At 73.2% G+C, this 115343-nt stretch carries 98 protein-coding genes, 4 tRNA genes and 1 riboswitch (1 of these 103 running past the window's edge); of the genes, 60 read left to right on the forward strand and 42 right to left on the reverse strand.

The window, feature by feature from the left end; genetic code table 11:
- Both FHX45_RS00005 and FHX45_RS00010 read right to left on the reverse strand, forming a co-directional pair.
- Positions 1–535 (reverse strand): ABC transporter substrate-binding protein (locus tag FHX45_RS00005; protein ID WP_167095807.1); only part of this gene is annotated, 535 nt, incomplete at its 3' end.
- 33 nt (positions 536–568) lie between these two features.
- Positions 569–1063 (reverse strand): pyridoxamine 5'-phosphate oxidase family protein, encoded by a 495-nt coding sequence (locus FHX45_RS00010; protein ID WP_167095809.1) that lies wholly within the window; start codon positions 1061–1063, stop codon positions 569–571.
- A 148-nt stretch (positions 1064–1211) separates the two neighbouring features.
- Here FHX45_RS00010 and FHX45_RS00015 point away from each other — a divergent pair, with 148 nt between their 5' ends.
- Positions 1212–2246, forward strand: coding sequence for a DNA polymerase IV (locus FHX45_RS00015; protein ID WP_167108117.1), 1035 nt, complete (start codon positions 1212–1214; stop codon positions 2244–2246).
- 5 nt (positions 2247–2251) lie between these two features.
- Here FHX45_RS00015 and FHX45_RS00020 read toward each other — a convergent pair whose 3' ends face one another.
- The gene (locus FHX45_RS00020) at positions 2252–2782 is read right to left on the reverse strand and encodes a CGNR zinc finger domain-containing protein (protein WP_167095811.1); all 531 of its coding nucleotides are present in this window, start codon (positions 2780–2782) and stop codon (positions 2252–2254) included.
- A gap of 265 nt (positions 2783–3047) precedes the next feature.
- Here FHX45_RS00020 and FHX45_RS00025 point away from each other — a divergent pair, with 265 nt between their 5' ends.
- Positions 3048–3509, forward strand: coding sequence for an EamA family transporter (locus FHX45_RS00025; protein ID WP_208405748.1), 462 nt, complete (start codon positions 3048–3050; stop codon positions 3507–3509).
- Between the two features lie 22 nt (positions 3510–3531).
- Here the strand turns inward: FHX45_RS00025 and FHX45_RS00030 are convergent, their stop codons facing one another.
- Complete coding sequence (locus FHX45_RS00030; RefSeq protein ID WP_167095813.1) at positions 3532–4476, reverse strand: zinc-binding dehydrogenase; 945 nt, start codon at positions 4474–4476, stop codon at positions 3532–3534.
- Between the two features lie 57 nt (positions 4477–4533).
- Between FHX45_RS00030 and FHX45_RS00035 the strand changes: the two genes are divergently transcribed.
- The 3 genes from FHX45_RS00035 to FHX45_RS00045 all read left to right on the forward strand — a co-directional run bounded on the left by FHX45_RS00035 (position 4534) and on the right by FHX45_RS00045 (position 8070).
- Positions 4534–5373 (forward strand): universal stress protein, encoded by an 840-nt coding sequence (locus FHX45_RS00035; protein ID WP_167095815.1) that lies wholly within the window; start codon positions 4534–4536, stop codon positions 5371–5373.
- 72 nt (positions 5374–5445) lie between these two features.
- Positions 5446–6213, forward strand: coding sequence for an ABC transporter ATP-binding protein (locus tag FHX45_RS00040; RefSeq protein WP_167095817.1), 768 nt, complete (start codon positions 5446–5448; stop codon positions 6211–6213).
- Between the two features lie 3 nt (positions 6214–6216).
- Complete coding sequence (locus FHX45_RS00045; protein ID WP_167095819.1) at positions 6217–8070, forward strand: FtsX-like permease family protein; 1854 nt, start codon at positions 6217–6219, stop codon at positions 8068–8070.
- Positions 8071–8121: 51 nt separating this feature from the next.
- Here the strand turns inward: FHX45_RS00045 and FHX45_RS00050 are convergent, their stop codons facing one another.
- Positions 8122–8460, reverse strand: a complete 339-nt coding sequence (locus tag FHX45_RS00050; protein WP_167095821.1) for a cupin domain-containing protein — start codon at positions 8458–8460, stop codon at positions 8122–8124.
- A 170-nt stretch (positions 8461–8630) separates the two neighbouring features.
- Between FHX45_RS00050 and FHX45_RS00055 the strand changes: the two genes are divergently transcribed.
- From FHX45_RS00055 to FHX45_RS00070, 4 genes are read left to right on the forward strand one after another with little or no spacing between them, the layout of a single operon-like run.
- A complete protein-coding gene (locus FHX45_RS00055; RefSeq protein ID WP_167095823.1) occupies positions 8631–9452 on the forward strand; it encodes an ABC transporter permease subunit in 822 nt (273 codons plus the stop codon).
- On the forward strand, positions 9437–10147 hold the full coding sequence (locus FHX45_RS00060; RefSeq protein WP_167095825.1) for an ABC transporter ATP-binding protein: 711 nt from the start codon (positions 9437–9439) through the stop codon (positions 10145–10147). Before FHX45_RS00055 ends, FHX45_RS00060 begins: the two co-directional genes overlap by 16 nt.
- Entirely contained in the window at positions 10134–11153 is a 1020-nt protein-coding gene (locus FHX45_RS00065; protein WP_167095827.1) for an ABC transporter substrate-binding protein, read from the forward strand. The genes FHX45_RS00060 and FHX45_RS00065 overlap by 14 nt, the downstream gene beginning before the upstream one ends.
- A gap of 3 nt (positions 11154–11156) precedes the next feature.
- Positions 11157–12314, forward strand: coding sequence for an LLM class flavin-dependent oxidoreductase (locus tag FHX45_RS00070; RefSeq protein WP_167095829.1), 1158 nt, complete (start codon positions 11157–11159; stop codon positions 12312–12314).
- A 62-nt stretch (positions 12315–12376) separates the two neighbouring features.
- On the opposite strand, the gene FHX45_RS00075 is transcribed toward FHX45_RS00070, so the two are convergent.
- Both FHX45_RS00075 and pruA read right to left on the reverse strand, forming a co-directional pair.
- Positions 12377–13285 carry a proline dehydrogenase family protein gene (locus tag FHX45_RS00075; RefSeq protein WP_167095830.1) on the reverse strand — a complete coding sequence of 303 codons (909 nt, stop codon included), beginning with the start codon at positions 13283–13285 and terminating at the stop codon, positions 12377–12379.
- Positions 13286–13296: 11 nt separating this feature from the next.
- Positions 13297–14922, reverse strand: coding sequence for an L-glutamate gamma-semialdehyde dehydrogenase (pruA, locus tag FHX45_RS00080; RefSeq protein WP_167095832.1), 1626 nt, complete (start codon positions 14920–14922; stop codon positions 13297–13299).
- Between the two features lie 113 nt (positions 14923–15035).
- On the opposite strand from pruA, the gene FHX45_RS00085 reads away from it, so the two are divergent.
- Positions 15036–16589 (forward strand): PucR family transcriptional regulator, encoded by a 1554-nt coding sequence (locus FHX45_RS00085; RefSeq protein ID WP_167095834.1) that lies wholly within the window; start codon positions 15036–15038, stop codon positions 16587–16589.
- Positions 16590–16657: 68 nt separating this feature from the next.
- Entirely contained in the window at positions 16658–17884 is a 1227-nt protein-coding gene (locus tag FHX45_RS00090) for an FAD-binding oxidoreductase (RefSeq protein WP_167095836.1), read from the forward strand.
- A gap of 4 nt (positions 17885–17888) precedes the next feature.
- On the opposite strand, the gene FHX45_RS00095 is transcribed toward FHX45_RS00090, so the two are convergent.
- Complete coding sequence (locus tag FHX45_RS00095) at positions 17889–18341, reverse strand: hypothetical protein (RefSeq protein ID WP_167095838.1); 453 nt, start codon at positions 18339–18341, stop codon at positions 17889–17891.
- 121 nt (positions 18342–18462) lie between these two features.
- Here FHX45_RS00095 and FHX45_RS00100 point away from each other — a divergent pair, with 121 nt between their 5' ends.
- On the forward strand, positions 18463–19236 hold the full coding sequence (locus FHX45_RS00100) for a TetR family transcriptional regulator (RefSeq protein ID WP_167095840.1): 774 nt from the start codon (positions 18463–18465) through the stop codon (positions 19234–19236).
- 52 nt (positions 19237–19288) lie between these two features.
- On the opposite strand, the gene glgB is transcribed toward FHX45_RS00100, so the two are convergent.
- The 9 genes from glgB to malQ form a co-directional block, all read right to left on the reverse strand.
- Positions 19289–21475, reverse strand: coding sequence for a 1,4-alpha-glucan branching protein GlgB (gene glgB / locus FHX45_RS00105; protein WP_167095842.1), 2187 nt, complete (start codon positions 21473–21475; stop codon positions 19289–19291).
- 3 nt (positions 21476–21478) lie between these two features.
- Positions 21479–22864, reverse strand: a complete 1386-nt coding sequence (locus FHX45_RS00110; RefSeq protein WP_167095844.1) for a maltokinase N-terminal cap-like domain-containing protein — start codon at positions 22862–22864, stop codon at positions 21479–21481.
- A 1-nt stretch (position 22865) separates the two neighbouring features.
- Positions 22866–24677, reverse strand: coding sequence for a maltose alpha-D-glucosyltransferase (gene treS / locus FHX45_RS00115; protein ID WP_167095846.1), 1812 nt, complete (start codon positions 24675–24677; stop codon positions 22866–22868).
- 141 nt (positions 24678–24818) lie between these two features.
- Positions 24819–26804: a maltotransferase domain-containing protein gene (locus FHX45_RS00120; RefSeq protein WP_167108119.1), complete on the reverse strand. Its 1986-nt coding sequence runs from the start codon at positions 26802–26804 to the stop codon at positions 24819–24821.
- Between the two features lie 425 nt (positions 26805–27229).
- Complete coding sequence (gene glgX, locus FHX45_RS00125; RefSeq protein WP_167095848.1) at positions 27230–29362, reverse strand: glycogen debranching protein GlgX; 2133 nt, start codon at positions 29360–29362, stop codon at positions 27230–27232.
- A gap of 92 nt (positions 29363–29454) precedes the next feature.
- On the reverse strand, positions 29455–31161 hold the full coding sequence (gene treZ / locus FHX45_RS00130; RefSeq protein ID WP_167095850.1) for a malto-oligosyltrehalose trehalohydrolase: 1707 nt from the start codon (positions 31159–31161) through the stop codon (positions 29455–29457).
- On the reverse strand, positions 31158–33431 hold the full coding sequence (treY, locus tag FHX45_RS00135) for a malto-oligosyltrehalose synthase (RefSeq protein ID WP_167095852.1): 2274 nt from the start codon (positions 33429–33431) through the stop codon (positions 31158–31160). The genes treZ and treY overlap by 4 nt, the downstream gene beginning before the upstream one ends.
- Positions 33428–35545: a glycogen debranching protein GlgX gene (gene glgX / locus FHX45_RS00140; RefSeq protein ID WP_341771285.1), complete on the reverse strand. Its 2118-nt coding sequence runs from the start codon at positions 35543–35545 to the stop codon at positions 33428–33430. The genes treY and glgX (FHX45_RS00140) overlap by 4 nt, the downstream gene beginning before the upstream one ends.
- 60 nt (positions 35546–35605) lie before the next feature.
- Positions 35606–37555: a 4-alpha-glucanotransferase gene (malQ, locus tag FHX45_RS00145; RefSeq protein ID WP_167095854.1), complete on the reverse strand. Its 1950-nt coding sequence runs from the start codon at positions 37553–37555 to the stop codon at positions 35606–35608.
- 57 nt (positions 37556–37612) lie between these two features.
- On the opposite strand from malQ, the gene FHX45_RS00150 reads away from it, so the two are divergent.
- Positions 37613–38887, forward strand: a complete 1275-nt coding sequence (locus FHX45_RS00150) for an alpha-amylase family protein (RefSeq protein ID WP_167095856.1) — start codon at positions 37613–37615, stop codon at positions 38885–38887.
- An 18-nt stretch (positions 38888–38905) separates the two neighbouring features.
- Here FHX45_RS00150 and FHX45_RS00155 read toward each other — a convergent pair whose 3' ends face one another.
- Entirely contained in the window at positions 38906–39205 is a 300-nt protein-coding gene (locus tag FHX45_RS00155; protein ID WP_167095858.1) for a hypothetical protein, read from the reverse strand.
- Between the two features lie 99 nt (positions 39206–39304).
- Here FHX45_RS00155 and FHX45_RS00160 point away from each other — a divergent pair, with 99 nt between their 5' ends.
- On the forward strand, positions 39305–40378 hold the full coding sequence (locus FHX45_RS00160; RefSeq protein ID WP_167095860.1) for a DUF2235 domain-containing protein: 1074 nt from the start codon (positions 39305–39307) through the stop codon (positions 40376–40378).
- A gap of 27 nt (positions 40379–40405) precedes the next feature.
- Here the strand turns inward: FHX45_RS00160 and FHX45_RS00165 are convergent, their stop codons facing one another.
- The 4 genes from FHX45_RS00165 to FHX45_RS00180 all read right to left on the reverse strand — a co-directional run bounded on the left by FHX45_RS00165 (position 40406) and on the right by FHX45_RS00180 (position 47251).
- Positions 40406–41518, reverse strand: coding sequence for a CapA family protein (locus FHX45_RS00165; protein WP_167095862.1), 1113 nt, complete (start codon positions 41516–41518; stop codon positions 40406–40408).
- 69 nt (positions 41519–41587) lie between these two features.
- Positions 41588–44866, reverse strand: coding sequence for a PQQ-dependent sugar dehydrogenase (locus FHX45_RS00170; RefSeq protein WP_167095864.1), 3279 nt, complete (start codon positions 44864–44866; stop codon positions 41588–41590).
- Between the two features lie 49 nt (positions 44867–44915).
- A complete protein-coding gene (locus FHX45_RS00175) occupies positions 44916–45869 on the reverse strand; it encodes a TIM barrel protein (RefSeq protein ID WP_167095867.1) in 954 nt (317 codons plus the stop codon).
- Between the two features lie 230 nt (positions 45870–46099).
- Entirely contained in the window at positions 46100–47251 is a 1152-nt protein-coding gene (locus tag FHX45_RS00180; RefSeq protein ID WP_167095869.1) for an epoxide hydrolase family protein, read from the reverse strand.
- Positions 47252–47457: 206 nt separating this feature from the next.
- On the opposite strand from FHX45_RS00180, the gene FHX45_RS00185 reads away from it, so the two are divergent.
- The 12 genes from FHX45_RS00185 to FHX45_RS00240 are packed head-to-tail and all read left to right on the forward strand — an operon-like array spanning position 47458 to position 61277.
- Positions 47458–48690 carry an ROK family protein gene (locus tag FHX45_RS00185; protein ID WP_167095871.1) on the forward strand — a complete coding sequence of 411 codons (1233 nt, stop codon included), beginning with the start codon at positions 47458–47460 and terminating at the stop codon, positions 48688–48690.
- On the forward strand, positions 48690–50198 hold the full coding sequence (locus tag FHX45_RS00190) for a sugar ABC transporter ATP-binding protein (protein ID WP_167095873.1): 1509 nt from the start codon (positions 48690–48692) through the stop codon (positions 50196–50198). Before FHX45_RS00185 ends, FHX45_RS00190 begins: the two co-directional genes overlap by 1 nt.
- Positions 50195–51226 carry an ABC transporter permease gene (locus tag FHX45_RS00195; protein WP_167095875.1) on the forward strand — a complete coding sequence of 344 codons (1032 nt, stop codon included), beginning with the start codon at positions 50195–50197 and terminating at the stop codon, positions 51224–51226. The genes FHX45_RS00190 and FHX45_RS00195 overlap by 4 nt, the downstream gene beginning before the upstream one ends.
- Before the next feature lie 56 nt (positions 51227–51282).
- Complete coding sequence (locus FHX45_RS00200; protein WP_167095877.1) at positions 51283–52338, forward strand: substrate-binding domain-containing protein; 1056 nt, start codon at positions 51283–51285, stop codon at positions 52336–52338.
- Entirely contained in the window at positions 52319–53524 is a 1206-nt protein-coding gene (locus tag FHX45_RS00205; protein WP_167095879.1) for a Gfo/Idh/MocA family protein, read from the forward strand. Before FHX45_RS00200 ends, FHX45_RS00205 begins: the two co-directional genes overlap by 20 nt.
- A complete protein-coding gene (locus tag FHX45_RS00210; protein ID WP_167095881.1) occupies positions 53517–54668 on the forward strand; it encodes an inositol-3-phosphate synthase in 1152 nt (383 codons plus the stop codon). The genes FHX45_RS00205 and FHX45_RS00210 overlap by 8 nt, the downstream gene beginning before the upstream one ends.
- A complete protein-coding gene (locus FHX45_RS00215; protein ID WP_167108125.1) occupies positions 54665–55519 on the forward strand; it encodes an SCO3242 family prenyltransferase in 855 nt (284 codons plus the stop codon). The genes FHX45_RS00210 and FHX45_RS00215 overlap by 4 nt, the downstream gene beginning before the upstream one ends.
- Positions 55516–56928 carry an EboA domain-containing protein gene (locus FHX45_RS00220; RefSeq protein ID WP_167095883.1) on the forward strand — a complete coding sequence of 471 codons (1413 nt, stop codon included), beginning with the start codon at positions 55516–55518 and terminating at the stop codon, positions 56926–56928. The genes FHX45_RS00215 and FHX45_RS00220 overlap by 4 nt, the downstream gene beginning before the upstream one ends.
- On the forward strand, positions 56928–57803 hold the full coding sequence (locus FHX45_RS00225; RefSeq protein WP_167095885.1) for a TatD family hydrolase: 876 nt from the start codon (positions 56928–56930) through the stop codon (positions 57801–57803). Before FHX45_RS00220 ends, FHX45_RS00225 begins: the two co-directional genes overlap by 1 nt.
- Positions 57800–58885, forward strand: coding sequence for a metabolite traffic protein EboE (gene eboE / locus FHX45_RS00230; protein WP_167095887.1), 1086 nt, complete (start codon positions 57800–57802; stop codon positions 58883–58885). The genes FHX45_RS00225 and eboE overlap by 4 nt, the downstream gene beginning before the upstream one ends.
- The gene (locus tag FHX45_RS00235) at positions 58882–60276 is read left to right on the forward strand and encodes an alkaline phosphatase family protein (protein ID WP_167095889.1); all 1395 of its coding nucleotides are present in this window, start codon (positions 58882–58884) and stop codon (positions 60274–60276) included. Before eboE ends, FHX45_RS00235 begins: the two co-directional genes overlap by 4 nt.
- Positions 60273–61277, forward strand: a complete 1005-nt coding sequence (locus tag FHX45_RS00240; protein ID WP_167095891.1) for a sugar phosphate isomerase/epimerase family protein — start codon at positions 60273–60275, stop codon at positions 61275–61277. Before FHX45_RS00235 ends, FHX45_RS00240 begins: the two co-directional genes overlap by 4 nt.
- A gap of 144 nt (positions 61278–61421) precedes the next feature.
- Here the strand turns inward: FHX45_RS00240 and FHX45_RS00245 are convergent, their stop codons facing one another.
- Together FHX45_RS00245 and FHX45_RS00250 are read right to left on the reverse strand one after the other, a co-directional pair.
- Complete coding sequence (locus FHX45_RS00245; protein ID WP_167095893.1) at positions 61422–62426, reverse strand: 1-aminocyclopropane-1-carboxylate deaminase; 1005 nt, start codon at positions 62424–62426, stop codon at positions 61422–61424.
- A 54-nt stretch (positions 62427–62480) separates the two neighbouring features.
- A complete protein-coding gene (locus FHX45_RS00250) occupies positions 62481–63104 on the reverse strand; it encodes a GntR family transcriptional regulator (RefSeq protein WP_341771635.1) in 624 nt (207 codons plus the stop codon).
- Positions 63105–63188: 84 nt separating this feature from the next.
- Here FHX45_RS00250 and FHX45_RS00255 point away from each other — a divergent pair, with 84 nt between their 5' ends.
- From FHX45_RS00255 to FHX45_RS00310, 13 genes are all read left to right on the forward strand, one after another.
- Positions 63189–64358 carry an AI-2E family transporter gene (locus FHX45_RS00255; protein WP_341771286.1) on the forward strand — a complete coding sequence of 390 codons (1170 nt, stop codon included), beginning with the start codon at positions 63189–63191 and terminating at the stop codon, positions 64356–64358.
- Between the two features lie 51 nt (positions 64359–64409).
- A complete protein-coding gene (locus tag FHX45_RS00260; protein ID WP_167095899.1) occupies positions 64410–64985 on the forward strand; it encodes a biotin transporter BioY in 576 nt (191 codons plus the stop codon).
- Positions 64985–66235: a class I adenylate-forming enzyme family protein gene (locus FHX45_RS00265; RefSeq protein ID WP_208405751.1), complete on the forward strand. Its 1251-nt coding sequence runs from the start codon at positions 64985–64987 to the stop codon at positions 66233–66235. Before FHX45_RS00260 ends, FHX45_RS00265 begins: the two co-directional genes overlap by 1 nt.
- A complete protein-coding gene (locus FHX45_RS00270) occupies positions 66232–67344 on the forward strand; it encodes a thiolase family protein (RefSeq protein ID WP_167095901.1) in 1113 nt (370 codons plus the stop codon). The genes FHX45_RS00265 and FHX45_RS00270 overlap by 4 nt, the downstream gene beginning before the upstream one ends.
- Positions 67341–68015, forward strand: coding sequence for an energy-coupling factor ABC transporter ATP-binding protein (locus FHX45_RS00275; RefSeq protein ID WP_167095903.1), 675 nt, complete (start codon positions 67341–67343; stop codon positions 68013–68015). Before FHX45_RS00270 ends, FHX45_RS00275 begins: the two co-directional genes overlap by 4 nt.
- Positions 68012–68611: a CbiQ family ECF transporter T component gene (locus FHX45_RS00280; protein WP_167095905.1), complete on the forward strand. Its 600-nt coding sequence runs from the start codon at positions 68012–68014 to the stop codon at positions 68609–68611. The genes FHX45_RS00275 and FHX45_RS00280 overlap by 4 nt, the downstream gene beginning before the upstream one ends.
- A gap of 62 nt (positions 68612–68673) precedes the next feature.
- On the forward strand, positions 68674–69450 hold the full coding sequence (locus FHX45_RS00285) for an adenylate/guanylate cyclase domain-containing protein (protein ID WP_167095907.1): 777 nt from the start codon (positions 68674–68676) through the stop codon (positions 69448–69450).
- 376 nt (positions 69451–69826) lie between these two features.
- Positions 69827–69952: a hypothetical protein gene (locus tag FHX45_RS28270; RefSeq protein ID WP_279588830.1), complete on the forward strand. Its 126-nt coding sequence runs from the start codon at positions 69827–69829 to the stop codon at positions 69950–69952.
- 74 nt (positions 69953–70026) lie between these two features.
- Positions 70027–70236: a hypothetical protein gene (locus FHX45_RS00290; RefSeq protein ID WP_167095909.1), complete on the forward strand. Its 210-nt coding sequence runs from the start codon at positions 70027–70029 to the stop codon at positions 70234–70236.
- 1054 nt (positions 70237–71290) lie between these two features.
- Positions 71291–71368: riboswitch (S-adenosyl-L-homocysteine riboswitch) on the forward strand.
- 15 nt (positions 71369–71383) lie between these two features.
- Positions 71384–74992 carry a methionine synthase gene (gene metH / locus FHX45_RS00295; RefSeq protein WP_167095911.1) on the forward strand — a complete coding sequence of 1203 codons (3609 nt, stop codon included), beginning with the start codon at positions 71384–71386 and terminating at the stop codon, positions 74990–74992.
- Between the two features lie 104 nt (positions 74993–75096).
- Positions 75097–75564 carry a DUF6292 family protein gene (locus FHX45_RS00300; protein WP_167095913.1) on the forward strand — a complete coding sequence of 156 codons (468 nt, stop codon included), beginning with the start codon at positions 75097–75099 and terminating at the stop codon, positions 75562–75564.
- 177 nt (positions 75565–75741) lie between these two features.
- Positions 75742–77337, forward strand: a complete 1596-nt coding sequence (locus FHX45_RS00305; protein ID WP_167095915.1) for a sigma-70 family RNA polymerase sigma factor — start codon at positions 75742–75744, stop codon at positions 77335–77337.
- 226 nt (positions 77338–77563) lie between these two features.
- Entirely contained in the window at positions 77564–77767 is a 204-nt protein-coding gene (locus FHX45_RS00310; RefSeq protein WP_167095917.1) for a DUF6199 family natural product biosynthesis protein, read from the forward strand.
- A 261-nt stretch (positions 77768–78028) separates the two neighbouring features.
- Here the strand turns inward: FHX45_RS00310 and FHX45_RS00315 are convergent, their stop codons facing one another.
- From FHX45_RS00315 to FHX45_RS00335, 5 genes are all read right to left on the reverse strand, one after another.
- Positions 78029–79105, reverse strand: a complete 1077-nt coding sequence (locus FHX45_RS00315) for a cobalamin B12-binding domain-containing protein (RefSeq protein ID WP_167095919.1) — start codon at positions 79103–79105, stop codon at positions 78029–78031.
- A 4-nt stretch (positions 79106–79109) separates the two neighbouring features.
- A complete protein-coding gene (locus tag FHX45_RS00320) occupies positions 79110–80696 on the reverse strand; it encodes a PP2C family protein-serine/threonine phosphatase (RefSeq protein ID WP_167095921.1) in 1587 nt (528 codons plus the stop codon).
- Between the two features lie 196 nt (positions 80697–80892).
- A complete protein-coding gene (locus tag FHX45_RS00325; protein ID WP_167095923.1) occupies positions 80893–82092 on the reverse strand; it encodes an ROK family protein in 1200 nt (399 codons plus the stop codon).
- A 49-nt stretch (positions 82093–82141) separates the two neighbouring features.
- On the reverse strand, positions 82142–83320 hold the full coding sequence (xylA, locus tag FHX45_RS00330; protein ID WP_167095925.1) for a xylose isomerase: 1179 nt from the start codon (positions 83318–83320) through the stop codon (positions 82142–82144).
- Positions 83321–83427: 107 nt separating this feature from the next.
- Complete coding sequence (locus tag FHX45_RS00335; protein ID WP_167095927.1) at positions 83428–84534, reverse strand: ABC transporter ATP-binding protein; 1107 nt, start codon at positions 84532–84534, stop codon at positions 83428–83430.
- 102 nt (positions 84535–84636) lie between these two features.
- Here FHX45_RS00335 and FHX45_RS00340 point away from each other — a divergent pair, with 102 nt between their 5' ends.
- Entirely contained in the window at positions 84637–85779 is a 1143-nt protein-coding gene (locus tag FHX45_RS00340) for an ROK family transcriptional regulator (RefSeq protein ID WP_167108131.1), read from the forward strand.
- Positions 85780–85847: 68 nt separating this feature from the next.
- Here the strand turns inward: FHX45_RS00340 and FHX45_RS00345 are convergent, their stop codons facing one another.
- Entirely contained in the window at positions 85848–86309 is a 462-nt protein-coding gene (locus FHX45_RS00345; protein WP_167095929.1) for an OsmC family protein, read from the reverse strand.
- 232 nt (positions 86310–86541) lie between these two features.
- Here FHX45_RS00345 and FHX45_RS00350 point away from each other — a divergent pair, with 232 nt between their 5' ends.
- Positions 86542–87159 (forward strand): class I SAM-dependent methyltransferase, encoded by a 618-nt coding sequence (locus tag FHX45_RS00350; RefSeq protein ID WP_167095931.1) that lies wholly within the window; start codon positions 86542–86544, stop codon positions 87157–87159.
- On the opposite strand, the gene FHX45_RS00355 is transcribed toward FHX45_RS00350, so the two are convergent.
- On the reverse strand, positions 87156–88478 hold the full coding sequence (locus tag FHX45_RS00355) for a cytochrome P450 (protein WP_424923782.1): 1323 nt from the start codon (positions 88476–88478) through the stop codon (positions 87156–87158). The two genes, FHX45_RS00350 and FHX45_RS00355, sit on opposite strands and share 4 nt — an antisense overlap.
- Before the next feature lie 89 nt (positions 88479–88567).
- Between FHX45_RS00355 and FHX45_RS00360 the strand changes: the two genes are divergently transcribed.
- Positions 88568–89161, forward strand: a complete 594-nt coding sequence (locus FHX45_RS00360) for a TetR family transcriptional regulator (RefSeq protein WP_167095933.1) — start codon at positions 88568–88570, stop codon at positions 89159–89161.
- A 55-nt stretch (positions 89162–89216) separates the two neighbouring features.
- On the opposite strand, the gene gabT is transcribed toward FHX45_RS00360, so the two are convergent.
- Complete coding sequence (gabT, locus tag FHX45_RS00365; protein WP_167095935.1) at positions 89217–90545, reverse strand: 4-aminobutyrate--2-oxoglutarate transaminase; 1329 nt, start codon at positions 90543–90545, stop codon at positions 89217–89219.
- A 77-nt stretch (positions 90546–90622) separates the two neighbouring features.
- On the opposite strand from gabT, the gene FHX45_RS00370 reads away from it, so the two are divergent.
- A complete protein-coding gene (locus tag FHX45_RS00370; protein WP_167095937.1) occupies positions 90623–91495 on the forward strand; it encodes a LysR family transcriptional regulator in 873 nt (290 codons plus the stop codon).
- Between the two features lie 63 nt (positions 91496–91558).
- Here FHX45_RS00370 and FHX45_RS00375 read toward each other — a convergent pair whose 3' ends face one another.
- The 5 genes from FHX45_RS00375 to FHX45_RS00395 all read right to left on the reverse strand — a co-directional run bounded on the left by FHX45_RS00375 (position 91559) and on the right by FHX45_RS00395 (position 93025).
- Positions 91559–92077: a hypothetical protein gene (locus tag FHX45_RS00375; protein ID WP_167095939.1), complete on the reverse strand. Its 519-nt coding sequence runs from the start codon at positions 92075–92077 to the stop codon at positions 91559–91561.
- 165 nt (positions 92078–92242) lie between these two features.
- Positions 92243–92314 (reverse strand) — tRNA-Val (locus FHX45_RS00380).
- Between the two features lies 1 nt (position 92315).
- Positions 92316–92386, reverse strand: a tRNA-Cys gene (locus FHX45_RS00385).
- Between the two features lie 25 nt (positions 92387–92411).
- Positions 92412–92484: transfer RNA gene (locus tag FHX45_RS00390), tRNA-Gly, on the reverse strand.
- 115 nt (positions 92485–92599) lie between these two features.
- Positions 92600–93025 carry an SsgA family sporulation/cell division regulator gene (locus FHX45_RS00395; RefSeq protein ID WP_167095941.1) on the reverse strand — a complete coding sequence of 142 codons (426 nt, stop codon included), beginning with the start codon at positions 93023–93025 and terminating at the stop codon, positions 92600–92602.
- Between the two features lie 384 nt (positions 93026–93409).
- Between FHX45_RS00395 and FHX45_RS00400 the strand changes: the two genes are divergently transcribed.
- A tRNA-Val gene (locus FHX45_RS00400) sits at positions 93410–93481 on the forward strand.
- A 1230-nt stretch (positions 93482–94711) separates the two neighbouring features.
- Complete coding sequence (locus FHX45_RS00405; RefSeq protein WP_167095943.1) at positions 94712–95359, forward strand: methyltransferase domain-containing protein; 648 nt, start codon at positions 94712–94714, stop codon at positions 95357–95359.
- 77 nt (positions 95360–95436) lie between these two features.
- Here the strand turns inward: FHX45_RS00405 and FHX45_RS00410 are convergent, their stop codons facing one another.
- Positions 95437–96345, reverse strand: coding sequence for a LysR family transcriptional regulator (locus FHX45_RS00410; protein WP_167095945.1), 909 nt, complete (start codon positions 96343–96345; stop codon positions 95437–95439).
- 118 nt (positions 96346–96463) lie between these two features.
- Between FHX45_RS00410 and FHX45_RS28275 the strand changes: the two genes are divergently transcribed.
- Entirely contained in the window at positions 96464–96589 is a 126-nt protein-coding gene (locus FHX45_RS28275) for a hypothetical protein (protein ID WP_279588831.1), read from the forward strand.
- An 18-nt stretch (positions 96590–96607) separates the two neighbouring features.
- Positions 96608–97840: a CynX/NimT family MFS transporter gene (locus tag FHX45_RS00415; protein WP_167095946.1), complete on the forward strand. Its 1233-nt coding sequence runs from the start codon at positions 96608–96610 to the stop codon at positions 97838–97840.
- Between the two features lie 22 nt (positions 97841–97862).
- On the opposite strand, the gene FHX45_RS00420 is transcribed toward FHX45_RS00415, so the two are convergent.
- Both FHX45_RS00420 and FHX45_RS00425 read right to left on the reverse strand, forming a co-directional pair.
- Positions 97863–98393 (reverse strand): GtrA family protein, encoded by a 531-nt coding sequence (locus FHX45_RS00420; RefSeq protein WP_167095948.1) that lies wholly within the window; start codon positions 98391–98393, stop codon positions 97863–97865.
- Between the two features lie 64 nt (positions 98394–98457).
- Positions 98458–99012, reverse strand: a complete 555-nt coding sequence (locus FHX45_RS00425; RefSeq protein WP_167095950.1) for a TetR family transcriptional regulator — start codon at positions 99010–99012, stop codon at positions 98458–98460.
- Between the two features lie 108 nt (positions 99013–99120).
- On the opposite strand from FHX45_RS00425, the gene bioB reads away from it, so the two are divergent.
- Genes bioB through FHX45_RS00440 form a run of 3 tightly spaced genes read left to right on the forward strand, consistent with a single transcriptional unit; the run spans position 99121 to position 102582 of the window.
- Positions 99121–100182 (forward strand): biotin synthase BioB, encoded by a 1062-nt coding sequence (bioB, locus tag FHX45_RS00430; protein ID WP_167095952.1) that lies wholly within the window; start codon positions 99121–99123, stop codon positions 100180–100182.
- Entirely contained in the window at positions 100175–101446 is a 1272-nt protein-coding gene (locus FHX45_RS00435; protein WP_167095954.1) for an adenosylmethionine--8-amino-7-oxononanoate transaminase, read from the forward strand. Before bioB ends, FHX45_RS00435 begins: the two co-directional genes overlap by 8 nt.
- Positions 101443–102582 carry an 8-amino-7-oxononanoate synthase gene (locus FHX45_RS00440; RefSeq protein WP_167095956.1) on the forward strand — a complete coding sequence of 380 codons (1140 nt, stop codon included), beginning with the start codon at positions 101443–101445 and terminating at the stop codon, positions 102580–102582. Before FHX45_RS00435 ends, FHX45_RS00440 begins: the two co-directional genes overlap by 4 nt.
- 169 nt (positions 102583–102751) lie before the next feature.
- On the opposite strand, the gene FHX45_RS00445 is transcribed toward FHX45_RS00440, so the two are convergent.
- Together FHX45_RS00445 and FHX45_RS00450 are read right to left on the reverse strand one after the other, a co-directional pair.
- A complete protein-coding gene (locus FHX45_RS00445) occupies positions 102752–103591 on the reverse strand; it encodes a DUF4097 family beta strand repeat-containing protein (protein WP_167095958.1) in 840 nt (279 codons plus the stop codon).
- A 70-nt stretch (positions 103592–103661) separates the two neighbouring features.
- Entirely contained in the window at positions 103662–104186 is a 525-nt protein-coding gene (locus FHX45_RS00450; protein WP_167095960.1) for a YlcI/YnfO family protein, read from the reverse strand.
- A gap of 351 nt (positions 104187–104537) precedes the next feature.
- Between FHX45_RS00450 and FHX45_RS00455 the strand changes: the two genes are divergently transcribed.
- From FHX45_RS00455 to FHX45_RS00500, 10 genes are all read left to right on the forward strand, one after another.
- Positions 104538–106052 (forward strand): sugar transferase, encoded by a 1515-nt coding sequence (locus FHX45_RS00455; protein ID WP_167095962.1) that lies wholly within the window; start codon positions 104538–104540, stop codon positions 106050–106052.
- 25 nt (positions 106053–106077) lie between these two features.
- Positions 106078–106734, forward strand: coding sequence for a PIG-L family deacetylase (locus FHX45_RS00460; RefSeq protein WP_167095964.1), 657 nt, complete (start codon positions 106078–106080; stop codon positions 106732–106734).
- Positions 106731–107804, forward strand: a complete 1074-nt coding sequence (locus FHX45_RS28510; RefSeq protein WP_167095966.1) for a methyltransferase domain-containing protein — start codon at positions 106731–106733, stop codon at positions 107802–107804. The genes FHX45_RS00460 and FHX45_RS28510 overlap by 4 nt, the downstream gene beginning before the upstream one ends.
- 213 nt (positions 107805–108017) lie before the next feature.
- Positions 108018–109292 (forward strand): class I SAM-dependent methyltransferase, encoded by a 1275-nt coding sequence (locus tag FHX45_RS00470; protein WP_167095968.1) that lies wholly within the window; start codon positions 108018–108020, stop codon positions 109290–109292.
- The gene (locus FHX45_RS00475; protein ID WP_167095970.1) at positions 109293–110096 is read left to right on the forward strand and encodes a glycosyltransferase family protein; all 804 of its coding nucleotides are present in this window, start codon (positions 109293–109295) and stop codon (positions 110094–110096) included.
- The gene (locus tag FHX45_RS00480; RefSeq protein ID WP_167095972.1) at positions 110096–111121 is read left to right on the forward strand and encodes an NAD-dependent epimerase/dehydratase family protein; all 1026 of its coding nucleotides are present in this window, start codon (positions 110096–110098) and stop codon (positions 111119–111121) included. The genes FHX45_RS00475 and FHX45_RS00480 overlap by 1 nt, the downstream gene beginning before the upstream one ends.
- Positions 111122–111229: 108 nt before the next feature.
- A complete protein-coding gene (locus tag FHX45_RS00485; protein ID WP_208405754.1) occupies positions 111230–112120 on the forward strand; it encodes a glycosyltransferase family 2 protein in 891 nt (296 codons plus the stop codon).
- The gene (locus tag FHX45_RS00490) at positions 112117–114273 is read left to right on the forward strand and encodes a glycosyltransferase (RefSeq protein WP_167095976.1); all 2157 of its coding nucleotides are present in this window, start codon (positions 112117–112119) and stop codon (positions 114271–114273) included. Before FHX45_RS00485 ends, FHX45_RS00490 begins: the two co-directional genes overlap by 4 nt.
- Before the next feature lie 31 nt (positions 114274–114304).
- Positions 114305–114664: a hypothetical protein gene (locus tag FHX45_RS00495; RefSeq protein WP_167095978.1), complete on the forward strand. Its 360-nt coding sequence runs from the start codon at positions 114305–114307 to the stop codon at positions 114662–114664.
- Positions 114661–115343, forward strand: partial view of a lipopolysaccharide biosynthesis protein gene (locus FHX45_RS00500; RefSeq protein ID WP_167095980.1) — the 5' portion only. It continues 559 nt past the right edge of the window; only the first 683 of its 1242 coding nucleotides appear in the window; the start codon lies at positions 114661–114663; the stop codon falls past the right edge of the window. The genes FHX45_RS00495 and FHX45_RS00500 overlap by 4 nt, the downstream gene beginning before the upstream one ends.

Genomic DNA, 115343 nt, shown 5'->3' on the forward strand with positions numbered 1-115343 from the left:
GCCACACCGGATCGAGCCATTCGAGCGCGGCGACCCGCGGCCGGTCCCGGTGCTCGGTCCGCGCCCGCACGGCGTCCAGCCGCGCGCACAGTTCCCGGTGCCGGTCGCGCGCGGCCTCCGGCACGCCGAGGACCGCACCCACCTGGCGGAGGCAGTCGAGCACCCCGGGCAGCGTGCGGGGCTCCAGGCTCAGCACCCGCGGCCCGGCCTCCAGCAGGCGGACGGCGTCCGACACGCGCCGGTAGGAGACCGCGCAGACCTCGCAGAGATCCTGGGTGAGCACGACGTCCGGGGCCAGCTCGGCGAGTTTCGCGGAGTCGAGCGCGTAGAGCGCGGAGCCGGAGTGGGCGCCGCCGACCGCCGCGGTGATCTCCCGGCTGCTCATGGCGGCGTGCAGGCCGCTGCTCGTCACCACCGGCACGGTGTCGATGCCCGGTGGCCAGTCGCACTCGTGGGTGCGCCCCACCAGGTGATCGGCCAGGCCCAGCTCGGCCACGATGTCGGTGGCGGCGGGCAGCAGCGACACGATCCGCATGACCCGAGCCTAGAACGGCCGGCCGAGGGCGTCTCAGTCCTGGCCCTGGCGTTCCCGGATCAGGTCCTCGACAGCCTTCGGGACCGTGTTCTCGAAGTCCAGCAGCTTCGCCCAGTGCGGCTCGACCGTGATCACCACCATCCGTTCGTAGAGCGCTCGCACGCCCTGCTCCCATGCCTCGAACTCCGCTTCCGGGACCAGCTTGCGCGACGCCGCGACGTAGCCCTCCGGCACGCCCTCGACCTCCGTCAGGCGGGCCGTGCCGCGGATCAGCAGCACCCGCGGCGGCCACCGGTCCTGCGTGTCGATGGTGAGGGCCACCCGCGGAGCGCGCCGCAGCGCCGGGACCTTCGCCGAGTTCGGCACGGTCGCCATCAGCAGGTTGCCGTCCTCGCACCAGAACCCGATCGGGATGACGCGCGGCTCGCCGTCGAGCCCGGCGTAGGCCAGCCGCGCCGGGATCGACGATCCCAGCAGCTCCTGCGAGACCGGCTCGGCCAGCACCCCGGCCACGTCGTCGCGGTTCATGTCCGTCTCCTCCCGTGCACAGCGCCCGTCGTGGCGCAGTCTCGCCGGGGACGGAGCCCGCCGCACGATATCGACGTCCGCGGCGGGAGGCATGTCCGCCACCGGCATTTCCGCCTGGTGGGCCGGCGTGGCCGCTAGCCTGGACCGCGTGTGCCCGGACACCTGGGTCCTGCACGTGGACCTGGACCAGTTCATCGCGGCGGTCGAGGTCGCCCGGCACCCCGAGCTGCGCGGCAGGCCGGTGGTGGTGGGCGGGTCCGGCAACCCGGCGGAGCGGGGTGTGGTGGCCACCGCCTCCTACGAGGCCCGCGAGTTCGGCATCCAGTCGGGCATGCCGTTGCGGCTCGCGGCCAGGCGGTGCCCGGAAGCGGTGTTCCTGCCCGTCGACAAAGAGGCCTACGAGGAGGTCTCCGAGCGGGTGATGGCCACGTTGCGGTCGTTCCCGGTGGTGGTCGAGGTGATCGGCTGGGACGAGGCGTTCCTCGGTGCGCGTACCGGCGATCCGGAGGCGCTCGCGGCGGAGGTCCGGACGCGGGTGGTGGAGACGACCGGCATGTCGTGCTCCATCGGGATCGGCGACAACAAGGTGCGCGCCAAGATCGCCACCGGGTTCGCCAAACCGGCCGGCATCTTCCGCCTCACGCGCGCCAACTGGGTCGAGGTGATGGCCGACCGTCCGACCGACGCGCTGTGGGGGATCGGCCGGAAGACGGCCCGGAAGCTCGAGGCCGCCGGGCTGACCACGGTCCGGCGGCTCGGCCTGGCCGATCCGGACGAGCTGGCCGCGCGGTTCGGCCCGACGATGGGCCCGTGGTACCGGCTGCTCGCCCAGGGCGCGGGCGACACCGAGGTCACCGCGACCCCGTACGTGGCGCGCTCGCGCAGTCGCGAGATCACCTTCCAGACCGACCTGACCGCCCGCGCGGAGATCGACGCGCAGGTGTCGGCGCTGGCGGCCCGCGTCGCCGGGGACGTGGTGGCGGAGGGTCGCCCCGCGGTGCGGATCGGGGTGAAGGTGCGGTTCAAGCCGTTCCTCACCTACACCCGCAGCCTGACACTGCCCGACCCGACGAGCGACCGTGCGGAGATCGAACGCGCGGCGCTGTCGTTGCTGGACCGGTTCGACTGGGCGCGACCGGTGCGGTTGCTGGGGGTGCGGGCGGAGTTCGACCGGGTGGAGTGAAGCGCTCAGGTGTGCGTGCGGCGGTAGTGGCGGCGGGCGCGGTCGCGGTTGCCGCAGTCGCCGGAGCTGCACCAGCGGCGTGATCCGTTGCGGCTGCGGTCGAGGAAGAGCCAGCCGCACGCCTCGTCGGCGCACTCCCGCAGCCGGGTGAGGTCCTCGAACTGCAGGAGCCGCCAGACCTCCAGCGCGAGCGCCGCGGGGAGGTCGCTGGTGCCGTGCACCGCGATCCGCCAGTCCAGCGGTGCCACCGACGCGATCGCCGCCCGGCCGAGTGCGCCGACGATCAGCCGGCGCACCGGCTCGGGATCCCCGGGCGCCGTCCCGGTGGCCAGCGGCCGCAGCACCTGGTAGGCCGCTTCCCGGAGTGCGCGGACCTCCGCCACGCCACCGTCCACGGCGACGGGGGTGAAGCCGGCGGCCTCGGCCCAGCGCCGCAGCGCGTCGTCGTCCGGGAGCCGCTCCTCGGTGCGCGCCGGGTCGAGCCGCCACGCCACGGTGTTGACCAGCTCCAGTGCCCGATGTCCACCGATGACCATATAACGAGTCTAAGGGAGTTTGGTCGTTAGGTTCACGGGTAGCCCCACGACATGCGACCTGCCTGGGGAGTCGCGACGGGGGCGCTGGGCGTCTCCGCCTCGGCCGTGCTGATCGAACTGTCCGGGACGGCGCCCGGTACCGCGTCGTTCTTCCGGTGCCTGTTCGCGCTGCCGCCGCTGGCGCTGCTCGCCGGCGGCGAGCGGGCACGGGCCGGGCCGCTGGACCGCACGGCGGTCGTCCGCGCCGTGCCGGCCGGGGTGGGTGGTGCTGGCGGCGGGTGTGCTCGGCGGCGCGACCGGGCCCGCGCCGGTGGCCGGTGCGGTGCACGCGTCGCTGGCCGCGCTGTGCTACTCGGGTTTCCTGTTCCTGCTGCGCCGCGGCGGGCGGGACGGCCGGACGCGGCAGCCCTACCTCGTGGTCACCGCCGCGGCCATGATCGCGTCCCTGGTCGCGGGTGCCCTCGGCTACGGGCTGGACCTCGCGCCGGGGTGGGCCGCGGCCGGGTGGCTGCTGGTCGTGGCGGTGTGCGGGCAGGTCGTCGGATGGCTGCTGGTGGCGGAGGGCAGCCCGCGCCTGCCCAGCCACGCCGGTGCCGTGCTGCTCCTGCTCACGCCGGTGGGCGCGGTCGTGCTGGGCGCGCTGGTGCTGGGGGAGCGGCCGTCACCGGTGCAGATGCTCGGCTGCGGCCTGGTCCTGGCGGGAGCGGTCGTCACCGCACGGCGCTGACTTCACACCACCAGGGCTGACCTCACACCACCAGGAGTGTTTTGCCCGTGGCCGTCCGGTTCTCCAGCGCCCGGTGCGCGTCGGCGGCGCGGGACAGCGGGAAGGTCTGCCCGACCACCGGGCGCACCGCGCCGCGGGCGGCCAGCCGCAGTACGCGTTCGGCGCGGGCGCGCCGGCCCGGTTCGTACTCGCTCAGCTGCTCCAGCCCGTAGGCCGTCACGCCACGCCGCGCGACCTCGTCGGCGGGCACCGGCGCGCCACCCGCGAAGCCGTAGTTCGAGTACCGGCCGCCGGGCACCACCAGCCGCGCGGCGGCCCGGCCGAGCTCGCCGCCGACGCCGTCGAACGCCACGTCCACCGGCCCGGCCCGGTCGGCCCAGCCGGGCTCGCTGTAGTCGATCACGACGTCCGCGCCCAGCCCGCGCACCGCCTCCAGCTTCGCCGCGCCCCGCGCCGCGCCGATAACCCGTGCTCCCGCCGCGTGCGCCAGCTGCACGAGCAGAATGCCCAGCCCACCCCCAGCCGGCTGGACGAGCACGGTCTCACCGCGCTGGACCCGCACCCGCTCGAACACCGCCAGCGCCGTGGCACCGTCGTGCAGCAGCGCCATCGCCTCGCGCAGCCCGGCTCCCGGCGGGATGCGGATCAGCTGGTCCGGTGCCGCCAGCACCTGCTCGGCGTAGCCGCCGCCGTCGACATCGGCCAGCACCCACTGCCCGCACCACGACGGATCCACCCCCGCGCCGATCTCGGTGACCTGCCCGGCCGCGCCCGCGCCGGGCACGTAGGGCGGGGACACCGCGAACCGGTCCCCGCCCTCGCCCCGGCGGATCACCGTATCGAGCGACAGCACGCCCGCCACCTTCACCTCGACCACGACCTGCCCCGGCCCCGGATGCGGATCGGGCACGGTCTTGACCCGCAGCACCTCGGGACCGCCGAACCGGTCGACCACGATCACTCGCATGGGGCCAGGCTGCAACTTCGAGCGCGCTGGAGGTCAAGGCTCGGTAGCGTGGGCGCAATGGCGGACGAAATCGTGGTCGGCGTGGACGGCTCGGCGGCGGCGCTGGACGCGGTGCGGTGGGCGGCGGCGGAGGCGGTTTCGCGGAAACTGGCGTTGCGCCTGGTCCACGCGACCGACATCACCAGCGGCCTGGACGGCGGGCTGCCGATGCCGCAGAGCTTCTTCGACGAGCTGGAGCGCGCCGGTCAGGACTTCCTCGCCGACGCGGCGCGCGTCGCGGGGGAGGTCCCGGTGTCCACCGAAACGCCGTTCGCGCCGGCGGTGGCACTGCTGCTCGAACGGTCGCGCAGCGCGCGGATGCTCGCGCTCGGCGCGTCCGGGCGGAGCGGGTTCACCGGAATGCTCGCCGGCTCCACGGCCGTGTCGGTGGCCGCGCACGCGACCTGCCCGGTCGCGGTGGTCCGCGGGCGCCCAGCCACCGGCGGCCCGGTGGTCGTGGGCGTGGACGGCAGCCCGACCAGCGAGGAGGCGCTCTCGGTCGCGTTCGACGAGGCCGCGTGGCGCGCGGTGCCGCTGATCGCGGTGCATGCCTGGAGCGACGCCAAGGTACCGCTGCCCGCACCGGACCCCGGCTGGGCGGAGGTGGAGCGCGACCAGCTGCGGCTGCTGGCCGAGCGGCTGGCCGGCCGGCGCGAGCGCTACCCGGACGTGCGCGTCGAGCGGGTCGTGGTGCGGGACCGGCCGCGGGACGAGCTGCTGGCCCGCAGCCGGGAGGCGCAGCTGGTGGTCGTGGGCAGCCGCGGCCGCGGTGGCTTCCGCGGCCTGCTGCTGGGATCCACCAGCCAGGCGCTCATCCAGCAGGCCGAGTGCCCGGTGCTGGTGGTGCGTCCCCGGTAGGGCCAGCCCCACCACGCATCGGGTGGACGGCACCGCTGACAGCGGGCCCGCCCGCGCGGTGGGATTGCCGTCATGACAACGCCCGTGGAAACCGTGGCCGCCCCCGTGCGGGCTTCGGGCACACCAGCCGTCGAACTGCACGGCGTCACCCGGACCTACCGCGCCGGACAGCACGAGGTCCGGGCGCTGGACGGGGTGAGCGCAACCTTCCCCGCCGGGTCTTGGACGGCGGTCATGGGCCCGTCCGGTTCCGGCAAGTCCACCCTCCTGCACTGCGCCGCCGGACTGGAACGCGTCACCCGCGGGCAGGTCGTGGTCGCCGGCCAGGACATCACCACCGCCACCGATGCCGACCTGACCGCGTTGCGGCGCCGCGAGATCGGGTTCGTGTTCCAGAGCTTCAACCTCATCGGCTCGCTCACCGCCGAGCAGAACGTCGCCCTCCCGATGCGCCTGGCGGGCCGGCGGCCGTCGGCGAAGGACGTCACCGCGGTGCTCGCCGCGGTCGGGCTGGCCGATCGCCGCAAGCACCGCCCCCGTGAGCTCTCCGGCGGCCAGCAGCAACGCGTCGCGATCGCCCGTGCCATGGTCACCCGGCCGCGCGTGCTGTTCGCCGACGAGCCCACCGGGGCCCTCGACTCCGCCGCCGCCCGCCGCGTGCTCGCGCTGCTGCGCGAGCTGGTCGGCGCGGACCGCAGCGTCGTGATGGTGACGCACGACCCGGCCGCCGCGGCCCACGCCGACTCGGTGATGTTCCTCCGGGACGGCCGTGTCGTCGACCACGCCGTGGCCCCGGACGCCCGCGAGGTCGCCGCCCGTCTCGCCGCCCTGGAGGCGTGAGCGATGCTGCGCCTGTCCTGGACCACCTTCACCGACCGCTGGGCGCTGTTCCTCGGCGCGATCCTCACCGTGTGCCTCGGCGTCGCGCTCGTCCAGTCGTCCCTGCTGGTCCTGGTGTCCGCCGCGACCGCGGGCGGCGAGGTCACCGAGGCGATCACCCTGCTCGCGATGACCCTGGCTATCTCGGCGTTCCTCGCCGTCTTCATCGTCAGCTCGACGTTCGCCTTCACCGTCGCCCAGCGCCGCCGTGACCTCGCGCTGCTGCGGCTGACCGGCGCCGCGCGCGGCCAGGTGCGCCGGCTGCTGCTGTCGGAGGCGCTGCTGCTGGGCCTGCTCGGGACCGCCGCCGGCGTGCCGCTCGGCCTGCTGGTGATGCGGTTGCAGACCCGGCTGCTGCGCGACCTCGGGTTCGTCCCCGCGGCGTTCACCCCGCGCTGGCAGGACTGGATCCTCGCCGTGTCCGCGGGCACCGGGACCGGTGTCGCGCTGATCGGCGTGCTCGCCGCCTCCCGGCGGGCCGCGAAGGTCCGGCCCCTCGAGGCACTGCGCGAGACCCGCGCGGCGGCCCGGGTGATGACCGCGGTGCGCTGGTTCTTCGGGGTGCTGTTCCTCGCCGGTGCGATCGCCATGGCGACCGTCGCCGCGTTCGCCCCGCCGGAGGGCGCCATCCCGCTGGCGATCAACACCGCGCTCGCCGCCGCGGTCGCGCTCACCGCGTTGAGCCCGCTGGTCGTGCCCCTCGCCGGGCGGGTGGCCGGGCTGCTCCTGCGCGGCCCGCTCGGGCGGCTGGCTCAGGCGAACCTGCGCGACGGTGCCCGGCGCAGCGCCTCGACCGCGGCGCCGCTGATCGTGCTGGTCGCGTTGCTGGTCGCGCAGGCCGGGACACTCGCCACGATCGCCGGCGGGGCCGACCGGGAACGGCGCGCGGACATCCGCGGCGACCTCGTGGTGACCACGACCGGACCATCCGATTTGGACACTGCGGACACTGTGCACACTGGCGGCGTGGTGTCCCCGGAGAGCCGGGTGCCGATCACCGTCGTCACCCGTGACGAGGACGGCACCGAGGCCGACGAGGCGCTCGCGACGGTGGTCGATCCCGGCGCCTACGCCGCGATCCACACCCGCGGCCCGGCGAGCGGATCACTCGCGGCTCTGACCGGCGACACCATCGCCGTCGCGGACGGTTCCGGCGCGCTCGGTGACGTGGTGACCGCCCGCATCGGCGGCAGCGAACGGGACCTGCGGGTGGTGGCGGTGATGCCGGAAAGCCTCAGTGGTGGGCCGGACTTCCTGCTGCCCTCCGGGGTGGTGCCCGCCGGGCTGCTCGCCACCGCACCCACCGAGACGATCGTCCGGCTCGCGCCCGGCGCGGGTCCCGCGACGGTGACCACCCGCGGCACGGTGTCCACGGTGGACGACTGGATCGCCGCGACCGGAGCCGCCGAGCAGCGGACCGGTACCGGCATCATGACCGTGCTGATGGGCCTGTCCGGGCTGTACGCACTGCTCGCGGTGATCAACGCCGTGGTGATCGCCGCCGCCGACCGCCGCCGCGAGTTCGCGGTCGCACGGGTGACCGGCCTGACCCGCGGGCAGGTGGTGCGGGCCGCCGTGCTGGAGTCCGGCCTGGTCACCGCCATCGGTCTGGTGCTCGGCGGTCTCGCGGCGTCGGCGACCCTGGCCGGCATCTCCTCGGCCGCCGCCCGGATCTCCGGGCAGGCCGTCCTGGTGGTGCCGTGGACGTTGATCGCCGTCGTGGTGCTGGGCGCGTTCCTGGTGGTGGGTGTGACCAGCGCGGTCACCGCGCTGTCCGCGACCAGGCCGAACCCGGTGTCGCTCACCGGCGCGGCGTGAGTTCCGGCCGCGCCCGGCGGGCAGGCGCGGGCCGGCCCGGGCGCGCCGGCGTCACCGGAGTACCCGGCCCACCTCCGGCGGCGGGGCCTTGAACTCCAGCCACCGGCTGTCGGTGATCGCGCTGACCGTGTGGCGCACTCCGCGCGGGTGCAGCACCGTGTCACCGGGGCTCAGCCTGGCCGGCACGCCGTCGACCGTGCCGGTGAGTTCCCCGGACAGCACGTAGACGAAGCTGTCGTGGTCGTGCGCGTGTTCCGGCGACGACACGCCCGCCGGGTATTCGAGTTCGAGCAGCAGTCCCCGCGGGGTGTTCTGCAGGACGCGGAACCGGCCGGAGCCGCCGATCAGCGGAAGCCCTTCGACGGAGGTCAGGGTGCGGAAGTCGGTCACGTTCGCAGCCTGACCGGTGAATCCGGGTGCTGTCAACGTTTTCGGCAAGCGGGGAACGGAACTCCGGGCTGGTCAGCGGGAGCAGGTCCGCGATCCGGGACGCCGTTGACCCGTTCGCGGCCGGGAGGAAGCATTTCTTCCCGAACCTTCCGCGAAAACTTGGAGAATCCGTGTCGCTTTCCGCAACGGACGTTCTCGTGCGCCCGGACGGGGCAACCGGGCCGCGCGCACGTCCGGCCCGAAGACGCCTGCCCGATCTGCGCCGCTGGATCAGTCCGGTCGCGTTGCTCGCCCTGTGGCAGCTGGCCTCCTCGACCGGGGTGCTGCCGCCCGACAAGCTCAGTTCACCGTGGACGGTCCTGCAGGCCGGCGCCGAGACCGCCCGCTCGGGGGAACTGGGTGAGGCGTTCGCCGTCTCGATCGTGCGGGTGGGCCTCGGGTTCGCCGCCGGTGCCGCGGTCGCGCTCGTGCTGGGCGTGATCGCCGGGCTGTCCCGCTGGGGCGGGGTGCTCGTCGACCCGCCCGTGCAGATGCTGCGCACCCTGCCGTTCCTGGGCCTGATCCCGCTGTTCATCCTGTGGTTCGGCATCGGCGAGGAACCGAAGATCGTCCTGGTCGCGCTGGGCGTGGCGTTCCCGCTGTACCTCAACGTGCATTCCGGTATCCGGAGCGTCGACGAGCACCTCGTGGAGGCCGCCACCGCCCTCGGCTACACCCGCTGGGAACGGCTGGTCCACGTCGTGCTGCCGTCCGCGGTGCCGCAGGCCCTGGTGGGGTTGCGGCAGTCGCTGGGCGTGGCGTGGCTGGCGTTGATCGTCGGCGAGACCGTGAACGCCGACGCGGGCCTGGGCTACCTCATCACCAACGCCCGCGAGTTCCTGCGCACCGACGTGATCGTCGTCGGCCTGATCGTCTACGCCGTGCTCGGCCTGGCCACCGACGCGCTGGTCCGCCTGATCGAACGGAGGGCGCTGCGATGGCGCGCGAACTGATCGCCCGGGTGCGCGGCCTGACCAAACGCTTCGGCGCGCGTACCGTACTGTCCGATGTGGACTTAGGCATCGGGCGCGGCGAGTTCGTCGCCCTGCTCGGCCGCAGCGGCTCGGGCAAGTCGACGCTGTTGCGGATCCTCGCCGGTCTGGACGCCGGCATCGAGGGCGAGGTGCGGGTCGCCGGCACGGTGTCCGTGGCGTTCCAGCAGCCGCGGCTGCTGCCGTGGCGGCGGGTGTGGCGCAACGTCGTCCTCGGCCTGCCCGGCCGCGGCCGGGACCGGGACCTCGCCGGGCGCGCGCTCGCCGAGGTCCGCCTCGCCGGTCACGCCGCCGCGTGGCCGCGCACGCTGTCCGGCGGTGAGGCGCAGCGCGTCTCGCTCGCCCGGGCGCTGGTCCGGGAACCCGGCCTGCTGCTGCTCGACGAGCCGTTCGGCGCGCTGGACGCCCTGACCCGGCTGGCGATGCACCGCCTCGTCGAGGACCTGTGGACCGAGCACCGGCCCGGTGTCCTGCTCGTGACCCACGACGTGGACGAGGCGCTGCTGCTCGCCGACCGCGTGCTCGTGCTCGGGGAGGGGCGGATCGTCGCCGAGCACGTCCTGGACCGCCCGCGGCCGCGCGCCGTGTCCGACCACCTCGACCTCCGGACCAGGGTGCTGGCCGATCTGGGAGTGACCGATCATGCGATTGCCTAGAACCCTCGCCGCATTCGGCGCCACCGCGGCGCTCGTGCTGAGCCTCACCGCCTGCGGCGGTGCCACCGGATCCTCGGGCGGCCCTTCGGTGCCGCCGCCGGTGAGCCCGGCCGACCTGGCGAAGGTGACCCTCAAGGTGGGCGACCAGAAGGGCGGCTCACAGGCCCTGCTCAAGGCCGCCGGTCTGCTGGACGGTCTGCCGTACCACCTCGAGTGGTCGACCTTCACCTCCGGCCCGCCGCTGCTGGAAGCCGCCTCGGGCGGCGCGATCGACGTCGGTGCGGTCGGCAACACGCCGCCGATCTTCGCCGCCGCCGCGAACGCCAGGATCGCGGTCGTCAGCTCCGCGCAGGGCGACGTCCGCGGCGACGCGCTGCTGGTGCCACCCGACTCGCCACTGCGCACCATCGCCGATCTCAAGGGCAAGACCATCGGCGTCGCCAAGGGCAGCTCGGCCCACGGCCAGATCCTGCTGAACCTGCGCAAGGCCGGAATGTCCACAAAGGACGTTCAGTTGTCCTTCCTGCAACCGGCCGACGCCTACGGCGCGTTCACCCAGCATCGCATCGACGCGTGGGCGGTGTGGGACCCCTACACCTCGCAGGCGGTGCTGGAGGCCGGCGCTCGCGTGCTGGCCGACGGGACCGGCACCGCGAACGGATACTCCTTCGAGGTCGCCGGGCACGACGCGCTGGCCGACCCGGGCAAGAACGCGGCGATCCGCGACTTCGTGGTCCGCATCGCCAAGGCGCAGCGGTGGTCGGACACGCACCGCGACCAGTGGGGGCAGGCGTGGGCGGCCGACACCGGCCTGGCGCCCGGGGTGGCGCTGGCCGCGGCCCGCAACGGCCCGGACGTGCCGGTCGCGCTGGACGACCGGGTGATCGCCTCCGAACAGGAGCTCGCCGACGCCTTCACCGGCGAGAAGGTCCTGCCGGGCAAGGTCGAGTTCGCCCGGTTCGTCGACACCCGGTACGCCGCCGACCTGGCCGCCGCGAGGGGATGAGAAATGACCATCACACCGCACTGGTTCCTGCCCACCTCCGGGGATGGCCGGACGGTCGTGGAACGGTTCCACGCCAACCGGTCCCTCGGTCCGGCCGCGCAGCGGGAACCGAGCATCGACTACCTGGCGCAGATCGCGCGCGCCGCCGAGCAGCTCGGGTTCGAGGGCGTGCTGACGCCGACCGGCACCTGGTGCGAGGACGCGTGGCTGACCACCGCGGCGCTGATCCGCGAGACCAGCAGGCTGAAGTACCTCGTCGCGTTCCGGCCCGGAGTGCTCTCGCCGACCCTGGCCGCGCAGATGGCGGCCACCTACCAGCGCATCTCCGGTGGCCGGCTGCTGCTCAACATCGTCACCGGCGGTGACTCCGTCGAGCAGCGGCGGTTCGGCGACTTCCACGACCACGACCAGCGTTACGCCCGCACCGACGAGTTCCTCACCATCGCCCGTGGGGTGTGGCGCGGGCAGCCGTTCGACTTCACCGGCGAGCACCTGTCGGTGGCGGGCGCGACCGTGCTCGCCGCGCCGGACCCGGTGCCGCCGCTGTACTTCGGCGGCTCGTCCCCGGCCGCGCTGCCGGTCGCGGCCAGGCACGCCGACGTGTACCTGACGTGGGGCGAGCCGCCGGCACAGGTGGCGGACAAGATCCGCCGGGTGCGGGAGCTGGCGCAGGCGCGCGGCCGGACGATCCGGTTCGGTATCCGGCTGCACACGATCTCCCGGGACAGTTCGGCGGAGGCCTGGGCGGAGGCGGCCAAGCTGCTCGACGCGCTGAGCCCCGAGCAGGTCGCGAAGGCCCAGGCGCAGCTGGCCGCGAGCGAGTCGGAGGGGCAGCGCCGCATGGTCGCGCTGCACGGCGGCGGCCTGGACCGCGGGGTGCGCGGGCTGGAGATCCACCCGAACCTGTGGGCCGGCATCGGCCTGGTCCGCGGTGGTGCCGGCACCGCACTGGTGGGCAGCCACGGTGAGGTCGCGGACCTGATCGAGGAGTACCACGCGCTCGGTATCGAGGAGTTCGTGTTGTCCGGGTACCCGCACCTGGAGGAGGCGTACTGGTTCGCCGAGGGGGTGCTGCCGGAGCTCGCGCACCGCGGCCTGTGGCGCGGCACCCACGGCCGGCGGACGGGCCTGCCGGGGGAGCGGCACGCCGCCGCGCAGTAGCAGCGGCCCCGGCGGTCTCGTCCACCCGGGACACGGTCCCGGGTGGACGAGACACTCCGGCCTCAGCCGGTGAGCAGCGCCCGCAGGAAGAACGCCAGGTTCGCCGGCCGCTCGGCCAGCCGCCGCATGAAGTAGCCGTACCACTCGTCGCCGTAGGGCACGTACACCCGCATCCGGCCCCCGCCCGCGAGGCGGCGCTGCTCGGCGTCCCGGATGCCGTACAGCATCTGGTACTCCCAGCCCGGCCGGTCCTTGCCGAGCTCCGCGGCGATCGCGATCATCCGCGGGTCGTGGGTGGCCACCATCGGGTAGCCCTCGCCCGCCATGAGCACCCGCAGGCAGCGCACGTACGACCGGTCCACTTCGGACTTGTCCGGGTAGGCCACCGAGGGCGGCTCGGAGTAGGCGCCCTTGCACAACCGGACGCGTGAGCCCGGGTACGCGAGGTCCCGGCAGTCCTGCTCGGTGCGTTTCAGGTACGCCTGCAGGACCGCGCCCACCCACGGGAAGTCCGCGCGCAGCTCGCGCAGGACGCCGAGCGTGGCGTCCGTCGTGGTGTGGTCCTCCATGTCCAGGGTGACCGTGGTGCCGGCGGCGGCCGCGGCCTCGCAGATCCGCCGCGCGTTGTCCAGGGCCACCCGGTCACCGTCGGGCAGGCGCTGCCCGACCGCGGACAGCTTCACCGACACCTCGGCCCGGTCCGCCAGCCCCGAGTCGGCCAGCAGGGCCAGCAGTTCGACGTAGGCCTTGACGGTGGCCGCGGCCATCGCCGCGTCCGTGGTGTCCTCGCCGAGGTGGTCGAGCGTGACCAGCCGGCCGCTGCCGGCCAGCTCCCGGGTCACGGTGATCGCGTCGTCCACCCCGGCGCCCGCGACGAACCGGCGGACCACCGGGCGGGTCAGCGGGGACCGCTCGACGAGCGACCGGCAGGCCGGCGATCCGGCCGCGGTGAGCAATGCGGTGCGCAGCACGGTGGTCCTCCTCAGCCCTGGTGCGGGTAGCCGACGGTGGTGGGCGGCACGAACGTCTCCTTGATCGAGCGCGGGCTCACCCAGCGGAGCAGGTTGTGGATCGACCCGGCCTTGTCGTTGGTGCCCGACGCCCGGCCACCGCCGAACGGCTGCTGGCCCACGACCGCGCCGGTCGGCTTGTCGTTGACGTAGAAGTTGCCCGCCGCGAACCGCAGTTCCTCGCCGGCGTGCGCGATCGCCGCCCGGTCGGTCGCGATGATCGACCCGGTCAGCCCGTACGGCGCCACGCTCTCCAGCTGGCGCAGCACGCTGTCGTACCCGGCGTCGTCGAACACGTGCACCGCGAGCACTGGGCCGAAGTACTCGGTGGTGAACACCTCGTGCCCGGGGTTGTCCGACCGCAGCACCGTCGGCCGCACGAAGTAGCCCTCGCTGTCGTCGGCGGTGCCGCCGGCGAGGATCTCCAGCTGGTCGTCCCCGCGGGCGCGGTCCAGCACGCCGGCCAGCTTGTCGAACGCCCGCCGGTCGATCACCGCGCCCAGGAAGTTGCCCAGGTCGGTGACGTCACCCATGGGCAGCGACTCGACCTCGGCCAGGAAGTCGTCCTGGATCCGGGTCCAGACCGAGCGGGGGACGTAGGCACGCGAGGCGGCCGAGCACTTCTGCCCCTGGTACTCGAACGCGCCGCGGATCAGCGCGGTGCGCAGCACCGCGGGATCGGCCGACGGGTGGGCGAGCACGAAGTCCTTGCCGCCGGTCTCGCCGACGATCCGCGGGTAGGTGCGGTAGTTCGCGATGTTCGCGCCCACCTGCGACCACAGGTGCTGGAACGTGCGGGTGGAGCCGGTGAAGTGGATACCGGCCAGGTCCGGCGCGGCGAGCGCGACCTCGGAGACGGCCTGGCCGTCACCCGGCAGCAGGTTGATCACGCCGGGCGGCATCCCGGCCTCTTCCAGCAGCCGCATCGTCAGGTGCGCGGCGAAGCTCTGGGTGGGCGAGGGCTTCCACAGCACGACATTGCCCATCAGCGCGGGCGCGGTGGGCAGGTTGGCCGCGATCGCGGTGAAGTTGAACGGGGTGATCGCGTAGACGAAACCTTCCAGCGGCCGGTGGTCGGTGCGGTTCCACACCCCCGGCGAGCTGGCGGGCTGCTCGGCGAGCAGCCGGCGGGCGAAGGCGACGTTGAAGCGCCAGAAGTCGGCCAGCTCGCACGCGGCGTCGATCTCGGCCTGGTACACGGTCTTGGACTGTCCGAGCATCGTCGCGGCGTTGAGCTTCGCGCGCCACGGGCCGGTGAGCAGGTCGGCGGCACGCAGCAGGATCGCGGCCCGGTCGTCGAAGGACAGGGCGCGCCAGGAGGGGGCGGCCGCGCGGGCGGCGGCCAGCGCGTCCCGGGTGTCCTGCTGGGTCGCGTAGCCGAGGGTGCCGAGCACCGCGCGGTGGTTGTGCGGCTGGACGACGTCGACCCGCTGCCCGCCGCCCATCCGCTGCTCGCCGCCGATGGTCGCGGTCAGCTCGACCGGTTCCTTGGCCAGTTCCGCGAGCGCCGCCTGCACCTCGGCGCGCTCCGGGCTGCCCGGCGCGTACTGCAGAACCGGCTCGTTGGCCGGGGTGGGCACGGTGGTCACGGCGTCCACGGCTGCTCCTCGTCGATCGGTTTGCTGGTGCCTCAACGCTAAGCAGACGGTGATCGCCGGATGTTGTCCGTTCGGCTAGGCTTGCGGGGTACTGCTTGTCGGATGGGACAACAATGAGCCTGCGGCAGATCCTGATCGCCCTCGGCGATCCGCTGGTCGAGGTGGAGGTCGCGCCGGACGGGCTGGAGGGCGAGATCTCCGACGTCGTGGTGCTCGAACCCGACGACACCCCGGAGCTGCGCCCGGGCGACCTGGCGCTGGTGATCGGAGCACGCGGGCGTGCGGCGGTTCCGCTGATCCGCGCCGCGGGCCGCCGGGGCGCGGCCGCGGTCGCCGTCAAGGTGGAGGCCGACTCGGCTCTGCCGCTGCTGCGCAACGCGGCCACCGACGCCGGGGTCGCGCTGCTGGCCGTCGCCGCCGACGTGCGGTGGGAGCAGCTGGCCGCACTGGTGCGCGGCGTGCTGGAGACCGCCCGCGGCGCGGCGGACGAGGACGCGGGAGAGACGCTCGGCGACCTGTTCTCGCTGGCGCAGACGATCGCCGCGCTCACCGGGGGGATCGTCAGCATCGAGGACACCGCGAGCCGGGTGCTGGCCTACTCCCGGTCCGACGACGAGGTCGACGAACTACGGCGGTTGTCCATTCTCGGCAGGCAGGGACCCGCGCCGTACCTGAAGATGCTCCACGAGTGGGGCGTCTACCAGCGGTTGCGGGCGACCGAGGAGGTCGTGCGCATCGAAGAACGGCCCGACCTGGGCATCCGCACCCGGCTCGCGATCGGCGTGCACGCGGGTGCACGGCCGCTCGGGACGATCTGGGTGCAGGAGGGCGCGGCGCCGCTCGCCGCCCGCGCCGAGCAGGCCATGGTCGGCGCGGCCCGGGTGGCCGCGCTGCACCTGGTGCAGCGGCGCAGCGCGGCCGGCACGCGCTTCCGGGAGAACCTGCTGGCCGGGATGCTCGAGGGGCGCAGCGATCCGGTGTCGGTCGCCCGGCAGATCGGTGCCGACCCGGCCAAACCCGCCGCGGTGGTGGCGTTCGCGCCGCGCGAAGCCGAACCGGTGGACCGCACGGAGCTGGAACTGCGCCGGTCCGCGCTGGCGGCGGTGATCTCGGTGCACGCGGCCGCGTACCGGCGCAGCGCCCTGGTGACCCAGCTCGGCGACCGCACCTACGCCTTCCTGCCCGATCTGCCGCCGGGGGTGGAGGGCGTGCTGCTGGACCTGACCCGCGAGATGGCCGCGGGCGCGCAGACCCCGGTGCGGGCCGCGGTCGGGCGGGTCGTGTCCACTGTGGACGAGGTGGGCGTCTCCCGGCAGGAGGCCGACCGCGTGCTGGACGCGATGTCCCGCGGCCTCGACCTGGAGGTGGCCACGCTCGCCGACGTCCGGTCGCAGGTGCTGGTCAGCGAGACGCTGGCGGTGCTGGCCGAGCAGCCGCGCCTGCGGGACCCGCGGCTGTCGGCGTTGCGCGCGGAGCACGGCGAGCTGGCGACCTCGCTGCTGGCCTACCTGGACGCGTTCGGCGACGTCCGTTCCGCCGCGGCGAAGCTGCACATCCACCCGAACACCGTGCGCTACCGGGTCCGCCGGGCGGCGGAGGTGGCCGGCCTCGACCTGGCGGATCCGCTGGTCCGGTTGTTCGCCTCGCTCCAGCTCCGGCTGCCATAACCGAGCGTTATCGTCGCTAGACCAACCAGATCTTGGACTTCTGGGCCGTCCGGCGCGAGGCTGGAGGCATGATGCTCAAGCCTGGTGACAACGGTTTCGACGCCGAACTCGCGGGATTCCAGACTGCTTACCGGCACCGCCCGTCCGTGGTGTTCGCCGCCCGGGACGCCGGGGACGTGCGGCAGGCGGTGGAGTACGCGGCCGTCCGGGACCTGCCGGTCGCCGTGCAGGCGACGGGGCACGGGTTGTCGGTGCCCGTGGAGGAAGGGGTGCTGGTCAGCACCCGACGGATGACGGAGCTGGCGGTCGACCCGCGGCGCCGGGTCGCCCGGGTCGGTGCCGGGGTGCGTGCGGGAGCGCTGATCGAGGCCGCGGCGGTGCACGGACTGGCCCCGCTGAACGGGTCGTCCCCGTCGGTCGGGGTGGTCGGCTACACGCTCGGCGGCGGTGTCGGCCTGCTGGCGCGGCGGTTCGGGTTCGCCGCGGACCACGTGCGCGGCATCGAGATCGTCACCGCCGACGGCCGGCTGCGGAACCTGGACCCGGCGGACGAGCTGTTCGGCGCGGTTCTCGGCAGCGGCGGGAACTTCGGGATCGTGACCGCGCTGGAGGTGGACCTGGTCGCGGTGCCGGCGGTGTTCGGCGGCCAGCTCGTGTTCGACGCGGCCCTGGCGGGGCAGGCGCTGTCGGCGTGGCAGCGGTGGACGGCGACCGTGCCCGAGGAGGTCACGTCGTCGCTCACGCTCCTGCCGAACGGGATGGCGTCGGTGCGGGTGGCGTCGCTGGTGGCCGACGACGAGCTGCTGGCTCCGTTGCGGGCGGTGGGGGAGCGGGTGGCGGACACCGTGCGGCTCATGCCGTACCGCGAATCGCCGAGCATCCACCGCGACCCGGACGAGCCGCACCCCTACCGCGCGACGAACGTGCTGCTGCGGGAGCTGCCGGCGGAGGCGCTGGAGGAGGTCCGGTCGGCGCGCGGGGCCGTGGTGGACATCCGCCACCTGGGCGGGGCGATGTCCCGGCCGGGACCGGCGTGCGTGGGTCACCGCGCGGCGCGGTACGTCGTGCGGGTGATCACCGGGCCGGAGCAGGACCACGCGCACGACACGATCCGGCGGGCCCTGTCGCCGTGGGCGCTCGGCCACCTGCCGGTCTTCCTCTACGGCGACGTGCCGGACTGGCCGCTGCCCGGCTACGAGCCGGAACTGCACCAGCGCCTGCGGCGGCTCAAGGCCCGGTACGACCCGCGCAACATGTTCCGCTGCAACCGCAACATCGTCCCGGCCGCCGGATAGCGGGTCAGCGGTAGCGGCCGGCCGAGCGGATCGCGGCGAGGACGGCCGTCAGGCTGGGCAGCCAGCGCTGGTGCGGGTCCGGCGGCACGATCCAGCGGGCGAGGTTCGCGGCGCCGTGGGTGCCCGGCATCGGGATCGAGGTGCCCGCGGTGAGGACCCGGACGTCGGGCGGGAGGAACTCGGCGTCGCTGCCCAGAATGTCCGCCTCGACGAGGAAGATGACCACCGAACCGTGCTTGGTGGGCACGCTCAGCGCCGGGCCGCGGCAGCCCTGGCGCGTCAGGTTCTCCAGCACCTGCTCGGCGCGGGACCGCGGTACCGCCACGGCCCCGATGCCGGCCCCGATCACGAAGTTCAGGGTGCCGTTGTGCCAGTGGACCGGCCAGCCGAACGTGCGGCGGTAGTCCACGGGCGTGCTGCCCGGACGCTTGGTGCCCAGGTCGGAATCGACGCTCATGACAGGCCCCCTTCCTGGTGAGGTGGGGCACCAGAGGCGCAGTGCCCGGAACGGTGGTGGATGGCTGTGATGCTAATGGCACTGCGTGCCCTTAGCAAGCCCGGGGTGTTAGGTTCGGCCCATGTCCGACGAGTCCCGGTCCGCCCCGCGGCCGCGCGTGGGCAGGACCACCGCGGGGCGCCGACGGCTGCGTCACGCCCTGACCGTGGCGGCCATCGAGAAGTTCTCCGAGCAGGGCTACGACGCCACCACGGTCGACGAGATCGCCTCCGCCGCGGGCGTCGGGCGGCGCACCTTCTTCCGGTACTTCCGGTCCAAGGAGGACGCGATCTTCCCCAACCACGAGGAGGTCCTCGGCCGCATCGAGCAGCTCTTCGCGGACGCCGACGACCGGCAGAACCCCCTCGAGGTGGCGTGCGCCGGGGTCGGGCTGGTCCTGGACTCCTACCTCGACGACCCGGAGGTGTCGGTCAAGCGGTTCGCGCTCACCCGCACCGTGCCCTCGTTGCGGGACAAGGAGGTCGCGAGCGTCGACCGCTACCAGCGCGTGCTCGCGACCTACCTGCGGGCCCGGTTCCAGGCCACCGGCGACCCGCTGTGGGACCTGCGCGGCTCGGTCGCCGCGGCGGCCGTCGCGGCGGCGCACAACCACGTGCTGCGCCGGTGGCTGCGCAGCGGCGGCTCCGAGGACGCGCACGCGCACGCCAAGGAGGCGTTCGCCCTCGTCATCGACGCGTTCGGCGACACCCCGGACACGGACGGCACCGGCACCACCGGTACGACGGGGCCGCGCGGTGACCAGGACGACGAGTCCGTGGTCGCGGTGCTGCGGGCCTCGGCTCCGCTGTCCGAAGTGGTCCGCCAGATCAGCCGGGCGCTGCGGAGCGACAGCTGACGTGGCACGGGGTGCCACTCCCGCGGGAGTGGCACCCCGTGCCATTAGAACCTCACTCGTCGGGTGTCAGCCAGAGCACCCCGCTCGGCGGCAGTTGCAGCACCGCGGAGGCCGGCTGGCCGTGCCACGGCTCGGGCTCGGCCTCGATGGTGCCGTAGTTGCCCACTCCGGACCCGCCGTAGATCCCGGCGTCGGTGTTGACCACCTCGCGCCACCGGCCCGCCACCGGCAGCCCGACGCGGTAGTCGTGGTGCGGCATCCCGGCGAAGTTCGCCACGCACGCCAGCTGGGACCCGTCCTCCCCGATGCGCAGGAAGCTCAGCACGTTGCCGCCGGAGTCGTTCGCGTCGATCCAGGCGAACCCCTCCGCCGTGGTGTCCGCGCTGAACAAGGCCGGAGTGGACGCATACACCCGGTTCAGGTCGCGCATCAGCTTCTGGATCCCGCCGTGCAGCGGCTGCTCGAGCAGGTGCCAGTCCAGCGACCGCTCCTCCGACCACTCCCGCTCCTGCCCGAACTCGCCGCCCATGAACAGCAGCTGCTTGCCGGGGTGCGCCCACATGAACGCCAGCAGCGACCGCACACCGGCCGCCTTGTTCCAGTCGTCGCCGGGCATGCGGCCCCACAGCGAGCCCTTGCCGTGCACGACCTCGTCGTGCGACAGCGGCAGCACGAAGTTCTCGCTCCACGCGTACACCAGCGAGAACGTCATCTCGTTGTGGTGGTAGGACCGGTACACCGGGTCGTGGGACAGGTAGTGCAGCGTGTCGTGCATCCAGCCCATGTTCCACTTGAACCCGAACCCGAGACCGCCCAGGTGCGTCGGCCGCGTCACCCCCGGCCACGCGGTGGACTCCTCGGCGACCATCACCACACCGGGATGTCGCTTGTAGACGGTCGCGTTCAGCTCCTGCAGGAACCGCACCGCGTCCAGGTTCTCCCGGCCGCCGTACTGGTTGGGCACCCACTGCCCCTCGGGCCGGGAGTAGTCCAGGTACAGCATCGACGCCACCGCGTCCACCCGCAGACCGTCCAGGTGGTACTCCTCCAGCCAGAACAGCGCGTTCGCGACCAGGAAGTTGCGCACCTCGTTGCGCCCGAAGTCGAACACGTAGGTGCCCCAGTCGGGCTGCTCACCGCGACGCGGGTCGGCGTGCTCGTACAACGGCGTGCCGTCGAACCGGGCCAGCGCCCAGTTGTCCTTCGGGAAGTGCGCCGGCACCCAGTCCACGAGCACGCCGATGCCGCGCTGGTGCAGCCGGTCCACGAAGTACCGGAAATCGTCCGGGTGCCCGAACCGCGCGGTCGGCGCGTAGTAGGAGGTGACCTGGTAGCCCCACGACCCGCCGAACGGGTGCTCGGCGACCGGCAGCAGCTCGACGTGCGTGAAGCCCATGTCCTGCACGTAGCCGGCGAGTTCGTCGGCCAGCTCGCGGTAGCCCAGGCCGGGCCGCCACGACCCGAGGTGCACCTCGTACACGCTCATCGGCGCGCCGGCCCAGTTCGTGGCGTCGCGCCTGGCCAGCCACTCCGCGTCGGACCACTCGTACGCCGAGGCGGTGACCACGGACGCCGTGGCGGGCGGCTTCTCCGTCGCGAACGCGAGCGGGTCGGCCTTCTCGTGCCAGTGGCCGTCGGCGCCCAGGATGCGGAACTTGTAGTGGGAGCCGATCTCCACACCCGGGATGAACAGCTCCCACACCCCGGACGAGCCGAGCGAGCGCATCGGGTGCGACCGGCCGTCCCACCCGTTGAAGTCGCCGATCACCCGCACCCCGCGGGCGGTCGGCGCCCACACCGCGAACGAGGTGCCGGTCACCACCCCGCCCGGGGTGTCGTAGGAGCGGGGGTGGGCGCCGAGCACGTCCCACAGCCGCTCGTGCCTGCCCTCGCCGATGAGGTGCTGGTCCAGTTCGCCCACCGTGGGCAGCCACCGGTACGGGTCGTCGAGCACGCTCACCTGACCGTCGTAGTCGACCTCGAGCCGGTAGTCGCCGGGATGTTCGGGCACCGACCCGGCCCACAGCCCGTCCACGACGCGTTCGAGGTCGAACTTGTGGTCGGCGGCGACGACGCTGACCCGGCGGGCGCCGGGGCGCAGCGCGCGCACCACCACCGCCTCGCCCACGGTGTGCACCCCGAGGACCGAGTGCGGGTCGTGGTGCGAGCCGGCGAGCAGCCGGTCGATGTCGGCGGGCGGCGGGGCCGCGCCGGGCAGTTCGGCTGGGACCGCGTTCACGGGTTATTCGCCTCCTGCGGTGATCCGGGCGATGGACGCCAGCGGCACGCTCAGCCATTCCGGCCGGTTGGCGTGTTCGTAGGCCACCTCGTAGACGGCCTTGTCGAGCTCGAAGGCACGCAGCAGATCCGCGTGCGTGCGCGGGTCGCCGATCGTCTCCGGCGCGGCCTTGGCGTAGCCGTCGCAGAACGCCGACCGGTTGCGCCGGGCCCATTCCAGTGCCCGTTCGGTGAGGCGCGGGTCGTCCTCGTCCTGGCCGATCAGCATCTGGTGCGCCGCGTAGTCGAACGAGCGGAGCATCCCGGCGACGTCCCGCAGCGGCGAGCGCAGCGCCACCCGTTCGGCTGCCGGCGCGGCCGGTTCGCCCTCGAAGTCGATCAGCAGCCATCCGGTGACGGTGCGCAGCACCTGCCCCAGGTGCAGATCGCCGTGGATGAACTGCATGGTCACCGGGCCCTGGGCCGCCCGCACCTTCTCGAAGGCGGCCCGCAGCGCCGTGGTGTGCTCGGCCAGCTGGGGCACCGCCCTGGCGACGGTGTCCAGACGATCCCGCATCGCCTTGACCGTGCGGTCGAACTCGCCCTCGTCGGCGATCTCGTCGCCGAGGGCCTGCCGCAGGTCGCTGTGCACGGAGGCGACAGCCTGGCCGAGCCGCTGCGCCTCCCCGGCGAAATCGCCGCCCACCTCGTCGGGGGGCAGCTCGGGATCGGCCATCAGGTCACGGACGCTGGTGGTGGCCATGGCCCAGCCGTCCACCGCGTCGGTCACGAACTTCTGCAGCATCCCGATGGTGACCTGCTCCCCGGCGAGTTCGCCGGTGATGGAGCCGAGCAGCTCGGCGATGTGCTTGCAGCCCACCCCGTGCAGAGCCCGGTGCAGCCGCAGGTCCGGGTTCTCGCCGGGGGTGAGCTTGCGGAACAGCTTGAGGATGTAGTGGTGCCCGAACACGAGCGAGGTGTTGCTCTGCTCCGCGCCCACCGGCCGGGCCCGCAGCCCGCCGCGCACCTGCGCGCCCGGCTCGAGCTCGAACCGCAGCGAACCGACGTGCGCGCCCGCGGCGAGCAGGTCGAGCAGCCTGCTGGTGAGGTCGGCGTCCCCGGTGGCCTCGTAGCAGGGCAGGCCCCGCTCGGTGCCGATCCAGCTCGAACCGAGGTACTCCGGCAGGTGCGCCCTGCTGCCGATGAGCAGCTGGTACGGCTCGCGCCGCTCGTCCTGCTCCACCTCGACCACGAGGTGGACCAGCAGCGGGTCGCCCTCCATCAGGACGGTCGAGCTCAGCGGGCGGACCGCCGTGATCGGGCGGTCCTTCCCGGCGAACCACCGCTGCGCCGGCAGCCACCCCGGCAGTTCGGTCACCAGCGCGCCGACCAGGTCACGGGGATCGGTCACGTCACTCACCTCGCCTCGCCTTCGCGTCCGCGTCCAGCAGCTGGAACCAGTAGAAGCCGTGCCCCGGCAACGTCAGCAGGTACGGCAGTTCCCCGACGTCGGGGAACTGAACACCACCGGTGAGCTCCAGGGGCGTGCAACCGTGATGTTCCGACAGGTCCAGCTCGACCGGCTGCGGGAATCGCGACAGATTGTTCACACACAGGACGATGTCCAGCCGCCCGTCGGGACGGATCCAGGTGCGCTTGTACGCCAGCACGCTCGGGTTGGACCCGCCGAGCTCGACGAAGTCGCCTTCGGCGAACGCGTGGTGCTGCTTGCGGACCTCGATCATCCGCCGGGTCCAGTTGAGCAGCGACGAGCCGCTGTCCCGCTGGGCCTCGACGTTGATCGCCTGGTAGCCGTAGACCGGGTCCATGATGACGGGCAGGTAGATCCGGCCCGGGTCGCAACCCGAGAAGCCGGCGTTGCGGTCGGGCGACCACTGCATGGGTGTGCGCACCGCGTCGCGGTCACCCAGCCAGATGTTGTCGCCCATGCCGATCTCGTCACCGTAGTACAGAACGGGTGACCCGGGCAGCGAGAGCAGCAAAGCCGTGAACAATTCGAGCTGGTTGCGGTCGTTCTCCAGCAGCGGCGCCAGCCGGCGGCGGATGCCGATGTTCGCCTTCATCCGCGGGTCCTTGGCGTACTCCGCGTACATGTAGTCGCGTTCCTCGTCGCTGACCATCTCCAGGGTCAGCTCGTCGTGGTTGCGCAGGAAGATGCCCCACTGCGCGCCGTCGGGGATCTTCGGCGTCTGGGCGAGGATCTCCGAGATCGGGAACCGCGACTCGCGCCGCACCGCCATGAAGATGCGCGGCATCAGCGGGAAGTGGAACGCCATGTGGCACTCGTCGCCGCCGGTGGCCGGGTCGCCGAAGTACTCGACCACGTCGGAGGGCCACTGGTTGGCCTCGGCCAGCAGTACCCGGCCCGGGTACTCGTCGTCGACGACCTTGCGGCAGCGCTTGAGGAACTCGTGGGTGCGCGGCAGGTTCTCGCAGTTGGTGCCCTCCTGCTCGAACAGGTAGGGCACCGCGTCCAGGCGGAACCCGTCGATGCCGAGGTCCAGCCAGAACCGCAGGACGTCGAGCATGGCCTCGGCCACGTCCGGGTTCTCGTAGTTGAGGTCGGGCTGGTGGGAGAAGAACCGGTGCCAGTAGAACTGCCCGCGCACCGGGTCGTAGGTCCAGTTGGACGTCTCGGTGTCGACGAAGATGATCCGCGCGTCGGCGTAGCGCGAGTCGTCGTCGCTCCAGACGTAGTAGTCGCCGTAGGGCCCGTCGGGGTCGGACCGGGACTGCTGGAACCACGGATGCATGTCGGAGGTGTGGTTCAGGACGAGGTCGGTGATCACCCGGATGCCGCGCTTGTGCGCCTCGTCGAGCAGGTAGACGAAGTCCTCGACGGTGCCGAACTCCGGCAGCACCGCCCGGAAGTCGCTGATGTCGTAGCCGCCGTCCCGCAGCGGCGAGGCGTAGAACGGCGGCAGCCAGAGGCAGTCGACGCCGAGCCACTCCAGGTAGTCCAGGCGGCCGGCCAGGCCGCGCAGGTCGCCGGTGCCGTCGCCGTTGGAGTCGGCGAACGCGCGCACCAGCACCTCGTAGAAGACCGCCGACTTGTACCAGTGCGGGTTGTCCGGCGCCTGCTTCGCGGATTTGAAATCGTCGGCCTGCGGCTCGACCAGCATCCCGTCGGGGGTCATCGCCTCACCGGTGTGCGGGATGCCCTCCAGACCGAGCGCCGCGTCGGGCCGGGCGTCTTCGTCCATGAACTCCACCTCTCCCCACCTCATCCGGGTGCGTTCCAGTACCCCGGCGCCGGTCGGTGCGCCGGGGGCTCGCGGTTGCGGGAAACTCTGTTGTCGGAACCGCTGTGCCGGTCCCGGCCGTGTCCCGGTCCCGGCCGTGGCTCAGTCCTGCCCGGCCAGGCGCCGTTGCACGGCGACGACGTGTGCCACCGCTCGCCACGGTTCCAGGCGCACGTAGTTGGCCTGGCCCCAGTCCCAGGTCTCACCGGTGACCTCGTCGTGCGCGATCAGCCGCTCGTGCCAGTCGAACCCGAGAGCGGGCAGATCGAGCCAGACCGTCCCCTCCTGCGCCTGGTGCGGATCCAGCGTGACCACGACGACCACGGTGTCGCCCGTGGCCGGATCCTGCTTGGAATAGGCCAGCAGCGCACCGTTGTCCACGTGGTGGAAGCGCAGGGTGCGCATCTGCTGCAGGGCGGGGTGGGCCCGGCGGATCGCGTTGAGCTTCGTCAGCCACGGCTCCAGCGAGCGCCCTTCGGCGAGCGCCCGCTCGAAGTCACGCGGGCGCAGCTCGTACTTCTCGGAGTCGAGGTACTCCTCGCTGCCCTCACGCACCGGCTGGTTCTCGTACAGCTCGTAGCCGGAGTAGACGCCCCACGACGGGGACAGGGTCGCGGCCAGGGCGGCGCGCAGCGCGAACATGCCCGGCCCACCCTTCTGCAGCGACTCGTGCAGGATGTCCGGGGTGTTGACGAACAGGTTCGGGCGGCCCTCGTCCCAGTGCTCGACCAGGTCCACGCCGAACTCGATCAGCTCCTCCTTCGTGGTGCGCCACGTGAAATAGCTGTAGGACTGGGTGAAGCCGAGCCTGGCCAGGCCCCACAGCCGCGCCGGGCGGGTGAACGCCTCGGACAGGAACAGCACGTCCGGGTGCGCGTCCTTGACCGTCTTGATCAGCCACGCCCAGAAGTCCGGCGGCTTGGTGTGCGGGTTGTCCACCCGGAAGATCCGCACCCCGTGCGAGACCCAGTGCAGCACCACGCGCAGCACCTCCGCGTAGATGCCCTCCGGGTCGTTGTCGAAGTTGATCGGGTAGATGTCCTGGTACTTCTTCGGCGGGTTCTCCGCGTAGGCGATGGTGCCGTCCGGGCGGGTGGTGAAGAATTCCGGGTTCTTCAGCACCCACGGGTGGTCGGGGGCGGCCTGCAACGCCAGGTCGAGCGCGACCTCGAGGCCGAGCTCGTGGGCGCGGGCGACGAAGTCGTCGAAGTCGTCGAGCGTGCCCAGCTGCGGGTGGACCGCGTCGTGCCCGCCCTCGTCCGAGCCGATGGCCCACGGCGAACCGACGTCGTGCTCGTCCGGGTTGAGGGTGTTGTTGCGGCCCTTGCGGTTGACGCGGCCGATCGGGTGGATCGGCGGGAGGTAGACGACGTCGAAACCCATGCGCGCGACGCGGTCGAGGGCCCCGGCGGCGGTGGCGAAGGTGCCGTGCACCGGGCGGCCCTGCTCGTCCCACCCGCCGGTGGAGCGGGGGAAGAACTCGTACCAGGACCCGAATGCGGCACGCTCCCGGTCCACCCAGATGCGCATCGGTTTGCCCTTGGTCACCAGTTCCCGCACCGGGTACTCGTGCATGATCCGGTCGACGTCCACGGACAACGCCGGCCCGACGCGTTCGGCGAGGTAGCGCTCGCTGTCGCGCAGGGCGTGCGCGGCGCTGCCGAGCAGTGCGCGTTCCCGGCGGCGGTCCGGGCGGCGCGAGACCCGGTCCAGCAGGCGGGCGCCGGTCTCCAGGTCGTTGGCCAGCTCGTGGGCGTCCTGCCCCGCGGCGACCTTGACCTTGACGGCGTGCTTCCAGGTCGACCACGGATCGCTCCAGGCGTCGACCCGGAAGGTCCACAGGCCCTCCGCGTCCGGGACGATGACCGCGCCGAAGCGGTCCAGACCAGTGCCCTGCTCGGTCATCCGGGTGCGGCGGGAGATCCGGTCGTTCGGGCCACGCCAGGAGACGGTCGCGGCGACCGCGTCATGACCCTCCCGCCAGACCGTCGCCGAGACCGGAACGTGTTCTCCCACCACCGCTTTCGCCGGATAGGTGCCACAGCTGACCGCTGGGGTCACGTCGTCGATGCCGAGCCGGCCGGTCATCGGCAGCGCCCCTCTCACCAGAAGTTGTCGGAATGTGCAGACCCCACCCGACGGCCCGGTGGGGAGAAACAGGTCTTCGAAAGGAAGTACCCAGCTGCGACTGTGCGCAAACTACCTCTTCGGGGTTCACTCTCCGTCAGGGGGCCACGTGTGTCCAGTGTGGTCACCGGCTGGTAACCCGGAGCTTCACGGCATGGTCCGTTCCGGCGCTGTCCTCGCGCACTGTCGACCCTTCAACGGTGTTCAGGCAAGCCGGGCAACCCCAACGGGCGTCAGCTCGAAAGGGCTTGCTGCGCCGGCACCGGGATGCCCCGGCCTACCCGTCGGTAATCGTGTGTGCCGCTGCTTTCGCCCGGGTGCCTGTCCCGGTCCGCCGGGATCGCGCAGCGTGACCGGAGGGCCCGGCGCATCGCGGCAGCTCCCGCCTAACTCGCCTGGATGTCGCGCGGGGCGCGCAGCAGCAGCAGCGACCGGGCGGGCAGGGTCAGCCGGCTGCCGGCCGTCAGGGCGCCGGGCGTGGCGGGGCTGCCGTCGGGCGTGGTGGTGTCCAGGGTGGGTTTCAGGGTGGCGCCGAACTCCGGCCCGGGCAGCGTCACCTTCACCGGTTCGCCCCCGGCGTGCAGGATCAGCAGCCAGGAGTGGTCGGCGATCAGTTCGCCTTCGCGGGTGCGGGACTGGCTGTTGGAGCCGTCGATCCACATCATCAGCGTGCGGCGGCTGCCGTCGAACCAGTCCTCCTCCGTCATCTCCTCGCCGTCCGGGCGGAACCAGATCAGATCCGGCCGTCCGGTCGGTGTCGTGCGGCCCTCGAAGAACTCCGGCTGCCGCAGCGCGGGGCTGGCGGCACGCAGGTGGACCAGCCGCCGGGTGAACGCCAGCATCGCCGTCGCGTCCGGGTCGCCGGACCAGTCCAGCCACGAGGTCTCGTCGTCCAGGCAGTAAGCGTTGTTGTTACCGCCCTGGGTGCGCCACAGCTCGTCGCCCGCGACGAGCATCGGGGTGCCCGTCGACAGCAGCAGCGTGGCGAGCAGGTTGCGCGCCTGCCGGCCCCGCAGCTGCCGGACCTCCGGGTCGCCGGTCTCGCCCTCGGCGCCGTGGTTCCAGGACCGGTTGTCGTTGGTGCCGTCCCGGTTGTCCTCGCCGTTGTCCCCGTTGTGCTTCTCGTTGTAGGACACCAGATCCCGCAGCGTGAACCCGTCGTGGGCGGTCACGAAGTTGATCGACTGCCACGGCCGGCGCAGGTTGTGGTCGTAGAGGTCGGACGAGCCGGACAGGCGGAACGCCAGGTCGTCCACCCCGGCGGCACCGCGCCAGAAGTCGCGGACCGTGTCGCGGTAGCGGCCGTTCCACTCCGCCCACTGCGCCCCGAAGTCCCCGACGCGGTAGCCGTGACCGGTCACGTCCCACGGCTCGGCGATCAGCTTGCAGCGGGACAGCACCGGGTCGGTGGTGATGGCGGTCAGCAGCGCCGAGTCCCGGTCGAACGCGCCGCCACCGGGCCGGCCCAGGGTGCTGGCCAGGTCGAAGCGGAACCCGTCGACACCCATCTCGGTGGCCCAGTACCGCAGCGAGTCGGTGACCAGCCGGATCACCGTCGGCGACCGCGCCTCCAGGGTGTTGCCGCACCCGGTCAGGTCGATCACGTTGCCGCGCCCGGCGTGCACGTAGTAGGCCGGGGCGTCCAGCCCGCGGAAGGACAGCGTCGGGCCGTCCAGGCCGCCCTCGCAGGTGTGGTTGAACACCACGTCGAGGATGACCTCGATGTTGGCCGCGTGCAGGGCGGCCACCATGGTGCGGAACTCGGCCACCTCGCGGCCCGGCTCGCTCGCGTACCCGGTGTGCGGCGCGAAGTAACCCAGTGGCGAGTAGCCCCAGTAGTTCTTCCGCCCGGTGCGCACCAGGTACGGCTCCTCGGTGAACCAGTGCACCGGCAGCAGCTCCACCGCGGTGACCCCGAGCCGCACCAGGTGCTCGATGGCCGCCGGGTGCGCCAGGCCGAGGTAGGTGCCGCGCAGGTTCGCCGGGATCTCCGGATTGCGCTGCGTGAAGCCCTTGACGTGCATTTCGTAGACGACCGACTCCTCGAACGGCACCTCCGGCTTCACCCCGGTGTCCGGGCCGCCGTGCGAGCTGACCACCGACAGCGGCACGCTGCCCAGCGAGTCCACCTTCGACCGCCGGTGCTGCATCGGATCGCCCGCGTAGCCCAGCGCCGCGGTCAGGTCCCTCAGCGCGCCGGTGATCCGGGTGGCGTACGGGTCGACGAGGATCTTCGCCGGGTTGCAGCGCAGGCCGCGGGACGGGTCGTACGGGCCGTGCACACGGTAGCCGTACTTCTGACCGGAGGTCACCCCGGGCACCAGGCCGTGCCAGACGCCGAAGGTGCGCTCGGTCAGCTCGACGCGGCGCTCGGTGCCGTCGTCGCCGATCAGGCACACCTCCACGGCGTCGGCGACGGTCGAGGTCACGGCGAACCGGACGCCCCCGCCCTCCGGGTGCGCGCCCAGCGGGAACGGGCGCCCGGCGAGCAGGTTGTCGGTGGCAGGTCGGATGGCCATGTCCCGATTGTCCCAGCCACCCCCGACAGTTCCGTCACCGCCGATCGGTGCGGATCCGGATCACCGTCCCGGCGGGAAGTGACCAGGCGTGATCAACCGGCGGTGTCGATCAGGACGAACGTGTCCGGCGGGAGGTGACCGGCCGTCGCGCCGCCCCAGGAGAGCACCACCGATCCGGCCGGTTCGCCGAGGTCCACGCCGTCCGGGCCGAAGTTGCACACCAGCCGGAGCGGGCCGCGGTCCAGCACCAGGCACGAGCCCTCCGCCCGGACGGCGAACCGGTCCAGCCACGGGTCCGCCAGCTCCGGCCGGGACCGGCGCAGCGCGATCAGCGCCCGGTACAGCTCGAGCATCTCGCGGTGCCCCGCCCGGCCCGGTTCCGACCAGTCCAGCCGGGAGCGCTCGACCGTCGCCGGGTCCATCGGGTCCGGCACCTCGGCCTCGCCCCAGCCGTGCCGCGCGAACTCACGCCGGCGGCCCGTCCGCACCGCCTCGGCCAGCTCCGGGTCCGGGAAGGACGCGAAGAACTGCCACGGCGTGCTCGCCGCCCACTCCTCGCCCATGAAGATCATCGGCGTGTACGGCGAGCAGAACACGATGGCCGCGCCACAGGCGAGGCGGCCGGGGGAGACCGACGCGGACAACCGGTCCCCGGTGGCGCGGTTGCCGATCTGGTCGTGGTTCTGCAGGTAGATCAGGAACCGGTGCCCGGGCACCCGGGACCGGTCCACCGGGCGGCCGTGCGTGCGCTCCCGGAACGACGACCACGTGCCGGCGTGGAAGAACGCCTGCCGCAGCGTCGTCTCCAGCGCGCCGGGCGCCCCGAAATCCGCGTAGTACCCGCTGGTCTCGCCGGACAACGCGACGTGCAGCGCGTGGTGCAGGTCGTCGCACCACTGGGCCTGCAGGCCGTACCCGCCGCCCTCGCGCGCGGTCACCAGGCGCGGGTCGTTGAGGTCCGACTCGGCGATCAGCGTCAGCGGCCGCCGCACCGCCGCCGACAGCGACTCGGTCTCCACCGCGAGCTCCTCCAGCAGGTGTGTGGCGCGCCGGTCGCTCAGCGCGTGCACGGCGTCCAGCCGCAACGCGTCGACGTGGAAGTCCCGCAGCCAGCCCAGCGCGTTGTCGAGCACGTACCGGCGGACCTCGTCGGAGCCCTCGCCGTCGAGGTTGAGCCCGGGGCCCCAGTCGTTCCGCCCGGCGAAGTACGGGCCGAACCGGTCCAGGTACGCCCCGGACGGGCCGAGGTGGTTGTAGACCACGTCGAGCACGACGGCCAGCCCGCGGGCGTGGCAGGCGTCGACGAACCGCTTGAACCCGTCCGGCCCGCCGTAGGGCTCGTGCACCGCCCCCCACAGCACGCCGTCGTAGCCCCAGCCGCCGGTGCCGTCGAAGGAGTTCACCGGGAGCACCTCGACGAACGTGACACCCAGGTCGGCGAGGTGGTCCAGCCGGTCGATCGCCGAGTCGAAGGTGCCGCCGGGGGTGAACGTGCCGATGTGCAGCTCGTAGATCACCGCGCCGGGCAGGGCGCGCCCGGTCCAGCTCTGATCGGTCCAGGCGAACGCGGCGTGGTCGTAGACGCGGGACGGCCCGTGCACGCCCTGCGGCTGCCAGGACGAGCGCGGGTCGGGAAGCGCTTTCCCGTCCTCGCCGAGCAGGAACGCGTAGTCGGTCCCGGGTGGCGCCGGGACGTCGGAGAACCACCACCCCCCGTCCCCGGCGGTCATCTCGTGCTCGGCTCCCCGGCTGCGCACGCGGACACGCGGGGCCGCCGGGGCCCAGACGCGGAACGTCATGACTCTCCTCGCACCAGCAGCGCCACCGGGTAGCGGGCCAGCATCGCCGACAGCTGACCGGTGACCACGGTCCCGGTGAGCGTGTCCGTCCACTCGCCATCGGGCAGCGGCAGCACGGTGTCCCGCCAGCCGCCGCCCGCGGCCAGGCCCACCGGCAGCCGGGTGCCCACCGTGATCAGCCCGCGCCGCTCGAAGGCGACCGCGTGCGCGGCTGCGGGACCTTCGGCGTGCAGGCGGCGGTAACCGGTGAACAGCTCCGGCCGGTCCCGGCGCAGGGTCAGCGCCCGGTGCACGACGAGCAGTTTCGCCGCGCCGGAGGAGTCGACCTCCGGCAGCCACCCGCCGGCGATCTCCGCCAGCAGCGCGGCGCGCGCCGGGTAGTCCACCGGCCGCCGGTTGTCCGGGTCGACCAGGGAGAAGTCCCACAGCTCGGTGCCCTGGTAGACGTCCGGCACGCCGGGCGCGGTGAGCTGGACCAGCTTCTGCGTCAGCGAATTCGACCACCCAGGGCCGCGCACCCGCCCGGCGAACGCCTCGACCTCCGCGCGCAGCTCCGCGTCGCCGAGCACCTCGTCCGGCCACGCCGCGACCGCCCGCTCGAACTCCTCGTCGTGGTCGGTCCAGGTGGTGCGGAGCTTGCTCTCCTTGGCCGCCTTGTCCAGGTAGCCGCGCAGCCGGTCCGCCTCGATCGGCCAGGCGCCGACCAGGGTCTGCCAGGCCAGCAGGTTCAGCGACGGCTCGTCGATGCCGCGCCGCGCGGTCCACCGCGTCACCGCGTCGGCGAACTCCCCGGGCATCTCCGACAGCACGGCCAGCCGTGCCCGCACGTCCTCCGAGCGCTTGGTGTCGTGCGTGGTCAGGGTGGTCATCGCGGCCGGCCACCCGGCGGCGCGCGCGGTGGCGGAGGTGTGGAACGCGGCCACGTCCGCGCCGAAGTCGTTCGGCGACCCGCCCACCTCGTTGAGCGCGGCGAAGCGGGTGTACCGGTAGAACGTGGTGTCCTCGGTGCCCTTGGCCACCACCATCCCCGACGTCTGCTGGAACCGGGTGGCCAGCTCGCCGTGCGGGTCCTCCCGCACCTGGAAGTCGAGCGCGTCGATCGCCTCGGCCAGGTCCGGTCGCGCGGCGCGGGCGGCGGCGATCGCGGCCGCCCAGTGCGCCGCACCCTCGGGCAGGTAGGACCGGTAGACCGGGAACGCGATCATCGTCTCCGCGACCGCACCCGCCGCGGCCTCCTGCTCGACACCGCGCACCAGCGCGGCGATCCGGTGCACCTCGGCGACCAGGATCCGGTCGGTGACCAGCCGCCGGGCCCGGTCCTCCACCTCGTGGTAGTCCACCGGCTGGCCCAGCCGCCGCGCCAGTTCGGTGAGCGGCGCCTCGCCGGCCGGGTCCACCAGGAGCCCGGTGATCTCACGCAGGGCGTCGTAGCCGGTGGTGCCGTCGACCGGCCAGCTCTGCGGCAGGTCCTCGCCCGGATGCAGGATCTTCTCCACCACCAGCCATGCCTCCGGCGCGCCGGCGCGCAACATCCGCATGTAGCCGCCGGGGTCGGCGAGACCGTCCGGGTGGTCCACGCGCAGACCGGTGACCTCGCCCTCGGCCACCCAGCGCAGCACCTCGTCGTGCGTGGCGTGGAAGACGTCCGGCAGCTCGACCCGCACCGCCGCGAGGGTGGTGATGTCGAAGAAGCGGCGGTAGTTCAGCTCCGCGTTGCCGCGCCGCCAGCCCACCAGCTCGTAGTGCTGGCGCGCGTGCACCTCCTGCGGGCTGCCCTCGCCGGTGCCCGGCGCGATGGGGAACCGGTGGTCGTAGTAGACCAGCTCGTCGCCGTCGATGCGCAGCTCCGCCACGTCCGCGTCGTCGCCGAGCACGGGCAGCAGCACCTTGCCGCGCCGCCAGTCGATGTCGAAGAAGTCGGCGTGCGCCGACCCGGGACCGCGCCGCAGCACGTCCCACCACCACCGGTTCGCCTTCGCGACCTCGACCGCCATGTGGTTGGGCACGATGTCCACGACGAACCCCAGCCCGGCTTCCCGCAGTCGTTTCGCCAGCAGCCGCCGGGCCTCCTCACCGCCCAGCTCCGGCCGGGCCCGCGCCGGGTCGACCACGTCGTAGCCGTGGGTCGACCCGGGCGTGGCGTCCAGCACCGGCGAGGCGTAGAGCGCGCCGACGCCGAGCCGGCGCAGGTAAGGGATCTGACCGGTGGCGTCGCTGAAGGTGAACTCCGGGCGCAGCTGGACCCGGTAGGTCGACGAAGGTGGCGTCATGCCCCCACCCGCTGCAGCACCACGAGCGAGCGGGCGGGCAGGTTCAGGGAGCCGCCCGCCGGTACCGGTTCACCCGGTTCCTCGGCGACCGTGCCGGCCTCGGTGTCCACCACGACCGCCCAGCCCGCGCCGTAGTCGGCGTTCGGCAGGGTCAGCTCGATGTCCTCGTAGTGCGCGTTGAACGCCAGCAGGAACGAGTCGTCGGTGACCTTCATGCCGCGGGCGTCGAGGTCGTTGATGCCCTCGCCGTTGAGGAACGCGACGATGGCCTTGCCGAAGCCGTCGTCCCAGTTCTGCTCCTTCATCTCCTCGCCCGACGGCGTGAACCAGGCGATGTCCCGCAGCTCCTCACCCTTGCCGATGGGCTTCCCGGCGAAGAACCGGCGGCGCCGGAACACCGGGTGCTTCTTGCGGAACGCCGCGAGCGCGGCGGTGAACTCGACCTGGTCGGCGTTGGTGTCCGCGAGCGACCAGTCCATCCAGGACAGCTCGTTGTCCTGGCAGTAAACGTTGTTGTTGCCCTGCTGGGTGCGGCCCATCTCGTCGCCGTGCAGCAGCATCGGCACGCCCTGCGACAGCAGCAACGTGGCGAGCAGGTTGCGGCGCTGCTTGGCGCGCAGCGCGAGCACCTCCGCGTCGTCGGTGGGCCCTTCCACCCCGCAGTTCCACGAGCGGTTGTCGTCGGCGCCGTCGCGGCCGTCCTCGCCGTTGGCCTCGTTGTGCTTGCTGTTGTAGGACACCAGGTCCTGGAGTGTGAAGCCGTCGTGCGCGGTGACGAAGTTGACCGAGGCGTACGGGCGGCGGCCGTCGTCCTGGTACAGGTCCGACGACCCGGTGAGGCGGGACGCGAACTCGCCGAGCGTGGCCGGCTCGCCACGCCAGAAGTCGCGCACCGTGTCCCGGAACTTGCCGTTCCACTCTGTCCACAGTGGAGGGAAATTGCCCACCTGGTAGCCCCCCGGGCCGACGTCCCACGGCTCGGCGATCAGCTTCACCCGGCTCACGGTCGGGTCCTGCTGCACCAGGTCGAAGAACGTGGACAGCCGGTCCACGTCGTAGAACTCGCGGGCCAGGGTGGCGGCGAGATCGAACCGGAACCCGTCCACGTGCATCTCGGTGACCCAGTACCGCAGCGAGTCCATGATCAGCTGCAGGGTGTGCGGGTGGCGCACGTTCAGCGAGTTGCCGGTGCCGGTGTAGTCCATGTAGTACTGCGGCTCGTCCTCGACCAGCCGGTAGTACGCATGGTTGTCGATACCGCGCATGGACAGCGTGGGGCCGAGGTGGTTGCCCTCCGCGGTGTGGTTGTAGACGACGTCGAGGATCACCTCGATGCCGGCCTCGTGCAGGGCCTTGACCATGCCCTTGAACTCCTGCACCTGGCCGGCCTGCTCGGGCAGCGCCGCGTACCCCTCGTGCGGGGCGAAGAAGCCGACGGTGTTGTAGCCCCAGTAGTTGCGCAGGCCCTTCTCGCTCAGCCCGTGGTCGGTGATGAACTGGTGCACCGGCATCAGCTCGATCGCGGTGACGCCCAGCTTCGTCAGGTGGTCGATCACCGCCGGGTGCGCGAGCCCCGCGTAGGTGCCGCGCAGCCGCGGCGGGACCTCGGGGTGGTTCATCGTCAGGCCGCGCACGTGCGCCTCGTAGACGACCGTCTCGTTGTACGGCGTGCGCGGCGGGCGGTCGTCACCCCAGTCGAAGAACGGGTTGACCACCACCGCGTGCGGCACGTGCGCGGCGGAGTCGGCGTCGTTGCGCTCGCCGGGCGCGCCGAACGGGTACCCGAACAGCGCCTCGTCCCAGTCGACGTCACCGGCGATCGCCTTGGCGTAGGGGTCGATCAGCAGCTTGTTCGGGTTGCAGCGCAGCCCGCGCGACGGGTCGTAGGGACCGTGCACGCGGTAGCCGTAGCGCTGTCCGGGACCGACGCCGAGCAGGTACCCGTGGTGGACGAACCCGTCCACCTCGGTCAGGCGATGACGTTCCTCGGTGCCGTCCGCGTCGATCAGGCACAGCTCGACGTACTCCGCGACCTCCGAGAAGAGGGCGAAGTTGGTGCCCACACCGTCGTAGGTGGCGCCGAGCGGGTAGGGCATTCCGGGCCAGGGCGGCACAGGTTCTCCTTCTAGCGTTCGCGAGCGGTGGCTTCGGACGTGTGCCCAATGTAGCCGTTCTCAAGCACTCCGCCCGGGTAACGGACGCGCCGCGCGCAATGCGCTCACGACATGGCGCACTCGTGCATCCGCGAAGAACGCTTCCAGCGTGACCGGCAGGGGAATGCGCCAGTTCGGGTACTCCTCGGTCGTCCCCGGCAGGTTCGGCTGGCGGCGTTCGCCCAGCACGTCCGCCGGCGCGGTCAGCAACAGCCGCGAGGCGGCCGACGCGAGCAGCGTGTGCAGCGCCGTCACCGGGTCGCCGGCCGGGATCCCCTGAGCCGAAACGAATCCGAGCAGGTCCGACCGCTCGGCCTCGGCGGCGGCCTGCTCCTTCTCCGGCGGCCCGTCGAGCAGCCCCAGCTCGGCCCGCACCCGCACGTGCTCGCCGGCGAGCCAGCCGGCCACGGTGGGCAGGTCGTGCGTGGTGATGCTCGCCATCGCGTCGCGGTCCCACTCGCCGGGCGGCACGAACGGATGGCCGGGCGTGTCGTAGTCCCGTTGGAACCACAGCACCGCCGAGCTGAGCACGCCGCGCTCGTGCAGGGTCTTGGTCACCGTGGCCTCGACCGTGCCCAGGTCCTCGCCGACCACGACCGCGCCCGCGCGGTGCGCCTCCAGCGCCAGGATCCCGAGCATGGCGTCCGCGTCGTAGTGCACGTACGTGCCGCGCGAGGGCGGCTCACCTGGCGGGATCCACCACAGCCGCCACAACCCGGCGACGTGGTCGATCCGGATGCCGTCGGCGTGCCGCAGCACGCCGCGGATGACGTCGCGGAACGGCGCGTAGCCGAGTTCGGCGAGCCGGTCCGGACGGAACGGCGGCAGGTTCCAGTCCTGGCCCTGCTGGCTGAACGCATCCGGCGGGGCGCCCACGGTCACCCGCGCCGCGAACGCCTCGCCCAGCGCCCAGGTGTCCGCACCACCGGGGTGCACGCCCACCGGCAGATCGTGCACGATGCCCACCGGCATCGCCCGGGCCGCCTCGCGCGCGGCGCCGAGCTGGTCCTCGCACAGCTGCTGGAGCCAGCCGTGGAAGGCGATCCGGTCCGCGAGTTCGGTGCGGGCCGCCGCGACCGCCGGGTGATGCGGATCACGCAGTTGCTCCGGCCACTCCCGCCAGTCCGGGCCGTGCCGTTCGGCCAGCGCGCAGAAGGTCGCGAAGTCGTGCACCGCCTCGTCCAGCGGTGCCGGGTCGTGCTCCGGCCACAGCAGCTCCAGCGCGGCGAGCTTGGCGCGCCACACGGCGTCGTAGTCGATCAGCTCCGGTTGCGGCACCGTGTCCGGCCGCAGGGCGAGCACCCGCGCCCGCAGGTCCTCGCCGGCCCGGGCGAACTCCGGGGTCGCGGTGACCCGCAGGTAGAACGGGTTGGCGTAGCGGCGGCTGGCCGGCGAGTACGGCGACCGCTCGACCGGGTGCACCGGGCTGATCGCCTGCACCGGGTTGACCAGCACCACACCGGCGCCGAGTTCGGCGGCCGAGCGCCGGGCGAACTCGGCCAGGTCGGCGAAGTCCCCGGCGCCCCACGAGGCGTCCGAGCGCAGCGCGTACAGCTGCAGCATCCAGCCCCACGCCGGGGGCACCTCGGGCAGCCGGTGCGGCACCACGGCCAGCACCACGTCCTGGTCGGCGGTCTCGATCCGGTGCCAGCCCAGCGGCAGGTCACCGGGGATCATCCGGTCGGTCTCCCGGCGCGTGCCGTCCTCGAGGTGCAGGACGGCGCGCCCGCCCGCGTCGTGTTCGGTACCTTCACGCAGCACGAGGGTCGGGGGCAGCAGGGTGGCCGCCCGCCGCTCGCGGACCGCGGCCAGCTCGCGGCGGACCGCGTCCGGCCCGGACGCGTCCACGCCGAACTGCGCGAGCACGGCCACGACGACGTCCGGCTCGACCTCCACCTCGCGTTGCTCGGCGTTTTCGTACCGGGTGGCCACACCATGGGCGTGCGCGAGGGCGGTCAGGTCGGCATCCACCCGTTCAGGATCCCGGTCCGCGGCGGGTGCCGCCACACGAGGAGACGAGGAGAACGCATGGCGCACCCGGCCGACCACGCGACCTGGGCCGACCACGTGATCTGGTGGCACGTGTACCCGCTCGGCTTCACCGGCGCGCCACCGCGTGCGCTGCCGGCGGGCAGTCCGCCCGAGCACCGCCTGGGCCGGCTGGCCGGCTGGCTCGACTACGCCGTCGAACTGGGTTGTTCCGGTCTGCTGCTCGGTCCGGTGTTCGCGTCGGAGACGCACGGCTACGACACGACCGACCACTTCCGCATCGATCCGCGGCTCGGCGACGACGCCGACTTCGACCGGCTGGTCGCCGCCGCCCGCGACCGCGGGATGCGGATCGTGCTGGACGGGGTGTTCAACCACGTGGCCCGCGGGTTCGGGCATCCGCAGTGGTGGCGCCGCGACGGGGACGACTACGCGGTGTTCGAGGGGCACCGGCACCTCGTCGCGCTGGACCACACCCAGCCCGCGGTGGCCGATCACGTGGGGCGGGTGATGAGCCACTGGCTCGGCCGCGGCGTGGACGGCTGGCGGCTGGACGCCGCCTACGCGGTGCCTGCCGGGTTTTGGGCACGGGTCCTGCCCGGCGTGCGCCGGCAGTACCCCGGCGCGTGGTTCCTCGGCGAGGTGCTGCACGGCGACTACGCCGGCTACGTCACGCGCAGCGGCCTGGACTCGGTCACCCAGTACGAGCTGTGGAAGGCGATCTGGAGCTCCCTGCACGACGGGAACTTCTTCGAACTGGCCTGGGCGCTGAACCGGCACGACGAACTGCTCGGCTCGTTCGTGCCGCAGACCTTCGCCGGCAACCACGACGTGACCCGGCTCGCCAGCACGCTGCCCGACGAGCGGCACCTGGCGCACGCGCTGGCCGTGCTGTTCACCGTCGGCGGCGTGCCGAGCGTGTACTACGGCGACGAGCAGGCGTTCCGCGGGATCAAGGAGGACCGGGCCGGGGGTGACGACGAGATCCGCCCGGAGTTCCCGGCGGATCCCGCGCAGCTGGCGCCCTACGGGTGGCCGGTGTACCGGCTGCACCAGCGGCTGATCGGCCTGCGCCGGCGCAACGCGTGGCTGGTGCGGGCGCGCACGTCGGTGGAGCACCTGACGAACCGGGAGCTCGCCCTGCGCTCGCGCAGCGGCGATGACGAGATCCTCACGCTGCTCAACACCGGCGACGAACCGCGCCGGTTCCCGGTGCGCATCGACGGCCTGCGCGTGCTGGACTCCTCCTCCCCGGGCGGGCGGGAGCCGTGGCCGACCGTGCCGGCCCACGGGTGGGCGATCTTCGGCCGGTAGGGGATCGCGGCCGGGGAGTCAGGCGGTGTCCTCCGGGCGGCGGCGCTCGATCATCGTGTCGGGCGCCGACTCCGGGACCTCCGTGCGCAGGTCCGAGTCGCGCAGGACCTCGCGGGCCTGCGCCTCGGGGTCGGCGCTGCCGGCGTGCTCCTCCTCGGGCAGCAACGTCGACCGCGTCTCCGCGCGGTCGTCCACCGCGTTGCGCTCGTCGAACACCCGTGGCCGGTCGAGATCGTGCTCGGCGCGGATGCGATGCTCCTCGGCGGCGGACAGCTCCGTCGCACCCAGGTCCAGTGGTTCGTCGTCGCGGGCTGTCACGTCGCGGGAGGTACCCGATCACGGCGCCGTTCACACCCGGCCACCGGTAACCGCGGGCGCCCGGTCCGCGACTGAACTGGCGTCGAGGGGAGAGGTGGCATGACCAAGCGCCTGGTGATCTGCTGCGACGGGACCTGGAACACGCCGGACCAGCCGGCGCCCACCAACGTGTCCCGGTTCGCGCTGGGTGTCGCGCCGGTGGACGGTGCCGGGCACGAGCAACGCGTCTACTACCACCCCGGTGTCGGGACCCGGCCCGGCGAACGGCTGTGGGGCGGGGCGTTCGGGTTCGGGCTGTCCCGCGCGGTGCGCGATGCCTACCGGTTCCTGGTGCGGACCTACCGCCCGGGGGACGAGCTGTTCCTGGTCGGGTTCAGCCGGGGCGCCTACACCGCGCGCAGCCTCGCCGGTCTGCTGCGCAACTGCGGCATCCTGCGCCCCGAGCACGAGGACCGGATCGGCGAGGCGTACGCGCTGTACCGCGCGCGCGGATCGGCGACGCACCCGCGGTCCGCCGCGGCGGAACTGTTCCGCCGGTCCCGCTCCCGGGAGACCCGGATCCGCTTCCTCGGCGTGTGGGACACGGTCGGTGCCCTGGGCATCCCGCTGTCCGGGCTGCGGCTGGTCAACCTCGTGAACCGGCGCTGGCAGTTCCACGACACCGAGCTGAGCTCGAGCGTGGACGCCGCCTTCCAGGCGCTGGCCATCGACGAGCGGCGGCCGCCGTTCCGGCCGGCGCTGTGGCACCCCCGCCCCGGCACGGCCGGCCAGCGGGTCGAACAGGTGTGGTTCTCCGGTGTGCACTCCGATGTCGGCGGTGGCTATCCGGACCGGGCGCTCGCCGACATCAGTCTGAACTGGATGGTGGAGCGGGCGCGGGCGCACGGGCTGGCGTTCTCACCGGGCGCGTTTTCCGGCGCGGACCCGGACCCGCTCGGGCCGGCCCACGAGTCGCGCACCGGGTTCTACCGCCTGATGCGCGCCTACGTGCGGCCGCTGGGCACGACCGCGTTCGAGTACGCGGCGTCCAGCGCGGTGCAGCGGCGGGCGATGGTGACCGGCTACGCGGCGAACCTCGGCGCGTACCTGGCCGAGGGCGGCGCGGTGCTGCCGGTCGGTACCGGCTCGGGCGAAGCGCGCCCGGCGCCGCACCGGGAGGCCGAGCCGGCGTGACCGGGCATCCGGGGGAGTCGGCGGCGGTCAGCCGCGGGTGAGGCCCTGTGCCGCCGCGCCGCGGCTGAGGACCACCTCATCGGTCCGGGCGAGCGCCTGCGCGGCGCGGGCGGGGTTCAGCGCCGGGTCGCCGGTGGTGCGCAGCCGGATCGGCGGCCCGAGGTCGAGCACGGTCGGCACGTACTCGGCCCGGTCGACCGTCCACCCCGGACCGCTGCGGGTGAAGTGGAACCTGCCGATCAGGCCCTCCTCGGTGTCCCCGTGCGGTTCGGAGTGCCGGGCGATCGAGTTGCCCAGCCCGTAGGCGACCCACTTGCCCGCGATCTTCTCGATCGGCTGCACCACGTGCGCGTGGTGGCCGATGATCAGGTCGACGGCCGGGTCGGCCAGCACCCGCTGTGCGATGCGCTGCTGGTCGGCCGTCGGCGCGTGCTGGTATTCGGTGCCCCAGTGCAGGCTGGCGATGACGACCTGCGCCCCCGCCGCGCGGGCGGCCCGCGCCCCGGCCAGCACGGCGTCCGCGTCGAGCGTGTTCGACACCCACTCGGTGGGCGGTTTCCTGCCGTTGAACCCGAACGTGTAGGACACGTGCCCCACCTTCACCCCGTGCACGTCGAGCACCAGCGGGGTGCGGGCCTCCTGCTGGGTGCGGGCCGACCCGGTGTGCCGGATGCCGGCCTGGTCCAGGTCGTCCAGCGTCCGGTTCACGCCGTCGCCGCCCTGGTCGAGGGTGTGGTTCGACGCGGTCGAGCAGTCGTCGTAGCCGGTGGCGGCGAGCGCTCCCGCGATCTCCGGTGGGGCGCTGAACTCGGGGTAGCCCCGGAACGGGCCCGCCGCGGGCGCGAGCGGGGTCTCCAGGTGACAGATCGCCAGGTCGGCGGCGCTGACGGTGTCCCGGATCCCGGCCAGCAATTGCCGGTAGTCCCGCCGGCCGCCACCGTCGGCGGTGGCCTGGTCGGTCAGCGCCGGGTGGATCAGCACGTCCCCGGTCGCCACGACGCTGAACCCGGGACCGGCGGGCGGACCGGCCGGGCGGGCACCGGCCGTCGCGCCGGGCTGTGCCGGGTCGTCGGCGGGGGCGAAGCAGGCGGCGAGCAGTGCGCCGGCCGCGACGCCCGCGAGGACCAAGCGGATCCGCATGGATGCTGATCCTGCCAGAGGGCCACTCCCGGCGCCCATGCCCCGGGAGTGGCCCTCGTGTGCGGCGGATCAGGACGTCAGCGACCCCGACAGGGCGGTGGCGTCCCGGCGCAGTGTCCCCGCGGCGAGCGCGTCCCGGACCTTCGTGCCGTCCCCGGTGACCGCTGCGAAGTTCTGCAGCGCGTCCCGGGCGGCGTTGATCCGTCCGGCGTCGGCGTGCTTCTGGGCCTGGTCGAGCGCGTTGTGCAGCTGCATCGCGCCCACCCTGGTCACCCACCCGGCATCGGCGAAGCGGTCGACGAGCGTCCGCAGGTCACCGAACGACGTGCCGGTCGTGAAGCTCACGACCTTGGTCGTGGTGAGCCCGGCCTGGTCGGTGACCGTCACCGACAGCTGGTGCGTGCCCAGCGGCAACCGCCACAGCTCCACCGGCGTGCCCGGGGTGACCGGCTGACCGTCCACTGTGGCCACGGTGGTGGCCACTCCGGACGCCCGGTCGGTCGCGGTGATCACCGGGGCCGGTGCGGCGGAGTCGCCGAGGTGCTGGCCCTCGGTCACCCCGCCGACCGTCACCGCCGGTGCCGTCTTGTCGATCTTGACGGTCAGGCTGCCCGGTGCGGACACGTTGCCGGCGCTGTCGGTCGCCCGGTACAGCACGGTGGTCGTGCCCTCGGCCGACAACGTCACCGGATTGGCCGCGCTGGCCCACGTCGCGCCGTTGTTCAGCGAGTACTGCCGGCTCGACACCGTGCCGTTGTCCGTGGCGGACACGGTCAGGGTGACGTTGCCGGTGTACCAGCCGTTCGCACCGGACGGGGTGGACGGCGTCAGCGCGGCCGTCACCGTGGGCGGTGTCTTGTCCGCGACGCCGGCCCCCTGGAAGGTGAAGGCGTCCACGTCGACCCCGCCGCCGGAGGTGACGAACAGCTTCCCGGCACCGGTGGGCAGCCCGGACAGTGGTGTGGTCACCGTCTGCCAGCCGTCCCCGGCGGGCACGTCGATCGTCGCGAACGGCGCCGCGTCGGCAGCGTTCCACCGCAGCTGCAGTCGCCCGGCGCCGTGCGCCTTGGTCTGCACGCCGGTGATGCCGGCGAAGTTGACCGGGTCGTAGGCCAGCCAGTCGCCGGGATCGAAGCCGGTGACCGAGCGCAGCCCGGACGCGGTCGCGTCGTCGGTGATCGTCACGCCGCTGCTGGCGTCGGCGTGCTCGCCCTGCATGAGCTTCGGGTTGAGGATCGCCTGCGCCTCACCGGTCGCGCCCGGAACCCCGTTCGCACCGTTGTCGGTGTAGGTCACGTTGAGCACACCGAAGACGTTCTCGGTCGCCCCGTGCCCGGCGTCGGTCGGGGTGGCCACCGCACCGGCACAACCGGTGCCGCTGTTGACAGGGTGCCCGTGCTGGTTGTGCCCGAGGCCGAACGCCCACGCCACCCGGCTGCACACCGGGGTGCCGCCGTCCTCGGGGTCGGTCACCGTCACCGCGTAGGGGATCGCGTCACCCCAGTCGAAGAACCCGCCGTTGACCGGCGCGGCCAGCGTGACCGTCGGCGCGGTGTTGCCGATGGTCACCTGCTGCGAGGTCAGGCCGTGCTTGCCGGCCGGGTCGGTGACCCGCAGCCGGGCCTCGACCTGGCCGTTGCCGGTGTAGGTGTGGCTCGCCCGCGGCCCGGTGGCGTCGAACGTGCCGTCCCCGTCGAAGTCCCACTCGTAGGTCAGCGCGCCGCCTTCGGGGTCGCTCGATGCGGTGGCGTCGAAGGACACCGTCAGCGGGGCCTGCCCGGAGGACGGGGTCGCCGTCATCCGCGCGGTCGGGCTCTTGTCGCCGGGGGCGAAGTCGATCCGGTACAGCCCGGCGTCGGGGTTCTGCCGGAAGAAGCCGTCGCCGTACTCCAGCACGTAGAGCGAACCGTCCGGACCGAACTCCAGGTCCATCGGGTTGTCCCAGATCGGCTGGCCCAGAGTGGACAGATCCTTGTTGGGCAGGAAGTTCTCCAGCTTCGTCACCGGGCCGTCCGGGCCGGACAGCGTGAACGCGGCGACGTAGTCCTGGGAGAATTCGCCGAAGAACGCCTTGCCGTCCCAGTACGGCGGGAACTTCGTCGGCGACGGGTTGTTCGCGTCGTAGTGGTAGACCGGGCCGGCCATCGGGGCCTGGCCGCTGCTGGAGCGGAACGCGGTGAGCTCGGGCCACGGCTGGTCGCTGTCGCGGTCGCCGTACCAGAGCGTGGCGGGGGTGGCCGGCGGCAGGGTGCGCAGACCGGTGTTCCACCGCGAGTCGTTGACCGGTGCGGCGCAGTCGAACGCCGGGCCGGGGGTGAGCGTGGCGAAGTCGAAGTCCCGGTAGGGCTGGGAGTTGTCGGCCGTGCAGTACGGCCAGCCCGAGTTCATCGGCTTCGTCGTGCTCTGCCACTCGACATAGCCCATCGGGCCGCGGTTGGGGTCGGCGGTGCCGGCGTCGGGTCCGTAGTCGCCCCACATCACCGCGCCGGTCACCTTGTCCACGGTCATCCGGAACGGGTTGCGCAGGCCCATCACGAAGATCTCCGGGCGCGTCAGCGGCGTACCGGGGGCGAACAGGTTGCCGTCGGGGATCGTGTAGCTGCCGTCGTCGTTGACGTGGATGCGCAGGATCTTGCCGCGCAGGTCGTTGGTGTTGCCGGAGCCGCGGCGCTCGTCGAGGCCGGGGTTGTAGCCGGGCGCGTCGTTGATCGGCGTGTAGCCGTTGACGTTCGGGCCGGAGGCGGGGGTGTTGCCGCCGGTCGCCAGGTACAGGTTGCCCTGCGCGTCGAAGTCGACGTCACCGGCCTCGTGGCAGCACTGGCCGCGGTTGGTCGTGACGCGGATGATCTCCTGTTCGGTGCTCAGGTCCAGTGCGTCGCCGGTCCACTTGAACCGGGACAGGACGTCGTAGCCCTCCCACTGCTTCCAGTACGAGTCGTCCGCACCGGCGGGCAGCGTGTTCGGCGCGGAGCCGGCCGGGGTGTTCAGCTTGGGGGAGTAGTACAGGTAGACCCAGTGGTTCTCGGCGAAGCCGGGGTCCAGGGTCACCGTCTGCAGGCCCATTTCCGAGTTCTGGTAGACGGGGATGGTGTTGACGACCTTGGTGACGCCGGTCTTCGGGTCGGTCAGCCGCAGCTCGCCGCTGCGGGCGGTGTGCAGGACCCGGCCCTCCGGCAGCACGGCCAGGTCGATGGGCTCGCCCACGTTCTTGGTGAGCGTGACCTTTTCGTAGTTGTCCCAATGCAGGGCGGGGTCTTCGTCGTGGGCCGAGGCGGGCGCGGCGAGGCCGAGCACCGCCAGGGCCGTCACCGCCGCGGCGGTGATCAACCGTCTCAGGGCAGGGTGCATCGCGAGATCACTCCGATGGGGATTTCGACGGGGAGGACGGGGAGGGAGATCAGCCGCGGAGCTCGGTGAGCGCCTGGTAGCTGCGCAGTGCCGCGCCGAACGAGCCGGGCGGGCTGGGCTGGGTGCTGGGGGCGGTGTCCTGCTCCCAGATGCCGTGGTAGCGGCCGCGGCCGTGGACCCGGCGCAGGAACTGGCTGTAGGGCAGGTCGCCCGCGCCGAACTCGACGATGTCGTAGCCGTTGGGGTTGGCCGGGTTCTCGTCGCCGTCCTTGAGGTGCAGCAACGGGTAGCGGTGCGGGGCGCGGGTGATGTAGTCGGCCGGGTCGAAGCCGGGGAAGCGGTACCGGCCGACGTAGGCCCAGTACACGTCCATCTCCAGGTAGACCAGGTCCGGGTCGGTGTGGTCGAAGAACACGTCGTAGAGGCGCACGTCCGGGCGGTCGGTGGCGAAGGCGAACTCGCCGGCGTGGTTGTGCTGGTAGAACTTCAGGCCACGAGCGGCGGCGGCGGCGCCGATCCGGTTGAACTCCTCGGCCGCCGCCCGGTAACCGTCCACAGTGTTCACATTGCTGGGGGCGTTGGCGGTGCCGATGTGCTCGAGCCCGAGGATCTCGGCGTTGTCCAGTTCGCCCTGGAGGTTGGTGCGGAAGTTGCCGAGCCCGACGTGGCTGCCGACCGCCTTGAGGCCGAAGTCCTTCAGCAGCTGGGCGATCTCGGGCACCGTGATCTGCCTGCCGAGGATCGAGGTGCTCTGGGTGTAGCCGGCGAACTCGATCTCCCGGTAGCCGATGCGGGACAGCTCCTCGAACACGGCGCGGAAACCGAGCTGGGAGACCTTGTCGCGGACGCTGTAGAGCTGGATGCCGATCTGGTTCTGCGGGACGAGACGACCCTGGCCGGCGGCGGCGGGCAGCGACCCGGCGAGCGCCACGGCGCTGACCGCGACGGTCGCCCCGGCCGCGGTGCGCAGGAAACCGCGGCGGTTGAACGACGAGTGGGACACGGGTTTCTCCTTCGAGCGAGTGGGAACCGACCCCCTTGCCACGTGCGCCGGTCAACGTAGGCAGCTTCCGTCGAAAGTGTCCAGAGTTTCGCATTTCGCGGAACAAAGTTCGTGCGCCGCTGCTCACCAGCGCGGTGGGCGCGCTCCTGTCCGGTGCGCCACGCGCCGGCCGGGATCACCCGGACGGCCGGCGGATGTGGTTCCGGCACGGTCTGCCGGGGAGCACATGGTCAGCGGGCCGGCCTGAGCGTCCGGAAGAACTCCCGGATGTCGGTGACCAGGAGGTCCGGGGCCTGCAACGAGGCGAAGTGCCCGCCCCGGGGATGGTTCGTCCACCGCGTGACCGTGTTGGACAGTTCCGCGAGACCGCGGATCGCCCGGTCGCCCGGGAAGTTCGCCACGGCGGTCGGCACGGGTGAGCGCGCGGGGCGGCGGCCCCACGCCTCCGGGACCGCCTCGTAGTAGAGCCGGGCGGCCGAGCCCGCGGTGCCGGTCAGCCAGAAGATCGTCACGTCGGTGAGGATGGCGTCCCGCTCGACCGGGGTCTGCTCGCTGTGGCCGGGGTCCCAGTCGGCGAACCACTCCAGGTTCCAGGCGAGTTGCCCGGCCGGGGAGTCGTTCAGCGCGTAGGCGAGCGTCTGCGGCCGCGTCGACATCTGGGTGGCGTAGCCGGAGTGGCCGTACCACCACCGCTGGTTGTCGCGGGCCCGTTCCCGCTCCGCCGCGTTCAGGGCGTCCAGCTCCGCGGGATCGATCGGGGTCGCGGCGTTCGCCAGCGCGTTGACGTGCACGCCGAGCACGTCCTCGGGCGCGATCCGGGCGAGTTCCGGGGACACGATGCTGCCGAAGTCGCCGCCCTGGGCGCCGTAGCGCCGGTAGCCCAGCCGTCGCATCAGCTCCGCCCAGGCGCTGGCGGTGCGGCGCACGCCCCAGCCGGGCTCGCGGGTCGGGCCGGAGAACGCGAACCCCGGCACCGACGGCGCCACCACGTGGAAGGCGTCCGCCGGGTCCCCGCCGTGCGCGCGCGGATCGGTCAGCGGGCCCAGGATGTCCAGCAGGTCGTACACGGTGCTGGGCCAGCCGTGCGTGATGATCAGCGGCGTCGCGTCCGGCTCGGGGGAGCGCGCGTGCAGGAAGTGCACCGTCTGGCCGTCGATCGTCGTGGTGAACTGCGGGATCCGGTTCAGCCGGGCCTCGTGGCAGCGCCAGTCGTACCCGGTCCGCCAGTAGCCGGCGAGGTCCCTCAGGTAGTCCTTGGGCACGCCGTAGGCCCAGCCTGCGCCGGGCAGCTCGTCGGGCCAGCGGGTGCGCGCCAGCCGCGCGTTGAGCTCGTCGAGGTCGGCCTGCGGCACGGCGACGCGGAACGGTCGTGGTGTGGTCATGCCCGCAGGGTGGCACGAACTGCGGACGGATTCGGGCCTGAAGCTCGTCCGGCGTCGAGCACACTTTCGGCAATCTGGTTCATAAGTAACGATCTGACTGTTACTCCTTTTGCCGGATTGTGGCAGAAGTACTCAGCCGGTCAGAGTAGGCCGGTAGTCACGAGCACTGAGATCCGGTCAGTTTCCCGACGAAGTGGAGCTCCGCGGTGCCCCCTCTCCTCGACCGGCCGCCCGACCGCGCCGGTGTCCGCCGGGCGAACCTCGCCCTGCTCGTCCGGCTCCTGCGCCGCCACGGTGCGCAGTCCCGGGCGCAGCTGTCGACCCGGAGCGGGCTGAGCAAGGCGACGGTCTCCAACCTCGTCGCCGAACTGGAGGCCCGCGCACTGGTCCAGTCCGGCGGGCGCCACGAGGGCGGGCAGGGCCGGCCCGGTCAGCTGGTGGAGCTGCGCCCGCGCGGCACCTGGGGCCTCGGCCTGGAACTGGACGCCGGCCACGTCGGCAGCACCCTCCTAGACCTCTCCGGCACCGCCACCACCCGGCGCCGCACCGCCGCCGACGTGCGTGCCCTCGGCCCCGAGCGCACCCTCGACGAACTCGCCGCCCTCGTCACCGCCGCGATGTCCGAAGTGGACGGCGGGAGCGGTGCGGGCACGGTGGCCGGGATCGCCGTCGCGGTGCCCGGCCTCGTCGGTGCCGGCACGGTCCGCGTGGCGCCCGGGCTCGGCTGGCGCGACGTCGCCCTCGCCGACGGCCTCGCCGCCCGCACCGGCCTGCCGCCGGAGCGCATCGTCGTTGGCAACGACGCCGGCCTCGCCGCCGTCGCCGAAACCGACCGGGGTAGCGCCCGCGGCTGCCCCGACGTCGTGTTCCTGCTCGGCGGCCCCGGCGTCGGCGCCGGCCTGATCGCCGGCGGCAACCTGATCCGGGCCGGCGAGGCCGGGCACCTGCCGCTCGGACCGGCCGGACGGCCGTGCGCCTGCGGTCGTCGCGGCTGCTGGCAGACCGCCGTCGGCGTCGGTGCGCTGCTGCGTGCCTTCGCCGCGCCCGGCGACCTGGTGCGTGACCCCGCCCTGGACCTGGCGCAGCGCACCTCCATCGTGCGCCGGCGCGCCCAGCAGGGCGACCGCGGCGTCCTGGACGCGCTCGCCGGGCTGGGCACCGCGCTCGGCCTGGGTATCGCGGTGCTGGCCGATCTGCTCGACCCGCGGATGGTCGTGCTCGGCGGTTACTTCGCGCCGCTGAGCGATTGGCTCGCCGAGCCGATCCGCGCCGAACTCACCGCCCGCTCGGTGACCGCCGAGGCGGGCGGGCTCCGGATCGTGCCGTCCCGGCTCGGGTTCACCGCGGTCGGCACCGGCGCGGCGCAGGCCGCGATCCGGCCCCTGCTGGACGACCCGGCGCAGGCCCCGGCCGGCGCCCCGGTGAGCGTGGAGGCGTGATGACCGAAGACCTGCTGACCATGCGCGGCATCGTCAAGACGTTCCCGGGTGTCCGGGCGCTGGACGGGGTCGAGCTGTCGGTGCGGGCGGGGGAGGTGCACTGCCTGCTCGGCCAGAACGGTGCCGGCAAGTCCACGCTCATCAAGGTGCTCGCCGGGGCGCATCAGCCGGACGCGGGCGAGATCCGCTGGCGCCGCGAGCCCGTCACGCTGTCCTCGCCGGTCACCGCGCTGCGCTGCGGCATCGCGACCATGTACCAGGAGCTCGACCTCATTCCCGCGCTGTCCGTGGCGGACAACATCTTCCTCGGCCACGAGCCCGCCCAGGCCGGTTTCACCCGTGACCGGCACGCGCGTGCCGCGGCGAGCGAGCTGCTGGCCCGGCTGGGACACCCGGAGATCCACCCCGACCGCGAGGTCGCCGACCTGTCCGCGGCCGGGCAGCAACTGGTGTCGATGGCCCGCGCGCTGGCCCACGACGCCCGGCTGATCGTGATGGACGAGCCGACCGCGGCGCTCGCCGCCGACGAGGTGGACAACCTGTTCCGCATCGTCGCCGAGCTCACCGCCACCGGGGTCGCCGTCGTCTACATCTCGCACCGGCTGGAGGAAATCCGCCGGATCGGCCACCGGGTCACCGTCCTCAAGGACGGCGCGACCGTCGCCGCCGGGCTCGAGGTCGCCGGCGTGACCACCGGCCACCTGGTGTCGCTGATGTCCGGCCGCCGCGTGGAAACCGTCTACCCGGAACGACTCGTATCCACGGTGGACAGTTCCGCGGAGCTGCTGCGGGTGGCGAACCTGACCCGGCACGGCGAGTTCGAAGACGTCGGCTTCACCCTCCGGCGCGGCGAGATCCTCGGCGTGGCCGGGCTTGTCGGCGCCGGTCGCAGCGAGCTGCTGGAGACCGTCTTCGGTGCCCGCAAACCCGACGCGGGCACCGTGCACGTGGACGGCAAACGCCTCAAGCCGGGTGACGTGCCCGCGGCCGTGGCCGCCGGGATCGGCCTGGCGCCGGAGGAACGCAAGAGCCAGGCGCTGCTGCTGGAGATGTCGGTGGCGCACAACGTGACGCTGGCCAGTCTGCCCGCCTACAGCCGGTTCGGCTTCACCGACCGCGCCCGTGAGCTCGGCGACTCGGCTGAGCGGCTGCGGCAGCTGGACCTGCGCCCGGCCGACCCGCGCCGTCCGGTGGGCACGCTCTCCGGCGGCAACCAGCAGAAGGCGGTGGTGGCGCGCTGGCTCGTGCGGGGCTGCTCGATCCTGCTGCTGGACGAGCCGACCCGCGGCGTCGACGTGGGCGCGCGGGCCGAGCTGTACCGGCTGATCCGCGAGCTCGCCGCGTCCGGGGTCGGGATCGTGCTGGTCTCCAGCGAGATGCCCGAGGTGCTCGGGCTCGCCGACCGCGTGCTCGTGCTGCGGGAGGGCCGGGTGGTCCGCGAGGCGCCCGCCGACGAGCTGACCGAAGCAGACGTGCTGAATCTGGTGATGGAGGGAAGTGCGGCATGACGAAGGACTCCTCGTCGGTGTTGCCCGAGGCCACGCAGGCCCCGCCACCCCGGGCGGCGCCGGCGGCCAGGCCCGTGCGCGGGCGGTTTCCGCTGGACGCCCGGCTGGCCGGCCTGTTCGGCGTGTTCGTCCTGCTGTGCGTGGTCGGCTGGCTGACCCGGCCGGACGCGTTCTTCACCGAGGGCAACCTGTCCACCGTGCTGCGGCTGGCCGCCGCGATCGGCGTGGTGAGCGTCGGCATGACGTTCGTGATCATCAGCGGCGGGATCGACCTGTCCGTCGGGTCGATCGTCGCGCTGTCCGGCGTGTGGGCCACGACGCTGGCGACGCAGTCGTTCGGCCCGGTGGTGATGGTGATCTGCGCGCTGGCGGTCGGGCTGGGCTGCGGCCTGGTCAACGGGGTGCTCGTCGCCTACGGCCGCGTGGTGCCGTTCATCGCCACACTCGCGATGTACGCCTCCGCCCGCGGCCTCGCCGAGCGGATCAGCGGCCGCAACACGCAGGTGGTGCGCCAGAGCGGTTTCCTCGCGTTCTTCCGCGGTGACCTGCTCGGCATCCCGGTGCTGATCTGGATGTTCGCCGCGGTGTTCGTGGTGGGCTGGGTCCTGCTCAACCGCACCACGTTCGGGCGACGCACGTTCGCCGTCGGCGGCAACACCGAGGCGGCGCGGCTGGCCGGCATCAACGTCAAGCGGCACACCGCGCTCGTCTACGGCGTGGCCGGGCTGTGCTGCGGCATCGCGGCGCTGATGGTCGTCGCGCGCACCACATCGGGTGCCTCCACCAACGGGCTGTACTACGAACTGGACGCGATCGCGGCGGTGGTCATCGGCGGCACCCTGCTCTCCGGCGGGCGCGGCACCCTGATCGGCACGCTCATCGGTGTCCTGATCTTCACCGTGCTCGGCAACATCTTCACGCTCAACAACCTCGACACCGACATCCAGAACATCGCCAAGGGCGCCATCATCGTCCTCGCCGTGCTCCTGCAGTTCCGCACCAGGCGGCGCGCCCGGCGATCCACTTAGGACCAGGTTTCCCGACCACGTCCCGACCGCTTCCCCGACGACCCCCTGGAGCTCCCATGCCCGGACCATCCTCCCTCGCCCGCCGCCGTTTCCTCACCGGTGGCGCGGCCGTCGGCGCCGGTGCCCTGCTGGCCGCCTGCACCTCCAACGAGTCCCCGCAGTCCGCGCCGCAGGCCGTCGCCGGCACCGCGGGCCAGAACGCCCAGCCCGGCAAGCACGTCACCATCGGCTTCTCCGCGCCGGCCGCCGACCACGGCTGGATGGCGGCGATGACGAAGAACGCCCGCGCCCAGGCCGGCCGCTTCTCCGACGTCACCTTCACCGCCACCGAGGGCACCAACGACGTCAACCAGCAGATCGCCCAGGTCGAGACCCTGATCAACCAGAAGGTCGACGTCCTGGTGATCCTGCCCTTCGACGGCAAGGCCCTCACCCAGGCCGGTCAGCAGGCGATGGACGCCGGCATCCCGGTGGTCAACGTGGACCGGGTGTTCGACACGCCACTGGCCTACCGCACCTGGATCGGCGGCGACAACTACCGGATGGGCGTCAACGCCGGCAACTACATCGCCGCGGAGCTGAAGCGCAAGGGCGTGGGCAACCCGGTGATCGGCGAGGTCGCCGGCATCGACTCGCTGCCGCTGACCCAGGAACGCAGCCAGGGGTTCAAGGACGCGCTGGCCAAGAACGGGTTCCGCGTCGGACCGCGCGTCTCGGCGCAGTTCACCCCGGAGAGCGGCGAGCAGATGACGGCGAACCTGCTGCAGTCGGCGAGCAGGCTGGACGCGTTGTGGAACCACGACGACGACCAGGGCATCGGCGTCCTCGCAGCGGTCGACAGCGCCCGCCGGTCGGAGTTCTTCCTGGTCGGCGGCGCCGGGTCGCGCAACATGATGGACCTGGTCAAGGCCGACAGCAGCGTCATCAAGGCCACCGTGCTCTACAGCCCGTCGATGGCGTCCTCGGCGATCGCCCTGGCCCGGCTGCTCGGCCAGGGCAAGGGCATCGGCGACCTCGCCGAGCACGAGATCCCCGCGACCGTCACGACCTACTCGGCCGTGGTGACCAAGGAGAACGTCGATTCCTATGCCGATGTCGCCTTCGACTCCTGACCCGGCGGCCACCCCGGGCGCCGTGATCGGCGTCGGCATGGTGGGGCACGCCTTCATGGGCGCCGTGCACGCCCACGCGTGGCGCTCGGTGCACCGGTTCTTCGACGTGCCGCTGGTGCCGCGGCTGGCCGTGCTCGGCGGCCGCGACCCGGAACGCACGAAGGCCGCCGCCGCCCGGCAGGGCTGGCCGGACGTGGAGACCGACTGGGCGGCCCTGATCACCCGCGACGACGTGGGCATCGTCGACATCTGCACGCCCGGGGACTCGCACTGCGAGATCGCCATCGCCGCGCTCGCGGCCGGCAAGCACGTGCTGTGCGAGAAGCCGCTGGCCAATTCGGTGGCCGAGGCCGAGGAGATGGCGGCGGCCGCGGAACGGGCGGCGCTGCGCGGGCAGCGGGCCATGGTCGGCTTCAACTACCGGCGTGTGCCGGCCATCGCGCTGGCGCGCAAGCTGGTCGCCGAGGGCAGGCTGGGCACGATCCGCCAGGTCCGGGCCGCCTACCTGCAGGACTGGCTGGCCGACCCGGCCACACCGATGACGTGGCGGCTGCGCCGGGACCGGGCCGGGTCCGGGGCGCTGGGGGACATCGCCGCGCACGCGGTGGACACCGCCCAGTTCATCCTGGGTGACCGCATCACCGGGGTGTCGGCGATGACCGAGACGTTCGTGCGGCAGCGGCCGGTGAGTGCGGCGCCGGGCAGCGCGCTGGGTGAGGTCGACGTCGACGACGTCACGGTGTTCCTCGCCCGGTTCACCGGCGGGGCGGTCGCCACCTTCGAGGCCACCCGGTTCGCGCTGGGCCGCAAGAACGCGCTGCGGGTGGAGGTCAACGGGTCGCGCGGCAGCCTGGCGTTCGACTTCGAGTCGATGAACGAGCTGTCCTTCTACGACGGTGACGCCGATCCGGCCGAGGCCGGGTTCCGCCGCATCCTGGTGACCGAGCCGGCGCACCCGTACGTGGGTGCGTGGTGGCCGCCCGGGCACCTGCTCGGGTACGAGCACACCTTCACCCACGAGATCGCCGATTTCCTGACCGCGATCGGGGAGCGGCGCGACCCGGAGCCGTCGTTCGCCGACGGGCTGCAGGTGCAGCGGGTGCTGGAGGCGGTGCAGGACAGCGCCGGCAACGGAACGTCCTGGGTCGGCGTACCAAGGTCGACCGAAAGGGTGATCGATGCCTGACCGTACTGGATTGTGGCTCATCGGCGCGCGGGGCTCCGTGGCCACGACGGCGATCAGCGGACTGCTCGCGATCCGCTCCCGCCTCGCCGCGCCGGACGGCTGCGTGACCGAACGGCTGGACGTCGCACCGGGCGTGCTGCCGGGCTGGGACGAGCTCGTCGTCGGCGGGCACGACGTGGTGGACACGCCGCTGGAGAAGAAGGCCGAGCAGCTCACCGCCGCCGGACTGCTGCCGGCCGGCCTGCTGCCGGCGATCCGGGACGGCCTGCGCGCGGTCGAGGCGGACCTGCGCCCGGTCGTTCCCGCGGGCACGCAGGCCGGGACCGCCGCGCGGCTGGCCGGCGATCTGCGGGAGTTCCGCGCCCGGCACGGGTTGTCGGCTGTCGTGGTGGTCAATGTCGCCTCCACCGAACCGCCGGCCGCGGACGTTCCGGAGCACCACGACCTCGACGCGCTCGTGGCGGCGCTGGACGAGCCGGGCCGCGAGGTCCTGCCGTCCAGCTCGCTGGCGGCCTACGCGGCGGTCTCGGCGGGTTGCCCGTTCGTGGACTTCACGCCGTCCCCCGGCATCCGGCTGCCCGCGCTCGTCGAGTTCGCCCGGCGGCAGGGACTGGCGTATGCCGGGTCGGACGGCAAGACCGGGGAGACGCTGCTGCGCTCGGTGCTCGCGCCGATGTTCGCGGCACGGGCCCTGACGGTGCGCTCGTGGGCGGGGACCAACCTGCTCGGCGGTGGGGACGGCGCGACGCTGGCCGACCCGGCGACGGCGGCCGGGAAGCTCGAGTCCAAGGCCCGCGGCCTGGCCGCCCTGCTCGGCGACGACGTGACCGCGCCGCTGCACATCGATCACGTGCCCGACCTCGGCGAGCAGAAGACCGCGTGGGACCACGTGTCCTTCGAAGGGTTCCTCGGCGCCCGGATGACCCTGCAGTTCACCTGGACCGGCTACGACTCGGCGCTGGCCGCGCCGCTGGTGCTGGATCTGGCCCGGCTCACCGCGGCCGCGCACCGGGCGGGCGAGACCGGGCCGCTGGCGCCACTGGCGTTCTTCTTCAAGGACCCGGTGGGCACCGGCGAGCACCGGTTCGCCGAACAGGCCCGGATCCTGGCCGCGTGGGCGGCGTCGCTGGGGCGGCCGGCGTGAACCCGTACGTGCAGCTGGTGCGGGCCCCGGCGGCGCTGAGCGTCCTGGGCGACACCGTGGCGGGCGCGGCGGCGGCCGGGCGTCCGCTGCGTGGGCGGCGGCTCGCGCTGCCGCTGGCGTCGGTCGCGTTCTACTGGTCCGGCATGGCGCTCAACGACTGGGCGGACCGGCGGCTGGACGCGGTGGAGCGGCCGGAGCGCCCGATCCCGTCCGGGCGGATCGGCGCGTCCCGGGCGTTCGGCGTGGCGGCCGGGCTGACCGGGGCGGGCCTGGTGTTGTCCGCGCTCGCCGGCGGCCGCGATGCCCTGACGGTCGCCGCGCCCCTCGCGGCGGCGGTGTGGGCCTACGACACCGTGCTGAAGAAGACCCCGCTCGCGCCGGTGGCGATGGCCGCGTGCCGGTCGCTGGACGTCCTGCTCGGCGCGGGCGGGCGCGCCGCGTCCCGTGCGCTGGTGCCGGCGGCCGTGCTCGGCGGGCACACGCTGGGGGTGACCGCGTTGTCGGCGGGCGAGGTGCACGGCGCGTCCCCGGCGCGGGCGGCCGGTGCCCTCGCGCTGACCTCCGTGTCGGCCGCCACGGCGGCCTCCGGCCGGGGCGGCCGCCCTGGGCAGCGCGCCGCCGCGCTGGCCGCGGCCGCCGGGTACGGGGTGAGCGTGGGAACCAGGCAGTACGCGGCCGTGCGGACGCCGACCGCGGCGGTGGTGCGGACGGCGACGGCTGCCGGCATCCACGGCATGGTGCCGTTGCAGGCGGCGCTCGCGGCCCGGCGCGGAGGTGTCCGCGGAGCCGCCCTCGTCGCGCTGGCGCTCCCGCTGGCCCGGCGGCTCGGCCGGAAAGTGAGCCCGACATGAGCGGATACCACCTCGGCTACGGCACCAACGGTTTCGCCAACCACCGGCTGGACGACGCGCTGGCGATCATCGCCGACCTCGGCTACACCGCGGTCGCGCTGACCCTGGACCACCAGCACCTCGACCCGTACGCACACGACCTGGCCGCGTGCGTGGACCGGCTCGCGGCCCGGCTGGACACGCTCGGCCTGCGATGCGTGGTGGAGACCGGCGCGCGGTTCCTGCTCGACCCGTGGCACAAGCACGAACCGACGCTGGTCAGCGAGGACGCGGACAAGCGGCTGGACTTCCTGGCCCGGGCCATCCGGGTCGCCGGGGGGCTGGGCGCGGACTGCGTGTCGTTCTGGTCCGGCGTGTCCACTGTGGACCACGACACGGCCTGGCGGCGGCTGCGCGAACGGATGCCCGCGGTGCTGGCCGAGGCGGACCGGCGCGGCGTGCGGCTCGGCCTGGAGCCCGAACCGGGCATGCTGGTCGAAACGCTGTCGGACGCGCTGCGGCTGCGCACCGAGCTCGGCGAGCCCGAGCCGCTCGGGATCACCCTGGACGTCGGGCACTGCGTCGCGGTCGAGGAGGTCGATGCGGCCACCTGCCTCCGGCGGGCCGGCGGGCTGCTGGTCAACGTGCAACTCGACGACATGCGGCCGGGCGTGCACGAGCACCTCGAGTTCGGCGACGGGGAGCTGGACCTGCCGGCCACCCTCGCCGCGCTGGACGAGATCGGCTACCGCGGCGTCGCCGCCGTCGAGCTGCCGCGGCATGGCCACGCCGCGCCGCAGGTCGCCCGCACCGCCCTGACCGCGCTGCGTGCCGCGCGGCTGGACCAGTCCTGGCTCGGGCCCGCGCAACGCCGGGTGGCGGCCGACCCGGGCGCGATCCGCACGCTGTTCCCGGCGGCCGGCCGGCACGCCGGGCGGGCACCGCTGCACCCGCACTCCGATCCGGACGGCCTGGTCCACGGCACGGCCGACGACCTCGCCCGCACCCGGCTGCTGGAAACGCTCGCCACGGTACTGCCCGCGGCGGAGTTCGCCACCGAGCTGGCCGACCTCTACCGCTACGGCGACGGCGCCGAACGGCGCGGCGTGCTGCGTGCGCTGTCCGCGGTGGGTGACCGGGCGCCGGCCACCGGCCTCGCCCTCGTCCGGGACGCCCTGCGCAGCAACGACACCGGCCTGATCGCGGCCGCGCTCGGCCCGTTCGCCGCCCGGCACCTGGACCAGCACGGCTGGCGCCACGGGGTGCTCAAGTGCCTGTTCACCGGGATCCCGGTGGCCGCGGTCGCCGAGCTGGACCGGCGGGCCGACGACGAGCTGCGCCGCATGATCACCGACTACGCCGGGGAGCGCCGGGCCGCCGGGCGCGCGGTCCCCGCCGACGCCCTCCGCCTCCTGGAAGGGGCCCGCTGATGCGCCTGTTCGATCCGCACATCCACATGACCTCCCGCACCACCGACGACTACGAGGCCATGTACGCCGCCGGCGTGCGGGCGCTGGTCGAACCCGCGTTCTGGCTCGGCCAGCCCCGCACCGGGGTGTCCTCGTTCACCGACTACTTCGACGGGCTGATCGGCTGGGAACGGTTCCGCGCCGCCCAGTTCGGCATCCGCCACCACTGCACGATCGCGCTCAACCCGAAGGAGGCCAACGACCCGCGCTGCACCCCGGTGCTCGACGTGCTGCCGCGCTACCTCGCCAAGGACGGTGTGGTCGCGGTCGGCGAGGTCGGCTACGACTCGATGACCCCGGCCGAGGACGCCGCCTTCGCCCGGCAGCTGGAACTGGCGAAGGAGCACGACCTGCCGGTCCTGGTGCACACCCCGCACCGGGACAAGCTGGCGGGCACCAGGCGCACGCTGGCCGTGGTGGCCGAGTCCGGCGTCCCGCCGGAGCGGGTTGTGGTCGACCACCTCAACGAGGTCACCGTCGGACTGGTCGAGGAGTCCGGGTGCTGGATGGGCTTTTCCATCTACCCGGACACCAAGATGGACGAGCAGCGCATGGTGGCGATCCTGCGCGAGTACGGCACCGAGCGGATGCTGGTCAACTCCGCCGCCGACTGGGGCCGCTCCGACCCGCTGAAGGTGCGCAAGACCGGCTTGGCGATGCTGGACGGCGGGTTCACCGAGTCCGATGTGGACCGGGTGCTGTGGGCCAACCCGGTGGCCTTCTACGGGCAGAGCGGGCGGCTGGTGCTCGACGAGCTGCCCTCCTTCGCCGCGGCGAAGGAGACGTTCGCGGGCAACTCGGTGCTGCGCGGCGGCCGGGACGAGGCGGTCGCGTGACACCGCTGTCCTACTGCACCAACGTCCACCCGGCCGAGGACCTGCCCGGGGTCCTCGCCCAGCTCGACGCCTTCGCCCTGCCGGTGCGGGAACGGCTCGGCGCGGACCGGCTCGGGCTCGGACTGTGGCTGGCCGCGGGCGTGGCGTCGGCGCTGGCCGCCGACCCGGCCGAGCGCAAGCGGTTGCGGGCCGAACTCGACGCGCGCGGCCTGGAGGTGGTGACACTCAACGCCTTCCCGTACGGCGGCTTCCACGACCGGGTGGTCAAGCACCAGGTCTACGATCCACGATGGACGGACCGGGCGCGGGCGGCGTACACACTGGACTGCGCGACCGTGCTGTCCGCGCTGCTGCCCGCCGAGGTGGCGTACGGCAGCATCTCGACGCTGCCGCTGGGCTGGCGCGAGCCGTGGACACCCGGGGACGACGCGGCCGCCGCCCGGCTGCTCGACGAGGTCACCGCCGGGCTGCGGGCCCAGGACCGGACCATCCGGCTCGCCGTCGAACCGGAGCCGGGCTGCGTCCTGGACACCGTGCACGACGCGGTGACCTGGCTCGCCGGACGCGTCGATCCGCAGCACGTCGGAGTGTGCCTGGACACCTGCCACCTCGCGGTGTCCTTCGCCGACCCGGCCGGGGCGGTCGCCGAGATCACCGCGGCCGGGCTGGACGTGGTCAAGGTCCAGCTGTCGGCCGCGCTGCACGTGCCCGATCCGCGGGACCCGGCCGCGCGGGAGGCGCTCGCCGCGTTCGACGAGCCGCGTTACCTGCACCAGACGCGCGAGCTGGCCGGCGGCAGCGTGCGCGCCGCCGACGACCTGGGTGAGGCGTTCACGCACCTGCCGGGGGAGGGTCCGTGGCGCGTGCACTTCCACGTGCCGCTGCACGCCCGGCCCGCGGCGCCGCTGTCCTCGACCACCGGGGTGCTCGCGGCCGCGCTCGCCGTGCTCCCGGACCGGGCGGTGCACCGGGAAGTGGAGACCTACACCTGGACGGTGCTGCCCGAAGCGCACCGGCACGACCTCGTCGGCGGGATCGCGGCGGAGCTGGCGTTCGCCGCGGGATTGGTGGAGCAGGCATGAAACCACTCCTGGTGCTCGACATCGTCGGCATGACCCCCCGGCTGCTCGACCACATGCCGAACGTGGCGCGGCTGGGGCGGCAGGGCTGGCAGGCGCAGCTGGACACCGTGCTGCCCGCGGTGACCTGCAGCGTCCAGTCCACGTTCCTGACCGGGCGGATGCCCGCGGGGCACGGCATCGTCGGCAACGGCTGGTACTTCCGCGAACTCGGCGAGGTCTTCCTGTGGCGCCAGCACAACCGGCTCGTCGAGGGCGAGAAGCTGTGGGAGAGCGCGCGCGCCGCGCACCCCGGGTACCGCGCGGCCAACGTGTGCTGGTGGTACGCGATGGGCGCCACCACGGACCTCACCGTCACCCCCCGGCCGATCTACTACGCGGACGGGAAGAAGGCGCCGGACTGCTACACCCGGCCGCCGCAGCTGCACGACCGGCTCACCGCACGGCTGGGTGAGTTCCCGCTGTTCCAGTACTGGGGCCCGACCGCGTCGATCGCCTCGACCGACTGGATCGTCGGCGCCACGTCGGCCATCCTGCGCGCCGACCGGCCCGATCTGACCCTGGCCTACCTGCCGCACCTGGACTACGACCTGCAGCGGTTCGGCCCGGACTCGCCGCAGGCACTGGCGGCGGCACGCGCGGTCGACGCGTCCGTCGCTCCACTGCTGGAACAGGCCTGCGCCGACGGGGTGGCCGTGGTGGCGCTGAGCGAGTACGGCATCACCAGCGCGCACCGGCCGGTCGACGTCAACCGGCTGTTGCGCCGCGCGGGGCTGCTCGAGGTCCACACCCAGGACGGCATGGAGTACCTGGACACGTGGACATCGCGGGCCTTCGCCGTCGCCGACCACCAGGTTGCCCACGTCTACGTCGCCGACCCCGCCGATCTCCCGCGGGTGCGCGGCCTGCTGGCCGGACTGTCCGGTGTGGACGAGGTGCTGGACAGGACCGCCCAGGCGCGGTACGGGATAGACCACGCGCGGGCGGGCGAGTTCGTGGTGACCGCGGAGCCGGACGCGTGGTTCACCTACTACTACTGGCTCGACGACGACCGCGCCCCGGACTTCGCGCGGGGCGTGGAGATCCACCGCAAACCCGGCTACGACCCGGCGGAGCTGTTCTTCGACCCGGCCGATCGGCTGGTCAAACTGAAGGCCGGGCTGAACCTGGTGCGCAAGCGGGCCGGGCTGCGGTACGCGATGAACGTGGTGCCGCTCGATCCGGCGCCGGTGCGCGGCTCGCACGGCCGCCTGCCGGACTCGCCGGCGGACGGGCCGGTGCTGCTGTGCGGTGAGGCAGGGGTGCCGGAGCGGGAGCGGCTGGCCGCGACCGAGGTGCGGGACCTGCTGCTGAGCGTGCAAGGACTCAAGGCGAGGGAAGGGAGCCGGCGATGAGCCGTCCGGTCACGTTGTTCACCGGCCAGTGGGCCGACCTGCCGTTCGAGGAGGTGTGCCGGCTCGCGGCGCAGTGGGGTTACGACGGGCTGGAGATCGCGTGCAGCGGCGACCACTTCGAGGTCGGCCGCGCGCTCGCCGACGACGACTACGTCGCGGGGCGGCACAAGATCCTGTCCTCCTACGGCTTGAAGGTGTGGGCCATTTCGAACCACCTGGTCGGGCAGGCGGTGTGCGACGACCCGATCGACGAGCGGCACCGCAACATCCTGCCCGCCCACGTCTGGGGCGACGGGGAGCCGGAGGGTGTGCGGCGGCGGGCGGCCGCGGAGATGGCGGACACCGCGCGCGCCGCGGCGAAGCTCGGGGTGAACACCGTGGTCGGCTTCACCGGGTCGAAGATCTGGAAGTACGTGGCGATGTTCCCGCCGGTGCCGCAGGAGGTCATCGACGACGGCTACGCCGACTTCGCGGCGCGGTGGAACCCGATCCTGGATGTGTTCGACGAGGCGGGTGTCCGGTTCGCGCACGAGGTGCACCCGTCGGAGATCGCCTACGACTTCTGGACGACGAAACGCGCCCTGGAGGCCGTGGGGCACCGGCCGGCGTTCGGGCTGAACTGGGACCCGTCGCACTTCGTCTGGCAGGACCTGGACCCGGTCGGGTTCATCCTCGACTTCGCCGACCGCATCTACCACGTGGACTGCAAGGACACCAAGAAGCGGTTCGACGGCCGCAACGGGCGGCTCGGGTCGCACCTGCCGTGGGCCGATCCGCGGCGCGGCTGGGATTTCGTGTCCACCGGCCACGGCGACGTGCCGTGGGAGGAAAGTTTCCGCGCGCTGAACGCGATCGGCTACGCCGGACCGGTCTCGGTGGAGTGGGAGGACGCCGGCATGGACCGGCTGCGCGGCGCGGAGGAGGCGGTGCGCTTCGTCCGCGGCCTGCTGTGGGACAAGCCCGCGTCCGCCTTCGACGCCGCCTTCCGCACCGAGCACTGACCCACCCCCACCCGCCACCAGCGGTAAACAATCCGCCGCTCCCGGCGAACACACCGCCACGAGCGGCGAACACGCCGGGTTTGGCGTGTTTGCCGCTGCGGGCATCGTGTTGGCCGCCGTGGGCGGTGGGTTGGCCGGTCCGGGTCAGCTGAACAGCGCGCTGTAGCCGTTGAGCGCGGGCTGGCCGCCGAGGTGCGCGTAGAGCACCGTCGCCTCCGCCGGGATCTCCCGGCGGGACACCAGGTCGATGAGCCCGGCCATCGACTTGCCCTCGTACACCGGGTCGGTGATCATGCCCTCGGTGCGCGCGGCGACACGCATCGCGTCCACGGTCCGCTCGTCCGGGATGCCGTAGGTGCCCGCGTGGTAGCGCTCGTCCAGCTCGACCGCCAACTCCTGCTCGACGCCGAGCAGTGACGCGGTGTGCCGTGCGATGCGGGCGATCTGGTCGCGGGTCGCCGCCGGCTCGGCGGAGCCGTCGATGCCCAGGACGCGCCGCGGGCGGTCCTCGCCCAGCGCGGCGAATCCGGCGATCATCCCGGCCTGCGTGGAACCGGTCACCGAGCAGACGATGATCGTGTCGAAGTGCACGCCCAGCTCGCGCTCCTGCTCGGCCACCTCGGCGGCCCACCGCGCGAAGCCGAGCCCGCCGAGCGGGTGGTCGGACGCGCCGGCCGGGATGGCGTACGGCTTGCCGCCGCGCTCGCGGATCTCCGCCAGCGCCTGCTCCCAGCTCTCCTTCACCCCGATGCCGAACCCGGCCCGCACCAACCGCACCTCGGCGCCCGCCAGCCGGCTGATCAGGATGTTGCCGACCTTGTCGTAGACGGCGTCCGGCCAGTCGACCCAGCTCTCCTGCACCAGCACGCACTTGAGTCCGGTCCGCGCCGCGACCGCGGCGACCTGGCGGGTGTGGTTGGACTGCACACCGCCGATCGACACCAGCGTGTCGCAGCCCTGCGCGAGTGCGTCCGCGACGAGGTACTCCAGCTTGCGGGTCTTGTTGCCGCCGAAGGCGATGCCGGAGTTGCAGTCCTCGCGCTTGGCCCAGATCCCGGCGCCGCCGAGGTGCGCGGTCAGCCGGTCCAGCCGGTGCACCGGCGAGGGGCCGAACAGCAGGGGATGGCGCGCGAACGATTCGAGGGACATGGCGGCTCCATTCCGGTGCGGGAGTCCGGGCTCGTGAGCGCGGAACTCGCGGGGTCAGTCGGCGAGGTCTTCCAGCTCCCGCCAGATCTCGGTGGTGACGGCGGTGGCCGCGGCCGCGTCGCGTGCCCGGCAGGCGGCGATCAGGCGGTCGTGCAGCTCGACCGACTGCTGCCCGGCTGCGGCGCTGAACCGCAGTCGCTCCAGCCGCCGGATCAGCGGGGTGTAGCGGTCGATGGTCGCGGCCACCGCGCGGTTGCCGCAGGCCCGGACGAGGACGTCGTGCAGTTCGTCGTCCGCGCGCAGGGCGGTGTCGACGTCCCCGGCACGGGCGGCGGTGGCGAAGCGGTCGTTGGCCGCCGCCATCGCCGCGCAGTCGGCGCCGGTCAGCAGGGGGACCGCGGTGCGCGCGGCCAGTTCGTGCATCGCCCGGACCACCGCGGCCGCGTCGCGTACGTCGCGGGAGAGCAGGGGAGTGACGCGAGTGTGGCTCTGCGGCTTGGTCTCGATCAGGCCCTCGTCGGCCAGCCGGGCCAGCGCGTCACGCACCGGTGCCCGGGACAGGCCCAGCTCCTCGGCCAGGTCGGCGTCGCGCACCACGCTGCCGGGGGCGAGATCGCCGCGCACGATCGCATCCCGGATCACCTGGTGCGCGGTCTCGCGCAGGAGGGTCCGCCGCACTCGTTCCACATTGACATGTTAGATGTCAATCACCGGTGGCGCCAGCCCGGTTTCACCACGCGCTTCCCGGGCTATTCGCCCGGCGTGGCGGCCTCAGCAGCGGGTGCGGGCGGATCGGACGAGCTCGTCGGGCAGCGCCGGGACGCGGTCCCGGGCCCGGTCGCCGACGCCGAGGCACTCGCCGAGCGGATCAGCAGCGCGGATCACCCGCTGGGCCCGCACGGCAGGCCGGTGAACAGGCGCTCGCCGTTCTTCGTCGGCATGGCCGCCGCCGCCGGAGCCGCCGTCACCGCCGGCGGCGTGTGGTTTCTCCTCATCGCGAGCAGCACCCTGCTGCTGATCGGCGTCGCGTTGTTCGTCGCGATCGGACTGGAGCCCGTGGCGGCCTGGCTCGTGCGCCGCGGCCTGCCGCGGCCGCTGGCCGTCGCGATCATCGTGCTCGGCGGTCTCGGCCTGGCCGCCGGCTTCTTCGCCGCGCTGATCCCGCCGCTGGTCGACCAGGCCGGCCGGTTCATCCACCAGGCCCCGCAGTACCTGGCGCGGCTGAGCGATCGCAGCTCGTGGCTCGGCCAGGTCAGCGACCGGTTCCAGCTCCAGCAACGGCTCCAGAGCACGTTCCGCAACCCCGACCCGTCCCTGATCAACGGGCTCCTCGGCAGCGGCCGCGCGGTGCTGGGCACCTTGACCGACACGCTGATCGTGTTCGTGCTGACGATCTACTTCCTCGCCGACTTCCCGCGGCTGCGCGCCACGCTCTACCGCTTCGTGCCGCACACCCGGCGCCCGCGGGCGATCCTCCTCGGCGACGAGATCTTCACGAAGGTCGGCGCGTACGTGCTCGGCAACGTGGTCATCTCGGTCGTCGCCGGGGTGCTCGGCTTCATCTGGTTCACGATCTTCGGCATCCCGTACCCGGTGCTGCTGGCGCTGCTGCTCGCCGTGCTCGACCTGATCCCGGTGATCGGTTCGATCATCGCGGGCGTCGTGATCAGCCTGGCCGCGCTGAGCGTGTCGTGGCCGGTGTGCTGGGCCACGGTCGGGTTCTTCGTCGCCTACCGGTTCGCCGAGGACTACCTCCTGACGCCGAAGATCATCGGGCGGTTCGTGCGGGTGCCGGCGCTGGTCACCGTCGTCGCGGTGGTGCTCGGCGGGGTGCTGCTGGGGATCGTCGGCGCGCTGGTCGCGATCCCGGTGGCCGCCGCGGTGCTGTTGCTCGTGCGGGAGATCGTGTTCCACAGGATGGATCACAGCTGAATGTGACCTGCGTCTTTCCCGCCGCCGCGCGGCGGGGGTTACCGTTCCCGCGTGCCAGCACCACGCGCCACTCTCCCCGCCGGTGACCTCGCCCGCACGGTCGTGTTCGCCGCCTTCATCGCCGTGCTCGGGCTCTTCCCGGGCCTGTACGTCGGCGGCTCCGCCGTGCCGATCGTGCTGCAGAACGCCGGACCGCTGCTCGCCGGGTGCGTGCTCGGCGCACGCCGCGGCACCGCGTCGGTCGTGTTGTTCCTGGCGCTGACCGCGATCGGGCTGCCGCTGCTGTCCGGCGGTCGCGGCGGGATCGCGCCGTTCGTCGGGCCCAGCGGCGGTTTCCTGGTCGGCTGGATCCCGTCCGCGCTGCTCGCGGGCCTGATCGTGGCGCGGTTCAAGCGCGCGAACCTGCCCGTCCTGTTGCTCGCCGCCGCGGCCGGCCTGCTCGTCGACTACGTGTTCGGCATCGCCTACCTCGGTGTCTACCTGGGCAACCTGGGCACCGCCGCGGTGCAGTCGCTGGTGTTCGTGCCCGGCGACGTGGCGAAGGTCGTCGCGGTCGCCCTGATCGCCGCCGTGGTGCACCGCGCCCTGCCCGGCAAGCTGGTGGGATCGGCGTCCCGGAGCGAATGATGTCCCCGGTGACCGGCGGCGTGGTGCCGGACGCGCGCGCCCACGGCGCGGCCCGGTGGCTGGCCGAGCGGGGCGTCGGCGAGCACTCCCGGGTCGCGCTGGACGTGCCGGACGTGCTCCCGTGGTTCCTCGGTGCCGACCTGCTGGGCGCCGCGGCACTGGTGGTCGAACCGTCCTGGACGCCGCGGGAGCGGGCCGCGGTGCTCGCCGCCGCCGGCCCCGACCTGGTGGTCACCGGCGTGGCCGCGCCACCCGGCGAGCCGGTGGCGCCGGCCGGCTCGGGCGGGACGTTCTTCTACCTCGCGACGACGTCGGGCAGCAGCGGCAGTCCCAAGGTCCTCGTCCGCACCCGCGACTCTTGGCTGCGCAGCTTCGCCGCGCTCGGGCCGCTGCCCGGGCCGGTCCTCGCGCCCGGGCCGCTCAGCTCGTCGTTGTTCCTGTTCGCCGCGCTGCACGGGCTGTGGTGCGGGCAGCAGGTGACGACGTTGCCGCGCTGGGACGCCGAAGCCGCCGCTCGCGCCGGGGCCGCGACCGTGCACCTCGTGCCGGCCATGCTGTCGGCGCTGCTGTCGGCATTGGAACGGCGCGGCGGACCCGGCACGCTGCGGACGGTGGTGTGTGGTGGCGCGCACCTCGGTGACGAGGTCCGCGCCCGGTTCGCACGCGTGCTGCCGGACGCCGAGCTGATCGAGTACTACGGCTCGGCGGAGCATTCCCTGATCGCGATCCGCCGCGGCGACGGCGGTCTGCGCCCAGTTCCGGGCGTTGACCTCCAGGTGCGCGACGGGGTGCTGTGGGTGCGCTCGCCGCTGGCCTGCTCCGGGCAGCTCATCGACGGGGACCTGCGCCCGTCGGGCGGTTGGTCCACGGTGGGTGATCTCGTCGAGTTCGACGCCTCAGGTGCGCTGGTGGTGCGCGGCCGGGCCGGATCCGTGGTGTCCAGCGGCGGGCGCCTGGTCCCCGCCGAGGAGGTCGAGGCCGTGCTGCGGAGCGCGCCGGGCGTCGACGACGTGCTCGTCACCGGCACCCCGCACCCGCGGTTCGGTGAGCTGGTCACCGCGATCGTGGAAGGCCGGCCGCGGCTGCGTGACCTGCGGGCGGTCGCGCGCGCGGGGCTGGCTCCGGCGTACCGGCCGCATCGCTGGCTCGTCGTCGCGGAGCTGCCGCGGACCCCCTCCGGCAAACCGGCTCGCGCGCTCGTCGCGGACCAGCTCGCCGGCGGCACGTTCCCCGCGGAGCCGCTGACATGACCACGCCGGTGGTGGTCGCCGCCCGGCGCACCGCGATCGGCACCGCGTTCGGTGCGCTGCGCGGCGTCGGCGCCGACGAGCTGGCCGCGCCCGTGCTGCGCGCCGCACTCGACGACGCCGGCCTGGACACCGTCGACGACGTGGTGCTGGGCAACGTGTTCGGCCCCGGGGGCAACGTCGCGCGGGTCGCCGCGCTGCGCGCGGGTCTGGGTGCCGGGGTGCCCGGGGTGACGATCGACCGGCAGTGCGCCAGCGGCCTCGCCGCGATCACCCTGGCCGCCGCGATGATCCGCGCGGGGGAGGGCGAGGTCTACCTCGCCGGCGGCGTGGAAAGCGCCTCGACCGCGCCGTTCCGCGCCTGGCGCGTGGACGGCAGCACCGAGCCGGGGGAGTTCTACACGCGGGCACCGTTCGCCCCCGCCGAGATCGGCGACCCGGACATGGGCCCGGCCGCGGACCTGGTGGCGGCGCAGGCGGGCATCTCCCGGCAGCGGCAGGACGCCTTCGCCGCGCGCAGCCACGCCAGGGCCGTCGCGGCGCAGCGCGCCGGCCGGTTCGACGCGGAAATCGTGCCGGTGCGCGGGGTGGTGCGCGACGAGCGCCCGCGCGCGAACTTCACCGCGGACCGGCTGGCCCGGTTCCGGCCCGCGTTCACGCCGGACGGCACGGCGACGGCGGCCAACTCGTGCGGCATCAACGACGGCGCGGCGGCCGTGCTGATCGTCAGCGAGCGGGTGTGGCGGCGGCTCGGGGTGCCCGGGTTGCGGCTGACCGGGTCCGCGACCTCGGCGGTGGACCCGAACCGGCTCGGGCTGGGTGCGGTGCCGGCGATGAGGCGCGTGCTGGACCGGACGCCGGACGTGGTGGAATTCAACGAGGCGTTCGCCGGGCAGGCACTGGCCTGCCTGGACGCGGCCGGTGTCGACGAGCGGATCGTGAGCCCGGACGGCGGCGCGATCGCGCTCGGGCACCCGTGGGGGGCCTCCGGCGCCGTGCTGGTCGTGCGGCTGTTCGGCACACTGGTGCGGCGGCGCGCGGGCGGATGCGGCCTGGCCGCGTTGTCCGCGGGCGGCGGCGTGGGCGTGGCGACGATGTGGGAGACCGGATGATCGAGTTCGACGGCGTCGGGCACCGCTACGGCGAGCGGGTGGTACTGTCCGATGTGGATCTGCGGATCCCGCAGCGGCGGGTGGCGTTCGTGGGCGCCAACGGGTCCGGCAAGTCGACCCTCGCGCGCATGATCAACGGCCTGGTCACCCCGGTGTCCGGCCGGGTGCTGGTCGACGGCCTGGATCCGGCGCACGAGGGCCGGGCGGTGCGGCGGCGGGTCGGGTTCCTGTTCACCAACCCGGACAGCCAGATCGTGATGCCCACCGCCGGGGAGGACGTGGCCTTCTCGTTGCGCCGGAGTGGACTGTCTACAACGGAGCGTTCCCGGCGGGCCGCGGAGGTGCTGGAGCGGCACGGCCTCGGCGGGTACGCCGACCACCCGGCGCACCAGCTCTCCGGCGGGCAGAAGCAGCTGCTGGCGTTGTGCGCGATGCTGGTGCTGGAGCCGGACATCCTGGTCTGCGACGAACCCACCACACTGCTGGACCTGCGCAACAAGCGGCGCTTCGCCGAGACGCTCGCCGGGCTGGATCAGCAGGTGGTGCTGGTGACGCACGACCTGGACCTGCTGGCGGGTTTCGACCGGGTGGTGGTGCTGGACGCGGGCCGGGTGGTGGCCGACGACGAGCCGGAACCGGCGATCGCGCACTACCGGAAGCTGATCGCGTGAACACCTGGTACGAACCGGGTACGAGCCCGGTGCACCGTGCCCCGGCGGGCGTGAAGTTCGGGCTGCTGCTGGTGCTCGCGGCGGTGGTCTTCGTGCTGCGGTCCCCGTTGTGGCTCGGGGTGCTCTGCGGTGCGGCGCTGGCCGGGTACGTGCTGGCGCGGGTGTCGTGGCGGCGGTGCCGGGGGCTGCTGCGGTCGGCCGGGCTGCTCGTGGTGGTGGTGTTCGCGTTGCAGTGGTGGCTGCTCGGCCTCGAACCGGCGGTGGTGGTGTGCCTGCGGATCGTCGCCGCGCTGGCCGCCGCGAACCTGGTGACCATCACCACACGGGTGGCGGACCTGATCGCCGCGATCGAGCGCGGGCTCGGCCCGCTGCGGCGGTTCGGGGTGCGGCCGGAGCGGCTCGGTCTGCTGGCCGGCCTGACGCTCCAGGCGGTCGCGGCGCTGACCGCCATCGCGGGTGAGGTCCGCGAAGCGGCCAAGGCGCGCGGGGCGGACCGGTCGGTGGTCGCGTTCACCGTTCCGTTCCTGGTACGCACCCTGCGGCACGCCGACGAGCTGGGGGAGGCGCTGGCCGCACGCGGTGAGGGCGACCGCTGAACCCGGCCCGCCGCGCGGATTCCGCCTGCGGCGGCTGATCGCCCGGCCACTATCCTGGGCCGGTGACCGACGAGGCCCCCGGCGACCGCCGCAGCAGGCTCGGCCAGGCGCTGCGCGAGGTCGACCGGCACGAGAGCCTGCTGCGCACCGCGCGGTTCGTGCGGCGGCTCGCTCCCGGCGACAGCGAGATGGGCGATCCGCTGTCGACCGCGGGCCGGCTGCCGTCGCACCGGCTGGCCCGCGCTCTGGCCGGCACCGCGGAGCCGAGCGTGCTCCGTGAGCTCGGCCTGACCGCGGTGCAGGTGTGGCAGGCGTTCACCGCGTCGCGGCGCGCCACCGAGACCGCCGGGATCACCATCCTGTTCACCGACCTGGTCGGTTTTTCCACGTGGGCGCTGGACGCCGGGGACGACGCGGCGCTGCGGCTGCTGCGTGAGGTCGGCCGCGTCTGCGAGCCGGAGATCACCCGCCGCGGCGGCCGGATCGTCAAACGCCTCGGCGACGGGCTGATGGCGGTGTTCGCGGATCCCGCCGCGGGTGTCGAGGCCGCGGTGGCGGCGTGTGCGCGGGTGGCGGAGCTGGAGATCTCCGGGCACCGGCCGAGCCTGCGGGCCGGTCTGCACGCCGGCACCCCGCGCAAACTGGGCCACGACTACCTCGGTGTGGACGTCAATGTGGCGGCGCGGGTGGCCGACGCCGCGGCGGGCGGCCAGGTGCTGATCTCCGCTCCGGTGCGCGAGGCCCTGGACCCGCAGCGGTTCCCGGTGCGCCGCAAGCGCCGGTTCCGCGCCAAGGGCACGCCGCGCGACTTGGAGATCTTCGCCGTCGAGCCGGGGTAGCACGCAGCCACTGTCCAACATGGACTTGCCTCTGGTGCGGCCTCGTGGACCGGCCATTCCGTCGTGCGGCTGTGCACACCCGCTCCATCGCCGGTGCGGTGCCCGGCACGTGGGCCATTGGTTGCCCGGCATGCCGGGCGACGTGGCGACCGGTTCGTGCGCCGTGCCGGGCACGGCGCACGAGTGCGTGGATTCCCCGTCCCGGGGGCGCCGCACTCCTCTGTGGACGTCGCCGGTCCCCGCGCCCGGTATCCCCCGTTCTTGGGATTTCGCGTGGCGGCTGCCGGTGGACGCGTGCTAATTTCCGACCTCGCGTGGGCGTACACGACGCTGGAGGGGAACGTATGTGTGCCGAGCCGGACCCGTGGGGCGCCCGATGAGCGACCGCACCCCCATCTTCGACGACGTCGTCGCCGCGATCGGGCTGGACTGGGCCGACGTGCAGGGTGGTGACGAGGCCCGGCCGGCCGCTGAGGACGCCGCGGAGGAGGTCGTCTCGTGACCCGGCAGGGGTCCGATCGCGTGGAATCGGCCGTTGCGGTGGCGCTCTGCGGCGCGAGCGGCCATCCTGCGAGCATGGCTGACGGGACCGAAGCCGGGCCGGACGAGCTCTTCTGGCAGATCGTCGAGGTGCTCCACGTACCGCGTTCGCTCGCCGAGCAGGAGCTCGCCCGCTCCCGTTCCGACGTCGCGAACGGCGCGGTGCGGCCGGGTGATCCGGCCGAACCCTACGCGCTGGCCTGGCGGCGCATCCGCACCCGGTGGGCGGGCCGCGAACTGGCCTGAGCCGGCCTCCCGGAGGCACGGGCCCGCCGCTGCGCGCGGGCGCGGGACGGCCGCGGGCACGCCGGTGGCCCGGCAGTCCGGGGTCCGCACGGGGACGACCTCCCGCACCGCGCGCTCGGCCGGGGGCCGGCGCGGGCCGCCGGGCGCATCGCACGTACCGGCCGGTGCGGCACCCGCGGCGCCCCTCGCGCGGAACGTGGCTGGCGTGCCGGATCCGGGTGGTGGCGATCTCACCGGGTGAGGCGATCGCGCCGGGTGCCGCACCGGTCGGGGCCGGGCGCCCCGCGAGCACCCGGGCCGGCCGCACGCTCACGGCGACCGGCGCCGCCGGACCCGACCGCTCCGGCGGCGTACTGCTCGATCGTCCCCCGGCTGCGCGGGGGCGAGCCGGACAGCCCGCCGACCGCGGTGACGTCCGTCCGCGGGCCGCCGCGTGTCCAGCGGACTCGCCCACCCGGACATCCGGAGGGACCCGACCGGCCACCGGTCGCACCGCGTTCCCACCCGCCACGGCTTCCGCGCCGGCGGCCGCAGGCCCTGCCGGTGCGGCGGTCACCGGCGCCGCCGCCCGGCGGGATGCCGGTTTCCGTCCGGTCCGCGCCCGGACACTGCCGTCCGGGCCGGCAGCCGAGCATCGACGGGGACCGGCGGTCCGCCCGGCCGGGTCCGCGCCGCATCGGTTCCCCACGGGTAGCCCGCGTGCCCGTCGGGTACCGCGAACGCCGTCGGCCCAGCCGGGGAGGAAGATCCACTGTGGACGGCAATGGCACAAAGTCCTCACTTTGGGGACTTCGGCCTTGCCCGACCGGGCCGGTTCAGGCGCATACTGGTGGAGCACGTGCGGGTGCTCGGGGCACCGCACGGCGGGGAAAGCGGGTTCCGTCGGGGGATGGTGCCCGCGGGAGGTCGATGCCCGGCCGGTCGGGGCCGTGAAGGGCAGGCGGTCTCCGACGGCGGGCCGGCTTGGGGAAGCCGGCCCGCCGTGCTGTGTGCGGGGGCGCCCACATCGCGGAACGGCCTTGGTGCGCCCGGCCGGCGTCTAGTACCGTGGCCGCAGGCCGAGAGGCGCTGCAACGGACCCGTGGTCCGCCACGCTCGGCCCTTCCATTCCTACCAAGGGCGCCTCCCGATCGATGGGAGGGCGCGGGTGGACACGATCGCGGCACTGCGGGAAATCCTGGACCGGCGGGTGGCCGTGCTGGACGGCGCCTGGGGCACGATGCTGCAGGGGGCGGGCCTGACCCCGGCCGATTACCGCGGCGATCTGATCACCGGCCACCCGCGCGACGTCACCGGCGACCCGGACCTGCTCAACCTCACGCGGCCCGACCTGATCCTCGACGTGCACCGGCGCTACCTCGCCGCGGGCGCGGACATCACCACCACCAACACGTTCACGGCCACGAGCATCGGCCAGGCCGACTACGGGCTGGGCCACCTGGTCCGCGAGATGAACGTGCGCGGCGCCCGCCTGGCGCGCCAGGCCGCCGACGAGGCCGGCGGGAAGTTCGTCGCCGGATCGATCGGCCCGCTCAACGTCACCCTGTCCCTGTCGCCGGAGGTCGACGAGCCCGCCTACCGGGCGGTCACCTTCGACGAGGTGCGCGACGCCTACGCCGAGCAGATCGCCGCGCTCGCCGAGGGCGGCGTCGACCTGCTGCTGATCGAGACGATCTTCGACACGCTCAACGCCAAGGCCGCCATCGCCGCGGCCCGGGAGGTCGCCCCGCACCTGCCGCTGTGGATCTCGGTGACGATCGTCGACCTGTCCGGCCGCACGCTGTCCGGGCAGACCGTCGAGGCGTTCTGGAGCGCCGTCGAGCACGCCGGCCCGCTGGTGGTGGGGGTCAACTGCTCGCTGGGCGCCGAGGAGATGCGCCCGCACGTCGGGCAGCTGGCGAAGCTGGCCGGCACCTACGTCGCCTGCCACCCGAACGCCGGGCTGCCCAACGCCTTCGGCGGCTACGACGAGACCCCCGCCGAGACCGCGCGCATGCTCGGCGAGTTCGCGGGCAGCGGTCTGGTCAACATCGTCGGCGGCTGCTGCGGCACCGGCCCGGAGCACATCGCCGCGATCGCCGGGGCGGTCGCCGGTGCGGCCCCGCGCGTGGTCCCGCCGCCCCGCACGCACACCCGGTTCAGCGGGCTCGAGCCGTTCGACCTCGGCGCGGACACCGGGTTCGTGATGATCGGCGAGCGGACCAACGTCACCGGCTCGGCGAAGTTCCGGCGACTCGTGGAATCCGGTGACTACCAGGCGGCGGTGGACGTCGCGCTGGACCAGGTCCGCGGCGGTGCCAACCTGCTCGACGTGAACATGGACGCCGACCTGCTCGACTCGGAGCGGGCGATGACCACGTTCCTCAACCTCATCGCCACCGAACCGGAGGTCGCCCGCATCCCGGTCATGATCGACAGCTCGCGGTGGAGCGTGCTGGAGGCCGGGCTCAAGTGCGTGCAGGGCAAGGGTGTGGTCAACTCGATCAGCCTCAAGGAGGGCGAGGAGCAGTTCCTGCAGCAGGCCCGCCGGATCCACGACTACGGCGCCGGTGTCGTCGTGATGGCGTTCGACGAGCAGGGCCAGGCCGACACCTGCGCACGCAAGGTGGAGATCTGCGGCCGCGCCTACGACCTGCTCACGCGCGTGGCCGGTTTCCCGCCCGAGGACATCATCTTCGACCCCAACGTGCTGGCCGTGGCCACCGGCATCGCCGAGCACAACGGCTACGCCAAGGCGTTCATCGACGCGCTGCCGCTGATCAAGCAGCGCTGCCCGGGGGCGCGCACCAGCGGCGGCATCTCGAACCTGTCGTTCTCCTTCCGCGGCAACGACGTGGTGCGCGAGGCGATGCACTCGGCGTTCCTGTTCCACGCCGTGCGGGCGGGACTGGACATGGGCATCGTCAACGCCGGCCAGCTCACCGTCTACGAGGACATCCCGGCCGAGTTGCTGGAGCTGGTCGAGGACGTGCTGTTCGACCGCCGCCCGGACGCCACCGACCGGCTGGTCTCCTACGCCGGGACCGTCCGCGGCCAGGGCCGCAAACGCGTGGTGGACCTCACCTGGCGGGAGGCGCCGGTGGCCGAGCGGCTGCGGCACGCGCTGGTGCACGGCATCGTCGACCACATCGAGGACGACACCGAAGAAGCACGGCAGAGCTTCGCCCGCCCGCTCGAGGTCATCGAAGGCCCGCTGATGGACGGCATGAAGACGGTCGGCGACCTGTTCGGTGCCGGCAAGATGTTCCTGCCGCAGGTGGTCAAGAGCGCGCGGGTGATGAAGCGGTCCGTCGCCTACCTGGAGCCGTTCATGGCGGCGGAGAAGGAGCAGCTGCGGGCCGCGGGGCAGGTCCAGGCCGAGCGCGGCCAGGGCAAGATCGTGCTCGCCACCGTGAAGGGCGACGTGCACGACATCGGCAAGAACATCGTCGGTGTCGTGCTGGGCTGCAACAACTACGAGGTGATCGACCTCGGCGTGATGGTGCCCGCGGCGAAGATCCTGGACACCGCGGTCGCCGAGAACGCCGACGCGATCGGACTGTCCGGTTTGATCACGCCGTCGCTGGACGAGATGGTCACGGTCGCCACGGAGATGCAGCGGCGTGGTCTGAAGGTCCCGCTGCTGATCGGCGGTGCGACCACCTCGCGCCAGCACACCGCGGTGCGGATCGCCCCGGCCTACGACCACACCACGGTGCACGTGCTGGACGCCTCCCGGGTCGTCGGGGTGGTGTCGGACCTGCTCGACCCGGACCGCGCGAGCGCGCTGGACCACGCCAACCGCGCGGAGCAGGAGCGGCTGCGTGAGCAGCACGCCGGCAAGCAGCGCCGCCCGATGCTGACGCTGCAGCAGGCCCGCGCGAACCCGGAGCGGGTGTCCTTCGACGAGCTGCCGGTGCCGTCGTTCACCGGCGTGCGGACCGTCGAGCCCGGCCTGCCGGCGCTGCGGGACATGATCGACTGGCAGTTCCTGTTCCTGGCCTGGGAGCTCAAGGGGAAGTACCCGGCGATCCTGGAGCAACCGGTCGCGCGTGAGCTCTTCGACGACGCGAACGCGTTGCTGGACCAGATCATCGCGGACGGCAGCCTGACCGCCCGCGGCGCCTACGGGTTCTGGCCCGCGCACCGCGAGGGCGACGACATCGTGCTCGAGGGCGGGGTGCGCTTCCCGATGCTGCGCCAGCAGACGTCCAAACCCCAGGGGCGCGCGAACCGGTGCCTGGCCGACTACATCGCGCCGGCCGGGGACCACCTGGGCGGGTTCGCGGTGACCGTGCACGGCGCGGAGGAGCTGGCCCGCCACTACGAGTCCCGCCACGACGACTACCGCGCGATCATGGTCAAGGCGCTGGCCGACCGGCTGGCCGAGTCCTTCGCCGAGTACCTCCACCTGCAGGCCCGGCGGGAGTGGTTCGAGCCGGACGCGCAGCCGTCGCTGGCGGACCTGCACGCCGAGCGGTTCCGCGGGATCCGCCCGGCGCTCGGGTACCCGGCGAGCCCCGACCACAGCCAGAAGCGGGAGCTGTTCGACCTGCTCGGGGCGGCGCGGCTGGGGCTCGGCCTGACCGAGTCGTTCGCGATGACGCCCGCGGCGAGCGTGAGCGGTCTGATCTTCGCGCACCCGGCGTCGCGGTACTTCACGGTCGGCCGGCTGGGCCGCGACCAGGTGCGCGACTACGCCGGGCGGCGTGGCGTGCCGCAGGCGGAGATCGAGAAGTGGCTGCGCCCCAACCTGGACTACGACCCCGCGGACTGACCCGGTCCTCATCGGGACGAAGCGTGTCCAGCTGAAATGGTTTGCTCACCCGGTCAGGTGGTAGTCCGCCCGGACGGCAGACTACTCACTCAACGGGGTGTGAGATGCACCTGGAATACGAGCACGCGGCGGCCTCCGGGCTCCGCCGTTACGTCAACACGGTCGCCCAGGAGCTGGGTTGCAGCGGCGAGGCCTATTACGCGCACGTGGACCCGGCGCCGGCCTACGCCTACATCGCCCTGGACGACCGGCTGCCCGAGCACCCCGGCGAGGACACGGCGCTGGTGTGGAACGAGAACGACGGCTGGGCGGTCGCGATCGAGGTGACCGCGGGACACGAGCTGACTGTGGTGCGCTACTTCGGTCGCGAGCTGCTACCCCCGCCGCCCGAGGTGGCCCGGTTCGTCGGTGACGTGTTCGCGGGCCGTGCCCCGGAGGCGGGGCCGGCGGGCGCGGCCGACGCCGCCGCGGTGCGTCAGCACCTGGCCACCTACGCGATCCCGTACCAGGAACGGGTGACCGCCCGTCCCGGCCGCCCGGCCGAACAGGCCCGCCGGCGCCCGACGAGCTGATTCCCCGGGCGGTTGCGCCGCTGCCCGCGGCGCCCGGGCGTGGTGCCCGGGAGGCGGCGGTCGGCCGGGTTTCGCTGATCGCTTCCCGCCGGTTGTCTCCGCGTGGGAGGCTGTCCGGTGACGAAACGCGGGACTGCGGAGTCTCCTCGGGTGAGGGCCCGGGGGACGAGGAGGACCATGGCGGGGGACACGGACGCCGACGCCGAACTGATCGGGGCGGTCCGCGGCGGCGATCTGGCCGCGTACGACACGCTCTTCCGGCGGCACCTGCCGGCGGCGCGCCGGGTGGCGGCGATGTTGTGGCGGGACCGGGCCGAGGTCGACGACCTGGTGGCTGAATCGTTCCTGCGGGTGTTCGCGGCGATCCGGGACGGGGCCGGTCCGGCCGACCGGTTCCGCCCGTACCTGCTGGTGACGTTGCGGAACCTGGCCATGGACTGGGGCCGCCGTCGTGAGCGGTGCGACCCGTGGGCCGCGACCTGCGACGAGGGCGCCCCGGGGGTCGAGGAGATCGTCATCGACCGGCTGACCGGTGAGGTGGCGCGGTCGGCGTTCGAGACGCTGCCCCCGCGCTGGCGGTACGTGTTGTGGCACACCGAGATGCTCGGCACCGGGCCGGGGAAGCTCGCCGGTGAGCTCGGGATGACGGCCAACGGGGTCGCGGCGCTCGCACTGCGGGCGCGCGAGGGGTTGCGGCAGGCGTTCCTGCAGGCCCACGTGCCCGCCGCGGGCACCGAGAAGTGCCGCACCGTTCGGCGGCGGCTGCCGGCGTGGACCCGGGGCAAGGTCACCGCGCGGCAGCGGCAGGCGGTGTCGGCGCACCTCGCGCGGTGCCCCAAGTGCCACCGGATCGCCGCCGTCCTGGAGCGGGTCAACGGCGGGCTGCCCGCGCTGGTCCCGCTGCTGGGACGGTTGCTCGGCGGCGGGCCGGCCGCGCCCGCCGGGGAAGCCGCCTCGGTCGCCGCCGGTGGCGCTCCCGCCGCGTCGGCGGTGTGGGGCGGGGCGTCCGCGGCGCTGTCGAAGGTCGCGGCGGCGGCGACGCTCGCCGCCGTGGCGGCGGTGACCGGGCCGGTGGTGACCGCGGAGCCGCCGCCCGGAATCGCGGCAGCAGCGCCGGTCGTGGCCGGGACGTCGGCGGTGCCCGCCCCGGCCGCCCCGGTGCGGCGCGGACCCGCCGCTCAACGGCCCACCGGAGCGCAGCCGGAAACCGGCGGTATCGCGCCGGTCGAGGGCACCGCCGGACGTGGCATGGCGACGAACCCCGGCACGGCCACGGCCGACGGCTCGCCCGGCGGCACGGCGCCCGGCGCGGGCCCGGCGAACGGCTATGGCCGCGGGCGCGGAAACGGGGCCGGGAAGGGTGACTTCACCACCGAGGCCGATCGCGGTGGCGCCGCCGATGCGCCGGGCCGGTACCACCGCCCGACCCCGGGGACAGCCCCGGACGGCCACGGCAACGCCGGTGGCCACGGTGCCGGAAAGCCCGCGGGCGCGGGGAAGGGCGACTTCACCACCAAGGCCGATCGCGATGGCGCCGCCGATGGGCCGGGCCGGCCCCACCGCCCCGCGCCGACGACGGCCGCGGATGGCACCGGCACCGGCCCTGGCGCGGCGAATGCCGGTGCAGCTGCGCACGGCAGGGGAGGCGGCGCCACGAAGCCCGGCACGCTCGGGCGCGGTGCGGGCCGCCCCGCCGCGGACGCCCCGGCGACGCGTAGCCCTGACCCGGGCACCGGTAGTGCCGCCGCCGGAGCGGCTGCGCCGGGGCGGTAGCGGGGTGACGCACACGGCCAGGCCCGGCGCCGCGGCCAGAGCCGGCCGGGCCACGCCCGGCCCTCCCGACGGCGCTGCGGACACCGGCGGCACCACGCGCGGCGGGCCGGTCACCGGTTACTGGGGCCGGTCACCTGCAACCCGGTCCACTCGCCAGCGGGGATACGGGCGCGGAACCGCGACCGCCGGTTCCGCGTCCAACCCCGGACCGAGAAGGAGGAATCCGGTGGGGGTGTACGACGTCATCTTCGGACTCGTGTTGGTGCCGCAGGGGCTCTGGATGCTCATCAACCCGGTGTCCGCGCGCGAGTCGTCCGAGCGGCGGGAGGGCGGCGGATTCCGCGAGTTCAGCGACCGGGAACTGCTGCGCACCCGCGCCACGGGCGTCGCGGGCATCCTGATCTACGTGGTCGCCGAGATCTACTCCTGAGCGCTCGCATGCAGCCGGCGGCCCGGAGCAGCGTCCACATGGCGGCGCCGACGCGGTGTCCGGCGCCGGGCAGCTGGACGCGGTCGTCCGGGAAGATGCCCGCGCCCCCGGGGCTGCCGCCGGTAGGCAGGTAGGTGCGCAAGTCGATGAGGTCGTTTCCGTGCCGAGAGGCGATGCGCCCGATGGCGTCGGCGTGCTCGGCGTCAAGGTGACCAGCGGTGTCAGCACGGCGGCCGCGAACACCGCGGCGAATCGTCGGGTTCAGCGGCCGGCCGCCAGGTGCCCGGCCAGCCCGGTGCGCGCCCGTTCCAGCAGCACTGCGGCGCGCGGGAAGTCCCGCAGCTCGCCGGTGAGCAGGTCCAGCGCCGGGACCAGCGAACCGGCCGGCACCGCGCGCGCCGTGAGGATGTCCGCCGTCCAGGTGAGGAACGACGTGAACAGCGAGGCGTCGCCGGTGTAGAGGGCGGCGGCCAGGAAATCGACGATGTGCGCCAGGTCCTCGGTCGTGTGCTGCCGTTGCAGCTCGGTGTACCCGCGCATCCCCGGCACCCGCTGCTCGAGCCCGGCGTACACCGCCCGCACCAGCTGCGGGGAGCTGCGGCGGACCAGGGTGTACTCCTGGTCGGTCAGGTGCGGCAGGTCGTCGATGGGCTGGTGCGCGGCGCGCGGCCGGGGCAGCGGATCCCCGGCGAGCCGGTCCGCGGCGGTGCGGGCGTCCGGCGCCCACGCCTCCGCGCCGAGCAACCGCGCCCACCGGCCGTCCGGCCCGAACGCCGCACCACCGGCGATCACCGGGACACCCGCCGCCTGGCAGGCCGTGATCGTGGCGTGCGCGGCCGGGAGCCGGGTCGGCAGTGAGCTGGACAGCGCCACCGCGTCCGGGCTGGTCCGGTGCAGGTGCGTGATCAGGTGCTGGGCGGGTACCTGCGCGCCCAGGTAGTTCACGCGGAACCCGCGCAGCTCGAGCACCTCGGCCAGCAGGCGTGCCGGCAGGGCGTGCCACTCACCGTCCACACAGGACACCGTCACCCGGCCGAGCCGCGCCGCCGGCCGCGGCGCCTCGCGGGCCAGACCGGCGATGGCCCGTTCGTTGATCGCCGTCGCGGTGTGCTCCTGGGCGACGCTGATGCGGTTGGCCGCCCATTCCTGCCCGACGCGGCGCTGCACCGCGCCGATCACGTCCAGCAGCACGGACTCCGGATCGAGGCCACCGGCGAGCGCGGCGAGGACGGTCCCGGTGGCGCCGCGCTGGTCACCGTCGAGGACGGCGTGCCAGAGCCGCTCGGCGTAACCCGTGGTTCCGCCGGTGCCGGCCGGCTGGACCGCGGCACCGGGCATGCGCTCACCCACCGGTGACCCGCGGGGCGGTGATGGCGAGCAGCGCCATGTCGTCGTGCGCGCCGCCGCCCACCCACTCGGTGGCGAGCATCTGCACGCGCTCCACGACCGCCTCGGCGGGCATTCCGGCGCATTCGGCGAGGACGCGGCGCAGCCGGTCCTCCCCGAACATCTCCCCGCCGAGCGGTCCGCCGCGGGCCTCGGTGATGCCGTCGGTGTAGAGCAGGCAGGTCTCGCCCGGCGCGAGGACGACCTCCTCGGTGGAGCTGTCGATCTCCGGCAGCACCCCGATCAGGCTGCCCCGGCAGGTCACCTCCTCGACCCGCCCGTCGGCGCGCACCACCAGCGGCGGCAGGTGCCCGGCGCTGGTGACGCGCAACCGGACCTCGGTGCCGCGGCGGGAGGCCGATGCCAGCGCCAGCGTCGCGAACCGGGTGTGCCGCGAGCTCAGCAGCGAGGAGTTGAGCAGGCGGAGCATCCGGGCGTGATCGTCCGCCATCGGCAGCAGCGCCTGCATGGTGTTGCGGATCTTGCCGGTGAGCACGGCGGCCTGCAGGCCCTTGCCGCACACGTCGCCGAGCAGCGCCAGGGATTCGCCGCCCGCGGTCCGGTGCACGTCGTAGAAGTCGCCGCCGAGCCGGTCGCCGTCCTGGGCGGGACGGTAGCCCCCGGCGAACCCCACACCGTCGATCTGCCGCAGCACCGGCGGCAGGAGCTCCTCGGTGAGCGTGTCGGTGACCGCGCTCTGCTGCTCGAACAGGCGCGCCGCGGACATCGCCGCACCCGACCGGGCCGCGAACAGCCGGGCGAACACCTCTTCGTCCGCGCTGAAGGCCTGCTGTTCGGTGTGGCGCAGGAGGATCAGCGCGCCCGCGGGCACGCCGTGCCCGGGCAGCGGGGTGACCACGACGGAGCCGGCGTCACCGAACCCGTCCGGCACGATCCACGACGGGGCCTGCGCCGGGTCGATCCAGCGGGAGGGCACCGGCGGGAACCCTTGCAGCGCCTCGGCGAGGCCGGGCAGCTCGTCCGGGTCGATCTCGAGCAGGACCGGGCGCGGGTGCTCGCCGCGCACGCACCCGACGGCCGGGTACCGGCGGCGCGTGCCCGGCGCGACGATCCACGCGGCGTCGGCCAGATGACCGGCGGCCAGGTCCGCGGCGACCTCCATGATGCGCTGCACGTTGAGGGAGCCGAGCAGCGCGTTCGAGGCGTTGCTGAGGAACGTGGTGCGCTTGCGCTCCAGCCGCAGGGCCTCCCGCGCCCGGCGGAGGTCGCCGGTCTCCGCCAGCCACCACGTCACCGCGCCGCCGGGGCGCGGGACGGGGCGCGCGTCGAAGGTCTGGTCGCCGATCCAGCCGCTCGCGGCCGTGGGCTCGGCGGCCGCGTGGGCGGCGCACAGCCACTCGCACGCGGACTCGGCCAGGAGGGCGCCGGGGCGCAGTGCGGGGAAGAGGATGCGCGCGGCCCGGTTGACCGCGTGCACGGTACCGTCCGGCCCGGCGAGCACGGCGGGGTACGGGGCATCGTCCCAGCCCGCGTCCAGCCCGGTGGGCAACGCGGAAGCGAGACGGTCGGATTCACTCACCATGGGGGCGCCGGCGTGCCCTCTCCCTTCCCAGCGACGGGTACTGGACCTTGCACCCAGCTTCCCCCAGCGCGCCGGCCACCGGCGAACCGGGGTGCGTGATGATCGCCATGCCCGCCGGTGGGCGGCCTGTTCCGCTGCGTGACGCGGGGCCGCCGCGCAGCCCTTCCCGCCGGGCTGGACGACCTGCCCACGGCGCTCAGCCGAGCCACCGGACCGGGTCGGTCAGGACCGCGGCCAGCTCGCGGTAGGCGGCGCCGGTCGCGCCCGCAGCGGGGTGGTCCGGCGCCGCGTGGATCGCCGGCGGGGTCCACCTGGCGGACAGCACCCGCGCGCGCAGCCGGCCCGCCAGTTCCGGCCGCAGCAGGTCGGCGACCTGCGCCAGGTGCCCGCCGAGCACCACCGTCGGGATGTCCAGCACGTTGATCACCCCGGCCAGCGCCACTCCCAGCGCCTGGGCCGCCGCCGTCACCGCCGCCCGTGCCCGGGCGTCGCCCGCCGCGGCCAGCTCGGCGAGGTGCGCCGGGGTGGAGGCGGCCGGCAACCCGGCGGCGGCGAGCAGCGCGTCCCGGCCCGCGTAGGTTTCCAGGCAGCCGGTCGACCCGCACCGGCACGCCGGGCCCGCCGGGTCGGCGCACACGTGCCCGATCTCCCCGGCCCACCCGTGCCGCCCCGTCATCACCGCACCGCCCACCACCGCCGCGCCGCCGATACCGATCTCGCCGGAGAGGTACACGAAGTCGGCGAACGGCCCGGGGCGGCCGGGCGCGACCTCGGCGACCGTGCGAGCGGCCAGGTTCGCCTCGTTGCCCACCCGCAGCGGCAGTCCCGCCACCGCGGCCGGGTCCAGCAGATCCGCCGGGCGCACGCCGGACCAGCCGAGGTTCGGGGCGCGCAACAGGGTGTCGTCCCCCACGGCGACGATGCCGGGCAGCGCGAGACCCGCGCCGACCAGCCGCAGCTCGCCGGGCAGCCCGCCGAGCACCCGCGCCGCCAGCGTGCCCAGCCGGGCCAGTGCGCCCGCCGGGTCGCTGTCCACCAGGTCCGCGTGCTCCAGCGCCTCGGCGACCACGCGGCCCCGCAGGTCGATCACCCGCACCGCCAGGAACCCGGCGTTGACCTGCAATCCCAGCGCGGCGAGCCGGGACCCGGGGACCAGGGGAGTGGCCGGCCGCCCGCGCCGGCCGCCGCCGGCCGGCTCGATCTCGCCGAGCACCCCGGCCGCCACCAGCTCGTCGGCCAGCCGCGTCGCCGTGGTGCGGGTCATCGAGGTCGCCGCCGCCACGTCCGCCCGCGACAGCGGCCGGGCCGACGCGCACACGGTCCGCGCCACCAGCGCGAGGTTGTTCGCCCGCAGGCTGGACTGACGTGCGCTGGTCTGCGGGCCGGGGACGGTCACGGCCCCGATCCTAACCGGGCCAGAGATTTCGTTCAGCGGATGGACTAAATCAGCCGAGCAGATGTTCGAGCGCCAGCTGCTGCAACTGGACGAACCCGAAGTCGCGCCGGGCGGCCTTCCCGGGGTCGAAACCGTCGTCGGCGGCCAGGAAGTCCGCCACCGACTCGCCCGCGGCGAGTGTCGGCTCGGCCAGCTCGAGCACGCCGGCCCGCTCCCACGCCCGCCGCACGCGGGGGTCGGCGCGGAACGCCTTCGTCTTCTCCGCCAGCATCAGGTACGTCGCCATGCAGGCCCGCGCCGAGTCCCAGATCCCGTCGAGGTACTCGGTGCGGGACGGCCTGTAGTCGAAGTGCCGCGGCCCGGTGTAGCGGGGCGCGTCCGGGGAGCCCGGAAACCCGTTCTCCAGCAGGTCGACGGTGAAGAACGCGGAGATCAGGTCGCCGTGGCCGAACACCAGGTCCTGGTCGTACTTGAGCCCGCGCTGCCCGTTCAGGTCGAGGTGGAACAGTTTCCCGCTCCACAGCGCCTGTCCCAGCGCGTGGGTGTAGTTGAGGCCCGCCATCTGCTCGTGCCCGGTTTCCGGGTTGAGGCCGACGATGTCGCCGTGCTCCAGCTGCGCGATGAGCGCCAGGGCGTGGCCGACAGTGGGCAGGAAGATGTCGCCGCGCGGCTCGTTCGGCTTCGGCTCCAGGCCGATGCGCAGGTCGTAGCCCTGCGACTTGATGTAGCCGGCGACGGTGTCCAGGCCCTCCTTGTACCGCTCGAACACGGCGTGCAGGTCCTTGGCGCCGTCGTATTCGGCGCCCTCGCGCCCGCCCCACATCACGAACGTGGTCGCGCCCATCTCGGCCGCCAGGTCGGCCGCCTGCAGTACCTTGCGCAGCGCGAAGCGGCGCACACCCCGGTCGTTGGAGGTCAGGCCGCCGTCCTTGAACACCGGGTGGCTGAAGGTGTTGGTGGTGACCATCTCGATGACGAGGCCGGCCTGGTCCGCCGCGTCCTTGAGCCGTCCGGTGAGCCTGCGCCTGGTGGCCGGGTCGGCGTCGAAGGGGAAGACGTCGTTGTCGTGGAAGGTGATGCCCCACGCGCCCAGTTCGGCGAGCTTGCCGGCGTACTCCCACGGATCCAACGCCGGCCGGCTCGGCCCGCCGAAGGGGTCGGTGCCGGTCCAGCCGACGGTCCACAGGCCGAAGGAGAACTTGTCCTCGGGGATCGGTCGGCGCACCATGGCAAGCTCCTCCGGTTTTGTTTTCCGGAATAACTTATTCTGGGGTGTGCCCACCGTCAAGAGGCCGGGCAGCCGGCGCCACCCGGCCCCCGGTGCCGTGTTCGTGCTCAGCCCGCCGTCGGCAGCCGCTCGCCCGTTTCCGGGTGGAAGGCGTGCACCTCGTCCGGGGCGCCGACCGCGATCTCGACGGTCTCACCCAGCTGCGGCGGGCGCCGTCCGCCGGTGCGGACCACGAACCGTTCGACGCGGCCGCCGATCTTCACCCCGCCGTGGATGTAGGCGTCGGCGCCCAGCTCCTCGACCAGGTCGACGACCAGCTTCGCCGCCGGCTCACCGGCACCGGCCAGGCGCAGCGACTCCGGCCGCAGGCCCAGCGTCACCGACTCCACCCCGGCCGAGCGGGCGGCGGCCATCGTCGCGCGGGGGAGCGGCACGGTCAGCCCGTCGAGCCGCGCGCCCTCGGGGCTGAGGGTGACGGTCTTCAGGTTCATCGCCGGCGAGCCGATGAAACCGGCCACGAACGCGTTGCGCGGCCGCTCGTAGAGGTTGCGCGGCGTGTCGCACTGCTGGAGCTTGCCGTCCTTGAGCACCGCGACCCGGTGGCCCATCGTCATGGCCTCGACCTGGTCGTGCGTGACGTAGATGGTGGTGGTGCCCAGGCGCTTCTGCAACGCCGCGATGTTGGCACGGGTCTCCACCCGCAGCTTGGCGTCCAAGTTGGACAGTGGCTCGTCCATCAGGAACACGGCCGGCTCGCGCACGATGGCGCGGCCCATCGCGACCCGCTGCCGCTGCCCGCCGGACAGCGCCTTCGGTTTGCGGTCCAGGTACGGGGTCAGGTCGAGCAGGGCCGCCGCCTCGCGCACCCGCTCGGCGATCTTGGCCTTGGACACGCGCTTGAGCTTGAGCGCGAAGCCCATGTTCTCGGCGACCGTCATGTGCGGGTAGAGCGCGTAGGACTGGAACACCATCGCGATGTCGCGGTCCTTCGGTGGGATCGCGGTGACGTCCTTGCCGTCGATGTGGATCGCGCCCTCGTCGACGTCCTCCAGCCCGGCGAGCATCCGCAGCGCCGTCGACTTGCCCGACCCCGAGGGGCCGACCAGGACCAGGAACTCGCCGTCGGCGATGTCGAGATCGAGGCTGTCCACGGCCCGGACCGGCGGCGAGCCGGGGTAGAGCCGCGACGCCTGCCGGTAGCTGACCTCAGCCATGGGGACCGCCTTTCACGCCACGTCGTCGTGCCGCCTGTCTATCCGGTCCGCGCACCGCTGACCAGAATTCGTCAATTCACTAAACTGACGAATGTGGAGGCGATGGGTGCGCAGGCGATGCGGCGGCACAACGTCGCCCTGGTCATGGAGTCGATCGCCCGGGATGCCCCGGTGTCGCGGGTCGAGCTCGCGCGGCGGACCGGGCTGACGAAGGCGACCGTGTCGAGCCTGGTCGCGGAGTTGACCGGGGCGGAGCTGGTGCGCGACCTCGGACCGGAGCCGGGGCACGCACCGGGCCGGCCGGCCGGGCGCCTCGTGCTCGACCCGTACGGGCCGGTCGCGCTCGGCCTGGAGTTCGGCTCAGGGCACATCGCGGGCGTGCTCCTGGACCTGTCCGGGCGCCCGCTCGCCCGGCAGCTGCGGCGGTTCGACGTGGCCGGGGCGGGCGCGCCGGACGGGGTGCGCGCGGCCCGTCCGGTGCTGCGGCAGCTGTTCGACGAGGCCACCACCGCCGGACGGCTGGTCGCGGGCGTGGGGGTCGCGGTCGGCGGGACGGTGTCGCGGGGCCTGGTCTCGGCGTTGCCGCTGGGCTGGCACGGGGTGGACGTGCGGGGGCTGGTCGTGGCCGAGCTGCGGGCGCTCGACCTGCACGGGCTGGACGTGCTGGTGGCCGGTGAGGTGGCGTGCGCGGCGCTGGCGGAGTACCAGGCCGGGGCGGCACGGGACTGGCTGTACCTGGGTGGGGAGGAGGTGATCGGGCTCGCGCCGCTCGACCCGGCCGCGAGGCTCGCCGGCGATCTCGGGCACGTGCCGGTGCGCCGCCGCGGCGAGCCGTGCCCGTGCGGCGGACGCGGGTGCCTGGACCGCTACGCCGGCCGCGCGGCGATGGCGGAGGCCGCCGGGCTGGCGGACGCCGGGGTGGCGCGGCTGCTGGGCGGCGAGGAACCGCTGGCGGGCCGGGTCCGGCAGCAGGACCCGGCGGCGCTGCGGGCGCTGCACCGTGCGAGTGAGGCCCTGGCCGATGCCCTGATCGGGGTGCGCGCCCTGCTCGCGCCGGAGACGATCGTGCTCGGTGGCCGGCTGGCGGGTCTGGGCGAGGCGTTCCGGCGCGCGGTGGTGGGCCGGCTCGGGCCCGGGCTGACGGTGCGGTTGTCGCGGCTGGGCCCGGATGCGGCGCTGCGTGGCGCGGCGGGACGGGTGATCGCGCGGGTGGTCGCGGACCCGCTCGCCTGGATCGAGGGCTGATCGAACGCGGTGTGCCCAGCGGTGGTGCCGCGTGCGGTGGCCGTCAACCGGCACCACCGGAACACACCCTAGGCGATCTTGGTCTCCGGGACGTGCCGGACCGGGAACGACACCGAGTTCGCGATGAAGCACAACTGGTGCGCGCGGTGGTGCAGCTCGGTGGCCCGCTCGGCGTCCTCCGCCGTCGCCACGGTGACGACCGGGTGCAGGGTCACCTCGGTGAAGTGCCCGCCGCCGTCCGGCGTTTCGGCCATCCGGCCGGTCGCGGTGTCGCGGTAGCCGGTGACGGTGATGCGGTGCCGCGCGCACAACGCCAGGTAGGTCAGCATGTGGCACTGCGACAGCGAGGCCACCAGCAGCTCCTCCGGGTTCCAGCGGGAGGGGTCGCCGAGGAACGCCGGGTCGGCGGTGGCGGCGATCACGGGTTTGCCGTCGGCGGTGATGTCGTGGCCGCGGTCGTAGGCCCGGTAGCCCTCGCCGGTGGTGCCGCTCCAGGTGACGGTGACCTGGTAGCCGTGTTCTCTGCTCATCGCGGTGCTCCTTGGGGCGGTTCGGTCACCGGAATCTACAAAGGCGCACGCCGCACCGTCCACCGAGATCGGCTGCCGTGCCCGCGGACGGACCACGACCCTCGCCATTTCCCGCCGCCCGGCGAACCCGGGGCCGCCCTGTCACCGGACCCGGTGACAGGGCCGTCCGGCTCTACCACCCGGCCGCCGGTGGCGGCAGCATCGCCGGTGACCGGAACGCGGGGAGGCCGACATGGGCGTTTACCACCAGCAGGTGCTGCCACGGCTGGTCCACCTCGTGGGCGGGGTGCAGGCGGTGGCACCGCACCGTGCCCGGGCCTGCGCGGGGCTGCACGGCCGGGTGCTGGAGATCGGGTTCGGCTCGGGACTCAACATCCCGTTCTACCCGCCCGCGGTGACCGCCGTGTGCGCGGTCGAGCCGTCCGACGTCGCGTGGAAGCTGGCGCGGCAGCGGGTGGCCGGGTCGCGGGTGCCGATCGAGCGGGTGGGCCTGGACGGGCAGTCGGTGCCGTTGCCGGACGACAGCTGCGACACCGCGCTGTCCACGTACACGTTGTGCACGATCCCGGACGTGGGTGCCGCGCTGCGGGAGCTGCGGCGGGTGCTGAAACCGGGTGGCGCACTGCACTTCTTCGACCACGGCCTGGCTCCGGACGAGGAGGTGCGGCGGTGGCAGCACCGCCTGGACCCGCTACAGGTCCGGCTCTTCGGCGGCTGCCACCTGACGCGCCCGATCACCGGTCTGCTCGGCGAGGCGGGCTTCGAACTGCACGAGGTCGAGCAGTTCTACGAAAAGGGCGCACCGAAACCGTGGGCGGCCGCCTCGCTCGGCGTGGCGGTGTCGCGTTAGGACTGTCCACTGAGGCGCGCGGGCAGGTGCTCGAACCCGCGCAGGATGCGCGTTGTCCGGCGCCGCGCACCCGGCGTCAGCCGCAGCTGCGGGTAACGGTCGAACAGCGCGCGCAGCCCGACCTCGCCCTCCATACGGGCCAGCGCGGCGCCGAGGCAGTAGTGGCGGCCGGCCGAGAACGAGATGTGCTCGCGCGCGTTCTCCCGTCGCACGTCGAACCGGCCGGGGTCGGCGAAGACCGCCGGATCGCGGTTCGCGCCGGCCAGGATCGTCGTCACCACCGAGCCCGCGCGCACCGGCACCCCGCAGACCTCGGTGTCGCGCAGGCACGTGCGGCCGGTGAGCAGCACGGGCGGGTCGACGCGCAGGATCTCCTCGACCGCGTTCGGCCACCGCGACGGTTCCGCCCGCAGCGCCGCGAGCTGCCCGGGATGGTCGTGCAAGAGGGCGATGCCGTTGCCGAGCAGGTTCACGGTCGTCTCGAACCCGGCCGCGAGCACCAGCCCGGCCGTCGAGCGCAGCTCCAGATCGGTCAGCCCCACACCGTCCTCGCGCGCGGCCACCAGCTGGCTGAGCAGGTTGTCGCCCGGACGGGCCCGCAGGCGGTCCAGGTGATCGCCGAGCCACGCGTCGAACTCGGCCAGTGCCGACTCCACCGCCCGGAACTCCCGCCAGGACAGGCCCATGTCGAGGCTCGGCGCGGCCGCCGTCCCCAGCTCGAGCACCCGCCGCCGGTCCTCCGGCGGCACGCCGAGGATCTCGGCGATCACGGTCACCGGCAGCAGCGCGCAGTAGGACTCGATCAGGTCGACCGGCCCGTCCGGATCCAGCGCGTCGAGCAGGCCGCGGGCGATCTCCTCGGTGCGCACCCGCAGCTTCTCCACGGCGCGGACGGTGAAGACGCGGGTCACCAGCTTGCGGTAGCGCGTGTGCTCCGGCGGCTCGGTCGCCAGCAGCGACGGCGGCGTGATCGGGTTCAGGGCCTCGCTCGCCGACCACTCGCCCAGCCGCGCCAGCACCCCGTCGGTGGCCATGCCGACCCCGGTGCGGAAGTCGTTGCTGGTCAGCACCTCGCGAACCGCGGCGTGGCTGGTCGTGACGCAGGCGAACGACCCCTGGTACAGCGGGCCGTGCGCGCGGATCTCGTCGAACAGCCCGGTGAGCGCGGAGGTGGGCGACACGGCGGCCTCGGCGACCAGCCGGGCCTGCAGATCCCCGCGCCGGGCGGCCGCGCGCAGCACGGTGCGGGGAAGTGCATGGGCGACGCCCCACCGCACCGCCGGTTTCGCGCCGTCCCGCAGACGCGCCAGTGCCGTCACGACCGCCACCTCCACGTGGTACCGCCGGGTACCAGGCACCGTAGATGCGGAGACGTGCCCCGGTCAAGCAGCTGGGTTAGGTTGACGGCGTGACCGACGGCGACGTGGCAGCCACCGGGTTCCGCGACCGGCTCCTGCAGGGCATGGCGGCCGCGCTGCGGGAGCGGGACTACCACGAGGTCACCATCGCCGACGTCGTCAACCACGCCCGCACCTCGAAGCGCACGTTCTACGAGCAGTTCGGGAGCAAACAGGAGTGCTTCGTCGAGCTGCTCCGGGAGACGAACGCCCGGATGGTGCGCGACATCGCGGCCGCGGTCGAGCGGGACGCCCCCTGGCAGTCGCAGGCGCGGCAGGCGGTGGAGGCGCTGATCGGCTCGATGAAGCGCGAACCGGAGCTGTGCCTGACTTGGATGCGGGCCGCACCCTCGCTCGGCGAGGCGGGGCGTGCGCTGTCGCGGGAAACCATGGACTCGTTCGTGACGCTGATGCGGACGCTCGCCGACACGCCGGAACTCCGCGCGGCGGGCGTGATCCCGCCGTCGCGCCAGCTGGGGATCACGCTGTTCGGCGGGTTGCGCGAGCTGATCGCGACCACCCTGGAGGAGGGTGGCGACCTCGCCGGCACGGTGGAGGTCGCGACCGAGGTCGTCACGCTGATCATGGGACCGCGGTCGCGCTGAGCCCGGCCGGCGCAGCCGACCGGGTGGGGTCCGGCCCTGGCGAGGGCGGTGACGGCTAGCCCGCGAACGCCTCCCCGAGCACGTCCATGGCGTCGTGCAGGAGGTCGTCGCCGATCGTCAGCGGGGGCAGGAAACGCAGGACGTTGCCATGGGTCCCGCAGGTCAGCACGATCACGCCGCGCTCGTGGGCGGCCGTCGCGACCGCCTTCGCCAGTGCCGGGTCCGGTTCGCCGGTGCCCGGGTGCACCAGCTCGGCGGCGATCATCGCTCCCCGGCCGCGCACGTCGCCGATCCGCGGATCGGCCAGCCCGCGCAGCCGCGTGGTCAGCAGCTCGCCGATCTCCTGGGCCCGCGTCACGAGCCCGTCGGTCTCGATGGTCTCGATGGCGGCCAGCGCGGCAGCGCAGGCCAGCGGATTCCCGCCGTAGGTGCCGCCCAGCCCGCCGGTGTGCACGGCGTCCATGATCTCCGCGCGGCCGGTCACCGCCGACAGCGGCAGGCCACCCGCGATGCCCTTGGCGGTCACGATCAGATCGGGCACCACCGCCTCGTGCTCGCAGGCGAACCAGTCACCGGTGCGGGCGAAGCCCGTCTGCACCTCGTCGGCGACGAACACGACCCCGTGCGCGCGGCACCACGCGGCCAGCGCGGGCAGGAATCCGGGCGCGGGCTCGATGAACCCGCCCTCGCCCTGGATCGGCTCGATCACCAGCGCCGCCAGGTTCGCGGCGCCGACCTGCTTGTCGACCACGTCCAGTGCCCGGCTCGCCGCGGTCGCGCCGTCCAGGCCGCCGTCGCGCAGCGGGTAGGACAGCGGCGCCCGGTAGACCTCCGGCGCGAACGGCCCGAACCCGTGCTTGTAGGGCATGTTCTTGGCGGTCATCGCCATCGTCAGGTTGGTGCGGCCGTGGTAGGCGTGGTCGAACACCACCACGGCGTTGCGGCCGGTGTGCGCGCGGGCGATCTTCACGGCGTTTTCCACCGCCTCGGCGCCGGAATTGAACAACGCGGTGCGCTTGGCGTGCTCGCCCGGGGTGAGCCGGGCGAGCGCCTCGGCGACGGCGACGTAGCCCTCGTAGGGGGTGACCATGAAGCAGGTGTGCGTGAACGCGGCGGCCTGAGCGCGCACCGCGTCGACGACCCGCGGCGCGCTGGCGCCCACGGTGGTGACCGCGATGCCCGAGCCGAGGTCGATCAGGTGGTTGCCGTCGATGTCGACCACGATGCCGCCGCCGGCCGCGGCCGCGAAGACCGGCATCGTCGTGCCGACCCCCGCGGCGACCGCCGCGGTCTTGCGCGCCATCAGTTCCCGGGACTTCGGTCCCGGGATCGCCGTCTCCAGCCGCCGCTGCTGCCGGATACCTGTCTGGGTGCTGGTGGTCATGCCCCAGTGTCGGAATGACCCGGTCATGCTGTCCAATACTTGATTGGCAGGATTTCAATGCCTGGGAGGCATCAGCAATGGAGTTGCGTCACCTGCGGTACTTCGTGGTGACCTGTGAGGCCGGCACGGTGAGCCGCGCGGCGGAGCTGCTGCACATCACCCAGCCGAGCCTGTCCCGGCAGCTGCGGCAGCTGGAGGACGAGCTGGGTGCCGGGCTGTTCGACCGGGCCGGGCGGCGGATGACGCCGTCGCGGGTCGGCCGGGCGCTTCTCGGCAGCGCGCGCGACGTGCTGGCGCGCGCGGACGCGCTGAAGACGGCGGCGACGTTCCACGCGCACGGGCGCATCGACCGCCTCACCGTCGGCGCGCCGACGGTGACGCTCACCGACGTGGTGGCCCCGTTCCTCGCGACGCTGGCACCCGAGGACCCGACCACCGACGTGCTGGGCGCGGACGGCCTGTCCGCAGTGGACACGCTGGCGCGCGGGGCCGACCTCGCGATCGCCACCGCCGCACCGCGCGCGCCGTACCGGTCGCGGCGGCTGGCCGTGCTGCCGGTGTGGGCGTACGTGCCGGCTCGGCACCCGTGGTGCGACCGGGAGGCCGTGGCGCTGGAGGAGGTGCTGGCGGAGACGGTGATCATCCTGCCGCCGGCGTTCACGGCACGGCAGGCCCTGGACGCGGCACTGCTCGCAGCGGGTACGACCTACGCGCGGGTGATCGAGGCCGCGAACGGCACGGTGGCGCAGGCGCACGCGGCCGCGGGCCGGGGAGTGGCGCTGGTGTCGGACGATCCGCGGTTCGGGCTGGTGCCGCTGCGGGTCCACGCCGGGCACCGGCAGCTGGAGATCACCCTGTTCGCGGCATGGGATTCGCGGCACGAGGCGGCCGCGACGCTGGAGGCGTTCGCGCGCCGCCTGGGCGGCTTCGTCACCGCCCGGTACGGGTGAACCGGGCAACTGTCCACAGTGAACGGCTGCTCGGCCGGGTCCGGCGGCCCGGGCTCCGTGTGGTCAGGCCGCCTGCGCGGTCCCGCTGCCCAGGCGGGTCAGCAGATCCGCCCGGTGCAGGTCCGCCACGGGGGAGAGCAGGTCGGGGTGCCGCAGCAGCACGGCCGCCTGCCGGTCGCGCCGGTCGGGGTCGGTGAGGCGGCGGAAGTCCGGCGCGAGACCGGCGGTGTGCACCGAACCGGTGACCGTCGCGATCGCCGCCACCGCGAGGCCGCGGTCGGCGAGCAGGCACGCCGCCCAGCTGGCCACCACCTCGTCCACCCAGGTCCGCCACCCGGCGTCCTCGCCCGGCACCGCGTGCACGCCGGTGACCCAGTCCAGGCGGCCGGACCCGCCGGGACCGGTGACGTCCAGCAGCCCCGCGTCGAGCGCCGTCGGGTACCGCAGCCACGCGGCGACCGTCGCGGCCTGGCGGCACTGCGCCTCGGCGAGGGCGCCGCTGAGGGCACCGCGCTCCGGTGGGTACGCGCGCAGCAGCCACTGCGCGGTGGCCGCGATGACGGACGACAGGTCGGCGGGCACGGGAACACCTTCCGGGACAACACGGGGATCTGGGGCACGCTAACAGCCGGCCGCGGCCGTTCCGATGCGCTTTTGCCCCACGTCACAGCGGCTATGAGAGGTGTCACGCCGAAACGACCAGTGCCCCGCCGGTGACGGATCACCGGCGGGGCACTGGTCGGAGAGTGCGCGATACTGGGATTGAACCAGTGACCTCTACCGTGTCAAGGTAGCGCTCTCCCGCTGAGCTAATCGCGCGAGGTGGAGACGGGATTCGAACCCGTGTACACGGCTTTGCAGGCCGTTGCCTCGCCTCTCGGCCACTCCACCGTGCGGGCCCGAGTGGGCACCTCCGAGCGGACGACGGGATTCGAACCCGCGACCCTCACCTTGGCAAGGTGATGCGCTACCAGCTGCGCTACGTCCGCCTACCTGACTCCGGGATCCGGTGTGGTCCCCGTCGCCGTGGTGTGAGAGAACAATATCCGACCCCGGAACCCGCGAAAACAGGGGGGTGGGTGTTCCCGCCCGCCCGCACGGGTGCTATCCAAGATCGTTGGGGATCAGGTGGGTGAGGGCCTCGTCCATGTCGACCCACAGGTGCTCGTTGCCGGGGAGCACCACGTCGTAGGTGCGGTCCAGGAAGTCGGCGAGTTCCTGGGCGGAGGCCTCGAACACCGCGTGCCCCGACGGGGAGTTCAGTTCGATCATCACCGACTCGGGGTCCTCGACCGACGGGCGGATCCGGACGTCGCCGTCGCCCGCCTCGGCCAGCAGGCCGTCGGCCAGCAGGTCCCGGGCGAACACCCATTCCACCCAGCCGGCGCGGCCGGTGCGGAACGCCGCCACGACCGCGTACGGGTCGCGGGTGTCGTACCGCAGCTCCACCTTCACCGGCACGGCCGGAGCGCGCGGGGCCAGGAGGTCGAACACCGCCGTGGAGCGGAGCGTCACGTGGTCGTTGCGCATCGTCTTACCTTTCGTCTCCCTTCACGGCCCACTCGGCCGAGCTTCGAGTGTGAGACGCGCGAACCCACCGTCTCGCATCGCGAGTCGCCCGTGCTTCACCCGGACGGGTCCGCGGCACCTCTGTCCCACTCGCGCTCGCGCGATACCAGCCCGGGGGACGGTACCGCTGATCGTCTACCCACACATACTGCTCGGTTCAACGCATGCTGGACAGCGTCGCATTGCAGCGTGACATGTGACCTGGCTCGCCCCGGCGGCGGGGGCACCCGCGGTCACCTCGGGTTTCTCCGCTGCGTGTCGGGTCCTATCCGCAGCGTGGAGCGCAAAGACCACCCGTTTGCGGTGCCCCGGCCGCGATCCGCTAGAGTCCTTCGCAACGAACAGGGGCGATTAGCTCAGCGGGAGAGCGCTTCGTTCACACCGAAGAGGTCACTGGTTCGATCCCAGTATCGCCCACCGCATGTTTTCGCTGTTCAGGCGGCCTGTCGACGACCATCGTCGGCGGGCCGTCGGCGTTTGCGGGGAGCAGATGGGGAGCACGGCGTGCTGACCACCTTCGCGAATCCGACGAGGTCAACGCGGCATCCCGCACACGACCTGGGTCTTCGTCCCAGCTCCATCCCCCGTCCCGCTCCGCGTACCAGCAAGAGGATGCGCGGCACGCCGTCTTCGACCCGCCGGCCACCGCTGCGCCAGGGGCCGGCGGCATGACCACTCGCCGGGGAACTTCGCGACCCGAGCCGCGGCTGGGCACCACTCAACCAGGAGATGTCTTTCCGTGGTTTACGTCACACCCACGAGGCGTGGCGGGGCGGACGAAGGCAGGTCACCTGCGCCGCCAGCTTCCAGCCGGGGGAGACCAAGGTTGACGTCCCGTTGCAGCGGGCTGTCGCCATCGTCAGGTTGACCGTCCGGAGCACCCATCGCGACGCGTCGGCCTGACCAGAACTCCCGAGCAGGCCGGAGCGATCTACCTCGCGACCGTGCGCTCTCCGGCGCCTGGCAGCGCACCGGACCGCAGCCACCCCCGGTGTGTTTGACGATTTTTTTCGCATGAGAGGTATTGCTCCGTAGTCGGTGATGGCGTTGGTTGGCGGTGTGCCGATGGTCCGGGCAACGGAGTACCGGCCCGTGGCTTTCGAAACGTTCGCAGATATTTCTTACCGGGTCGTCTACCGCGTCCGTGAAAACCTCTGGTGATGACCAGCCTCTATACGGATGGCAACGGCGCCTGGTCGTCGCCCACGTACTCCACCTTGGTTGGCCGTGCGGTTGCCGCATCGATTTTCTCCGGGAGCGGGTGGAGGCTGGCGAGACGCAGTTGAGTGATTCGCGCCGCCGCGATCTGACGAAATTCTTCAATAAGGTTGCCACGGCGTTCGGATTTGTTCCCATGATTGAGTTCAGCGGAGAGTCCTGTTGGCTGACTCCAGCTGTGGTTGCTCCACTGCGCACTGTTTTGTCGCCGACCTACCGTCCTGGAGAGTGATGAAGGTTGCTCGTACCGTTACCCGCGCTGCCAGTGCTGGCTGCTGGTGAGCCCGCGTTTGACCTAGCGGTTCACCGGGGGCCTCACGCGCGGCACGGTCGGCGTCGGGGCGAGCCCGACAGGTCATGCGGATGCCGGCCCAGCACGATAAGACCAGCGCCGTCCCGGGGGAGCTGCCCCGGACTAGGGTTGCCGCGGTGACCGACTCCTCCGTCCTGCACGACACCCGCGCCGCCTACGACGCCGTGGCGCCCACCTACGCCGAGCTCTTCAGCAACGTGCTCGAGACCCTGCCGATGGAACGCTCGCTGCTGGCCGCGTTCGCCGAACTCGTCCAGGCCGACGGCGCGCGACCGGTCGCGGACCTGGGTTGCGGCCCCGGCCACGTGACCGCGCACCTGCACGCGCTCGGGCTGGAGGCCTTCGGCGTCGACCTGTCCGCCGAGATGGTCGCGCTGGCCCGCCGGGCGCACCCGCACCTGCGGTTCGACGAGGGGTCGATGACCGCGCTCGACCTCGCCGACGGAGTCCTCGGCGGCATCCTCGCGTTCTACTCCATCATCCACACCCCACCGCAGCACCTGCCCGTCGTGTTCGCCGAGTTCGCGCGCGTGCTGGCACCCGGCGGCCACCTGCTGCTCGGCTTCTTCGCCGGCGACGACCCCCGACCGCAGGAATTCGACCACAAGGTGACGCTCGCCTATCGATGGTCGCCGGACAGTCTCCTGGACCTGGCGCGGCAGGCCGGTTTCACCGAAGTGGGCCGGATGCTGCGCGAGCCGTACGCGCACGAGCGGCAGTTCCAGCACTGCCAGCTGCTGGTCCGCAAGCCGGGCAACCCCTGACGGCCGGCGCGCCGAACCGGCCACAGTAGACACTGGTTCGTTGTTCAGTGGCTTGCGCCGGCGCGGTTCGCTGGGATTCAGACGGTGAGCAGCGCCGGGGCCAAGCCCGCCAGTTCCTCCAGCACCGCGGCGATCGCGGGGTTCGCGTGACCGCCGCGCCGGGTGACGGTGAGGATCTTGCGCCGTGGCTCGTCCACGCAGGGGATCCGGACCACGGCGTCGTTCGCCGGCACCCGGGCCAGCCGGGGCACCAGTGCCACGCCGAGCCCGTGCGCGACCAGTGCGATGGTGGCGTCCCAGTTCAGCGCGTCGTGTGCGGCATCCGGGGTGAAGCCGGCCGCGCCGCACGCGGCCAGGACGTGCGTGCGGCAGGTGCAGGGCGCGCTCGGCACGATCCACGGCTCCTCGGCGGCCTCGGTGAGGTCCACGCGCTCCCGGCCGGCGAGCCGGTGGCCGGGAGCGACCACCAGGTCGAACGGGTCGTCCACGAGCGGCCGCTGGTCGAACCGGGCGCGGTCGCGCGGCGGTTCGTCCGGGGTGGCCTCCACCACGGCCAGGTCGACCTCCCCGTCGAACAACAGGTCGAAGCTGTGCGCGGCCTCGGCCTCCCGGAGCCGCGGGACGAGGCGGGGATAGCGGTTGGTCAGCGCCGCCGCGGCCGGGGCGAGCAGCGCGCTGAGCGCCCCCGGGAACCCGGCCATCCGGACCAGCCCGGCGGGCTGGTCACCGTCGGCCCGCAGGTCCTGTTCGGCCAGTTCCCAGCGGGCCTGGATGTCGTCGGCATGGGCCAGGAGCCGTTGTGCCGCGGAGGTCAGCCGGACCCGGCGGCCCTGCGGCTCGAGCAGCGCCACGCCGAGCTCGCGGCTGAGCTGGCGGATCTGCTGGGATGCTGCGGACGGGGTGAAGTGCAGGGCCTGCGCCGCCGCGGTCACCGTCCCGTAGTGGTCCACGGCGCGCAGCACATGGAGGCGGCGCAGGTCAATCATGTAGTCGATTCTTCACGGTCATGGGCGGAAACGCAACCTGGACCTGTCTGGATCGTCGCGCAACCCTGGAGTTGAGGCCGTCCGCGGGGCGGCGATGACAACCCCGGGAGGTGTCCCGATGAGCACGGTGTGGATGTCCCTGTTCGCCGAGGCCGTGGTGGCGACGGGTGCCGCCGCCGCGCTGACCCGCTGGTCGGCCCGCCGGTGCCGCCCGAGCGCGAACTCCCGCCGGACGTGCCGGTAGCCGCAGGACGAAGGTGACATGACTTCCGCTTCCCCTACCAGAAGGTCCACGCTGATCTGGACCCTGCTCGCCCTGGTGCTGCTGTCGCTCAACCTGCGGGCGGCCATCACCGGGGTGCCCCCGGTGCTGAGCCGGCTCCAGGAGGGTTTCGGCCTCAGCGGCGTCGGGGCCAGCGTCCTCACCACCCTGCCGGAGCTGTGCGTGGGCGTCTTCTCCGCGCTCGCCCCGGTGCTCGCCCGCCGGATCGGCACCGAGACGGCGATCGCCGCGGCACTCCTGGTGATCACCGTCGGGCTGCTGCTGCGCGTGGTGTCCGCCCAGATGGCGCTGTTCGCCGGGACCGTGCTCGCCGGAGCCGGGATGGCCACCGGCAACGTGCTGATTCCCGCGGTCATCAAACGGGTGTTCCCCCACCGGGTGGGCTCACTCACCGGCTTGGCGATGATGCTGCTGTCGGTCGGCGGCGCGGCCGGCGCGGGGCTGGCCGTCCCGCTGGAACACGTGGGCGGCTGGCGGCTGGCCCTGGCCGCGTGGGCGGTCCCGGCCCTGGTCGCGGCCCTGGTCTGGGGCCCGCTCGCGCTTCGCGGGCGCAGGGAGCTGCCGGACCGCGCGCCCGAGCCGGCCGCGGAGGGCACACTCCTGCGGTCGCCGCTGGCATGGTGCGTGATGATCTTCATGGGCATGACGTCGCTGATGTTCTACACGCTGACGTCCTGGCTCCCGGAGATCATGCAAGGCCAGGGGTTCACGCCCGCCACCGCCGGGATGATGAACTCGGTCATCATCATCATCGGCATTCCGCTCGGCTTCGTGGTCCCCGTGCTCGCCGCGCGGCTGCGCGACCAGCGGCCGCTCGTGCTCGGGGTGGTCGTGCTGATGGGGGCCGGGCTGGCCGGCCTGCTCCTGGCGCCGCGCGCCGGATGGGTCTGGGTCACCGTCTTCGGGGTCGCCACGGGCTCCGCGTTCCCGATCGCGCTCACGCTCCTCAACCTGCGGTCGGACACGCACGCGGTCACGGCACGGCTGTCGGGGATGGCCCAGTCCGGCGGGTATCTCCTCGCCGCGTGCGGGCCGGTCACCTTCGGGGTGCTGCACACCCTCAGCGGTGGCTGGAAGATGTCGATCTGGCTGCTGGTCCTGCTGCTGGTACCCGAGCTCGGGTGCGGCCTGGTGGCGGCGCGGCCCGGCTTCGTGCGGCTGCGCACCCGGCGGCCCGCCGACCGGACCGGAGTCGGTGCGGGCGTGGGATGAACCCGCCCCGCTCGGCTCCCGTTCAGCGGTGCGTCTTCTCCGCGGCCGGTTCCGGCCGGCGCGGCCGCTCGACCTCGTCGGGGAACACCCACTTCTTGAGCGCCCACCACCGGAAGACCATGGCCACCAGGGTGCCCAGGATGATGCTGCTGATGAAGTCGGCCACCTCCTGTGTCAGCAAGCTGACGGCGGGCGCCTGCAGGCCGAGCAGGTAGCGGGACACGTAGAGGGGTACCGCGTTCAGCCCCGCGGCCAGCCCGCTGACCGCGAAGAACAACGCGGCCTCGTGACGGCGTTCCCGGCCGCCCCGGGACCGGAACGACCACTCGCGGTTCAGGACGTAGGAGAGGATGGTCGCGACCAGAGTGGCGATGATCAGCGCGGTCAGCGGCTTCGTGCTCAGGATGGTCAGCTTGAGGCTGTAGTTGACCACCACGGTGGCGATGAAGCAGACACCACCGACCATCAGGAACTTCAACAAGGCGCGGTGCCGGATCAGCACGCTGCGAATCGGTCCCGGAAGGATCTTGAGCAGCTTCCCCACCAGCGCCATCCGGGTAGTCTAGACCACCTGGCCGCCCCCCACGTGCCGGGTCGCTGGCTCTCCGGCTGCGGATTCAGCGGTGCACTTTGGACCGCAGGCCGTCGAGCAGCAGTCCGATACCCGCCTCGAAGTCGCCGTGTCCGCCGGGCTCCCGGTCGATGGCGCCCGCACTGGCGGCCTGCAGCGCCGCCTGCTCCTCGGCCGTGTGGCCGAAGACGAGGTGCAGCAGGGCGCGGGTGCCCACCTCGACGAGGTCGCCGGGCAGGCCGGCCTCCCGCAGGGTCGCGCGCAGCTCGGTGGCCGGTTCGCTGGCGCCGAGGCCGAAGGTGTGGGCGGTGGCGACGACGTCCGCGCCGTCGCGGTAGGCCAGCATCGCGTCACGCAGTTCGCAGCAGATCTCGGCCACCCGCCGGTCCCACGCCACGGCACGGCGCTCGCGCTTGCCCCGGGCCAGGATCTCGTCGGCGAGCGCGGCCAGCAGGCTCTGCTTGTTGGGCACGTGGTGGTAGAGGGCGCTGGGTTGCAGACCGAGTTCGGCGGCCAGACGGCGCATGGTGAGCGATTCCAGCCCGTACTCGTCGAGGACCGCGAGAGCGCGTTCCACGACATCGCGCCGGTGGTAGCGCACGCCGACTCCTCCCGTTGACCCGCCGGACGGGCTCAGTGTAGCGTCGGCGCCGCTAATCGAACACCGTTCAGGTTGTAGTTGAACCATCACACTGGGTCAGGAGTAGGGATGAGCTCCAGGTTCGAGCAGCTCGCCGACGCGGTCCTCGCCGGGACCGACGCCACACCCGGGGACGCCCTCGCCGTGCTGCGGGCACCGGACACCGACGTGCTCTCCGTCGTCGCCGCGGCGGGCAGGCTGCGCCGCACGTATTTCGGTAACACGGTGAAGGTGAACTACCTGGTGAACCTGAAATCCGGGCTGTGCCCGGAGAACTGCAACTACTGCTCGCAGGCGCTGGGCTCGGCGGCGCCGATCCTCAAGTACTCCTGGCTGTCCACGGAGGAGGCGATGAAGCAGGCCGGCGCCGGGATCAGCGGCGGCGCCGCCCGGGTGTGCCTGGTCGCCTCGGGCCGCGGACCGTCCAATCGCGACATCGACCGGGTCGCCTCGATGGTCGGCGCGCTCAAGGAGGAGCACCCGGGCGTGGAGGTGTGCGCCTGCCTCGGCCTGCTCTCCGACGGGCAGGCCGAGCGGCTGAGGACCGCCGGGGTGGACGCCTACAACCACAACATCAACACGGCCGAGAGCAACCACCACACCATCGTCCAGACCCACACCTACGCCGATCGGGTGGACACCGTCGAGAAGGCGAAACACGGCGGGCTCTCCCCGTGCTCGGGCCTCATCGCCGGGCTCGGCGAATCCGACGAGCAGCTCGTCGAGGGGTTGTTCGCGCTGAAGGAACTGGACGCGGACTCGATCCCGGTCAACTTCCTGATGCCCTTCGACGGCACGCCGCTCGAACGCACCTGGGAGCTCACCCCGCTGCGCTGCCTGAAGATCCTCGCGATGGCGCGGTTCGTGTGCCCGGACAAGGAGATCCGGATGGCCGGCGGCCGCGAGATGCACCTGCGGTCGCTGCAGCCGATGGCGCTGCACGTGGCCAATTCGCTCTTCCTCGGCGACTACCTCACCTCCGAGGGCCAGGCCGCCGAGGCCGACCTGGAGATGATCCGGGACAACGGTTTCGTCGTGCTGGGCTCGGACACCGGCCGTGCCCGGACCGGACGCGTCGATCCGCCGATCCGGCGCCGCGGAGCCGGCACCGGCCTGGTTCCCAATGCCTGAGCCGAGGTCGCCCGAGCAGCTCCTCGCGTTCGACCGCGAGCACCTGTGGCACCCGTACACGTCGATGACCGACCCGGCGCCGGCCCGGCTGGTGACCGGCGCCGCCGGGAGCCGGATCACCCTCGACGGTGCCGGCGACGTGGTCGACGGGATGGCGTCGTGGTGGTCGGCCATCCACGGCTACCGGCACCCGGCGCTCGACGAGGCGGTGCGCCGCCAGCTCGGGCAGATGGCGCACGTGATGTTCGGCGGTCTCACCCACGAGCCCGCGGTCGAGCTGGCGTCCCGGCTGGTCGGCCTGACCCCCGCCGGGCTGGAGCACGTGTTCCTCGCCGACTCCGGATCGGTCGGCGTCGAGGTCGCGATGAAGATGGCGCTGCAATACCAGCGCGGTACCGGCCACCCGGAGCGGACCCGGTTCCTCACCGTCCGCGGCGGCTACCACGGCGACACCTTCGACTGCATGAGCGTCTGCGATCCCGACGGCGGAATGCACACGATGTGGTCGGACATCCTGCCGCAGCAGGTGTTCGGTGAGCGCCCGCCCCGGCACGACGAGGACGTCGACGCGTGGGCGGCGGGTTTCCGCGCCCTCGCGGCGGAGCACGCCGGCGGTCTCGCCGGGCTCATCGTGGAACCGCTCCTGCAGGGCGCCGGCGGCATGCACCCCTACCCCGCGCGGTGCCTGCCGGTGTTCCGCGAGGTCGCCGACGAGCACGGCCTGGTGCTGATCTTCGACGAGATCGCCACCGGCTTCGGCCGCACCGGCACCCTCTTCGCCGCCGAGGCCGGGAACGTGGTTCCGGACGTGCTGTGCGTCGGCAAGGCGCTCACCGGCGGTTACCTGTCGCTGGCCGCGACGGTGTGCACCAGTGAGGTCGCTCGTGGACTGTCCGCCAGCGACTCCGGTGTTCTCATGCACGGCCCCACGTTCATGGGTAACCCGCTGGCCTGCGCGGTCGCCTCGGCGAGTCTGGACCTGTTGTCCACACAGGACTGGGTGGGCGATGTGCGCCGGATCAACGCGGGTTTGCAGGCGCTGTCCGCGATCGACGCCGCCGACGTGCGCGTGCTCGGCGCGGTCGGGGTGGTCCAGCTCGACCACCAGGTCGACGTCGTCAAGGCGACCGAGGCGGCGCTGGCCGAAGGCGTGTGGATCCGGCCGTTCCGCGACCTGATCTACACCATGCCGCCCTACGTGTGCACCGACGACGACATCGCCCGGATCTGCGCCGGGATCGCGGCCGCGGCGGCGGTCGCATGAGCACCTGGGCGGACTGGCTCGCGGCGCAGCGCACGGCGCGGGAGGCCGCGGGCCTGCAGCGCGTGCTCCGGCCGCGGGCGGCCGGCGACGACCTCGTCGACCTGGCGAACAACGACTACCTGGGGTTGAGCGGCCATCCCGGTGTCCGGCGGGCGGCGGCCGACGCCGCACTCCGGTGGGGTGCCGGTGCCGGTGCCTCCCGTCTGGTGACCGGCACGACCACCCTGCACGCGGAGCTGGAGCGCGAGCTGGCCGGGTTCACCGGCCGCGACGCGGCGCTGGTGTTCTCGACCGGCTACCACGCCAACCTGTCCGCGGTGACCGCGCTCGCCGACCGGGACACGTTGATCGTCTCGGACGCCCACGTCCACGCGTCCCTGATCGACGCCGCCCGGCTGTCCCGCGCGGCGATCCGCGTGGTGGCCCACAACGACGTCGCCGCCGTCCGGGCGGCACTCGCCGCGGCCGGGGACCGGCGAGCGCTCGTGCTGACCGAGTCGGTCTTCTCGGTTCTCGGCGACACCGCGCCACTGGCGGAGCTCGCCGAGGTGTGCGCCGCCCACGACGCCCTGCTCGTCGTCGACGAGGCGCACGGGCTCGGCGTGCTCGGCGACGGCGGCCGGGGCGTGCTGCACCGCCTGGGCCTTCACGACCATCCGCACGTCGTCATGACCGCCACACTGTCCAAATCGCTCGGTGCCATGGGCGGTGCGGTCCTCGGTTCCGCCGCGCTGGTCGACCACCTCGTCAACCGGGCACGCCCGTTCATCTTCGACACCGCACTGGCGCCGGCCGCCGCGGCGGGAGCGCTGGCGGCGCTGCGCATCCTGCGCGCCGCGCCCGAACTGCCGGCCCGCATCCACGAGCGCGGCGCCGAGCTGGCCGGCCGTCTCGGGGTGCCCCGCTCGGCGGGCGCGGTGTTGTCGGTGCCGATGCCGTCCCCGCGGCGGGCGGTGGCCGCCCAGGCGGAGGCTCTCGCGGCGGGTGTGCGGGTCGGCTGTTTCCGGCCGCCGTCGGTGCCGGACGGCATCTCCCGGCTGCGGATCACCACCCACGTCGGACTCGACGACGCGCGCTGGGCGCGCGCCGTCGACGTCCTGGCCCGCGTGGTCGCGGATAGTGCGGCATTCGTGTGACGCCTGATCGGTCCGGGGTCAGCGTGCGGACTCCCGGTTGAACCACCGCTTCGCGTTCAGGTCGGGACCGTCGAGCACGACGTGGTCGCCGAACGCCTTGCGCAGCCCGCTCGTGGTGATCGCGGGCGGAGTCCGGGTGTGTGGCGTGGGACTCCTTCCGGATGGGGAGTCAGGACCGGTGAACGGTGACTTCGCCGAACGAGGTGTGGCCCCGGACCTCGACGGTTTCGGCGGCCTCGGCCGGTCCGGGTGCCTCGTCGAGCAGGTTGCGCACGTGCCCGGAGCCGGTGTGCACGTCGAGCCAGGCGGCGGTGCCGTCGGCGATGCCGATCTTCAGATCGCCCGTGCCGGTTTCCAGCGTGACCGCGCCGCGGGCCACCTCGCCGAGGCGGATGCCGCCGTTGACGGTCTTCGCCTCCACCCCGGCGCCGGCGCGGTCGAGGACGAGGTCGCCGTTCGCCGTGCGCATCCGCACGTCGCCGGCGACCGTGTCGAAGGTGATGTGACCGTTGGAGTTCTGGGCGACGGCGGTGCCCTCGACGTCGCCCACCCGGACCGTGCCGCTGCCGGTGCGGATTTCCGCGTCGCCCGCGACATGGCCGACCGTGACGTGTCCGGCGGCGGTGACCAGGTGCAGCGGCCCGGTGTGGTCGAGACGGCAGTTCCCGCCGGAGGTCTTGAACCGGACCTCCCCGAGCCGGCCCGTCGCGTGCAGTCCGCCCACCTGCACCTCGCCGGAGATTTGGGAACCGGTGGGCAGCTCGACGGTCACGTCGACCCTCCTGGTCTTGCGGGAGAAGCCGAGCGCGCCGATCTTCGGCCCGCTGATCTGCAGCCGCCCTGCCGCGTACTCGACGCGGATCTGCTGCGCGACCTTCGCGTCGGAGCCGGCGCTCGGGCGCACCTCGGTGACGGTGTCGGCGCGGTCGCTCGCGACGATCCGCAGGTCGCGGACGAAGGCGAGATCGATCGTGACGTCGATCGGGCCGGGGGTGTCGAAAACAGGCATGGGTGTCCCCTCGGGTTGGGTTGGTACGGCGTCCCTGCAGGTGGGGGACGTGTGGTGGGGCTGGGTGCGGTCAGCGCACCCAGCCGGTGAAGCGCTGACGCGCGGGTGTGGAGCTGCGTGGCCCGGAGCTCTGGTCGTGACCGGACCGGCGCAGCGCGGCGGCGGCCGCGCGCACCAACCAGGCGTTGACCGAGCGCCCTTCCCGCGCCGCCGCGTCCTCGACGGCGGCCTTGAGCTGCTCCGGCAGCCGCACGTTGATCCGTGCGGTCGGACCGTCCTCGCTGATCGGCGGCCCGCCCGGCGACGCGGCCTCCGCCGGGTCCTGGCCGGCCGTGCCTCCCGGTGGCTCGGCCACCGGTGTGCTCACGACGAACTCGGGATCGCGTCCGCGCAGGCGCACCTCGACCGCGCCCGGTGCCAGCTCCCGGGTGATCTCGCCCGCGGCGGCCGACAACGCGTCCAGCAGCGTCATCCGGATCGCCGACTCGAGCGATCCGGACAGGCGCTCGACCAGGGCGCGCGTCTCGTCGCCACCCGTTTCGGCGAGGGTGGCGAACTCCCCGCCGAGGCCGTGCACATACGGTGTCAGGTCCATGGCATCACTATGGCACACAAGTGGCATCACCGCAAGGATGCTTGGCATCAACCTGGTGCCATGTGGTGCCAGTACAGCCCTGTGCGGGAAAGAGTGGTCAAATAACCGGCTACCCGCAGTAGTTGTGTGCGCCTGAGCAACGGTCGCCGTCCGGCACCTCGGCGGGCCCGGACCGGGGCCCGGACGGTCGCGAATGCCATGGAGTGGCGTGTAACGCCGCTCCGAATACCACCGACTCCAGGGCAGACGTAGCCCCAGACGGGGTGCGCCGAGCAAAAGGCACGGTTACTCAAGGTAATCGTCGGCGCGGTCGGGGCGCGCCGGCACCAGCCGGACGTCGCGGGAGGTCGGATGGAAGAGCCGGTGCGGAAGCCCACGCCGCTGGGGGAAGCGCTCGTGGGCGCCGAGACCTCAGCGCCCACCCGGCTGCACGCCGTCGGCCCGGCGGACAACGGCACCCCGCGCGCCGCGGCCCAGCCCTGGGAGATCCGGTACCGCGCCGCCGTCATCGCCGGCGACGTGGTCGTCACCCTGCTGGTCGTCGCCGCCGGTGCGCTGCTCATCCTGGACCTCACCGGGCGCCCCTACTTCCTGCATGCCACCGGAACCGCGTGCGCGGTCCTGTGCGCGCTGCCGCTCAACCGCGCGTGGAGCCGGCACGTGCTCGGCGAGGGCACCGAGGAGTTCCGCCGCCTGGGCCGCAGTCTGCTGGTCGCCGGGGTGGTCGTCGCGCTGGCCGGCCTGCTGTTCGGCGCCCTGGACGTGCAGCCGTGGGTCTTCTACGCGGTGCCGGCCGTCGCCGTGCTCGCGTTCCCGTTGCGGTACGGGCTCCGGCAGGTGCTGCACCGGGCCCGCCGCGCGGGGGAGTGCATGCACCCGGTGGTGGCGGCCGGTTCCCCGGAGACGCTGCGGGACCTCATCGACCGGACGCGCAGCGAAACCCACGTCGGCTGGCAGGTGTCGGCCGTGTGCACCGCGACCGGGCAGGGCGAGCACGGCACCGGGGAGATCGGCGGCATCGCCGTGGCGGGCCGGCTCGACGACCTCGCCGACCAGGTGCGCCGCGGCGGGTACCGCGTCGTGGCGGTCACCTCCGATCCGCAGTGGACACCGCAGCGCCTCCAGCAACTGGCCTGGGACCTCGAGGGCACCGGCGCGGAACTGGTCGTGGCGCCGGTGCTGATGGAGATCGCCGGCCCGCGGCTCAACGTCTCGGGGGTGCTGGGCATGCCGCTGCTGCGGGTGTCCGCGCCGACCTTCACCGGTGGGCGGCGGGTGGTGAAGGACGTGGCCGACCGCCTGGGTGCCGCGGCGCTGATCGTCCTCGCCGCGCCGCTGCTGCTCGGCATCGCCGCGCTGATCAAGCTCAACGACCGCGGCCCGGTGTTCTACCGGCAGCTGCGCGTGGGCCGCGACGGCCGCACCTTCACGATGATCAAGTTCCGCACCATGGTCCTGGACGCCGACCGGCTGCGCAGCGGGCTGCTGGCCGACAACGAGGGTTCCGGGCCGCTGTTCAAGCTGCGCCGCGACCCGCGGATCACCCGGGTCGGTGCGGTGCTGCGCCGGTACTCGCTCGACGAGCTGCCGCAGCTGTTCAACGTCCTGGGCGGCACCATGTCGCTCGTCGGGCCGCGCCCCCCGCTGCCGGCCGAGACCGCGAACTACGAGCGCGCCGCACGCCGCAAACTGCTCGTCAAACCCGGCATGACGGGCCTGTGGCAGGTCAGCGGCCGCAGCGACCTGTCCTGGGAGGAAAGTGTCCGGCTCGACCTGCGGTACGTGGAGGACTGGTCGCTGGCCCTGGACCTGGCGATCCTGTGGAAGACCCTGCGAGCGGTGACCGGAGGCCGTGGCGCCTACTGAACGCGGTTCTGGCACGCTTCGGGGAGTGCAGCCAGTCTCCTTCCCCGATCTCCGTGCGGTCGCGTTGCTCGGTGCCCACTGCGACGACGTCGCCATCGGCGCCGGCGGATCCTTGCTCACCCTGTGCGCGCGCCGTCCCGGCCTCGAGGTGCACGCCCTGGTCCTGTCCGGCGGTGGCACCGCACGCGCCGCCGAGGAACACGCGGCGCTGACCGAGTTCTGCGCCCCGGCGCGCGTCACGCTGACCGTCCTGGACCTGCCGGACGGCCGGATGCCCGCGCACTGGGACGCGGTCAAGGACGCGGTCACCGCGCTGCGCGGCCGCGTCACCCCGGACCTGGTGTTCGCGCCGCAGCCCGGCGACCGCCACCAGGACCACCGGCTGCTCGCCGAGGTCGTGCCGACCGTGTTCCGCGACCAGCCGGTGCTCGGCTACGAGATCCTCAAGTGGGACGGCGACCTCGGCCGGCCGTCGGTCTACCAGCCGCTGACCGACGAGGTCGCCGAGGCGAAGGCCGACCTGCTGGCCAAGCACTACCCGTCGCAGCACGGCCGGGACTGGTACACCCGCGACGCGTTCCTCGGCCTGGCCCGGCTGCGCGGGGTGCAGCAGCACACCCGCTACGCCGAGGCGTTCTACGTGGACAAGCTGGCGCTGGCGCTCGGGACGGGGGAGCGGTGACGACCTGCCGTGCATGCGGTGCGACCGACGGGGCGATCGTGCTCGACCTGGGCGAGCAGCCCCCGTGCGACCTGTTCCCGCCGGCCGCCGACCCGGGCCCGGACCCGGTGTGGCCGCTGCGGATGTGGATGTGCGCGCGGTGCGCGCTGGCCCAGCTCGTGGAGGATCCCGGCACCGCGGAGGAACCGTCCGGTGTGGAACCGAAAGCGCTGACCGACCAGGCCGCGGACGCGGTCGGACGGCTGGTGCGCGCCGGGATCGCGCGTCCCGGGGCGACCGTCGCCGAGTTCGGCAGCCCGCACGGCGGCTCGTGGCTGCCGTTGCTGCGGGATGCGGGGATGCGCGAGACGGCCGGGGACGAGCCCGCCGATGTCGTCGTGGACTGCTTCGGGCTGATGCACGAACCGGACCAGCGGGCGGCGATGGCGCGCCGGGCGGCCCGGCTCGCGCCCGGCGGTGCCCTGCTGATGCAGTTCCACTCGCTGGCCGCGATCGTGGCGGGGGGACAGTGGAACGCCCTGCGGCACGGGCACTTCGCCTACTACTCGGTACCCGCCGCGGTCACGCTCGCCGCCTCGGCCGGACTGCGCCCCGGCCGCAGCTGGACCTTCGACCTCTACGGCGGCACGGTCCTGCTGGAACTGCGCCGTGACGCGGAGCCGGACGAGGCGACCACGGCGCTGGCCGCGGCCGAGCGCGCCGCGGGGGTCACGCAGATCCCGGTCGTCGCCGGGCTGGGCCGGGCGGTGGACGCGGGCTGCGACCGGGTGGTGACGCGGCTGCGGGAGCTCGCGGGGCGCCGGGTCGTCGGTTACGGTGCCGCGTCCCGCGCGGTGGTGCTTCTGCGGCGTGCCCGGATCGATGTCGATCTGCTGCCGGAGATCGCGGACATCTCCCCGGCGAAACGCGGCCGGCGCATGCCCGGTACCCGGATTCCGGTGGTCCCGACCGACGCCCTCACCCACCCGATCCCGCATGCCGTCCTGCTGTTCGTCCCCGATCTCGAGCCCGAGGTGCGCGCGGCCTTCCCGCAGCTCGACGGCGACCACTGCGAGTGGATTCTCGGCTGAGGCGGGCCGGGTGAAATGATCGAATAGAGTAATTGATCTAGTGTTGGTAAATCACCGTCCGAAGAGGAATCACGGAGAGTGTGCTGATTCACTCGATCGGAGGCAACCGACCACCCGGTTTCTCGTAACGCCTGCCCCCGTCATCCCTATAGTCACGTTGGTGAAGCCCCGCTCCAGGACGGGGTGACGTGACCACAGGGGAGTAGCCCACACATGCCAGCCGAGCCGCTGTCCTGCCGCCTGTGCGGTGCGCCTGGCCTGCGCAGTGTCGTCGATCTCGGCGCGAGCCCGCCGTGTGAATCGTTCCTCGCCCCGCAGGATCTCGACGCGCCCGAACCTTTCTATCCCCTGCACCTGCGGATTTGCCCGGACTGCCTGCTGGTCCAGCTGCCGCCCCTGATCGATCCAGCGAAAACATTCACCGAATACGCCTATTTTTCGTCTTTTTCCCACTCCTGGCTGGCGCACGCGGCCGAATTCGTCGGCACCGTGGCCGACCGGCTCGGCCTGGGCCCGGACTCGTTCGTCGTCGAGGTCGCCAGCAACGACGGCTACCTGCTGCGCAACGTCGTCGCCCGCGGCGTGCGCTGCCTGGGGATCGAACCGTCGGTGAACGTGGGCGAGGCGGCGCGCGCGGCCGGGGTGCCGACGCTGACCGCCTTCCTGTCCGCGGAGACCGGCGCGGCGGTCCGCGCCGAGCACGGGCCCGCGGACCTGGTCGTGGCGAACAACGTCTACGCGCACATCCCGGACATCCTCGGGTTCACCCAGGGCCTGCGCGCCCTGGTGGCCGACGACGGCTGGGTCTCCATCGAGGTGCAGCACCTGCTCCGCCTCGTCGAGCTGACGCAGTACGACACCATCTACCACGAGCACTTCCAGTACTACACGCTCGCCACGGCGCAGCGGGCCCTGGCGACGGCCGGGCTGGCCGTGACCGATGTCGAGCTGCTGGACACCCACGGCGGTTCGCTGCGCGTGTGGGCACGCCCGGTGGAGGCCGCGGGCGAACCGGGTCCCCGGGTGGCCGGGGTGCTGGCGCGGGAGCGCGCCGCCGGGCTGCACGACCTGTCCGGCTACCACGGTTTCGCGCACCGCGTCGGCGAGATCCGCCTGGCCCTGCTGGAATTCCTGATCGGCGCGAAGCGCCGCGGCGAACGGGTGGTCGGCTACGGTGCGCCCGGCAAGGGCAACACCCTGCTCAACCACTGCGGGATCCGGCCGGACCTGCTCGAGTACACGGTGGACCGCAACCCGTACAAGCACGGCCGGTTCACCCCGGGCACCCGCATCCCCGTCCTCGAGCCGGAGCGGATCGCCGCCGACCGCCCCGACTACGTGCTCGTGCTGCCCTGGAACCTGCGGGCCGAGCTGACCGAGCAGCTGCGTTACGTGGCCGAGTGGGGCGGCCGCCTGGTCTTCGCGATCCCCGAGCTGGAGATCGTCTCCCCGGAACTGCCCGTGCCGCTGGCTGTCGAGGTGAACTGAATGAAGGTGGTGCTGTTCTGCGGCGGCTACGGGATGCGCATGCGCAACGGGCCCGCGGACGACGTCCCGAAGCCGATGCAGCTGGTCGGCCCGCGGCCGCTGCTGTGGCACGTGATGCGGTACTACGCGCACTTCGGGCACACCGAGTTCATCCTGTGCCTGGGCTACGGCGCCCGGCACATCAAGGACTTCTTCCTGACCTACACCGAGACGGCGTCCAACGACTTCGTGCTGCGGGACGGGCGGGTGGAGCTGCTGTCCACCGACATCAGCGACTGGTCGATCACCTTCGTGCACACCGGCATCGAGTCGCCGATCGGGGAGCGGCTGCGCCGGGTCCGGGAGCACGTCGCGGGCGAGGAGATGTTCCTCGCGAACTACGCCGACGTGCTCACCGACGCCCCGCTCGACGTGATGATCGGCAACCTGGCCGAGTCCGACGCCGGTGCGTCGATGATGGTGGTGCCGCCGCAGTCGTCCTTCCACTGCGTGGAGTTCCGCGACGGCTCCAACCGGGTCGCCGGGATCAGCTCGGCGAGCCGGCTGCCGCTGTGGGAGAACGCCGGCTACTTCGTGCTGCGGCAGGAGATCTTCGACCACATCCCGGAAAACGGTGACCTGGTCGAGGACGGCTGCGCGGCACTGGCCGAAAAGGACCGGCTCATCGCCTACCCCTACCGCGGGTTCTGGCAGCCGGCCGACACGTTCAAGGAACGAGCCGCGCTCGACGCGGCCTACGAAAGCGGCGCGCGGCCCTGGATGCTGTGGGACCAGCCGTCCACGATCCCGGCGGGGGTGCGGTGATGCGGGTCCTGCTGACCGGGCACCAGGGATACCTGGGATCGGTGATGGCGCCGGTGCTGCGCGCGGCCGGCCACGAGGTGCTCGGCCTCGACTCCGGCCTGTTCGCCGCGTGCGTGCTCGGTCCGCCGCCCGACGACCCGCCGGGCGAGCCGGTCGACCTGCGGGACGTCCCCGCCGGCCGCCTGTCCGGGGTGGACGCGGTGATCCACCTGGCCGCGCTGTCCAACGACCCGCTCGGCGCGCTCGCGCCGGAACTGACCTACGAGATCAACCACACGGCGTCGGTGCAGCTGGCCAAGCTCGCCAAGGACGCCGGTGTGCGCCGGTTCCTCTACGCCTCGACCTGCTCGGTCTACGGCGCGGCGGGGGACGACCTGGTGACCGAGGACGCGCCGCTGCGCCCGGTCACCCCGTACGCGGAGTCGAAGGTGCGGGTCGAGGACGACCTGCACGACCTGGCCGACTCCGGGTTCAGCCCGGTGTACCTGCGCAACGCGACGGCCTTCGGGTTCTCGCCGCGGCTGCGCGCCGACATCGTGCTGAACAACCTGGTGGGCCACGCCGTGCTCACCGGGCAGGTGCGGGTGCTCTCCGACGGCACGCCCTGGCGGCCGCTGGTGCACGCGCACGACATCGCCACCGCCTTCGCCGCGGCGCTGACCGCCCCCACCGAGGCGGTGCACGACCGGGCGTTCAACGTCGGCACCGAGGTCAACAACCTGACGGTGCGCCAGATCGCCGAGTCCGTGGCCACCGCGGTGCCTGGCTCGCAGCTGCTGATCACCGGCGAGGCCGGTCCCGACCCGCGCTCCTACCGGGTGGACTTCTCCCGGATCCGGCAGGCGCTTCCCGGATACCGGGCGGTCTGGACGGTGGACGCCGGCGCGCGTGAACTGGCCGGGCACTACACCCGCCACGGCCTCACCCGGGACGCCTTCGCGCAGCGCTACACCCGGCTGGCGTGGCTGAAGGCCGAGCAGGCCCGTGGCGCACTGGCCGCCGACCTGCGAAGACAACCGACCTGACCGCAGGGCCCCGCACGGCACCCGTTTCGAGCAAGCCCCGCCCTCCCCGACCCGCACACCCCCGCAACCGGTGTGCCCGCCAGCAAGGACAGCACGGCGTTGACGATCATGGATTCGCACAGTCCCGTCGCCGATTACGAGAACCTCGGCGACGCGTTCGCCTTCGCCGCCGCGCGCCCGCCCCGCCGCGGTCCCGACCCGCGCGTCACGATCGTGGTGCCGGCGAAGAACGAGGCGGCGAACCTGCGCGAGGTCCTGCCCGAGCTGCCGCCCGTGCACGAGGTGCTGGTCGTCGACGCCGACACCGGGGACGGCACCCCGCAGGTGGCGCGGGAGGCGTGCCCGGGTGTCCGGGTGATCAAGCAGACCCGGCGCGGCAAGGGCAACGCGCTGGCCTGTGGTTTCCTCGCCGCGTCCGGCGACGTGATCGTGATGTTCGACGCCGACGGATCGGCCGACCCGGCGGAGATCCCGCGGTTCGTGGAAGCGCTCACCGGCGGTGCCGACTTCGCCAAGGGCACCCGCTTCGCCCCCGGTGGCGGCAGCCACGACATCACCCACCTCCGTGCCGCGGGGAACTCCGGGCTCAACCGCCTGTCCAACACGCTGTTCAGCGCCGGGTTCACCGATCTCTGTTATGGCTACAACGCGTTCTGGCGCGATCTGGTTGCCTCGCTGAACCTGCCGCCGGTGTTCGCGCCCGCAGGCGAGGAGATGCTGTGGGGCGACGGCTTCGAGATCGAGACCGTCATCAACTGCCGGATGGCCGCGCTGGGCCTGTGGATCACCGAGGTGCCCAGCGTCGAGCGGCGCCGCCTGCACGGCGAGACCAACCTGCGCACCTTCGCCGACGGCGGCCGCGTGCTGCGCACGCTGATGGCCGAGTGGCAGCGGGTCGGCCGGCAGCGCCGCAGCCGCCGGTTCGGCCTGTTCAGTCCCGAGCCGGTCGTGGGCATCGCGGCCCCGCTCGCACTGGAAACGGGGGCGCCGGAAGCATGACCTCGTTCGACACCAGCGTGGTGATCTGCGCCTACACCGAGGACCGCTGGGCGGACCTGGCGGCGGCGGTCGCCTCGGTCCGCGACCAGTCGGTGCCGCCGCGCGAGATCATCGTGGTCATCGACCACAACCCGGAACTGGAGCGGCGGGCCGCCGCCGAGTTCGTCGGGGTCACGGTGGTGCCCAGCGCTGGGCGGCGGGGCCTGTCCGGCGCGCGCAACACCGCCGTGGGGCTCGCCAAGGGCGAGATCATCGCGTTCCTCGACGACGACGCCGAGGCCGCGCCGGACTGGCTGGAGCAGCTCCTGGCCGGTTACCGCGACCGGGAGGTGCTGGGCGTCGGCGGGACGGCCCGGCCACGCTGGCCCGGTGGGCGGCGGCCGGCGAAACTGCCCGCCGGGCGCGGGTCGGTGACCGGTGAGCTGGACTGGGTGGTCGGCTGCACCTACACGGGTCAGCCCACCGCGGAGGAGCCGGTCCGGAACCTGATGGGCTGCAACATGTCCTTCCGCCGCGAGGTGTTCACGCTGGCCGGCCCGTTCGCCGAGGACCTGGGCCGCATCGGGCGCACCCCGCTGGGCTGCGAGGAGACCGAGCTGTGCATCCGGCTGCGGCAAGCGTGGCCCGGGGCGCGGATCGTGTTCCGGCCGCAGGCCGTGGTGCGCCACCGCGTCACCCCGGACCGCACCACCTGGGCCTACCTGCGCCACCGGGGCTGGGGTGAGGGACTGTCCAAGGCGTACGTCTCGCGGCTGGTCGGCAGCGAGGCCGCGCTGGCCACCGAGCGGGACTACCTGAGCCGGACCGTTCCCGCCGCCGTGGTCCGCGAGCTGGGCCGGCTCGCCCTCGGCCGGACGGCCGGCGCCTCCGGCGTGCTCGGGCTGGTGACCGTGGTGTCCGCGACCGCGGCCGGCTACCTGCGCGGCAAGGCCCAGGTCCGCCCGCCCCGGCCGCGCCCGGTGCCGTCGCTGGTGCACGGCCCGATCCACATCGCCACGGTCGACGCGCGCACCGCACCCGCGGAGCTGCCCGTGCCGGAGCGGCCGGTGGGCCGGTACCGCGCCGCGCAGGTGCTCGTCCGCGACGGCGACCGCACCGTGGACGTGCTGCTGCTCCCGGTCGACCGGGGCGTCGTGCGGCTGCCGGAACCGGCCACCGCACCCGCCCCGCGGCGGCGCCCGGAGGTCACCCGGCCGCCGGTCAGCGTGGTCATCCCGACGGCCTACCGCAAGCAGCAGGCCGTCGCCAGCGCCCGCGCGGCGCTGCAGGCCGGCTATCCCGGCCTCGAGGTGATCGTCGTGGACAACCTGCCGCGGCTGCCCGGCGGCGACGACGGGCTGCGTGGCGAGGTGGAGGCGCTGGGCGCCCGCTACGTGGTCGAGCCGCTCCAGGGCGTCAGCGTCGCGCGCAACACCGGCGCCCGCCTCGCCCGCCACGACCTGATCGCGTTCATCGACGAGAACATCACGGTCGAGCCCGGCTGGTTCGACGCGGTCACCGAGGAGTTCGCCGCGGACCCGTCGGTGGGCTGCGTGACCTCGCTGGTGCTGCCGGCCAGCCTGGAGACCGACGCGGAGGTCCTGTTCGAACGGCTCAAGGGCTACAGCAACGCGGTGCGCTGGCAGCGCATCGACCGCGACACCGCCCGTGAGGACCCGCTCTACCCGCTGTCCATGGCGCGGTACGGCCCGGGCAGCTGCGCGACCTGGCGGCGCGAGGTGTTCGAGGAGCTCGGCGGGTTCGACCCGCTGCTCGGCGCGGGCACGCCGACGATGGCGGGGGAGGACCTGGACCTGTTCGTGCGGCTGGCCCAGGCCGGCGGCGCGGTGGTGCACACCCCGCACGCCGTGGCCCGGCACATCCACCGCGCCGACTGGCTGGAGCTGCGCGAGCGGATGCGCGGCTACGGCGTCGGCCTGTCCGCGATGCTGATGCTGTCCGTGCGGCGCCGCCCGGTCACCGCGTTCTCGATCCTGCGCCGGGTACCGCGCGGCGTGGCGCGGCTCGCGGCCCGCACCCCCGAACTCCCGCTGTCCGACCGGGCCGCCCGGTCCCGGCTGCGCCAGCTGCGCCGCGACGAACGCCTCGGTCTGCTCGGCGGCGCCGGGGCGCTGATGCGGGCCCGGCGCGTGGTCGGAACCGGCCGCCCCTGATGATGGCGGGCGACGGGCAGGAAGGGCACGTGTGGTCGAGCAGCAGTTGAGGATCCGGCGGTACACCGCCTACGGGCTGCTTGCCGTCTGCCTCGTCACGATCGTCCTGGTCTGGTCCGGTTCCGGTTTCCCGCTGCGGCCGCCGGCGGTGCTGGTGTTCGTCCTCACCGCGCCCGGCTGGGCGTTGATCTCCTACGTCAACGTGCGGCACCTGTCGGTCACCTGGATCAGCGCGGTGGGTATCTCGCTGGCGATCGCGCTGATCGTGGCGCAGGTCCTGGTGCTCACGCACACCTGGCACCCGGAGGCGGCGATCGTGGTGCTCGCGTCCGTCACCACGATCCCGCTGGTGCACCACGTCCTGCGCAGCCGCCCGGGCGGCGCCCGATGACCGTCGGCAGGGAGACGGCCCCGGGCAAGGGCATGGTGGCCGACGGCCTGGCGCTGTCGGCGTCGGCCGCGATCACCGCCCTCGCCGGGATGATCGGCTGGGTGCTGGCCGCGCGGCTGCTGCCCGCCGCGGCGGTGGGCGACACCTCCGCGTTCGTGTCCGGGTTCCTGCTGGTGGCCGGCATCGCCGAACTCGGGCTCGGGCCGGCGATCCTGCGCTGGCTGCCGCGCGCCGGGGCGCACCGGCCGCGGCTGCTGCTGCGCACCTACCTGGCCGTGCTGGCCGGTGGTGTGGTGGGCTCGCTCGTGTTCGTCCTCGTGCCGGCCGGGGCGGAGGTCGTGCACCGGGTGCCCGCCGGCGCCGCCTGGTTCCTGGTCGCCGGGATCGGCTGGACCCTGTTCCAGTTCCAGGACGAGGTGCTCACCGCGCTCGGCCTGGCCCGCTGGGTGCCGGCGGAGAACAGCGCGTTCAGCGTGGCGCGGCTGGGCCTGCTGGCCGGGCTGGGGCCGCTCGCCGGCGCGCTCGGGCTGGTGCTGTCGTGGGCCGTGCCGACGCTCATCGGCGTCGTGGTCGTGACGGTCCTCGTCGCCCGCTCGGTGCGCCGCACCTCCCCGGGCCTCGCGCCGGGTGTGCTGCCGGACCGGCGCGAGGTGCTGCGGCTGCTCGCCCCGTCCTACCC

Source organism: Amycolatopsis granulosa, from assembly GCF_011758745.1.
GTDB lineage: Bacteria > Actinomycetota > Actinomycetes > Mycobacteriales > Pseudonocardiaceae > Amycolatopsis_E > Amycolatopsis_E granulosa.

Excerpts from the sequence above, each read along its gene's own strand:
- FHX45_RS00475 (WP_167095970.1), top strand. The coding sequence starts at position 109,293 with ATGAAGGTGGTGCTGTTCTGCGGCGGCTACGGGATGCGCATGCGCAAC.
- FHX45_RS00340 (WP_167108131.1), top strand. The coding sequence starts at position 84,637 with ATGGGTGCGCAGGCGATGCGGCGGCACAACGTCGCCCTGGTCATGGAG.
- treS (WP_167095846.1), bottom strand. The coding sequence starts at position 24,677 with ATGGACGAAGACGCCCGGCCCGACGCGGCGCTCGGTCTGGAGGGCATC.
- FHX45_RS00060 (WP_167095825.1), top strand. The coding sequence starts at position 9,437 with ATGGCGCGCGAACTGATCGCCCGGGTGCGCGGCCTGACCAAACGCTTC.
- FHX45_RS00320 (WP_167095921.1), bottom strand. The coding sequence starts at position 80,696 with ATGGTGAGTGAATCCGACCGTCTCGCTTCCGCGTTGCCCACCGGGCTG.
- FHX45_RS28270 (WP_279588830.1), top strand. The coding sequence starts at position 69,827 with ATGAGCGACCGCACCCCCATCTTCGACGACGTCGTCGCCGCGATCGGG.
- FHX45_RS00200 (WP_167095877.1), top strand. The coding sequence starts at position 51,283 with ATGCCCGGACCATCCTCCCTCGCCCGCCGCCGTTTCCTCACCGGTGGC.
- FHX45_RS00100 (WP_167095840.1), top strand. The coding sequence starts at position 18,463 with ATGTCCGACGAGTCCCGGTCCGCCCCGCGGCCGCGCGTGGGCAGGACC.
- FHX45_RS00490 (WP_167095976.1), top strand. The coding sequence starts at position 112,117 with ATGACCTCGTTCGACACCAGCGTGGTGATCTGCGCCTACACCGAGGAC.
- FHX45_RS00445 (WP_167095958.1), bottom strand. The coding sequence starts at position 103,591 with ATGCCTGTTTTCGACACCCCCGGCCCGATCGACGTCACGATCGATCTC.
- FHX45_RS00045 (WP_167095819.1), top strand. The coding sequence starts at position 6,217 with ATGCTGCGCCTGTCCTGGACCACCTTCACCGACCGCTGGGCGCTGTTC.
- FHX45_RS00030 (WP_167095813.1), bottom strand. The coding sequence starts at position 4,476 with ATGCGAGTGATCGTGGTCGACCGGTTCGGCGGTCCCGAGGTGCTGCGG.
- FHX45_RS00305 (WP_167095915.1), top strand. The coding sequence starts at position 75,742 with ATGGCGGGGGACACGGACGCCGACGCCGAACTGATCGGGGCGGTCCGC.
- FHX45_RS00195 (WP_167095875.1), top strand. The coding sequence starts at position 50,195 with ATGACGAAGGACTCCTCGTCGGTGTTGCCCGAGGCCACGCAGGCCCCG.
- FHX45_RS00440 (WP_167095956.1), top strand. The coding sequence starts at position 101,443 with ATGAGCACCTGGGCGGACTGGCTCGCGGCGCAGCGCACGGCGCGGGAG.
- gabT (WP_167095935.1), bottom strand. The coding sequence starts at position 90,545 with ATGACCACCAGCACCCAGACAGGTATCCGGCAGCAGCGGCGGCTGGAG.
- FHX45_RS00415 (WP_167095946.1), top strand. The coding sequence starts at position 96,608 with ATGACTTCCGCTTCCCCTACCAGAAGGTCCACGCTGATCTGGACCCTG.
- bioB (WP_167095952.1), top strand. The coding sequence starts at position 99,121 with ATGAGCTCCAGGTTCGAGCAGCTCGCCGACGCGGTCCTCGCCGGGACC.
- FHX45_RS00070 (WP_167095829.1), top strand. The coding sequence starts at position 11,157 with ATGACCATCACACCGCACTGGTTCCTGCCCACCTCCGGGGATGGCCGG.
- FHX45_RS00275 (WP_167095903.1), top strand. The coding sequence starts at position 67,341 with ATGATCGAGTTCGACGGCGTCGGGCACCGCTACGGCGAGCGGGTGGTA.
- FHX45_RS00345 (WP_167095929.1), bottom strand. The coding sequence starts at position 86,309 with ATGAGCAGAGAACACGGCTACCAGGTCACCGTCACCTGGAGCGGCACC.
- FHX45_RS00035 (WP_167095815.1), top strand. The coding sequence starts at position 4,534 with ATGGCGGACGAAATCGTGGTCGGCGTGGACGGCTCGGCGGCGGCGCTG.
- FHX45_RS00480 (WP_167095972.1), top strand. The coding sequence starts at position 110,096 with ATGCGGGTCCTGCTGACCGGGCACCAGGGATACCTGGGATCGGTGATG.
- FHX45_RS00225 (WP_167095885.1), top strand. The coding sequence starts at position 56,928 with ATGCGCCTGTTCGATCCGCACATCCACATGACCTCCCGCACCACCGAC.
- treZ (WP_167095850.1), bottom strand. The coding sequence starts at position 31,161 with ATGACGTTCCGCGTCTGGGCCCCGGCGGCCCCGCGTGTCCGCGTGCGC.
- FHX45_RS00085 (WP_167095834.1), top strand. The coding sequence starts at position 15,036 with ATGAGCCTGCGGCAGATCCTGATCGCCCTCGGCGATCCGCTGGTCGAG.
- xylA (WP_167095925.1), bottom strand. The coding sequence starts at position 83,320 with ATGGTGCGCCGACCGATCCCCGAGGACAAGTTCTCCTTCGGCCTGTGG.
- FHX45_RS00470 (WP_167095968.1), top strand. The coding sequence starts at position 108,018 with ATGCCAGCCGAGCCGCTGTCCTGCCGCCTGTGCGGTGCGCCTGGCCTG.
- FHX45_RS00350 (WP_167095931.1), top strand. The coding sequence starts at position 86,542 with ATGGGCGTTTACCACCAGCAGGTGCTGCCACGGCTGGTCCACCTCGTG.
- FHX45_RS00090 (WP_167095836.1), top strand. The coding sequence starts at position 16,658 with ATGATGCTCAAGCCTGGTGACAACGGTTTCGACGCCGAACTCGCGGGA.
- FHX45_RS00455 (WP_167095962.1), top strand. The coding sequence starts at position 104,538 with ATGGAAGAGCCGGTGCGGAAGCCCACGCCGCTGGGGGAAGCGCTCGTG.
- FHX45_RS00065 (WP_167095827.1), top strand. The coding sequence starts at position 10,134 with ATGCGATTGCCTAGAACCCTCGCCGCATTCGGCGCCACCGCGGCGCTC.
- FHX45_RS00160 (WP_167095860.1), top strand. The coding sequence starts at position 39,305 with ATGACCAAGCGCCTGGTGATCTGCTGCGACGGGACCTGGAACACGCCG.
- FHX45_RS00210 (WP_167095881.1), top strand. The coding sequence starts at position 53,517 with ATGCCTGACCGTACTGGATTGTGGCTCATCGGCGCGCGGGGCTCCGTG.
- FHX45_RS00040 (WP_167095817.1), top strand. The coding sequence starts at position 5,446 with ATGACAACGCCCGTGGAAACCGTGGCCGCCCCCGTGCGGGCTTCGGGC.
- FHX45_RS00220 (WP_167095883.1), top strand. The coding sequence starts at position 55,516 with ATGAGCGGATACCACCTCGGCTACGGCACCAACGGTTTCGCCAACCAC.
- FHX45_RS00300 (WP_167095913.1), top strand. The coding sequence starts at position 75,097 with ATGCACCTGGAATACGAGCACGCGGCGGCCTCCGGGCTCCGCCGTTAC.
- FHX45_RS00235 (WP_167095889.1), top strand. The coding sequence starts at position 58,882 with ATGAAACCACTCCTGGTGCTCGACATCGTCGGCATGACCCCCCGGCTG.
- treY (WP_167095852.1), bottom strand. The coding sequence starts at position 33,431 with ATGACGCCACCTTCGTCGACCTACCGGGTCCAGCTGCGCCCGGAGTTC.
- FHX45_RS00245 (WP_167095893.1), bottom strand. The coding sequence starts at position 62,426 with ATGTCCCTCGAATCGTTCGCGCGCCATCCCCTGCTGTTCGGCCCCTCG.
- FHX45_RS00010 (WP_167095809.1), bottom strand. The coding sequence starts at position 1,063 with ATGAACCGCGACGACGTGGCCGGGGTGCTGGCCGAGCCGGTCTCGCAG.
- FHX45_RS00120 (WP_167108119.1), bottom strand. The coding sequence starts at position 26,804 with ATGACCGGCCGGCTCGGCATCGACGACGTGACCCCAGCGGTCAGCTGT.
- FHX45_RS00485 (WP_208405754.1), top strand. The coding sequence starts at position 111,230 with ATGGATTCGCACAGTCCCGTCGCCGATTACGAGAACCTCGGCGACGCG.
- FHX45_RS00170 (WP_167095864.1), bottom strand. The coding sequence starts at position 44,866 with ATGCACCCTGCCCTGAGACGGTTGATCACCGCCGCGGCGGTGACGGCC.
- FHX45_RS00435 (WP_167095954.1), top strand. The coding sequence starts at position 100,175 with ATGCCTGAGCCGAGGTCGCCCGAGCAGCTCCTCGCGTTCGACCGCGAG.
- FHX45_RS00370 (WP_167095937.1), top strand. The coding sequence starts at position 90,623 with ATGGAGTTGCGTCACCTGCGGTACTTCGTGGTGACCTGTGAGGCCGGC.
- FHX45_RS00240 (WP_167095891.1), top strand. The coding sequence starts at position 60,273 with ATGAGCCGTCCGGTCACGTTGTTCACCGGCCAGTGGGCCGACCTGCCG.
- FHX45_RS00020 (WP_167095811.1), bottom strand. The coding sequence starts at position 2,782 with ATGGTCATCGGTGGACATCGGGCACTGGAGCTGGTCAACACCGTGGCG.
- FHX45_RS00395 (WP_167095941.1), bottom strand. The coding sequence starts at position 93,025 with ATGCGCAACGACCACGTGACGCTCCGCTCCACGGCGGTGTTCGACCTC.
- FHX45_RS00095 (WP_167095838.1), bottom strand. The coding sequence starts at position 18,341 with ATGAGCGTCGATTCCGACCTGGGCACCAAGCGTCCGGGCAGCACGCCC.
- glgX (WP_167095848.1), bottom strand. The coding sequence starts at position 29,362 with ATGGCCATCCGACCTGCCACCGACAACCTGCTCGCCGGGCGCCCGTTC.
- FHX45_RS00270 (WP_167095901.1), top strand. The coding sequence starts at position 66,232 with ATGACCACGCCGGTGGTGGTCGCCGCCCGGCGCACCGCGATCGGCACC.
- FHX45_RS00335 (WP_167095927.1), bottom strand. The coding sequence starts at position 84,534 with ATGGCTGAGGTCAGCTACCGGCAGGCGTCGCGGCTCTACCCCGGCTCG.
- FHX45_RS28275 (WP_279588831.1), top strand. The coding sequence starts at position 96,464 with ATGAGCACGGTGTGGATGTCCCTGTTCGCCGAGGCCGTGGTGGCGACG.
- FHX45_RS00450 (WP_167095960.1), bottom strand. The coding sequence starts at position 104,186 with ATGGACCTGACACCGTATGTGCACGGCCTCGGCGGGGAGTTCGCCACC.
- FHX45_RS00315 (WP_167095919.1), bottom strand. The coding sequence starts at position 79,105 with ATGCCCGGTGCCGCGGTCCAGCCGGCCGGCACCGGCGGAACCACGGGT.
- FHX45_RS00265 (WP_208405751.1), top strand. The coding sequence starts at position 64,985 with ATGTCCCCGGTGACCGGCGGCGTGGTGCCGGACGCGCGCGCCCACGGC.
- FHX45_RS00180 (WP_167095869.1), bottom strand. The coding sequence starts at position 47,251 with ATGACCACACCACGACCGTTCCGCGTCGCCGTGCCGCAGGCCGACCTC.
- FHX45_RS00165 (WP_167095862.1), bottom strand. The coding sequence starts at position 41,518 with ATGCGGATCCGCTTGGTCCTCGCGGGCGTCGCGGCCGGCGCACTGCTC.
- FHX45_RS00410 (WP_167095945.1), bottom strand. The coding sequence starts at position 96,345 with ATGATTGACCTGCGCCGCCTCCATGTGCTGCGCGCCGTGGACCACTAC.
- FHX45_RS00150 (WP_167095856.1), top strand. The coding sequence starts at position 37,613 with ATGGCGCACCCGGCCGACCACGCGACCTGGGCCGACCACGTGATCTGG.
- FHX45_RS00290 (WP_167095909.1), top strand. The coding sequence starts at position 70,027 with ATGGCTGACGGGACCGAAGCCGGGCCGGACGAGCTCTTCTGGCAGATC.
- FHX45_RS00205 (WP_167095879.1), top strand. The coding sequence starts at position 52,319 with ATGTCGCCTTCGACTCCTGACCCGGCGGCCACCCCGGGCGCCGTGATC.
- FHX45_RS00420 (WP_167095948.1), bottom strand. The coding sequence starts at position 98,393 with ATGGCGCTGGTGGGGAAGCTGCTCAAGATCCTTCCGGGACCGATTCGC.
- FHX45_RS00190 (WP_167095873.1), top strand. The coding sequence starts at position 48,690 with ATGACCGAAGACCTGCTGACCATGCGCGGCATCGTCAAGACGTTCCCG.